The 115,041-nt window shown below is 72.2% G+C and carries 101 protein-coding genes (1 of these 101 cut by a window edge); 53 read left to right on the top strand and 48 right to left on the bottom strand.

Features of this window, described 5'->3' with window-relative positions:
• Positions 1–1,819, bottom strand: the 5' portion of a protein-coding gene (locus tag C8K30_RS11140; RefSeq protein ID WP_233257110.1) for a helix-turn-helix transcriptional regulator. Its footprint begins 1,202 nt before the window's first position; 1,819 of the gene's 3,021 nt are visible here — the first part of the coding sequence; it begins with the start codon at positions 1,817–1,819; the stop codon falls past the left edge of the window.
• A 77-nt stretch (positions 1,820–1,896) separates the two neighbouring features.
• On the bottom strand, positions 1,897–2,127 hold the full coding sequence (locus C8K30_RS11145) for a hypothetical protein (protein WP_108492955.1): 231 nt from the start codon (positions 2,125–2,127) through the stop codon (positions 1,897–1,899).
• A 327-nt stretch (positions 2,128–2,454) separates the two neighbouring features.
• On the opposite strand from C8K30_RS11145, the gene C8K30_RS11150 reads away from it, so the two are divergent.
• The 4 genes from C8K30_RS11150 to C8K30_RS11165 all read left to right on the top strand — a co-directional run bounded on the left by C8K30_RS11150 (position 2,455) and on the right by C8K30_RS11165 (position 7,362).
• Positions 2,455–3,162, top strand: coding sequence for a hypothetical protein (locus C8K30_RS11150; RefSeq protein ID WP_233257111.1), 708 nt, complete (start codon positions 2,455–2,457; stop codon positions 3,160–3,162).
• 149 nt (positions 3,163–3,311) lie between these two features.
• Complete coding sequence (locus C8K30_RS11155) at positions 3,312–3,695, top strand: YciI family protein (RefSeq protein WP_108492957.1); 384 nt, start codon at positions 3,312–3,314, stop codon at positions 3,693–3,695.
• A 10-nt stretch (positions 3,696–3,705) separates the two neighbouring features.
• Positions 3,706–5,037, top strand: a complete 1,332-nt coding sequence (locus C8K30_RS11160; protein WP_108492958.1) for an RNA polymerase sigma factor — start codon at positions 3,706–3,708, stop codon at positions 5,035–5,037.
• Between the two features lie 411 nt (positions 5,038–5,448).
• Positions 5,449–7,362 carry a penicillin-binding transpeptidase domain-containing protein gene (locus C8K30_RS11165; protein ID WP_233257112.1) on the top strand — a complete coding sequence of 638 codons (1,914 nt, stop codon included), beginning with the start codon at positions 5,449–5,451 and terminating at the stop codon, positions 7,360–7,362.
• A 120-nt stretch (positions 7,363–7,482) separates the two neighbouring features.
• On the opposite strand, the gene C8K30_RS11170 is transcribed toward C8K30_RS11165, so the two are convergent.
• The 7 genes from C8K30_RS11170 to C8K30_RS11200 form a co-directional block, all read right to left on the bottom strand.
• Positions 7,483–7,950, bottom strand: coding sequence for a hypothetical protein (locus C8K30_RS11170; protein WP_108492959.1), 468 nt, complete (start codon positions 7,948–7,950; stop codon positions 7,483–7,485).
• Positions 7,951–8,160: 210 nt separating this feature from the next.
• Positions 8,161–8,553 (bottom strand): SHOCT domain-containing protein, encoded by a 393-nt coding sequence (locus C8K30_RS11175; RefSeq protein ID WP_199230441.1) that lies wholly within the window; start codon positions 8,551–8,553, stop codon positions 8,161–8,163.
• A gap of 115 nt (positions 8,554–8,668) precedes the next feature.
• Entirely contained in the window at positions 8,669–9,334 is a 666-nt protein-coding gene (locus C8K30_RS11180) for a response regulator transcription factor (protein WP_108492960.1), read from the bottom strand.
• Complete coding sequence (locus C8K30_RS11185) at positions 9,331–10,740, bottom strand: sensor histidine kinase (protein ID WP_108492961.1); 1,410 nt, start codon at positions 10,738–10,740, stop codon at positions 9,331–9,333. Before C8K30_RS11185 ends, C8K30_RS11180 begins: the two co-directional genes overlap by 4 nt.
• Positions 10,741–11,023: 283 nt before the next feature.
• Positions 11,024–12,259 (bottom strand): amidohydrolase, encoded by a 1,236-nt coding sequence (locus C8K30_RS11190; protein WP_108492962.1) that lies wholly within the window; start codon positions 12,257–12,259, stop codon positions 11,024–11,026.
• A 58-nt stretch (positions 12,260–12,317) separates the two neighbouring features.
• Positions 12,318–12,749 carry an HIT family protein gene (locus C8K30_RS11195; protein ID WP_108492963.1) on the bottom strand — a complete coding sequence of 144 codons (432 nt, stop codon included), beginning with the start codon at positions 12,747–12,749 and terminating at the stop codon, positions 12,318–12,320.
• 123 nt (positions 12,750–12,872) lie between these two features.
• Entirely contained in the window at positions 12,873–13,169 is a 297-nt protein-coding gene (locus tag C8K30_RS11200) for a DUF4287 domain-containing protein (RefSeq protein ID WP_108492964.1), read from the bottom strand.
• A gap of 179 nt (positions 13,170–13,348) precedes the next feature.
• Here C8K30_RS11200 and C8K30_RS11205 point away from each other — a divergent pair, with 179 nt between their 5' ends.
• The gene (locus C8K30_RS11205; RefSeq protein ID WP_108492965.1) at positions 13,349–13,666 is read left to right on the top strand and encodes a helix-turn-helix domain-containing protein; all 318 of its coding nucleotides are present in this window, start codon (positions 13,349–13,351) and stop codon (positions 13,664–13,666) included.
• Positions 13,667–13,678: 12 nt separating this feature from the next.
• On the opposite strand, the gene C8K30_RS11210 is transcribed toward C8K30_RS11205, so the two are convergent.
• Positions 13,679–14,134: a group II truncated hemoglobin gene (locus tag C8K30_RS11210; protein ID WP_108492966.1), complete on the bottom strand. Its 456-nt coding sequence runs from the start codon at positions 14,132–14,134 to the stop codon at positions 13,679–13,681.
• 249 nt (positions 14,135–14,383) lie between these two features.
• Between C8K30_RS11210 and C8K30_RS31240 the strand changes: the two genes are divergently transcribed.
• The 3 genes from C8K30_RS31240 (at position 14,384) to C8K30_RS11220 (ending at position 18,361) form a co-directional block, all read left to right on the top strand.
• Positions 14,384–15,625 (top strand): hypothetical protein, encoded by a 1,242-nt coding sequence (locus tag C8K30_RS31240; RefSeq protein WP_233257113.1) that lies wholly within the window; start codon positions 14,384–14,386, stop codon positions 15,623–15,625.
• Positions 15,514–17,532: an NAD(+) synthase gene (locus C8K30_RS11215; protein WP_233257135.1), complete on the top strand. Its 2,019-nt coding sequence runs from the start codon at positions 15,514–15,516 to the stop codon at positions 17,530–17,532. Before C8K30_RS31240 ends, C8K30_RS11215 begins: the two co-directional genes overlap by 112 nt.
• Positions 17,533–17,623: 91 nt before the next feature.
• A complete protein-coding gene (locus tag C8K30_RS11220; RefSeq protein ID WP_108492968.1) occupies positions 17,624–18,361 on the top strand; it encodes a copper resistance CopC family protein in 738 nt (245 codons plus the stop codon).
• A 147-nt stretch (positions 18,362–18,508) separates the two neighbouring features.
• Here C8K30_RS11220 and C8K30_RS11225 read toward each other — a convergent pair whose 3' ends face one another.
• Positions 18,509–18,790 carry an HU family DNA-binding protein gene (locus C8K30_RS11225; RefSeq protein ID WP_020015632.1) on the bottom strand — a complete coding sequence of 94 codons (282 nt, stop codon included), beginning with the start codon at positions 18,788–18,790 and terminating at the stop codon, positions 18,509–18,511.
• Between the two features lie 320 nt (positions 18,791–19,110).
• On the opposite strand from C8K30_RS11225, the gene C8K30_RS11230 reads away from it, so the two are divergent.
• Entirely contained in the window at positions 19,111–20,499 is a 1,389-nt protein-coding gene (locus C8K30_RS11230) for an MFS transporter (protein ID WP_108493074.1), read from the top strand.
• An 8-nt stretch (positions 20,500–20,507) separates the two neighbouring features.
• Here C8K30_RS11230 and C8K30_RS11235 read toward each other — a convergent pair whose 3' ends face one another.
• From C8K30_RS11235 to C8K30_RS11250, 4 genes are all read right to left on the bottom strand, one after another.
• Positions 20,508–23,048: a lysylphosphatidylglycerol synthase transmembrane domain-containing protein gene (locus C8K30_RS11235; RefSeq protein WP_233257114.1), complete on the bottom strand. Its 2,541-nt coding sequence runs from the start codon at positions 23,046–23,048 to the stop codon at positions 20,508–20,510.
• Between the two features lie 107 nt (positions 23,049–23,155).
• Positions 23,156–23,935 (bottom strand): CPBP family intramembrane glutamic endopeptidase, encoded by a 780-nt coding sequence (locus C8K30_RS11240; RefSeq protein ID WP_108492969.1) that lies wholly within the window; start codon positions 23,933–23,935, stop codon positions 23,156–23,158.
• A 71-nt stretch (positions 23,936–24,006) separates the two neighbouring features.
• Entirely contained in the window at positions 24,007–25,536 is a 1,530-nt protein-coding gene (locus C8K30_RS11245) for a S10 family peptidase (RefSeq protein ID WP_108492970.1), read from the bottom strand.
• A 9-nt stretch (positions 25,537–25,545) separates the two neighbouring features.
• Positions 25,546–26,265, bottom strand: a complete 720-nt coding sequence (locus C8K30_RS11250) for an MBL fold metallo-hydrolase (protein WP_108492971.1) — start codon at positions 26,263–26,265, stop codon at positions 25,546–25,548.
• A gap of 121 nt (positions 26,266–26,386) precedes the next feature.
• On the opposite strand from C8K30_RS11250, the gene C8K30_RS30280 reads away from it, so the two are divergent.
• The 6 genes from C8K30_RS30280 (at position 26,387) to C8K30_RS11280 (ending at position 30,222) form a co-directional block, all read left to right on the top strand.
• On the top strand, positions 26,387–26,740 hold the full coding sequence (locus C8K30_RS30280; protein ID WP_146197427.1) for a hypothetical protein: 354 nt from the start codon (positions 26,387–26,389) through the stop codon (positions 26,738–26,740).
• A 1-nt stretch (position 26,741) separates the two neighbouring features.
• Positions 26,742–27,251, top strand: coding sequence for a hypothetical protein (locus tag C8K30_RS11260; protein WP_108492973.1), 510 nt, complete (start codon positions 26,742–26,744; stop codon positions 27,249–27,251).
• Positions 27,252–27,499: 248 nt separating this feature from the next.
• Positions 27,500–28,207, top strand: coding sequence for a hypothetical protein (locus tag C8K30_RS11265; RefSeq protein WP_199230442.1), 708 nt, complete (start codon positions 27,500–27,502; stop codon positions 28,205–28,207).
• Positions 28,200–28,502 carry a transcriptional regulator gene (locus C8K30_RS11270; protein WP_108493075.1) on the top strand — a complete coding sequence of 101 codons (303 nt, stop codon included), beginning with the start codon at positions 28,200–28,202 and terminating at the stop codon, positions 28,500–28,502. Before C8K30_RS11265 ends, C8K30_RS11270 begins: the two co-directional genes overlap by 8 nt.
• Positions 28,499–29,416, top strand: a complete 918-nt coding sequence (locus C8K30_RS11275) for an ABC transporter ATP-binding protein (RefSeq protein ID WP_108492974.1) — start codon at positions 28,499–28,501, stop codon at positions 29,414–29,416. Before C8K30_RS11270 ends, C8K30_RS11275 begins: the two co-directional genes overlap by 4 nt.
• Positions 29,413–30,222: an ABC transporter permease gene (locus C8K30_RS11280; protein ID WP_233257115.1), complete on the top strand. Its 810-nt coding sequence runs from the start codon at positions 29,413–29,415 to the stop codon at positions 30,220–30,222. The genes C8K30_RS11275 and C8K30_RS11280 overlap by 4 nt, the downstream gene beginning before the upstream one ends.
• A gap of 96 nt (positions 30,223–30,318) precedes the next feature.
• Here C8K30_RS11280 and C8K30_RS11285 read toward each other — a convergent pair whose 3' ends face one another.
• From C8K30_RS11285 to C8K30_RS11355, 15 genes are all read right to left on the bottom strand, one after another.
• The gene (locus C8K30_RS11285) at positions 30,319–32,688 is read right to left on the bottom strand and encodes a cation-translocating P-type ATPase (protein ID WP_255415717.1); all 2,370 of its coding nucleotides are present in this window, start codon (positions 32,686–32,688) and stop codon (positions 30,319–30,321) included.
• A gap of 31 nt (positions 32,689–32,719) precedes the next feature.
• Positions 32,720–33,028: a heavy-metal-associated domain-containing protein gene (locus tag C8K30_RS11290; protein WP_108492975.1), complete on the bottom strand. Its 309-nt coding sequence runs from the start codon at positions 33,026–33,028 to the stop codon at positions 32,720–32,722.
• Between the two features lie 32 nt (positions 33,029–33,060).
• A complete protein-coding gene (locus C8K30_RS11295) occupies positions 33,061–33,417 on the bottom strand; it encodes a metal-sensitive transcriptional regulator (protein WP_108492976.1) in 357 nt (118 codons plus the stop codon).
• A gap of 55 nt (positions 33,418–33,472) precedes the next feature.
• Positions 33,473–34,105 carry a hypothetical protein gene (locus C8K30_RS11300; protein ID WP_108492977.1) on the bottom strand — a complete coding sequence of 211 codons (633 nt, stop codon included), beginning with the start codon at positions 34,103–34,105 and terminating at the stop codon, positions 33,473–33,475.
• On the bottom strand, positions 34,095–38,201 hold the full coding sequence (gene eccCa, locus C8K30_RS11305; protein WP_108492978.1) for a type VII secretion protein EccCa: 4,107 nt from the start codon (positions 38,199–38,201) through the stop codon (positions 34,095–34,097). Before eccCa ends, C8K30_RS11300 begins: the two co-directional genes overlap by 11 nt.
• Entirely contained in the window at positions 38,198–38,995 is a 798-nt protein-coding gene (locus tag C8K30_RS11310; RefSeq protein WP_108492979.1) for a hypothetical protein, read from the bottom strand. Before C8K30_RS11310 ends, eccCa begins: the two co-directional genes overlap by 4 nt.
• Entirely contained in the window at positions 38,995–40,353 is a 1,359-nt protein-coding gene (locus C8K30_RS11315; protein ID WP_158280984.1) for an EsaB/YukD family protein, read from the bottom strand. Before C8K30_RS11315 ends, C8K30_RS11310 begins: the two co-directional genes overlap by 1 nt.
• Positions 40,350–40,565 carry a hypothetical protein gene (locus C8K30_RS11320; protein WP_108492981.1) on the bottom strand — a complete coding sequence of 72 codons (216 nt, stop codon included), beginning with the start codon at positions 40,563–40,565 and terminating at the stop codon, positions 40,350–40,352. Before C8K30_RS11320 ends, C8K30_RS11315 begins: the two co-directional genes overlap by 4 nt.
• Complete coding sequence (locus C8K30_RS11325; protein ID WP_108492982.1) at positions 40,555–41,721, bottom strand: DUF6177 family protein; 1,167 nt, start codon at positions 41,719–41,721, stop codon at positions 40,555–40,557. The genes C8K30_RS11320 and C8K30_RS11325 overlap by 11 nt, the downstream gene beginning before the upstream one ends.
• Positions 41,718–42,578, bottom strand: coding sequence for an FHA domain-containing protein (locus tag C8K30_RS11330; RefSeq protein ID WP_146197428.1), 861 nt, complete (start codon positions 42,576–42,578; stop codon positions 41,718–41,720). The genes C8K30_RS11325 and C8K30_RS11330 overlap by 4 nt, the downstream gene beginning before the upstream one ends.
• A 128-nt stretch (positions 42,579–42,706) precedes the next feature.
• Complete coding sequence (locus tag C8K30_RS11335) at positions 42,707–43,096, bottom strand: hypothetical protein (RefSeq protein WP_132232815.1); 390 nt, start codon at positions 43,094–43,096, stop codon at positions 42,707–42,709.
• An 18-nt stretch (positions 43,097–43,114) separates the two neighbouring features.
• Positions 43,115–43,411 (bottom strand): hypothetical protein, encoded by a 297-nt coding sequence (locus tag C8K30_RS11340; RefSeq protein WP_108492985.1) that lies wholly within the window; start codon positions 43,409–43,411, stop codon positions 43,115–43,117.
• A gap of 17 nt (positions 43,412–43,428) precedes the next feature.
• Positions 43,429–43,662 carry a hypothetical protein gene (locus C8K30_RS11345; protein WP_146197429.1) on the bottom strand — a complete coding sequence of 78 codons (234 nt, stop codon included), beginning with the start codon at positions 43,660–43,662 and terminating at the stop codon, positions 43,429–43,431.
• Between the two features lie 5 nt (positions 43,663–43,667).
• Complete coding sequence (locus C8K30_RS30950) at positions 43,668–46,595, bottom strand: hypothetical protein (protein WP_199230443.1); 2,928 nt, start codon at positions 46,593–46,595, stop codon at positions 43,668–43,670.
• Positions 46,596–46,612: 17 nt separating this feature from the next.
• On the bottom strand, positions 46,613–47,725 hold the full coding sequence (locus tag C8K30_RS11355) for a DUF6177 family protein (RefSeq protein ID WP_108492987.1): 1,113 nt from the start codon (positions 47,723–47,725) through the stop codon (positions 46,613–46,615).
• Between the two features lie 226 nt (positions 47,726–47,951).
• Here C8K30_RS11355 and C8K30_RS11360 point away from each other — a divergent pair, with 226 nt between their 5' ends.
• From C8K30_RS11360 to C8K30_RS30285, 7 genes are all read left to right on the top strand, one after another.
• Positions 47,952–48,287 (top strand): hypothetical protein, encoded by a 336-nt coding sequence (locus tag C8K30_RS11360; RefSeq protein ID WP_108492988.1) that lies wholly within the window; start codon positions 47,952–47,954, stop codon positions 48,285–48,287.
• Between the two features lie 51 nt (positions 48,288–48,338).
• Positions 48,339–48,650 (top strand): pore-forming ESAT-6 family protein, encoded by a 312-nt coding sequence (locus C8K30_RS11365; RefSeq protein WP_108492989.1) that lies wholly within the window; start codon positions 48,339–48,341, stop codon positions 48,648–48,650.
• A gap of 4 nt (positions 48,651–48,654) precedes the next feature.
• Complete coding sequence (locus tag C8K30_RS11370; protein ID WP_146197430.1) at positions 48,655–49,002, top strand: DUF6507 family protein; 348 nt, start codon at positions 48,655–48,657, stop codon at positions 49,000–49,002.
• A gap of 3 nt (positions 49,003–49,005) precedes the next feature.
• Positions 49,006–51,129 carry a lipase family protein gene (locus C8K30_RS11375; RefSeq protein WP_146197431.1) on the top strand — a complete coding sequence of 708 codons (2,124 nt, stop codon included), beginning with the start codon at positions 49,006–49,008 and terminating at the stop codon, positions 51,127–51,129.
• Between the two features lies 1 nt (position 51,130).
• The gene (locus C8K30_RS11380; protein WP_132232831.1) at positions 51,131–51,547 is read left to right on the top strand and encodes a hypothetical protein; all 417 of its coding nucleotides are present in this window, start codon (positions 51,131–51,133) and stop codon (positions 51,545–51,547) included.
• Between the two features lie 50 nt (positions 51,548–51,597).
• Entirely contained in the window at positions 51,598–52,206 is a 609-nt protein-coding gene (locus C8K30_RS11385) for a hypothetical protein (RefSeq protein WP_108492993.1), read from the top strand.
• A 467-nt stretch (positions 52,207–52,673) separates the two neighbouring features.
• A complete protein-coding gene (locus C8K30_RS30285) occupies positions 52,674–53,105 on the top strand; it encodes an ATP/GTP-binding protein (protein ID WP_146197432.1) in 432 nt (143 codons plus the stop codon).
• 87 nt (positions 53,106–53,192) lie between these two features.
• On the opposite strand, the gene C8K30_RS11395 is transcribed toward C8K30_RS30285, so the two are convergent.
• Positions 53,193–54,728, bottom strand: coding sequence for a hypothetical protein (locus C8K30_RS11395; protein ID WP_132232833.1), 1,536 nt, complete (start codon positions 54,726–54,728; stop codon positions 53,193–53,195).
• A 444-nt stretch (positions 54,729–55,172) separates the two neighbouring features.
• Here C8K30_RS11395 and C8K30_RS11400 point away from each other — a divergent pair, with 444 nt between their 5' ends.
• From C8K30_RS11400 to C8K30_RS11460, 13 genes are all read left to right on the top strand, one after another.
• A complete protein-coding gene (locus C8K30_RS11400) occupies positions 55,173–55,910 on the top strand; it encodes a hypothetical protein (protein WP_108492996.1) in 738 nt (245 codons plus the stop codon).
• A gap of 83 nt (positions 55,911–55,993) precedes the next feature.
• Complete coding sequence (locus C8K30_RS11405; RefSeq protein ID WP_108492997.1) at positions 55,994–56,689, top strand: SAF domain-containing protein; 696 nt, start codon at positions 55,994–55,996, stop codon at positions 56,687–56,689.
• A 1-nt stretch (position 56,690) separates the two neighbouring features.
• Positions 56,691–57,485, top strand: coding sequence for a hypothetical protein (locus C8K30_RS11410; protein ID WP_108492998.1), 795 nt, complete (start codon positions 56,691–56,693; stop codon positions 57,483–57,485).
• Entirely contained in the window at positions 57,482–59,248 is a 1,767-nt protein-coding gene (locus C8K30_RS11415) for a CpaF family protein (RefSeq protein ID WP_233257116.1), read from the top strand. Before C8K30_RS11410 ends, C8K30_RS11415 begins: the two co-directional genes overlap by 4 nt.
• Positions 59,245–60,120, top strand: coding sequence for a type II secretion system F family protein (locus C8K30_RS11420; protein WP_108492999.1), 876 nt, complete (start codon positions 59,245–59,247; stop codon positions 60,118–60,120). The genes C8K30_RS11415 and C8K30_RS11420 overlap by 4 nt, the downstream gene beginning before the upstream one ends.
• A complete protein-coding gene (locus tag C8K30_RS11425; RefSeq protein WP_233257117.1) occupies positions 60,117–61,028 on the top strand; it encodes a type II secretion system F family protein in 912 nt (303 codons plus the stop codon). Before C8K30_RS11420 ends, C8K30_RS11425 begins: the two co-directional genes overlap by 4 nt.
• Before the next feature lie 68 nt (positions 61,029–61,096).
• On the top strand, positions 61,097–61,297 hold the full coding sequence (locus tag C8K30_RS11430; RefSeq protein ID WP_108493001.1) for a hypothetical protein: 201 nt from the start codon (positions 61,097–61,099) through the stop codon (positions 61,295–61,297).
• A gap of 29 nt (positions 61,298–61,326) precedes the next feature.
• Positions 61,327–61,707: a TadE/TadG family type IV pilus assembly protein gene (locus C8K30_RS11435; protein WP_108493002.1), complete on the top strand. Its 381-nt coding sequence runs from the start codon at positions 61,327–61,329 to the stop codon at positions 61,705–61,707.
• Complete coding sequence (locus C8K30_RS11440) at positions 61,704–62,162, top strand: TadE/TadG family type IV pilus assembly protein (protein WP_146197433.1); 459 nt, start codon at positions 61,704–61,706, stop codon at positions 62,160–62,162. Before C8K30_RS11435 ends, C8K30_RS11440 begins: the two co-directional genes overlap by 4 nt.
• Position 62,163: 1 nt before the next feature.
• Positions 62,164–62,613, top strand: a complete 450-nt coding sequence (locus C8K30_RS11445; protein WP_108493003.1) for a hypothetical protein — start codon at positions 62,164–62,166, stop codon at positions 62,611–62,613.
• Positions 62,613–65,975, top strand: a complete 3,363-nt coding sequence (locus C8K30_RS11450; protein WP_108493004.1) for a LysM peptidoglycan-binding domain-containing protein — start codon at positions 62,613–62,615, stop codon at positions 65,973–65,975. Before C8K30_RS11445 ends, C8K30_RS11450 begins: the two co-directional genes overlap by 1 nt.
• 71 nt (positions 65,976–66,046) lie before the next feature.
• The gene (locus C8K30_RS11455; RefSeq protein WP_233257119.1) at positions 66,047–66,934 is read left to right on the top strand and encodes a rhamnogalacturonan acetylesterase; all 888 of its coding nucleotides are present in this window, start codon (positions 66,047–66,049) and stop codon (positions 66,932–66,934) included.
• 138 nt (positions 66,935–67,072) lie between these two features.
• Positions 67,073–67,816 carry a response regulator transcription factor gene (locus C8K30_RS11460; protein ID WP_108493006.1) on the top strand — a complete coding sequence of 248 codons (744 nt, stop codon included), beginning with the start codon at positions 67,073–67,075 and terminating at the stop codon, positions 67,814–67,816.
• Here the strand turns inward: C8K30_RS11460 and C8K30_RS11465 are convergent.
• The 5 genes from C8K30_RS11465 to hemC form a co-directional block, all read right to left on the bottom strand.
• Complete coding sequence (locus tag C8K30_RS11465) at positions 67,782–68,156, bottom strand: hypothetical protein (protein WP_146197434.1); 375 nt, start codon at positions 68,154–68,156, stop codon at positions 67,782–67,784. The genes C8K30_RS11460 and C8K30_RS11465 overlap by 35 nt on opposite strands.
• 283 nt (positions 68,157–68,439) lie before the next feature.
• Entirely contained in the window at positions 68,440–69,810 is a 1,371-nt protein-coding gene (gene hemL / locus C8K30_RS11470) for a glutamate-1-semialdehyde 2,1-aminomutase (protein WP_108493008.1), read from the bottom strand.
• Positions 69,811–69,839: 29 nt separating this feature from the next.
• On the bottom strand, positions 69,840–70,787 hold the full coding sequence (gene hemB, locus C8K30_RS11475) for a porphobilinogen synthase (RefSeq protein WP_233257137.1): 948 nt from the start codon (positions 70,785–70,787) through the stop codon (positions 69,840–69,842).
• 112 nt (positions 70,788–70,899) lie between these two features.
• Positions 70,900–71,862, bottom strand: coding sequence for a uroporphyrinogen-III synthase (locus tag C8K30_RS11480; RefSeq protein WP_108493010.1), 963 nt, complete (start codon positions 71,860–71,862; stop codon positions 70,900–70,902).
• Complete coding sequence (gene hemC, locus C8K30_RS11485; RefSeq protein WP_108493011.1) at positions 71,859–72,926, bottom strand: hydroxymethylbilane synthase; 1,068 nt, start codon at positions 72,924–72,926, stop codon at positions 71,859–71,861. The genes C8K30_RS11480 and hemC overlap by 4 nt, the downstream gene beginning before the upstream one ends.
• A 115-nt stretch (positions 72,927–73,041) precedes the next feature.
• Here hemC and C8K30_RS30680 point away from each other — a divergent pair, with 115 nt between their 5' ends.
• A complete protein-coding gene (locus C8K30_RS30680; protein WP_233257120.1) occupies positions 73,042–73,185 on the top strand; it encodes a hypothetical protein in 144 nt (47 codons plus the stop codon).
• A gap of 12 nt (positions 73,186–73,197) precedes the next feature.
• Here C8K30_RS30680 and C8K30_RS11495 read toward each other — a convergent pair whose 3' ends face one another.
• Positions 73,198–74,577 (bottom strand): NAD(P)/FAD-dependent oxidoreductase, encoded by a 1,380-nt coding sequence (locus tag C8K30_RS11495; RefSeq protein ID WP_233257121.1) that lies wholly within the window; start codon positions 74,575–74,577, stop codon positions 73,198–73,200.
• 130 nt (positions 74,578–74,707) lie between these two features.
• The gene (hemE, locus tag C8K30_RS11500) at positions 74,708–75,793 is read right to left on the bottom strand and encodes a uroporphyrinogen decarboxylase (protein WP_233257122.1); all 1,086 of its coding nucleotides are present in this window, start codon (positions 75,791–75,793) and stop codon (positions 74,708–74,710) included.
• A 49-nt stretch (positions 75,794–75,842) separates the two neighbouring features.
• On the opposite strand from hemE, the gene C8K30_RS11505 reads away from it, so the two are divergent.
• The 3 genes from C8K30_RS11505 (at position 75,843) to C8K30_RS11515 (ending at position 80,102) form a co-directional block, all read left to right on the top strand.
• Positions 75,843–77,321 carry a glutamyl-tRNA reductase gene (locus C8K30_RS11505; protein WP_108493014.1) on the top strand — a complete coding sequence of 493 codons (1,479 nt, stop codon included), beginning with the start codon at positions 75,843–75,845 and terminating at the stop codon, positions 77,319–77,321.
• A gap of 144 nt (positions 77,322–77,465) precedes the next feature.
• Positions 77,466–79,061 carry a hypothetical protein gene (locus C8K30_RS11510; RefSeq protein ID WP_108493015.1) on the top strand — a complete coding sequence of 532 codons (1,596 nt, stop codon included), beginning with the start codon at positions 77,466–77,468 and terminating at the stop codon, positions 79,059–79,061.
• A 249-nt stretch (positions 79,062–79,310) separates the two neighbouring features.
• A complete protein-coding gene (locus tag C8K30_RS11515; RefSeq protein ID WP_108493016.1) occupies positions 79,311–80,102 on the top strand; it encodes a hypothetical protein in 792 nt (263 codons plus the stop codon).
• 4 nt (positions 80,103–80,106) lie between these two features.
• Here the strand turns inward: C8K30_RS11515 and C8K30_RS11520 are convergent, their stop codons facing one another.
• Positions 80,107–81,435 carry a CoA transferase gene (locus C8K30_RS11520; RefSeq protein WP_108493017.1) on the bottom strand — a complete coding sequence of 443 codons (1,329 nt, stop codon included), beginning with the start codon at positions 81,433–81,435 and terminating at the stop codon, positions 80,107–80,109.
• 173 nt (positions 81,436–81,608) lie between these two features.
• On the opposite strand from C8K30_RS11520, the gene C8K30_RS11525 reads away from it, so the two are divergent.
• The 7 genes from C8K30_RS11525 to C8K30_RS11555 all read left to right on the top strand — a co-directional run bounded on the left by C8K30_RS11525 (position 81,609) and on the right by C8K30_RS11555 (position 92,144).
• Entirely contained in the window at positions 81,609–82,433 is an 825-nt protein-coding gene (locus tag C8K30_RS11525) for a DUF5926 family protein (protein ID WP_108493018.1), read from the top strand.
• 195 nt (positions 82,434–82,628) lie between these two features.
• A complete protein-coding gene (locus C8K30_RS11530; protein ID WP_369939805.1) occupies positions 82,629–83,426 on the top strand; it encodes a glycosyltransferase family 2 protein in 798 nt (265 codons plus the stop codon).
• A 39-nt stretch (positions 83,427–83,465) separates the two neighbouring features.
• On the top strand, positions 83,466–84,584 hold the full coding sequence (locus C8K30_RS11535) for a diacylglycerol kinase family protein (protein WP_108493019.1): 1,119 nt from the start codon (positions 83,466–83,468) through the stop codon (positions 84,582–84,584).
• Positions 84,585–84,610: 26 nt separating this feature from the next.
• On the top strand, positions 84,611–88,957 hold the full coding sequence (locus tag C8K30_RS11540; RefSeq protein WP_108493020.1) for a hypothetical protein: 4,347 nt from the start codon (positions 84,611–84,613) through the stop codon (positions 88,955–88,957).
• A gap of 10 nt (positions 88,958–88,967) precedes the next feature.
• The gene (gene serS / locus C8K30_RS11545; protein ID WP_108493021.1) at positions 88,968–90,239 is read left to right on the top strand and encodes a serine--tRNA ligase; all 1,272 of its coding nucleotides are present in this window, start codon (positions 88,968–88,970) and stop codon (positions 90,237–90,239) included.
• Between the two features lie 158 nt (positions 90,240–90,397).
• Positions 90,398–91,201, top strand: a complete 804-nt coding sequence (locus C8K30_RS11550) for an HAD family hydrolase (RefSeq protein WP_108493022.1) — start codon at positions 90,398–90,400, stop codon at positions 91,199–91,201.
• Between the two features lie 91 nt (positions 91,202–91,292).
• A complete protein-coding gene (locus C8K30_RS11555; protein WP_108493023.1) occupies positions 91,293–92,144 on the top strand; it encodes an HAD family hydrolase in 852 nt (283 codons plus the stop codon).
• Positions 92,145–92,184: 40 nt separating this feature from the next.
• Here the strand turns inward: C8K30_RS11555 and map are convergent, their stop codons facing one another.
• A complete protein-coding gene (gene map, locus C8K30_RS11560; protein ID WP_108493024.1) occupies positions 92,185–92,964 on the bottom strand; it encodes a type I methionyl aminopeptidase in 780 nt (259 codons plus the stop codon).
• A 276-nt stretch (positions 92,965–93,240) separates the two neighbouring features.
• Between map and C8K30_RS11565 the strand changes: the two genes are divergently transcribed.
• From C8K30_RS11565 to C8K30_RS11575, 3 genes are all read left to right on the top strand, one after another.
• The gene (locus tag C8K30_RS11565) at positions 93,241–94,632 is read left to right on the top strand and encodes an ABC transporter substrate-binding protein (RefSeq protein WP_233257123.1); all 1,392 of its coding nucleotides are present in this window, start codon (positions 93,241–93,243) and stop codon (positions 94,630–94,632) included.
• Between the two features lie 122 nt (positions 94,633–94,754).
• A complete protein-coding gene (locus tag C8K30_RS11570; protein WP_199230444.1) occupies positions 94,755–95,741 on the top strand; it encodes a carbohydrate ABC transporter permease in 987 nt (328 codons plus the stop codon).
• A complete protein-coding gene (locus tag C8K30_RS11575; protein WP_108493025.1) occupies positions 95,738–96,667 on the top strand; it encodes a carbohydrate ABC transporter permease in 930 nt (309 codons plus the stop codon). The genes C8K30_RS11570 and C8K30_RS11575 overlap by 4 nt, the downstream gene beginning before the upstream one ends.
• 118 nt (positions 96,668–96,785) lie before the next feature.
• Here the strand turns inward: C8K30_RS11575 and C8K30_RS11580 are convergent, their stop codons facing one another.
• Both C8K30_RS11580 and C8K30_RS31245 read right to left on the bottom strand, forming a co-directional pair.
• Complete coding sequence (locus tag C8K30_RS11580) at positions 96,786–97,343, bottom strand: methylated-DNA--[protein]-cysteine S-methyltransferase (protein ID WP_108493026.1); 558 nt, start codon at positions 97,341–97,343, stop codon at positions 96,786–96,788.
• 68 nt (positions 97,344–97,411) lie between these two features.
• On the bottom strand, positions 97,412–99,274 hold the full coding sequence (locus tag C8K30_RS31245) for a DNA-3-methyladenine glycosylase 2 family protein (protein WP_233257124.1): 1,863 nt from the start codon (positions 99,272–99,274) through the stop codon (positions 97,412–97,414).
• 514 nt (positions 99,275–99,788) lie between these two features.
• On the opposite strand from C8K30_RS31245, the gene C8K30_RS11595 reads away from it, so the two are divergent.
• Positions 99,789–105,014: an SCO7613 C-terminal domain-containing membrane protein gene (locus tag C8K30_RS11595; protein WP_108493027.1), complete on the top strand. Its 5,226-nt coding sequence runs from the start codon at positions 99,789–99,791 to the stop codon at positions 105,012–105,014.
• A 58-nt stretch (positions 105,015–105,072) separates the two neighbouring features.
• On the opposite strand, the gene C8K30_RS11600 is transcribed toward C8K30_RS11595, so the two are convergent.
• The 6 genes from C8K30_RS11600 to C8K30_RS11625 all read right to left on the bottom strand — a co-directional run bounded on the left by C8K30_RS11600 (position 105,073) and on the right by C8K30_RS11625 (position 110,808).
• Positions 105,073–106,050, bottom strand: a complete 978-nt coding sequence (locus C8K30_RS11600) for an alpha/beta hydrolase (protein ID WP_233257125.1) — start codon at positions 106,048–106,050, stop codon at positions 105,073–105,075.
• Positions 106,047–106,808 (bottom strand): hypothetical protein, encoded by a 762-nt coding sequence (locus C8K30_RS11605; RefSeq protein WP_108493029.1) that lies wholly within the window; start codon positions 106,806–106,808, stop codon positions 106,047–106,049. Before C8K30_RS11605 ends, C8K30_RS11600 begins: the two co-directional genes overlap by 4 nt.
• The gene (locus C8K30_RS11610; protein ID WP_108493030.1) at positions 106,805–108,217 is read right to left on the bottom strand and encodes an MFS transporter; all 1,413 of its coding nucleotides are present in this window, start codon (positions 108,215–108,217) and stop codon (positions 106,805–106,807) included. Before C8K30_RS11610 ends, C8K30_RS11605 begins: the two co-directional genes overlap by 4 nt.
• Positions 108,214–108,870: a helix-turn-helix transcriptional regulator gene (locus C8K30_RS11615; RefSeq protein ID WP_108493031.1), complete on the bottom strand. Its 657-nt coding sequence runs from the start codon at positions 108,868–108,870 to the stop codon at positions 108,214–108,216. The genes C8K30_RS11610 and C8K30_RS11615 overlap by 4 nt, the downstream gene beginning before the upstream one ends.
• Before the next feature lie 466 nt (positions 108,871–109,336).
• A complete protein-coding gene (locus C8K30_RS11620; protein WP_108493032.1) occupies positions 109,337–110,098 on the bottom strand; it encodes a sulfite exporter TauE/SafE family protein in 762 nt (253 codons plus the stop codon).
• Entirely contained in the window at positions 110,095–110,808 is a 714-nt protein-coding gene (locus C8K30_RS11625) for a FadR/GntR family transcriptional regulator (protein WP_199230445.1), read from the bottom strand. Before C8K30_RS11625 ends, C8K30_RS11620 begins: the two co-directional genes overlap by 4 nt.
• A 106-nt stretch (positions 110,809–110,914) precedes the next feature.
• Between C8K30_RS11625 and C8K30_RS11630 the strand changes: the two genes are divergently transcribed.
• From C8K30_RS11630 to C8K30_RS11640, 3 genes are read left to right on the top strand one after another with little or no spacing between them, the layout of a single operon-like run.
• Positions 110,915–112,237 carry an SLC13 family permease gene (locus C8K30_RS11630; RefSeq protein ID WP_108493033.1) on the top strand — a complete coding sequence of 441 codons (1,323 nt, stop codon included), beginning with the start codon at positions 110,915–110,917 and terminating at the stop codon, positions 112,235–112,237.
• Positions 112,238–112,242: 5 nt separating this feature from the next.
• On the top strand, positions 112,243–113,496 hold the full coding sequence (locus C8K30_RS11635) for a CaiB/BaiF CoA-transferase family protein (protein WP_108493034.1): 1,254 nt from the start codon (positions 112,243–112,245) through the stop codon (positions 113,494–113,496).
• Positions 113,493–114,917: a carboxyl transferase domain-containing protein gene (locus tag C8K30_RS11640; RefSeq protein ID WP_108493035.1), complete on the top strand. Its 1,425-nt coding sequence runs from the start codon at positions 113,493–113,495 to the stop codon at positions 114,915–114,917. The genes C8K30_RS11635 and C8K30_RS11640 overlap by 4 nt, the downstream gene beginning before the upstream one ends.
• The last annotated feature ends 124 nt before the right edge of the window (positions 114,918–115,041 follow it).

Below are 115,041 nucleotides of genomic sequence, written 5' to 3' on the forward strand. Positions count from 1 at the left end.
CGTTGTAAAGGGTGCGCATCTCGGTGAGGACGTCGCCGGCTTCGACGGCGGCGGTACGGGCCTCGTCGAGGAGCGTCGCGGCCCGGTCGGGGTCGGCGACGTCGAGCACGGCGAGGGTGGACAGGGCGTCGGCGAGGGCGTCGGACTGCCCGATCTCCCGCGCCTCGTCGATGGCGCACGCGGCGTGCACCCGAGCGTCGTCGTCCCGGTCGAGGATCATCGTGACCCGGGCCAGCAGCGCGTTCGTCCAGATCCGCTCCGGGCTGCGCTCCGGCAGGATCTCGAGGGCGGCCCGGAGGTCCGCCACCGCGGCTTCGGCCTGGCCGGGCTCGTCGTCCCAGGTCGGCAGGTCGAGGTACCGGCGCACGAGCACGTGCTCCAGCCCGGCCCGGCGCACGGGGTCGTCGACGCCGTCGGCCGCGCGCTGCGTCAGCTTGACCGCGCGCATCGGGTCGCCCGCCCGGGCAGCCGCCTCGCCCGCCGAGAGTGCTACGTCCACCCGGTCGCTGCCGATCCGCTCCTCGGCGTCCGGGACGGACTCCCACAGGGCCAGCACCTGCTCCCAGTGCCTCAGCTCCTCCTCGGGGGCGAGCAGTCGGCGGGCCCGCAGGGCGGCGTCGCGCGACGCGCTGAGCGCCGCGGGCAGGTCGTGGCCCTCGAAGGCGTGGTGGGCCCGCTCTGCCGCGCTGCCGATCGGCATGCCGTCGGGCCCGTCTTGCTCGATCACCGCGAGGTAGGCGCGGTGCACCGCGGACCGTTCGCCCGGCAGCAGGTCGGCGTACAGGGCCTCGGCCAGCAGCGCGTGGCGGAACTCCAGGTGTCCGCCGGACACCACGAGGACCTGCTGGGTCACGGCCTCGCGCAGGGCGGCGTCGATGTCGAGCGCGCCCCACCGGGCGGCAGCGGCTCGCAGCAGCTCCTCGCGCACCCGGCGTCCGGCGACCGACGCGATGCGCAGCACCTGCTGCACCTCGGGGTCCAGCCGTTCCAGCCGCGTGCGGAGCACCTCGGTGAGCGTCCAGGGGAGGCTGGCCGAGTCCGGGCCGGCGTCCAGGAGCTCCTCCGCGAAGAATGCGTTGCCCTCGGACCGGTCCAGCACCTCGGCGAACCCCGCGGGCGCCAGGGGACTACCAGCCAGGGCGGTCGTGAACTCGCGCAGCTCGTCCTCGTTGAACGGCTCCAGGTCGATCCGCTCGACGTGCTCCAGCCGGGACAGCTCGGCGAGCAGCGGGCGCAGCGGGTGGCGCCGGTCGACGTCGTCCGCCCGGTAGGTCACCACGAGCAGGACGTTCTCCGACCGGGCGCGGGCCGCGAGGAACCGCAGCACGTCGCGCGTCGAGGCGTCGGCCCAGTGCGCGTCCTCTACCACCAGCACCAGCGGCCGCTCGGGCACGCCGGCGACCGCGAGGCTGCGCGCGATGCCCTCGAAGAGCTGGAGCCGCTCGTCATGGTCGGCCTCGCCGCTCCCGCCGGGTTCCAGGAGACGCCACAGCGCCGGCCGCTCCGCCACGAGCTCGGCGACCCGCGCGGCGGCATCGGGCCCCGCGGCCCCGGCCTGCAGCTGGGTCAGGGCCTCGGTGAACGGCAGGTATGGAATGCCCACCTGCCCCAGGTCCACGCAGTGCACGACGACGGCGCTGGCCCCCGCCTGCTCCGCCGCGTGAGCCACGTGACTGATCAGGCGGGTCTTGCCCACGCCGGCGTCACCGCCGACGAGCGCCATGCCGGGCCGGCCGGCCGAGGCGCGCCCCACTGCCAGCAGGAGAGAGGCGACCTGCTCCTGCCGGGAGACCAGGGGGATTGTCGTGGACCGTCGCACCTGCACATCGTCCCACCGCTCACTGACACTCCCCCCGGCCTCTCGCGCCTCGGTACCCAGCTCGGTACCCATCCCGGTCAAGCGAACAGGCCGCGATGCGAGGCGGACGCGGGGCGCATGCCCGCGATGCCCTTCTTGATCTGCTCGGCGCGGCTCGCGTTCGCCCGGCGCTCCGCACGCTTCTCCGCCCGGTGCTCCGTACGGTCGTGGCGGTCCGAACCGCTCTTCCGCTGGCTTCCCCAGGCCTTCTTGGCCGCGGCCTGCCGGTACTCGATCTCCGCTTCTACCGCGGGTCCCCACAGCGACATGATTCCTCCGGATGTCCCCGGCGGGCCGTGTGCCCGTCCGGCTGATGAGGAAGACACTCGTCCTGAGGCGTGGGGGTCCGGATCGGGCGTTCGGGCAGTCCTGGGCGGCGGGGTACCTCAGACCGGCGTCTGAGGTACCTCAGACGCCGGTCCGCTGGGCCTGAGGTGGCCTGAGGTCCGTGCGAAATGCCTCCGACGAGACGTCTGAGGCACCTCGGAGCGACGTCGGAGGGGCGAGATTCAGGCGGTTCACAGCCCCACTATTGCGATCTACGTCACACCAGACGCACACTGGGACAAGCAGCGGACCCAATTCGGGGGTGGATCGTGACCGGAACCGAAGCTGGAACGTACGACATCTTGCCCATGCTCGGCCGTGGGAAGCACCGCAACCCCAAGAAGGGCGCGTGCTTCATGGAGCTCGCATCCTTCCTCGCAGGCGAGAAGTGGAGTGACCACCCCGCCTGCACGCACCCGCTCATCGCCATGCTCGCCCGCGCGGTGAACGACCTCACGGCGGACCATGCCCGCCCGCAGCTCGCACCACTCATCCCGTCGGTCATCGGCCTGACCAGCACCGACCCGCGCTGGGACGTGCGCATCGCGCTGCGCGCCGCGCAGACGGCGCTGCCGGTCTCGCCCGCGGACCGGCAGCAGACGCTTGCCGTCGCCATCCTCGGCTCCGAGCGCATGCTCGACGTCCTGGAGGACCGCCCGGCGGGCACGCTCGCACCCGAGAGCAAGGACGCGCTCGCGGCCGTGCCGAAGACGGCGGCCTGGGCCGAGCGGTTCTGCGCAGGCACCAGCGTGCGACCCAAGCGGTTCGTGCGCGACGCCGCACCGAGCGTGGTCTCCACCGCGGTCCAGGGCATCTCGGAGGCCTTCGTGCCCGACGTCGACGCACGCCTCCGTGACCTCCTCGCCGCCACGATCGCCGATGCGCGCCGATGGGCCGGAAACGCGGACGACGACGCCCGCACGCTCGACCCGCTGGCGTGGGGCCCGGCAGTGAAGGCGGCGCCGACAACCGCCTGACACACCCGGCTGAAGGGGGAACCGGGCCGGGGCGCACCAGGGGGCGCCCCGGCCCGAGTCGTGCCCGACGGATCCTCCGGACCTGTCGATCGGGCGTCCGCGAGATCGTCACCCCGGTGTCAGACAGACACCGACCGGAGGACAGAACCATGCGATACACGATCCTGCTGCACTACCCGGAGATGACGCCGGACGACCTCGATCCCGGCGGCTGGGAAGAGGGGCAGCGCGAGTTCGACGCCTACGCCACGGCCCTCGACCAGGCCGGGGTGCTCGTCTCGGCGGAGGTGCTGCAGCCGTCGTCGTCGACCACTACCGTCGCCGTGCGGGACGGCGAGCTGCGGATCCAGGACGGCCCCTTCGCCGACACGAAGGAGCAGCTCGGCGGCACGTTCGTCGTCGACGTGCCGGACCTCGACGCCGCGCTCGCGTGGGCGCAGAAGGCGCCGTCGGTCCAGTGGGGCACCGTGGAGGTGCGCCCGTCCGCCACCCACTTCGAGAACGGCGCGTGGACGACCATGGCCGGGATGTGAACCCGGCGTCGTGACCGACGGGACTGAGGTGCGGGCCGCCGCGGAGGCGGCGGCCCGCACCTCGTACGGCCGCCTGCTGGCTCTCCTCGCCGCGCGCGACGGCGACATCCAGCGCGCGGAGGACGCCCTCGCCGAGGCGTTCGAGCGGGCCCTTCGGCACTGGCCCGACGACGGCGTGCCCGACAACCCCGACGGCTGGCTCCTCACCGTGGCGCGCAACCGGCTGCGCGACCTGTACCGCTCCGCCGCCCACCGCACCGCCGCCCCGCTCGACGGCGGGCCCGAACCCGCCGTCCTGCCCGACGAACCCGACCCGGATGCGATCGGGGACCGCCGCCTGGAGCTCATGTTCGTCTGCGCCCACCCGGCCATCGAGGCCGGCATCCGCACGCCGCTCATGCTGCAGACCGTGCTCGGCGTCGAGGCCCGGGACATCGCCGCGGCGTTCACCGTCCCCGCACCCACGATGGCGCAGCGCCTGGTCCGGGCCAAGCGCCGCATCCGCGACGCCCGCATCCCGTTCCGCATCCCCGACCGCCGGGAGGCGCCCGACCGCCTGCCGCCCGTGCTGGAGGCGGTGTACGGCGCGTACGCGATCGACTGGCGTGGCGCCGCGCCGGAGGTCCGCGGATCGCTCACGGGCGACGCGCTCACCCTCGCCCTGCTGCTCGCGGACCTGCTGCCCGAGCCCGAGGTGCTCGGCCTGGCCGCGCTGCTCTGCTTCTCGCTCGCCCGTGTGGACGCCCGCGAGGCCGACGGCGCCTTCGTGCCGCTCGACGAGCAGGACGTCGCCCGCTGGGACACCGCGCTGATCGAGCGCGGCGAGGCCCTGCTCCGGCGCGCGCTCGCGGGTTCGGACGCCGGTTCAGGCGCCGGGTCCCGCGCGGGGGCCGGTTCAGGTGCCAGGTCCAGCAAAGGCGCCGGTTCCGGCACTTCGTCCGACGCCGGGCCCGGCGGCCCGCCCGGCCGGTTCCGGCTCGAGGCCGCCATCCAGTCCGTCCACTGCGCGCGGGCGCGCACCGGGCGCACCGACTGGCCCGCTCTCCTCACCCTCCACCGGGCGCTGCTCCACGTCGCACCGACGCTCGGCGGGCGGGTGGCGCTCGCGGCCGTCGTCGCCCGGGTCGACGGCGCGGCGGCGGGGCTGGCCGCGCTGGACGAGATTGCGGCGTCGGAGCCGGCGGCGGGCAGATTCCAGCCGCTGTGGGCGACCCGGGCGCACCTGCTGGCCGAGGCGGGTGCGGCCGACGCCGCCCGCGCGGCGTACGAGAAGGCGCGCTCGCTCACGACCGACCCGGCCCTGCGGGCGTTCCTGGCGGACCGGAGCGCCGCGACCGGGTGAAGTCGGTGCCGCGGTCACAAACCTCGACCCCGTGGCTCCCTACCTCGTAGCTGAAGCTCGCCACGCGCCCTCGGTGCCACCGACGGCACCCGGACGCGTGACGTCGAAGGGCGGGGCCGCAGATCCAGGGGGTTCGGCGGCCCCGCCTCATTTCACCCGGGCCCGCTTCATTTCGCCTAGGAAATTACACGCCGTGATCATGGTCCCGCCCTTAGGCTCCTGGGCATGAGCGGACACCCTTCACCTCATCTGCCTGCGGATGGTCATGCACCGGTTCCGCCTCCGCCAGGTGGGTACGCCCCGGCGCCTCCGACGGGTGGGTACGCCGCGATACCTCCGGCAGGCGGCCCGCCGCCCGTCGTCCCGGCACCCCGGCGAAAGGGTCGCCTGGCGCTGATCATCGTCGCCGTCGTGGTTGTCCTCGCGGCGGCCGGCGCCGGGGCCTGGTACCTGCTCCGCCCGCCGCCGATCCCCGCCCCGGAGCCCGCCGCCGAGGAGCTCGCGGTAGCGCTCCAGGCGGGCACGCCCGCGGACTTCCCGCTCACCATGGAGACGTCGGCGTCGCCGGACGAGCAGTACGCCCTGGTGTTCGAGCAGCTCCTGGCCGCCGTCGGCGAGGATGCCGGGACCGTCAAGGTCAAGAGCGTCACCCCGCTCGAGGAGGGCGACGGCGGCACCGCGACAGCGACCGCGACGCTCGCCTGGTCCTGGCCCGTGGCGACCGAGACCGCCTGGGAGTACGAGACGGTCGCGCAGCTCACCTACCCCGGCCCGACGGACGGCGAGGCCGGGACCTGGGAGGCCGCGTGGGAGACCGGCGTGCTGGTGCCGGGCCTGGAGGCGGGCGAGCGGCTCGCCGTCGAGCGCACCGAACCGGCGCGCGGCGAGATCGTCACGACGAGCGGCGAGACGATTGTGGGCATGACCCCCGTGCACCGCGTGGGCATCGACAAGACCCGCCCGGGCTGGGACACCGCCGCGGCGAAGCTCGGGAACGTGCTGGACTTCGACCAGGCGACGACCGACGACATCGCCGCACAGGTCCAGTCCGCGGGCGACAAGGCGTTCATCGAGGTCATCACGATCCGCGAGAACGACCCGGAGTACGACTTCGACGCCGCCATGGCGATCGACGGCGTCGTCGGGATCCCGGACGAGCTGCCGCTCGCACCGAGCCGCGACTTCGCGCGGGCCGTGCTCGGCTCGGTCGGCGAGGCGACCGAGGAGATCGTCGAGGAGTCCAAGGGCACGATCAAGCCGGGTGACAGGGTGGGCGTCTCGGGCCTGCAGGCCGCCTACGACGAGCAGCTGCGCGGCGTGCCCGGCCTGGCCGTGACCATCGAGCCCGCCGAGGGCGGAGAGGGTGAGAGCCGCGAGGCGTTCACCATCGAGAAGACGGACGGCGAGCCTCTGACGATCACGCTCGACCCGGCCGTGCAGCTGCGCGCCGAAGCGGCGCTGGCCGACTTCGGCGACCTGGCGAGCGCGATCGTCGCGATCAAGCCGTCGACCGGCGAGGTGCTCGCGGTGGCGTCGGGCCCGGGCTCCGAGGGGTACAACACGGCGACCCTTGGGCAGTACCCGCCGGGGTCCACCTTCAAGATCGCGACGTCGCTCGCGATGCTCCGCGCAGGGACCACGCCGGACACGACGCTGCCCTGCACCGAGACGATCAACGTCGAGGGCCGCACGTTCAAGAACGTGCCCGGATACCCGCAGTCCGCGATGGGCGACGCCGTGCCGTTCCGGACCGTGTTCGCGAACTCGTGCAACACCGCCTTCATCTCGCAGCACCAGGCGATCTCGCAGCAGCAGCTGCACGACGCCGCCGCGGCGCTCGGCCTGGGCGTCGAGGCGACGGCCCTCGGCGCTGCCGGCGTGTTCGGCGACGTGCCCGCCGAGGCGGCGGGCACGGAGCACGCGGCGTCGATGATCGGACAGGGTCAGGTGCTGGCCACGCCGCTCGCGATGGCGACCGTCGCGGCGAGCGTCTCAGCGGGCCACACGGTGTCTCCGTGGCTGGTGAAGCCGTCGGACGAGGAGGCGGACGAGGCCGCGGCGGGCGACCTGACCGCGGACGAGGCGGCGACGCTCCGCGACCTCATGGGCGGCGTGGTGCAGGAGGGCTCGGGCACGGTGCTGCAGGACGTGCCGGGGATCGTCGGCGCCAAGACCGGCACCGCCCAGTTCGGCGACGGCACCAAGGCCCACGTCTGGATGGTCGCGATCGCGAACGACCTCGCGGCGGCCGTGTTCATCGAGGAGGGCGAGCTCGCCTCGACGGTGGCTGCCCCGGTGATGCACGACTTCCTCACGGGGAGCTAGCCCTCGCCGCCGAGGTGGAACCAGGGCAGAACTCTGGCGAGACAGAGCTGGGGCGAGGCAGAAGCGCGGCATCCGCTGCGGTTCTGCCTCGCCCCGGTGTCAGGTCGGCAGGGTGGGCGATCAGCCCTTGAAGCCTGCCTCGGTGCACGTTGCTCGGTAGTTCTTGATCGCGTCAGTGACCGCGGTGGGGCGGGCGATGGAGCCGTCGAGCGCCTGGTCGAACGGCGCACGGACCGCCTCGAGGTAGGCGATGCTGACCTCGTCGGCCTTGCCGATGATCAGGCCAAGCCCCCTGCTGATGGTGGTGGCGGCGCCGGTCCGCTCCTCGTCGAGCGGCGCCTGGACGGCGGGCGTGGCGTTGTTGATGTTCGCCAGGAGCGGGCCGTTGAAGAACGCATTGCACGACTGGACGAGGTCGTACTCGCCCGTGCTGACGGGGGCCTCGGCCACGGGTGACGGGGCGGCCTGCGTGACCTCTTCGCCGGAGGGCGCGAAGTCGCTGGCCATGTCCTCGAGGGCCGCGCATCCGGACAGCAGGAGTGCACAGGAGACCAGTGCGGCGGTCGCCCAGTTCTTGCTGGTGCTCACGATCTACTTCCCTCACGTCAACGGGTCAGAAAAGTGCGGTTCGGTCGCACTCGCCCGCGAGTCTAGCGCCACGGCCGCAACGGAGAGCCAATCGTTACCGGGTCAGCGCGCGGCCCCCGGGCGCGAGTGCGCGGTCGGGACCCGTCGCACATGCCAGATGCCCAGGTCACCTTCAGTGGCCTGGGCATCTGACACGCACCGGTGAGAGGGTCAGCGGTCGCCGTCGGCCGGCGGCTGGTCCTGCGGTGCGGGGGCCGCGGGAGGTGCGTCGGTCGCCGTCGGGCCGGCGCTCGGCTGAGCGCTCGGGGTGAGGCCTGCCGAGCGGAGCACGGCGAGACGCGAGCGGTACTCGGCCTCGTCGATCTCCCCGCGGGCGAAGCGGTTGCCCAGCAGCGTCACCGGGTCGGCGCCCGCCGACGCGTGCGCGGCCCAGGGGCCGCCCCATCCGCCGCGCGCACCGCGCCGGGCCCGCCGCGCGATCAGGAAGATCACTGTCGCGAACAGCAGGAACCACAGCAGCGGGAAGATGAAGAAGAACGGTCCGGGTCCGCCCCAGCCGTAGTGCGGCCCGTTGGCGAGGACCTCTGTCGTCGCGGTGAGCATGTCGACCTCCAGCATTCGGTTCGGCCGGTCGTTCCGGCCACAGCACCAGGCTGCCGCTGCCCGACGCCGGGGTCGTCACCCCCGCGTACCTGCTCACCTACACCGGTGGTGCCGGTCAGCCGGCCCAGCCGGGCCGCACCAGCCCGGCCTCATACGCGAGCACCACGAGCTGCGCGCGGTCGCGGGAACGGGTCTTCATGAGCACCCGGGAGACGTGCGTCTTCACCGTCGACTCCGACAGGTACAGCCTGTCGGCGATCTCGTCGTTCGCGAGCCCGCCCGCGACCTCGACGAGCACCTCGCGCTCGCGCGGCGTGAGGTCGGCAAGCGCGGGTACCGGCCGGACGGTGCGGGTCGCCTCGGCGACCTTGGCCAGCAGCCGGCGCGTCACCGTGGGCGAGAGCAGCGCGTTGCCCGACGCCGCCACCCGCACCGCCCGCACCAGCTCCGCCGGCTCGGTGTCCTTGACCAGGAACCCCGACGCCCCGGCGCGGATCGCCTCCGTGACGTACTCGTCGAGCTCGAAGGTCGTCACGACCACGACGTGCACGCCCGCCGCCCGGGGTTCGGCGATGATCCGCCGCGTCGCCTCGAGCCCGTCCAGGCCGGGCATGCGGATGTCCATGAGCACCACCTGGGGCAGGTGCTCGAGGGTGAGCGCCACCGCGTCGTCACCGGTCGCGGCTTGGGCCACGACGCGCATGTCGTCCTCGGAGTCGATCAGGGCGCGGAACCCGCCCCGCACCAGGGCCTGGTCGTCGGCGAGCAGGACGTCGATCATGCGGTTTCTCCGGTCTCCGAGGGGTCTGCGGGTGTGGTCTCGACAGGCTCGACAGGCGGTGCGGTCTCGGGCGACGAAGCCACCGGAAGCGTGGCCCGGACCTCCCAGCCGGTCCCGTCCGCGCGAGGACCCGCGGTGAGCGTGCCGCCCGCGCCCTCGACGCGCTCGCGCATCCCGAGCAGCCCGTAACCGGGCTCGGTCGGCCCGCCGGAAACCACGCCGTCGTCGGACACCTCGACCACTACGCCGTCGTGCCGCGTCACGCGGAGCGTGACCCGGCGGGCCGTCGGCGCGTGCCGGCGCACGTTGGTCAGCGACTCCTGGACCACGCGGTGCACGACGCCGGCGACGTGGTCGGGCAGCTCGCCGACGTCCGGCGAGAGCTCGACGGTGACGTCGAGACCGTCCGCGCGGGCCTGGTCGGCCAGGCGGTACAGGCCGGTGAGGTCCCAGGTCGGGGTGAGGGGCGCGGCGTCGTCGGGCAGCGTGCCCGGCCCGGGCGGGGACGTGCCCTCGCGGACTATCCCGAGCACAGTGCGGACCTCCGCGAGCGCGTCCTTGCTGGTGTCACGGATGTTGGACAGGGCCTCGCGCGCCTGGCCGGGGTTCCGGTCGATCAGGTGCAGGCCCACGCCGGCCTGGACGTTGATGGCGGACAGGGAGTGGGCGAGTACGTCGTGCAGCTCGCGCGCGATCCGCAGGCGCTCCGAGGCGACGGCGGTGCGCTCGCGCTCGGCGGCCGTCTCCCGGGCCGCGGCCCGCGCGGCCACCCGGCGCGAGATCCGGTCCCGCGCCCCGCTCGCGATCAGCAGCACGACGGCGAGCCATGCCGCCCCCGCGACGAGCGCTCCCGTGGTCAGGAACCACGCGCCGTCCCCGCTGCTCCAGCCGGGACCGTAGGAGCCGGTGCCGGGTCCCCAGTTCCCGTGCGGCTCGACCGGATGGTCGATCAGGTACCGCTCCAGGCGCGGGGCGAGCACCGCGGCGACGGCCGCCGCTCCGCCGGCGAGCAGGGCGGCGCCCGACCACGCGATCAGGCGGGCCCGGCGCGCCTCGCCGCTGAGCATGACGCCGGCCAGCACTGCCACCGGCCCCAGGAAGACCGGACCCCACGCGTGCCCGGCCAGCAGGAACGTCAGGGTGGCGGCGACGGACAGGACCGTCGCGAGCGCGGGCCGGCGCGGTAGGAGGAACAGCAGGGCCGCGGGCGAGACCAGCAGCAGGAGCAGCCCGACGAGGTCGGGCTCCGTCGCCCACGACTGGCTGCGCGCGGCGACCAGCGAGCCCATGTTGGAGACGATCGCAACCGCGACGGCGACGAACGCGCGCGGTCGGGTGCGGTCGAACGGCCCGGTGGCGGGCGGGTCCGCGGAGGCGGCGCTGTTCGGACGGGTGGTGCCCAGCATGCTCGCACGCTACGCCGGGGCGGGGCCTACCGCGTCGGACCGCGGTGCCGGTGCGTGTCGTACCCGGGTGCCACCCAGAACCCTGGCCCGCCGCCGGCCGCCGGCTGCCGGCTGCTGGCCGCCCGCCGGATCGCCGAGTGCAGACTTGGTTGCGGTTACGGGCTCTGTATCCGCAACGGAGTCTGCAGTCGGCATCCGCGCGGCAACCAAGTCTGCACTCGGCGCCCCGGTGTCAGACCCACAGGTCACCGGAATGACCTGTGGGTCTGCCACGGGCGGTGGCTCAGGCGAAGCGGGCCGAGCGCTCCAGCACACGGCCGGCGCCGCGTCCGCCGTCGGCCGCCGGGTCCCAGGTGTAGACCTCGGTGCCGGTGATGAAGACGCGCTCGGCGCGCGCGGTGGTGTCGAGCGGGTCGCCCGACCAGAGCACGACGTCGCCGTCGAGCCCCTCCTTGATGGCGCCCACCCGGTCGTCCAGGCGGAGGAACGCCGCCGGGTTGGACGTGATCGCGGCAAGGGCGGTGGCCCAGGGCAGCCCGTCGCGGAGGGCGAACGTCGCCTGGTGCACCAGGAAGTTGATCGGGATGACGGGGTGGTCGGTGGTTATGGCGACCCGCACGCCGGCCTCGGCCATGCGCACCAGGTTGAGGATCGAGCGGTCGCGCAGCTCGACCTTCGAGCGTGACGTGAACATCGGGCCGTAGATGACCGGGATGTCCTTCTCGGCGAGGATGTCGGCGACCTTGTGGCCCTCGGTGCCGTGGTTGATTACCAGCCGGTACCCGAACTCCTCCGACAGGCGGATCGCCGTCGCGATGTCGTCCGCGCGGTGCGTGTGCTGGTCCCAGGCGAGCTCGCCGGCCAGGACCCGGGCCAGGGTCTCCTTGCCGAGGTCGCGCTCGAACGGCTTGCCATCGGCCGCCGCGGCGTCGCGCTTGGCGACGTAGTTCTGGGCGTCGACGAAGGCCTTGCGGATCACGTTGGCCACGCCGAGGCGGGTCGAGGGAAGCTGCTTCTTGTCCCCGTAGACACGCTTCGGGTTCTCGCCGAGGGCGCTCTTGACCGACACGGAGTCGCTGACTATCTGCTCGTCGACAGTGCGGCCGCCCCAGGTCTTGATCGCGACGGTCTGGCCGCCGATCGGGTTGCCCGAGCCCGGCTTGATGACCGCCGTCGTCACGCCGCCGGCGAGGGCGTCGCGGAAGCCCTCCTCGTCCACCTGGATGGCGTCGAGCGCGCGGAACGCCGACCCGTCGGGGCCGGTCATCTCGTTGGTGTCGTTGCCGGCCCAGCCCTCGCCCTCCTCGTGGACGCCCAGGTGGCCGTGCGCCTCGACGAACCCGGGAAGGAGCCACTTGCCCTGGGCGTCGATGGTCTCGGTGCCCTCGGGAACGGCAACGTCGGGCCCGACGGCGGTGATCACGCCGTCGGTGATGAGAACCGTCCCGTTCTCGATGGGCTCTGCGGCGACGGGGACCACGTAGGCGTTGGTGATGGCGATGCTGGAGCGGGTTGTCATGGGTACATCATTACCCGAGGTAACTAGCTGGTCGAGCAACCGCTGGTGGCGGGGCTGCTCAGGCGGTTGCGCGCAGGAGGTCCGCCGTCGCCGCGATCCGCGCGGGGTCGCCCGGCGTCGGCGTCCACGGGAGGCGGAGCGAGTCGCGCTCGGGGCTGTCGACGTACCGAGGCACCACATGGATGTGGAAGTGGAATACGGTCTGCCAGGCGGCTTCGCCGGCGCAGTTCAGGAGGTTCACGCCGTCGGCCCCGAGGTGCTTCACGGCGCGTCCGGCGACCCGCTGCGCAGCCACGGAGCACGCAGCCAGGTCCTCGGGCGTGACGTCGTGCAGGTCGCGGGCGTGCGCCTTCGGGATCACCAGCGCGTGCCCGTCGGATGCCGGGTTGATGTCCATGAATGCGAGCGTGCGCTCGTCCTCGTCGACCTGGATCGAGGGCAGTTCGCCGCGCACGATGCGGCAGAAGAGGCAGTCGAGATCTTGGGTCATGGGAGGACGGTAGCGACCGATCACAGACGTCCGCTTCCACCAAGCACTTGCGCATGGATATCGCTGCTGGAGCATGCACAAGTGCTTGGTCGAAGCGGACTCCCATTGGGTCCGTGAGGACGGTCAGCCGGACGACGCCGGATTGGTCGCCTTGCCGTCGAGCCACAAGACGTCGGACTCGTCGCCGTGCGATCCCGACGAACCCACGTGCTTGGTGCTGATCTGCGGCCCCTTGGTGATGACGTGGACCATCGCCATCCCGTGCCCGCGGCCCAGGCCGTAGTCCTCCTTGAGCCACTCGAGGATCGGGCCCGCCTTGGTGGACGCGTCGAACCCGCGCTCCCCGGCGAGCTCGATGAGCCGGCGCGGGGTGTGCCCGGTCTTGTCCTCGACGGCGTCGAGATAGGCCTGGAATGACATCGTTGACTCCTTCACGCGTGGTGCGGCTCCGGTCGGCACCGCGTTCCACCAGGACAGACGCGCTCGGACGGCCGAACTCATCGGCCTGCCCGTGCGGGTGTGACAAGCACTCGCTCACCCCGCGGAACCGTCGAGCAATTGTTAGATTCGCCGTTGACGGATGAACAACGGGGGTTGCTGTGACCGGCTATGTGCGGTGGGCCGACATACGAGGCGATCTCGTTGCGCGGGCGGGTGGTGAGGAAGCCGTCGAGCGCGGCAAACAGGAGCTGCTGGCCAAGGTGACCGGCTACCGACTGGCCGAGCTGCGCAATAAGCGGGGTATGACTCAGCAGGAGGTCGCCGACCGGATGGGCGTCACCAAGGGGCGGGTGTCGCAGATCGAGAAGGGCAAGATCTCCGGCCAGGAGGTACTCGCCCGCTACGCCAACGCCCTGGGCGGCCAGCTCCAGCAGGCGATCCTCTTCGACGACGGCGAGATCGCCGGCATCGCCTGAGGCGAACGTACCTCAGGTCTGCAAGCCGTCCCGGCCCCAGCGCGGCGTCGGACCGGGGTCGCCGACGTCGGTGCCGACCGGGTCCTGAGAGACCTCCTGCGCGATGGCCGTGCCCCACTCGAAGTAGGACATGAGCGGGGCGTGCAGGTCCGGTGAGTCCGGGAGGGTCTCCTCGACCGCCGCCGACATCAGCTCCAGCCACCGCGCGCGGTGCTCGTCACGGATCCCGAGGCCGAGGTGGCTGTGCAGCAGGGACTGGTGGCCGCCGAGCGCCGTCGTGAACTCCGCCGGGCCGCCGAAGACCTCCGCCAGCCAGACGGCGACGTGCTCGACGTGGCGCGGGCTGAAGTTCGCGAACACGGGTGCGAGCAGCTCGTCAGCCAGCACCCGTTCGTAGAACGCGTCGCTGAGCCGGCGGAGGGCGGGCATGCCGCCCAGCGACTCGTAGAGCGTGGGCTGGGACTCCATGGCGGTCAGCCTACGCACCGAGGCGACGCGCAGATCCACCGTCCAGCCCGGAGTTCACCCGGAAGTGCATTGATTGCTCCAGCTACTCGCTGCAAGGGTGTCTGCGTGGGCCGACCGGGAAAGCAGCCGCCTCTGCCGCCTGGCGGGTACGTGCTTCCGAGCACTGTGGCCAGGGCTGCCGTGCTGGTCGGAATCGTCCTGGTCGGATTCTTTGCCCCGGCTGCGGGCTCGTACCAATGGCGGTACGACGTGGCACACGATCTCTACCAGGTGGGGGAGATCGTCGAGGCCCACGACGCCGAGGTGTATTACTCCTGCGGCGGCAGAGGGGGATGCAGAGAGGAGATGCGGGCTGTCGTGGACTTCGCCGGCGGTTCACGGAATGTCGAGCTGCCGGAGGTGTCGTTCGACCGTCGTGGACTGCCGGAACGGCAGTGGGTTCCAGCCCCGGAGCCGTACGACGGCACCTTTAACGTCTACTACGACCCAGAGCTCCCGCAGGACACTCGCAGGATCCGTTCTGAGGAAGATGTGGCGGATGCTTTCTCCCAGGACCCGCGCACGCTCTGGATTGTCGTCGGCATCCTCGTCATCTGGTCGCTCGCCTGGATGCGTCCGGCGTTGCGAAATGCAGGCGGCTCCATAAGGGTCCTCAGCCTGGCGCCGACCCCACCAGGCGCGGAGTCACAGCGACCCGACAGCTGGCGGCTGGACGTGATTGCTGCCGTCGGCCTGGCAACCGCGGGCCTTGGCATCTTGCTGTTCTCCGGCAGCGCCTGGAGTGCTGTTGTTGCCATGCATCTCGACGAGTCGGGAGCCGTCACCGATGGCTCTGACGCGACTGTCCGAGTGGTTGCCGCCGACGCAGACGGTGGTGGGCCGGTTTCGGACAAGATCTTCGCTGAGATCGTCGTCAAGCACGTGACGGTGGCGAACGAGATCGTTCCCGTGGAGCTCGTGGTCCCGGACCGAAGGGTGGATTCGGAGCTCTCCCCTGGCTGGTACGAGAACGTTGTGCCGTACTTCGACGGCTTCGACGTGAAGTACGACCCGGCGAACCCTGATCTTGCGATCGCCGTGGCCGACATCGAGCAGGCTGCAACGCCAAGTGCCCTGGTTGTCCCCCTCGCCGTGATCGGCCTCGGCGTAGCCCTGGCGGGATGGGCGTGGGTCTGGCCAACCGTCCGCAGGCAGCGGGCGCAGCCGCCAGCCCCACCCGGCATGATCTCCGGCGGTCCGCCCCGAGTGAGTGCAGCTCGAACCAGACCAGCCAGCACGCTGCCGCCTGACCCGACCGAACCGCCACGCATCCATAGACTCGACACGTGGACTTCTACTCCGCCTACGCCCACGGGTTCGCCCGGGTCGCGGCCTGCACCATCCCCGTCGCCGTCGCCGACCCCGCGGCCAATGCCGCAGCGGTCCTGGACCAGGCGCACCAGCTGCACGACGACGGCGTGGCCGTCGCGGTGTTCCCCGAGCTCTGCCTGAGCGGTTACGCCATCGACGACCTGCTCATGCAGGACACGTTGCTGGAGGCAGTCCTGGACGCCCTCGCCGACATCAAGGCGGCGAGCGTGGAGATCATGACGATGCTCGTCGTCGGGGCGCCGCTCCTGGTCGGCAGTCGCCTCCTGAACGCCGCCGTCGTCGTGCACCGCGGGCGGATCCTCGGCGTCGCGCCCAAGTCCTACCTGCCGAACTACCGCGAGTTCTACGAGAAGCGGCAGTTCGCGCCCGGGGACGAGCACCGCGGCACCCTCACCCTGCTCGGCGAGGAGGTGCCGCTCGGCTCCGACCTCATCTTCCGGGCCGACGACGTGCCCGGGCTCGCCGTCCACGCCGAGGTCTGCGAGGACATGTGGGTCCCCGTGCCGCCCAGCGCGCTCGCGGCGCTCGCGGGCGCGAACGTGCTGCTCAACCTGTCCGCCAGCCCGATCACCGTGGCTCGGGCAGAGGACCGCCGCCTGATCGTCCGCAGCGCGAGCTACCGCTGCAACGCCGCCTACGTCTACACGGCGGCCGGCCAGGGCGAGTCCAGCACGGACCTGTCCTGGGACGGCCAGACCATGGTCTACGAGGCCGGCGACCTCCTCGGCGAGACCGAGCGGTTCCCCGACGGCGCGCGCGCCACCGTGGTCGACGTCGACCTGGACCGCCTCCGCCAGGAGCGTCTGCGACAGGGCACGTTCGACGACAACCGGCGCGGGCTTGGGATGGTCACGCCGGGCTCGACCAGCGACGACGGCGGATTCCGGGAGGTCGCCTTCAGCGTGCACCCGCCGCAGGGCGACATCGGCCTGCGCCGCAAGGTGGACCGCTTCCCCTTCGTGCCGGACGACGCCGAGCGCCTCGCCCAGGACTGCTACGAGGCGTACAACATCCAGGTCACCGGGCTCGAGCAGCGGCTGCGCGCCATCGGGCAGCCGAAGGTCGTGATCGGCATCAGCGGCGGCCTCGACTCGACGCACGCGCTGATCGTCGCGGCCAAGGCGATGGACCGGCTGGGCCGGCCGCGCACAGATGTGCACGCGTTCACGATGCCGGGCTTCGCCACGGGCAAGGAGACCAAGGACCGCGCGATCCGGCTCGCCGAGTCCCTGGGCGTCACGTTCCAGGAGATCGACATCCGGCCCGCCGCCGAGCAGATGCTGCGGGACTTGGACCACCCGTTCTCCGACGGCGTCAAGCACTACGACGTCACCTTCGAGAACGTCCAGGCCGGGCTGCGCTACGACTACCTCTTCCGGCTCGCGAACCACCGCGGCGGGATAGTGCTCGGCACGGGCGACCTCTCGGAGCTGGCGCTCGGCTGGTGCACGTACGGCGTGGGCGACCAGATGTCGCACTACGGGATCAACGCCGGCGTGCCGAAGACCCTGATCCAGCACCTGATCCGCTGGACCGTCGACAGCGGGCAGTTCGCCGCGGACCCGGGCAGCCCGGTGAACGCCGTCCTGACCGAGATCGTCGAGCAGGAGATCACGCCCGAGCTGATTCCCACCGAGGAGGGCGAGACGCCGCAGTCCACCGAGGCGACCGTGGGCCCGTACGCCCTGCAGGACTTCACGCTGTTCCACGTGCTGCGGCGCGGCTACCGGCCGTCGAAGATCGGGTTCCTGGCCTGGCACGCCTGGCACGCGGTGGACGACGGCGAGTGGCCGCCCGGGTTCCCGCCGTCGGGCCGCAAGGAGTACGACCTGGCGACGATCCGGCGCTGGCTCGACGTGTTCGTGCGGCGATTCTTCGCCTCGCAGTTCAAGCGGTCGGCGCTGCCGAACGGCCCGAAGGTGTCGGCGGGGGGCACGATGTCGCCGCGCGGCGACTGGCGTATGCCCTCGGACGCGACATCCGCGGCATGGCTGGCGGAGCTGGAGAAGAACGTCCCGCAAGCCTGATCCTCGTTCGCCGTGGGCGCGATCGTTGCGCCTGAAGAGGACATGTAGTCGCAACGATCACGCCCACGACAGGGGCGGGTAGGGTGCCGTCATGCCTGCTGTCTCCGTTGCCCTGGCTCGGCCCGGGAACCGTCGTCTCGTCCGCGTGCTCACCGTGTTCGCGGCGGTGCTGACGTTTGCCGCGCTGCTGCTGGTGGCGGGTCCGGCGAGCGCGCACGACCAGCTCCTGTCGTCCGACCCGAAGGACGGCGCCACGCTCGACGAGCAGCCGACGAGCATCACGCTCACCTTCAGCGCGCCGCCGCTCGACACGGGCATCGAGGTCGCCCTGGTCGGCCCCGACGGCACCACCGCCAAGGGCTACGACATCCAGGTCGACGACAAGGTGGTGACCGCCCAGGTCGCCGAGGACCTGCCCCCGGGCAAGTACGACGTCGCCTGGCACGTGGTCTCCTCCGACGGCCACCCCATCGACGGCGAGCTCACCTACGTGGTGGAGGGCGAGGCCGAGCCGACGGCGGAGCCGAGCGACGAGCCGGAGCTGTCCACGCAGGAGGCCGAGCCGACCGACACGGCCGAGACCGCCGAGAGCGCGGACGAGCCGAGCACGCCGACCGAGCTGGCCGGTGCCGGGAACGGCGCAGGCCCCAGCGGGCTGGCCGTGACCGGCGGGATCGTCGCGGCGGTGCTGGTCGTGCTGGGCGTCGTGGTGATGATGCGCCGCAAGATCCTCGAGAACGACAAGCTGCGCCAGGCCAACGAGCCCGACCCCGAGGACCCGGACGCCGAGGAGCCCAACGAGAACCCGGACGACAAGCCGAAGGCCTGACGGCGTACGCGTCAGGCCTCGGGTCAGGTGTTCGACACACATCAATCGGAGATCGGCAGCGGCACACCGACGCCGCGGACACTCGAAGGCCCGGCCCCTTGTGAGGAGCCGGGCCTTCGCGTCGCTGTAAGAATCAGCGGCGAAGCGTCACTTCGCGACGGCCTTCTTCAGCAGCGAGCCGGCGCTGATCTTGACACCGAAGTTCGCCGGGATCGAGATCTCCTCGCCGGTGCGCGGGTTGCGGCCCGTGCGGGCGGCGCGCTCGACGCGCTCGGCCGAGAGGAAGCCCGTCACCTTGACGGCCTCACCCTTGGCGAGCGACTCGATCAGCACCTCCTGGAAGGCGTTGAGCGCAGCCTCGGCCTCGGTCTTGTTGATCTCAGCCTTGCTGGCGATGGCCGAGACGAGCTCGGACTTGTTGAGCGACATGCGGTTCCCTTCTTCGGTCACGTCGTGCGGCGGTACCCGCCCGACGACGAGGCCCCATACTGCCAGCAGATCGGCAGGAATTCGCGGAGAACGGGCTCTTGAGCGGCGAGTCGTGGGTAACTTTCTGCTCACAGGGCACGCGAACCTGTGTACGAACCTGTGGACGACGACGGTGCGGGGCCTCCCGAGGCAGTGTCACCCCGCATTATCCGATGACTTCCGCAACCCATAGCGGTCTACCGCTGAAGGTAGTACTTCGCCAATGAGAGGAAATCGTGGAGAATCCGCCGTCCGAGGTCCCAGCCACCGATGAGGGCGCCTTGAGCACCGCGGACGAGGCTGCGGAATCCGTCGCGCCCGCCCCCGAAAAGGTCCCGCACGCCCGCCGCAACCTCGTCGTGCTCGTGTTCAGCAACCTGCTGGCCGGCGTCGGCGTCGCGTCCGGCGCCGCCGTCGGCGCGCTGCTCGCCGAGAGCCTGGGCGGCACGTCCATGGCGGGCCTCGCGCAGGCGGTCGGCGTGCTCGCGGCGGCCGTCGCCTCGATCCCGCTGGCGACGCTCGCCCAGACCCGCGGGCGCCGGTGGGCGCTCTCGCTCGGCTACGCCCTGTCCACGGTCGGCGCCCTGCTCATCGTGACGGCGGCCGTGCTGGGGCAGCTCGTCGTGCTGCTGGTCGGCCTCATGCTCTACGGCGTCGCGAACGCGACCAACCTGCAGTCCCGGTACGCCGCGGCCGACAACGCCGGCTCGGGCACCCGCGCCCGGACCATGTCGATAGTCCTGTGGGCCACTACCGTCGGCTCGGTCGTCGGACCGAACCTCGCGGCGCCCGGCGCCGTCGTCGGCAGCGGGTTCGGCGTGCCCGACCTGGGCGGCCCCTACCTGTTCTCCATCGTCGCCTACCTGCTGGCCGGGCTCCTGCTCGCGGCCCTCTACCGGGACCCGGCCCGCGCGGCCGCGGCCCGCGCAGCCGGCCGGGTGGCGGACGGCGTCGTCGGGCAGGAGAGCGGGCCGGACGACGGCGTGCAGCGCGCCGAGCCCAGGAAGCGCGCCGAGCCCAGGCGTACCGGGGCCCTCACCGCGCTGCGGTGGGCCTGGGCGCACCCGCGGGCGCGGTTCGCCGTGGTGACCACTGCCGTGGCGCACAGCGTGATGATCATGGTGATGGTGATGACACCCGTGCACATGCAGCACGGCGGGATGTCGCTGCAGCTCGTCGGCATCGTGATCAGCCTGCACGTGCTCGGGATGTTTGCGCTCAGCCCCGTGTTCGGGTGGCTGGCCGACCGCTACGGCGCGCTGCGCGTCGCCGCCGGCGGGATGGTGCTGCAGGGCGCGGCGGTGGCCCTCGGCTTCACGGCCGCGGCCATGGTGCCCGACGCCGGAGCGCACGCCGGGCACGGTGCCGCCACCCCGGCCCTCGACACGGAGGTGCTCACGGCGGTCGCGCTCGTGCTGCTCGGGCTGGGCTGGTCGGCGTGCGTGATCGCGTCGTCGGCGGTGCTGGCGTCCGTGGCGGAGCCGCAGGTCAAGCTGCCGCTGCAGGGCGCGACGGACGCGCTGATGAACTACTTCGGCGCGGGCTCCGCAGCGCTCGCCGGGCCGCTCCTCGCCTGGGGCGGGTTCCAGGCGGTGAACACCGCGGGTGCCATCCTGCTGGTGCCCGCCGTGGTGACGGTGATCCTGGCCGCGCGGGCGCCGAAGCCCTGACTGCCCTGTCAGAGGTCGCCCTTGCGCTCCAGGAACCGCATCGCCACCCAGCCCAGCGGGACCCGGCCCCAGTAGGTGCACAGGCGGTACAGGATCGTCGCGGAGAACGCGATGGTGGCCGGCACCCCCGCCGCCGAAAGGCCGGCGGTCAGGGCACCCTCGACGCCGCCCAGGCCGCCCGGTGTCGGGATGAGCGCGCCGAGCGCGTTGCCGACCAGGTTGACGAGGGCGATGTCCACCAGCGAGAGCGACTGCCCGAAGGCCGCGAGGCAGCACCACAGGGCGACGATGTAGCCGAGCGTCATGATGATGTTCCCGGCCATGCCCAGCGCCAGCCGGCCCGGGTGGCTCAGCATCTGCGCCAGGCGCGGCCACACCTGGCGCAGCCTCGGCGCGATGAAGCCCATGCCCCACCGGCGCACCGGCGGCACCAGCAGCGTCGCGACGACGCCGAGCGCGACGGCCGCCAGCGTGATCAGCACCGCGGGCGACGGCAGCTCGACGAGCGCGCCGGATCCCGTGAAGATCGCCAGCCCCACGAGCAGCAGCACCGTGACGACGAACTGCGACACCTGCACCAGCGCCACGGTGGCGACGGCCATCGGCATCGATACCCCGCGCTGGGTCAGCAGCCGCAGGTTCAGCGCCGCCGGCCCGATTCCCGCAGGGGCGGCCAGGGCCACGAACGAGCCCGCGGCGGCAGTGAGCGTGGCACGCGCGAGCGGCACGCGCGTCGGGGAGAACGCGACCAGGGTGAGGCCGGCGCCGAACCACGTGATGATGGCGAGCGCGAACGCCACCGCCACCCACCACGGGTTCGCCTCGCGCACGGCCTGGGCGATCTCGTCGAAGTTGATGGTCGTGAAGACGACGATGATTGCGACGATCATCAGCGTCGCCGTGAGGACCGTGCGCGCGCTGAACCGGGAGATGCGCTGCGGCTGCACGCTGGCCTCGGGCAGGCGCTCCACCAGGGCGTTCCGCAGCTCGCCCACCAGGCCCTTCGCCCGGCGCACCTCCTCGCGGGTCGTCCGGGGGAGGGCGATCGTCTGGATCAGGGGCCCGATGGCGGCGATGTCGGCGTCGGGCAGGGCGCGGACCGCGGAGGCGACGGCGCGGCGCGGGCCGACCCGCAGCCCGATGAGCGTGAGCATCTGCACCAGGTCGAGGCGCCGCGACAGCGGCGACGACGCGATGTCGCCCTGCTCCCAGCCCGTTATCCACACGTGCGGGCTGCCGTCGGGGTCACGGTGCGTGAGCAGGACGTCCTGGGTGAGCGCGCGGTGCGTGAGGCCCACTGCGTGCGCTCGGCCGAGCTGGTCCCAGGCCTCGGCGAGGACATCGTCGGGCACATCGGAGTCAGGCAGGTCCCGTAGGGAGACGGCGTGGGCGGCGTGCTCCAGGACGAGCGCTATCGAGTCGCCGAACTCGCCGATCCCCAGGAGCCGGGGCGTGCGGACGCCGGCGGCGGTGGCGGCGTAGGACAGCAGGGCGGTGCGCTCGGCGACGGCCTTGAGCGAGATCGCGGCCCGACCCTCGATGCCGCGCAGGCGCAGGGCCCGCCACAGGCGCGTGATGAGGCCGACGACCTGGCGGTCGCCGTCGAGCACCACTACGTCGCGGCGGACGTCGTCGTCGCAGTAGAGGGCGTACACGCGGTTGTCGCCCGCGCGGCCCAGGGCGAGCGCGGCCGGGTCGTCGGGCGCGCCCTCCTCGACGGCCTGGGCAGACACGGCGGTGTGGTCGGTGCCGTGGTCGGACAGGGCGTGCACGCGGGACAGGGACGTCGGTACGAACCCCGCGCGCCGCACGGCCGCGACCAGCTCGGGTCCGTAGGCGCGCTCGCTGCGGGTGCCCGACACGTACTGCACGGTCGAGCCCGCGAGGCGGCCCAGCAGCAGCGCGACGATGACGCCGGGCAGCGACACCTGCCCCGTGATCAGCACGATCAGGAGGGCGGCGAACATCAGGTTCCACGAGATGCGGACGGTCCGGCGCCGGGTCGCCGGCCCGGCGACCGTGAGCATCGCCGTCAGGGCGACGGCGTACTCCGGGATGGTCAGCACGTATCCCGTGCCGCGCTCCCACACCGACATGCCGCGCACCAGCTCGTCCGAGCCCAGGTGGCTCACCAGGATCGTGGTGAGCACGCCGATCAGGAGCCCGAGGACGCCCGCGACGATGGACTCGACGATCTGCCGGCCCAGGCGCCGGACCCCCAGCTCGATCATCACGGCGACCGGAGCGAACAGGCTGACCAGGCCCTGCAGCACCGCGACCGGCACGAACAGGATCGCGGCCAGCAGGTCGTTGAAGCTCCGGACGTCCTCGGTGACGCCCTCCGTGGTGCCGTGCGCCACCACCGACAGGATCATTACGCCCGCGATGCCGACCGCGCACCCGATCATCCAGATCAGCGCGCGCGGGTGCCGTACGCGCTCCTCGGGGGTGTCGACGACGCGGACGGGGTCGGTCTCGACGGGCGCCGTCCGCGGGACGTCGGAGAGTTCGGCACCGGTGTCAGCCCGGCCGGTGCGCGAGTTGGACATGCTCGCGATTCTAGGGCTGTTGGCGCTCACTTGACCGGATGGCCAAGAGCGGGAGCCATAATGTCCCGGTCAGGTCGGGGATATCCATGGTGATCGCCTGCATGTCCTCACCGGATCCCGAGGGCCTCGCGCCACTCGGCGGGCACGAGGGCGTAACCCACGAACGCCACCACGTCGAGCAGCGTGTGCGCGACGACGAGGGGGACGATCCGGCGTCGGCCGTCGGGCTGGAACCTGGGCGAGGTGTAGAACCACGAGAAGACGACGCCCATCACCACGTTCCCGAGGAACGGCCCGATGCCCTGGTACAGGTGGTAGGACCCGCGCAGGAGCGAGCTGGCGACGATGAACTTCACCCGGTTCCAGCCGAGCTCCCGCGTACGTTCGTACAGGTAGCCGACGGCGATGACCTCCTCCAGGAGGCCGTTCTGGAACGCGCTGAGCAGCAGCACCGGGATGGTCCACCAGTACGCGTCCAGTGCGCTGGCCTGCACCTCGACGGTGATGCCGAGCGCGCGGCCGAGGGCGTAGAACGCGAGACCGGGGATGCCGATAGCGGCGGCGAGGGCGACGCCCCACCCGAAGTCCCGGCCCGGGCGGGTCCGGTCCAGGCCGAGGCTGCGCACTGCGCTGCGGCCGTTGGCGCTGAGCAGGTACAGGGCCAGGGCCACCGGGACGAGCGCGAAGCCGATGCTCAGCAGCTGGTAGACGAGATCGAGGTACGGACGCTCGGACCGGCTCGCATTGAGCGTGGCGGTCTGCTCGGCGAGCGGGGTGCCCGCCGTGAGCCGGGCCGCGATGTTGACGAGTGCGTACACCGCGGACTGGCCCAGGCTGAGCCCGAGCACTATCCACACCTCGGCGGTGATGCGACGGTTCGAAGGCACGGCCTGTTTATAGCAGCCGCCGCTGAGCGTGGGCGGTGTCCGCGCTCAGCGGCGGTCGCGTCCGGCCGTGGTCAGTCGCGGTTGGACGCGCGCCGGACGAAGTCCGCCAGGTCCGCCGACTGCGCCAGCCGCGACTCGGGGTGGATGTACATCATGTGGCCGGCCGGGTAGACCCGGGTCTCGATGCGCTCCCGGTAGGACGCCGGGATCGCCATCTGGTCGAGGCTGTACTCGATGGCCTCGACGGGCACGCCGCCGTCGTACCGCCCCATGGCGATGTGTACCTGGAGGTGCGGGTTGAGGATCATCGCCGTCGCGAGCTTGTCGGCGACGTCGACCGCCTGGCCCTCGAACTCCTTGTACGACCACGGGTGCACCTGGCGGGACAGCACCTCGTAGATCGCGTCGTGCTCGTACTTGAGCTCGCCGCGCAGGTAGTGGTGCAGCGCCGCCGTGTAGGGCCCGGGCGTGGCCGTCATGAACGGGTCGTACGGCATCTGCTCGTGGATGTAGTTGTCCGCCGGACCGGTGAACCGGGTGTCGAGGCGGCCGGTGACGAGGCGCCGCGCGCGCAGCAGCTCCGCGTAGACGCGGGTGTGCTCCAGGCGCAGGTTGGCGCGGTCGACGTAGTCCTCGCTGAGCCCGGTCAGCGAGGCGATCTTCGCGACGGCGGCGGCGCGCTCGTCGTCGGGCACGCGTGCGCCGCGGGCCAGGACCGAGCTGTACGTCTCGGTCCAGTCGCGGGCCTCGGCCACGACGTCGTTCAGCTCCCGCTCGCCGAGCAGCCCGTGGTAGTGCGCCGTCGCGGCGTAGAGGGGCAGGAACAGCGGGTGCGGCAGGTTGGAGTGCTCGCCGTCGAACAGCGCCTCCAGGTTGAGGGCCGGGGCCACCAGCATGACGCCGTTGAGGAACATGCCGAAGCGCTGCTGGAGGTACTCGGCGAGGGCCGCGCCGCGGGTCCCGCCGTACGACTCGCCGATGAGGAACTTGGGGCTCATCCACCGGTCGTTCCGGCTGGTCCACAGGCGGATGATCTCGCCGACGGACTCGACGTCGCCCGTGAAGCCGTGGAACGGCTTGGCCTGCTCGCCCTCGGTGGCGCGGGAGAAGCCCGTGGAGACCGGGTCGATGAACACCAGGTCGGAGACGCGCAGCAGGGTCTCCGGGTTGTCGATCAGCCCGTACGGCGGGGCGGTCAGGTTGCCGACGTCGCCCGAGTCGACCCGGCGCGGGCCGAGCACGCCCAGGTGCAGCCACACCGACGACGAGCCGGGGCCGCCGTTGAACGCGAAGGTCACCGGGCGGCGCGTCACGTCGGCGTCGTCCAGCGTGTAGTACGTGATCGAGACCTCGGCCTTGGGCTTGCGGCCGTCGTACTTCTCCTCCTTGAGGACCTCCTCGCGCAGCACGATCCGGCCGGTCGTGGCGGAGTAGGAGAGGTCGCCCTGCGGGGTGTGAAGGGTGTGGTGCGTGGTGACGAGATCGTCGGCGGGCTCGGGCTTCTTCGCGGGTGCGGTGCCCTTGCCCGGTGTTCCGGAGCCCGGAGCTCCCGAGGCGGTCGTCGTGGCTTCGGTCTGCGTCGTCTTCTCGTCGTCCGTCACGCGGGGAACCTATCGCGCCGGGCCTGGCGCCTCCAGGCTTAATCCGGGGGCGGCGAGCACGACGGGGCAGCTCGCGTGCCATGCCGCCTCGGCCAGCAGCTCCCCGTGGTCCTGCCACGGGCGCAGGTGGGTGAGGACCAGCAGGCGCGCGCCGGAGCGGGCGGCGAGCTGCCCGGCGTCCGCCGCGGTGAGATGCCCGCCGCGCAGCGTGCCGCGCACGCCTGACGCCTCCGCGAGCAGCACCTCGCAGCCCGCGGCGAGCTCGTCGAGGGCTGCGCACGGGGCGGTGTCGCCGGTGTAGCAGAGGGCGTCGTCGACCCGGACGGCGTGACTGTGCTCGATATGCTCGACGGCGGCGAACCGCAGGTCGAACGGCCCCACCCGGCGGGTGCCGGGCGAGATGTCGGTGACGGCGTACACGGTCGGGTTGTCCCGCACCACCGTCCTGAGGTTCGCCGGGCCGTGCACGGGCAGCGGCGGCAGCGGTCCGACGTCGGGCAGCGTGCGCAGGTAGCCGAGGTCCACGAGGTCGGCCCAGTGGTCGCCGTGGGCATGCGTGACGACGACGGCGCCGACGTCGGCGGGGGCGACGTACCGCTGCAGCGGGCCCGCCGCGCCGGTGCCCAGATCGAGCAGGAGCCGGAACCCGTCCTGCTCCACGAGGTAGCACGAACACGCCGAGTCCGGGCCAGGGACGGACCCCGAGGACCCCACCACCGTGAGCCGCATCCCGGAAGCATAGGAGGAGCCCGGGACGCGAGGTCGTCGGCCGGTCGGGATCTGCCGCCACTTGCTGTTGCGTATGCGCAACAAATCGCTCTTGCGGATGCCATCCAGCGATAGTCCGGTGATGATGTTCGACGACGGATCCGGCGCGCTGGCGTTCGTTGATCATCATGCAATGCATACCTCTAGGAGACGTTCGCATGTCCGGCAGGTGTTGGAGATTTCCAACAGGCAAGTTAGGCTCATAGGGATGGTGAGCGCAGGCCGTCATCCCAAGAACGCGATCAACGCGGTGATCGGAGACTTGCCAGACAACATCGAGGTGGTGCCGATCCACAAAGGGCACCGCTGGGGCGTGCTGGGATGCGCGACCTGCGATGCGACCGAGGCGATCTGGTCAACGCCTCGGAGCGCTGACAACCACGCGCGAGGCCTGCTCAGGTTCGTGGCGAGGCATCTGCACGACGAGGAGGGCTGACATGCCGGTGTACGAGTTCACGATGATCCTCGACCGTGACCTGTCGGACGATGACTACGACAGGCTGTTCGAGGCGGGTCTGGACGACAGTTCCCCGGGTTCCGAGAATGGCCATGGATACATCGCCGTGACCAGGGAGGCGCCCCGACTGCTGGATGCGATCGTGTCGGCGGTTCATGACACGGTCCGAGCTGGCTTGCGTCCTGTGGCGATCGAGGAGGAGGACCTGCTCACGCTCGGCCAGATCGCCGAACGCTCAGGACGGACTCACGAGTCCGTCAGGCTCCTTGCTGCTGGGCGCCGTGGGCCCGGTGGTTTCCCGGGCGCCGTCGGCGCCGGCAAGGCTTCTCTCTACTCGTGGGCCGCGGTGTCGGACTGGTTCGCCGAGAAGCTCGGCGTCGTCGTCCAGCCGCACGATGCGAACGCGCGCCTGCTTGCCGCGGCCTCGCACATCCTGCGCGCGCGAGCGTTAGCGCCCACGGAGGATCTTGTGCTTCTCGCCTCTGCCTGACGGTGCCGGCGGGCGGGAGAATTGCTCGGTCGACAGCGAGCCGCAAGGCCCGGCCGAGCGCCGATGCCCGGGATTACTATCATCGACGATTCTATCGTTCGTGATAGTAAACCGGGCGGTACGGCTCTGCGCATGGCCAGGTAGCGCGAGCGCGGCGGCGGCCTCTCACGGAAACCCCTTGTGGTTGGTGCCGCCTTCCGGCAAACTGGTTTGCAGGGCAAACCAGTTTGAGAGGCGAGGAGTTCACCATGGCGAACGATCCGACGTCGGGCAAACCGACGGAACCGGAGCACCCCGGCGACCCCGCGGGCCTCGACCCCGCCGAGATGTTGCGGATGATCCGGCAGCAGCAGGAGGCGGCGCGGGACGCCACCGAACCGGACGGTCGCGTGCTGTTCGGCGCGTGGGGCCTCGCGTGGCTGATCGGGTACCTGGCCATGTGGTCCACGGCCCGCGACACGGGATCCCCCGAGGGCTGGGCCGGCTGGGTGCTCGCCGGGTGCATCGTCGGCGCGGTGGTGTTCACTATCGTGCACAGCATCACCCGGACCTCCGGCCTGCGCGGTACGAGCGCCCGGGTCGGGGCGCTGTACGGCTGGGCCTGGTTCCTCGGGTTCACGGCCTTCGGCGTCATGCTGGGCGCCATGGGCGACGCCGGCGCGTCGCGAGAGGTCATGGCGATCGCCGCGAACGGCTTCGCGTGCCTGATCGTCGGCCTCATGTACATCGCGGGCGGCCTGCTCTTCGAGGAGCTCCGCATGTCCGCCGTCGGCGGATGGATGCTGGTCACGGCGGTGCTCGCCGCGTTCGCGGGGATGCCGAACACCTACCTGGTGATGGCCGTTGCGGGCGGCGGCGGGTTCCTGGCCATGGTCGCGGTGGAGCAGGTGTACCGCACCCGGCGTCGATCACCGGGGTCCGCCGAGAGGGCGGAGGGCGGTGGCCGGGGTGCCTGATGACCTCGACCCCGTGATCCACGCCCCCGCGCGCCTGCGCGTCGTGGCCTCGCTCGCCGCCCTGGGCCGCGGGGACGAGGTGGCCTTCCCCAAGCTGCGGAAGCTGCTCGACATGACCGCCGGAAACCTGTCGACCCACCTGCGCAAGCTGGAGGACGCCGGATACGTGCGGGTCACCAAGACGCACGAGGGCAGGATGCCTGCGACCTATCTGGCCCTCACCGACACCGGCCGCACCGCGTTCGCGGACTACCAGGCGGCACTGATGGATCTGTTGAAGGGAGCACAGGGATGAGTGCGGTAGAGGTCAGCGCCGTGCAGGTCAGTGGCGTGACCCGGCGCTTCGGCGACGTCGTCGCCCTCGACGACGTCTCGCTGGAGGTGGGGCACGGCGAGCTGGTGGGCATGCTCGGCCCCAACGGGGCCGGCAAGTCCACGCTGCTGTCGCTGGTCAGCGGCCAGCGGCGGCCCGACGCCGGGGTGGTGCGCCTGCACGGCAACGACCCGCGGGACGCCCGAGCGCGCACCGTGCTGGGCCTGACCCCCCAGGAGACGGGCCTGCCCTCGACGCTGCGCGTGCGCGAGGTGGTCGACTTCGTGGGCGGCCACTACCCCGACCCGGTCCCGACCGGCGAGCTGCTGGAGCAGTTCGGGCTCGCCGACCTGGGCAAGCGCCAGACGGGTTCGCTGTCCGGCGGGCAGAAGCGGCGGCTCGCCGTCGCGATGTCGCTGGTCGGCAGGCCGCGCGTCGTGCTGCTCGACGAGCCCACCACCGGGCTCGACGTGTCCGGTCGCACCGCCCTGTGGGACGCCATCCGGGAGTACCACGCAGGCGGCGGCACGGTGCTGCTCACCTCGCACTACCTGGAGGAGGTGCAGGCGCTCGCCGAGCGGGTGGTCGTGATCGACCACGGGACCGTGCTCGCGGACGACTCCCTCGAGACCATCCTCAGCCGGGTAGGCGTGCGCCGGGTGCAGCTGACCGACGCCGCGGGCGTGCGCCAGGAGCACCTCGTCCCCGACTCGGACGCGTTCGTGCGCGACCTGGTCACCTCCGGCACGGAGTTCCGCGACCTGGAGATCCGGGGCGCGTCCCTGGAGGAGGCGTTCGGGCAGCTCGTCGACGGGGTGGACGGCGTCGGACGACCGGCCGGGCACGAGGCCCCGGCCGAGGCACTACCCGAGACGACCGAAGGAGCGGTGCGATGAGCGCGGTGGCGAGCCGGACGACGTCCGGCAACGAGCTGGACGACGGGCACACCCAGCCCTTCCTGACGCTGTCCTGGCTGCACCTCAAGTACCAGTTCCTGGAGACCGTCCGGATCCCCATCGCGGTGCTCGGGAACGTGCTGTTCCCGTCGCTGTCCATGTTCTTCTTCGTGGTGCCGCAGACGACGGTCGCGGGCAACCCCGAGCTCGCGACGACCGCCGTCGCCGCCCTCGGGCTGTTCGCCGTGTGCTCGGCCAGCCTCTTCACCTACGGCCTCGGCGTGGCCGAGGACCGGCAGCTGCCGTTCTACCCGTTCCTGCGGTCGCTGCCCGCCGGGCCCGGCCCGCAGATGGTGGCGCGCGTGCTGAACGGCGGGATCTTCTCGCTGTTCGGCCTGCTGCCGCTGATCCTCATCGGCTGGCTGTTCACGGCGGCCACCGTGACCCCGGGGCAGCTGCTCGCCGGGATCGGGACCATCCTCGGGGTGTCCGTGCCGTTCGTGCTGCTCGGCATGGCGATCGGGTACGCGCTGTCGGCCAAGGCGGCGCTGCCCGTGGTGCAGATCATCCTGTTCCCGCTGGCCTTCGCGGGCGGGCTGTTCCTGCCGCCCCAGATGTTCCCGGCCTGGCTGGACGCGATCTCGCAGGCCACCCCCACCCGCGCCGGCCGCGACCTCTTGGTCCAGGCGACCACGGGGGTGGAGGCCTACGCCCTGGCGCTCCCGGTCCTGGCCGGCTGGACCCTGCTGTTCGTGGTCCTGGCAGTGGTGGCCTACCGCAACGACGAGGGCCGCCGCTTCCGCTGACCGGCTGCCCCCGCCGCGAGCGACCCCTACACAGTGCACGCGACACGCCGAAGATGCCGCGCAGTGTGTAGGGGTCGTCGGTCGGTTCGGCTCCGGTCAGGTCGTGCGGCGGAGGCGGAGCGAGTTACCGACCACCAGGAGGCTGCTCGCCGCCATCGCGCCGCCCGCGATCATCGGATTCAGCAGGCCGGCCGCCGCCAACGGGATCGCCGCGACGTTGTACGCGAACGCCCAGAACAGGTTCTGCCGGATGATCCGCAGCGTCTTCCGGGACAGGCGCACGGCGCTCGCGGCGGCCCGCAGGTCGCCGCGGACCAGCGTGATGTCGCTCGCCTCGATCGCCACGTCGGTGCCCGTGCCCATCGCGAGGCCCAGGTCGGCGGTGGCGAGCGCGGCGGCGTCGTTCACGCCGTCGCCCACCATCGCCACCGTGCGACCCTCGGCCTGGAGCCGGGCCACGACGGACGCCTTGTCGGCGGGCAGCACGCGGGAGATCACGTCCGCGTCGGGGATGCCGACCGCGCGGGCGGCCACGCGGGCCGCACCCGCGGAGTCCCCGGTCAGCAGGTAGGGGCGCAGGCCCAGTTCCCGGAGCTCAGCCACGGCCTCGGCCGACGTCGGCTTGGCCGGGTCCCGCAGGGAGATCACGCCGCCAGCGGTGCCGTTCCAGGCCACGGCCACGGCGGTGGCCCCGGCCTCCTCCTGCTGCCCGACGGCGGAGCGCACCTCGCCGGGGACCGTCGCCCCCTGCTCGGCGAGCCAGTCCGGGCGACCCACGAGGACGCGGCGGGTGTTCAGCGCACCGCCCGGGGCGAGCCCGGCGTGCGCCTGCCTGACCAGGCCCTCGACGCCGCCGCCCGCGTGCGCGACGAAGCCCGTTACCTCGAGGGGCGACTCGGCGTCCGGCTCTGCCGCGGCCCGTCCCGCCGCCGTGATCGCCCGCGCGATCGGGTGCTCGCTCAGCGACTCGACGGCGGCCGCGTACCGCAGCACCTCGGGGGCGTCGGTGAGGTGGTTGGCGTCGTCGGCCCGGTCGCGGGGACTCGGATCGGTGCCCGCGACGTCGACCACGCGCATGCGTCCCTCGGTGACCGTGCCCGTCTTGTCGAGCAGCACCGTGTCCACGCGGCGGGTGCGCTCCAGGATCTCCGGCCCGCGGATCAGCACCCCCAGCTGGGCGCCGCGGCCGGTGCCGACCAGGATCGCCGTCGGCGTGGCCAGTCCCAGGGCGCAGGGGCACGCGATGATCAGCACGGCGACGGCCGCCGTGAACGCCGCCTCGACGTCGCGGGTCGTGGCCAGCCAGCCCGCCAGCGTGAGCACGGCCAGTGCCAGCACCACCGGCACGAACACCGCGGAGATGCGGTCCGCGAGCCGCGCCACGGGCGCCTTGCCCGTCTGCGCCTGGGCGACGAGGCGCCCGATGCGGGACAGCATCGTGTCCTCGCCCACGTGGGTGGCGCGTACCAGGAGGTGCCCCGAGGTGCTCACCGTGCCGCCGACGACGTCGTCGCCCGACACCACGTCCACCGGCACCGGCTCGCCGGTGACCAGCGAGGTGTCGAGGGCGGAGGCGCCGTCCACCACCGTGCCGTCCGTGGCGACCGTTCCGCCCGGACGCACCGCGAACACGTCCCCGACCTGCAGGGCGGCGACGGGCACGGCGGTGGTGCGCCAGCCGCCGTCGGGCAGGCGGAGGGGCGCGCCGTCCGGGCCCAGCGCGATGCGCTCCGCGTCCTTGGCGCCCAGGTTGAGCAGGGCGCGCAGGGCATCGCCCGCGCGGCGCCGCGACCGGTGCTCGGCGTACCGGCCGGCCAGGAGGAACGTGGTGACCACGGCGCCGACCTCGAAGTACAGGCCCGGTCCGGTGCCCGCCTCCGCGGGCCGGAGCGTGTCGGCGCCCAGCACCCACAGCGACCACAGGGTCGCCGCGACCACGCCGATCGAGACCAGCGTGTCCATCGTTGAGCTCGCGTGCCGGGCGGCCCGTGCGGCGGCGGTGTGGAACGGCCAGGCGCCCCACACGACGACGGGCAGCGCCAGCGCGGCAACGAGCCAGTCGCTGCCCGGGAAGGACAGCCCGGGGACCATCGACAGCAGGAGCACCGGGACGGTCAGCACCGCCGAGACCGGCAGCCGACGGCGCAGGTCATCGCCGCGGTACTCGGCGCCCGGAACCGCGCCCGAGGTCTCGCCGGCTCCGGGTTCCGCGGCCCCGTTCGCCGTCCGGCGCCGTGTCACGCGCGCCCCGTACCCGGCGGACTCGACGGCGTCGACCAGGTCCTGGTCGGTGACCTCGGACGAGAGCACCACGTGTGCCGACTCCAGCGGAAGGTTCACGGTCGCCGCGACGCCGTCGAGCCGGTTGAGCTTGCGTTCGACCCTGGCCACGCACGAGGCGCAGGTCATCCCGGACACAGCTAGCTCGACCTCACCGACGAGGTGCGGTGCCTCAACGGCGGTCACGGTTCTCCTCTGTGGGCGGGCGGCGCCCCGATCAGGACTGGACGACCGGCAGCATGCGGGTCGCCTGGCGGCCCGGGGCCTGCGCGGCGGACTCGGCGGCGACGGCGTTCTCGAGCACCTCGACGCCGGCAACGTCGTAACCGGCCTCGTCCACGGCGTCCCGCAGCGGTGCCTCGGCGAGCGGAAGCTTGGAGATCACGCGCACCAGCGAGGTCTCGCCGGCGTGCAGCTCGACGCTCACGTCCTGGACGTCCGGGACGCTCCGCAGCTCGTTCGTCACGGCGGACACGCAGTGCCCGCAGGTCATACCGGTCACGGCGAGCTTGGTCACGGTGGTCATGTCATCTCCTCGGTTCGTGGGCTGGTTGGCGTTCACATGCGGACGAGGCGAGCGATCGCATCGGCAGCTTCCCGGACCTTAGCGGCACCTTCGTCGTCGGACCCCTTGGCGGCGTCCACCACGCAGTGCCCCAGGTGATCCTCGACGAGGGCCAGGCTCACCGCCTGCAGGGCCTTGGTCACGGCGCTGACCTGGGTGAGCACGTCGATGCAGTACTCGTCCTCGTCGATCATCCGCGCTATGCCACGCACCTGCCCCTCGATGCGGCGCATGCGCTTGAGGTACCCGGTCTTGTCGGACGCGTAGCCGTGCGGCCCGTCGTGCGCGCCGGCCGCGTCGTGGTGGTCGGCGACCTCGGCCGCCTCGGTGGTCTCCGTCGCCTCGGTCATGCGACCATCACATACCCCTGTGGGGTAGCGGGTCAAGTTGCCCGGGCCACGGCCGCTATCCGATCGGGCGGAGGCCGAGCGGCCCGCCTGCCGCCCCGCTCCCTGCCGTGTGCGCCCGCACGAGGGCTTCCACGGCGATCGCGAGCACGGCGTCGCGCGCCCGGGCGTTCAGGACGTCGTCGCGCACCGCTCCAGGTGCGGTGAGCGCGACGTCGTACGGCAGGCCCAGGCGGTCCGGGACACGACGGGACGGGCGCTGCACCCAGGCCGCGTCGACCGCGACCAGGAGCGCGCCGGGCAGCCCGGCGGCCGCCCGGTCCGCGAGTCGCAGCCCGTCCGGGTGCCACGGCGCCACGACCAGGGGTACGACGCCGGCGGCGCGCGTGGGCGTCTCGCCCGGCAGCAGGGCGGTGGCCCCGGCGCACTCGACCGAGACCTGTGCCTGGCCGGGCGCCGCCCAGCCCTGGCCGCCCGGCGCGGCGCCCGCGCGCTCGGCCAGCGTTCCGCCGGTGTGGTCGACGAGGGTGACGCGGCCGGGCCGGGCCTGCGCGACGGCCCGGGCGACGAGGGCGGCGAGCGTGGTGGCCCCCACCCCGCCGGCGACGCCCGCCACGACGACGCGCGTTGTGCGGGTTCCCAGGTCGGCCGCGAGCCAGTCCTGCGCTCCGGGACCGGTCTCACGAGCCACGGTTGCTCCCGTCGGTGGTTGATGCGGTCGACTCCAGGCGCCCCACCTGGACCAGCACGGGGCGTTCGCCCCGGCGGGCCAGCACGCCCCGGCCCGGCGGGAGGTGCTCGGCCCGGACACCGGGGAACAGCTGCCCCTCGGCCCGCTCGCCGGACATGACGAATCCGCTGGCCCCTGTGTCGCGCAGGGCCTGCAGCACCGGGTCGTACAGCGCGCGGGACGCTCCGGCGACGGGGCGGGCGAGGAGAACGTGCAGGCGCAGGTCGCGCGCTGCGGGCAGGTAAGGGAGCAGCGGCCGCAGGGGATCGGTGCCGCCCGAGGAGAGAATGTCCTCGTCGTCCACCACCACCACTATGCGGGGGCCGTCGACGCCCGTGCCTCGCGGCGCGTCGCTGAGCGCCTGCGTCCGCTTCTCCAGCTCGACGGCCACGGCCGCCGACAGCTCGAGAGCCTTGACGGGGTTCGTCGCGAGCCCGCCGATGTACTCGTCGTCCGGGCAGGCGTCCACCACGGAGCCGCGCACGTCGTACAGCGCGAGCGAGAGCTCGGCAGTGGTGTGCCGGTCGGTGAGAGCTGTGACCAGGGTGCGCAGGAGGGTCGAGCGGCCGCTGCCGGAGTCGCCCAGCACGAGCAGGTGCTGGTCCCGGCCATCGAGGTCGAGCAGCGCCGGCGACATCGTGTCCTGGCGCAGGCCGAAGGGGAGCCGGTCGGGCTCGTCCAGCGGGTCCGGCAGGTCGTCGAACGACAGGTCGCCGGGCAGCATCCGGATGGGCGGCGCGGCCGGACCCGCCCAGGCCTGCGCCGAGAGCCGCGCCAGCGCCTCCACCCCGTCGCCCACCTGGGTGTCCGCCTGCGTGTCCCCCGACCCCGCCGGCTCGCCGGGGGTCTCGAGCAGCGGGAGCGCGACCTGCGCGAACAGGCTCTCGTCGGTCAGGACGCGGCCGGCCTGCGCGGGCCGGATCGTGGCGTTGAGCTTGCGCGCGATCGTCGAGTCCGCGGGGTCGTTGAGCCGCAGCTCGACCTTGGTACCGATCAGGTTCTGCTGCGCGGCCCGCAGGTCGTTCCATCGTCCCGTGGCCGCGACCACGTGCATGCCGAACCCGCCGCCGCGCTGCAGCAGCTCGCCGAACCCCTCCTCCAGCTCCTCGAAGTCCTGGCGCAGCAGCCCCACGCCGTCCACCAGGAGCACGACGTCGGCCGCGGGCAGCTCCGGGATCCCGCCCGCCGCGTGCCGGGCCCGCAGCATGGCGAGCGAGTCGATCCCGTACCGGGCGAACGCCCGCTCGCGGTCCGCCAGCATGCCGAGCAGCTCCTCGAGCAGGCGCCGCAGCTGGTCCCGCCTGGACCGGGTGGCGACCCCGCCCACCTGCGGGAATCCTTCGATACGCGCCAGCCCGCCCCCGCCCAGGTCCATCCCGTAGACGGCGACCTCCTGCGGTGTGTGCGTGAGCGCGAGGCCCGCGGCCACCGACCACAGGAACGTGGTGCGGCCGGACTGCGGCGCGCCGAGCGCCACGACGTGCCCGCCCGCGCGCGTCAGATCCAGCTGCCAGGTCTCCTGGCGCTGGCGAGCCGGATCGTCCAGCAGGCCGACGGGCACGGCCAGCGGTCGGCCGCGCATCGCGCCGCTCGCCAGCTCGTCCGACGTCGGCACGTGCGTCCGGCCCAGCACCTCGCCCAGGGTGACCCGGGCGGGCAGCGGGTCGAGCCACACCGGCCGCGCCGGGGTGCCCGAGGCCGCGAGCTGGCCCACGATCACGTCGACCATCGGCTTCTCGACCGACGGCCGGGCGAGCTCCACCTCGCCGACCCCTGAGCCCGAGGCCGCGATCCCGTTGGCCCGCCGGATGTCGTTGTACTGCCCCAGCAGCAGCGGACGGCGCAGCTCGTCGTCCGGCTCCGGCGCGGCCTCGGCCGACTCCACCGGACCCGACACGTACCCCGCGCGGAACCGCCGGTACACGCTCGTGTCGACCTTGAGGAACCCGAACCCGGGGGCCGCGGGCAGATGGAACGCGTCGGGGGTGTCCAGCACCATCGACGACTCCGCCTCCGAGAACGTCCGCAACCCGATCCGGTACGACAGGTACGTCTCCAGGCCGCGGAGCCGCCCGGCCTCGATCCGCTGGCTCGACAGCAGCAGGTGCACCCCGATCGACCGCCCGATCCGGCCGATCATGAGCAGCAGGTCCACGAACTCCGGCTCCGCCGTGAGCAGCTCCCCGAACTCGTCGATGACCAGCAGCAGGTGCGGCAGCGGCTCCAGGTCGGGGCGCTCGCGGCGCATCTCGCGGTAGTGGGTGATCGACGGCGAGCCGGCGTCGCGCAGGACCTGCTGGCGCCGCAGCACCTCGCCGGAGAAGCTCGCGCGGGCCCGCTCGGTCAGCCCGGCGTCGTCGGCCAGGTTGTCCAGGATCCCGGCTACGTGCGGCAGGCCCTCGAACGGCGCGAACGCGGCGCCACCCTTGTAGTCCACGAGGATCATCGCCAGGTCCTCCGGCGGGTGCGACGCCGCGAGGGAGGCGACGAGCGTGCGCAGCAGCTCGCTCTTGCCGGAGCCGGTGGCGCCGACGCACAGGCCGTGCGGCCCCATGCCGAGCTGGGCGGACTCCTTGAGGTCGAGCAGCACCGGCGCGCCGTCGTCGTCCACGCCGATCGGGACGCGCAGGAAGTCCCGGGGGGACCGCGGCGCCCACAGGGCCGGGACGTCCAAGTGCGTCACGTCGTCCACGCCGAGCAGCTCGTCCGTGCGGGCGGCGCGTTCGGCGGACGGGGCGCCGTCGGCGGACGAGACGCTGAGCCGTACCGGGGCGAGCGCATGCGCGATCCCCCGCACGACGGCGGCGCTCGGGGCGTCCGACGCCGCGCGCACCGGGGGCGGCGCCTGGCCGGCCAGGCCGTAGCGCAGGTCGTCGACGGTGAGCTCGACGGCGCTGCCCCTGTTGCCGCCGGAACCGTTGCCACCCGCACCGGAGCCGGCGCGGGCGGTGATGCGGAGCGCGGTCTCCGAGGGCTCCTGCAGGCGGTTGGAGACCAGGTGGACCACGGTGACGCCGAGGGCGGCGAGGCCAAGGGCGGCGTCGGGGGAGCCGACGGGCTGGGCGGTGTCGCCCCACCCGTCTACGACGATCAGGAGGCGCGGGCCGCGGTCGGCGGACCCGGGCCCGGACCGCCGGTGCGCCTCGGCGGCGCGCGTGGCGCGGCCCTGGAGGTCGGCGGCCAGGAGACGGCGCAGCCCGGCCAGGTCGGGCGCGACGCGCCGCACGGCGGCCGGCCCGTCGAAGGCCGTGTCGTCCACGACGTGCGGCAGCAGGTCGACGCCGCGCCAGTCGGCCAGCCGGTCCGGCGGGGCGACCAGGGCGATCCGCACGTCGTCGGGGGCGTGCAGGGCGGCGACCTGGGCGAGCATCGCGTGCACGACACCGAGGGCCTCAGCGCGCCCGCCCACCACCGCTACGTCGCCGACGCCGTCGAGCGGGACCGCCACGGGGACGTGCCGCAGGCGAGAGTGCCGGTCCACGACACTGCGCGCCTCGGCGAGCAGCATCGGGTCCGGGGGTTCGGCCGGGCTGTCGGTGAGCGGCATCGTGAGGCCAGGGCGCGGCACGTCGCCGATGCCGACGCGAACCTCGAGGAAGTCCGGGTCCCAGCGCCGCCGCTCCCACAGCCGGGCGGGGTCGCGGACGACGTCGAGCAGCGCCTCCGGGGCCGTGTGCACCGTGTGCGCCTCGGCGCGGGCGGCGTGCTCCGCGGCGCGCAGGTCGGCGCGCAGGGTCTCCAGGTGGTCCAGGTAGCGCTCGCGCTGGTCCTGCCGGGCACGGGTGGCGTTGCCGCGCTGGCTGAGCGCCGTGCCCAGGCCGCCGACCAGGGCGACGACCAGCACGACGAGCGCGACCAGCACCATCAGCGGGTTGTTGCGCAGCACCAGCATCATGGTCATCGACGACACGGCGCCGACCAGTGGCAGCAGCGCCTGCATTGGCAGCCCGGCGACGCTGCCGCTGCCGACGGCGGGCGGCGTGGCCAGCGTGCGATCCGGCGGCGCCGTGAGCGGGCGCACGGTGCGGGCGGGGCGGTGCACTATCCGTTGCGTCATGCTGACCTCGCCTCGGTGAGCAGGTGCGCGGCCGTCTGCGCCACGGCGGCGCGGGTCGGCGCGGCGAGCTGCGGCAGCGGCGTACCGAGCGACCGGGCCGCGGTGCGGTCGTGCGGCACGGCCAGCGCCCCGGGCCGCGCGCTGTGCACGAAGGGCGGCTCGCCGGGTGCCACCGCGACCAGGACGGGTACCACCCGGGCTTCGGGCAGCACGCCCCGGAGAGCTTCGGCCAGTGCCCGGCCCGCGGCGAACGATCCGGCGTCGGTCCGCGCGACGACGGCGGTCACGTGGGACTCGGCGGCGAGCCTGGCGGCGTCGTCCGGGGTGCGGCGCCCGGCGTCGGTCACGACCACCTCGAAGAACCGGCCCACGGCGGCCGCGGCGTCGGCCCAGAGCGAGAGGTGGGGCGCCCAGGCCGACGCACCGGCGAGGTGCAGGCCGGGTCGGGCGTCCCGGGTGACCTCGCGGGCGTCGGCGAGGGAGCGGACGGGGGCGCCGTAGGCGACGTCGTCGAGCGGCGGGACATCCTCGATCCCCAGCCGGGCGCGCAGCGCGGACGGTCCGCCCGCCGCGTCGAGCGCCAGGACCGGCCCGGTGCGGCGGTGTGCGAAGGCCAGCGCGACGGCGGAGGCGAGGGTGGTGGTCCCGGTGCCGCCGTCGGCCGCAAGGAACGTGATGCGGCGGCTGGTACCAACCGGCGCGCGGACGGCGCTGTCCCAGGCCGCGGCGTCCTGGGCGCCCCGCCCGGCGCCGCGCAGGACGGCGCGGAGCGTATCGGCGGTGCGGGCCTCCATCAGGAGGCTCCGAGCAGCAGCTCGTAGACGCCGAACACGCCGAGCACGGCGGGCACCACGATCAGCATCGCGAACGTCTCCAGCACGTCCCCGGCGCGGCGCCAGCGGGCGCGCTGCTGGGCGTTCGGCGTTCGGGAGACCATGAACGTCACGACCAGGGCCAGGGCGCCGAGCACGATGGCGGTGAGCGTGGGCCGGTCCCCCAGCGCGGCCAGGGCGCCGACGACCGTGGCGATCGCGACGGCGCCCCACAGGGGTGCGACCTGGGCGGTGAGCGGCAGGGGTCGCACCCGCAGGGCCGCGACGAGGAGCACGGCGACGCCGAGCAGCTGGGCCCAGACCGTCGGCGTGGAGAGCAGGACTGCCGCGGCGAAGGCGAGTGCGGTCCCGGCGGCGACGGTCGCCCAGGTCAGGGCGCGGTAGGCCTCCTCGAGGGAGGGGACGACCACCTGCCGGTCGGGCGCGTCGCCCTCCAGCGCGGCGTCGTCCAGCCGGTGCACACCGGACGTGCTGAGCGCGACGGCGGGCAGCACCCCCAGCGTGATCGCGGCGGCCGCGGCGACGACAGCCGCGGCCCGGTCGGCCCCCAGGTCGAAGCCGATCGGGATCGCGGCGAGGAGGACGAGGCCGATGCCCGTGCCCGCTCCGGCGAGCATCCCCCGGCTGCGCCGGGAGACGCCCGCGGCCCAGAGCGCGCAGCAGGCGACGGCGAACGCGACGATCCCGGCGAGCTCGAGCGCCGCCTTGTCCGGCACTGCGCCGACCAGGTCCGCCACGGGCGGCAGGGCGGCGACGGCGACACCGAGCGCCGGGCCGAGGCCCGCGGCGGCGGAGCATGCGGCGAGCCGGAGCCAGGCGCCGCGCTCCCGGCGGCTGATCGCGCGCGGGGCGGAGGCGGCCAGGATCAGGAGCGCCAGCACGATGATCCCGAGCAGCCCGGCGGCGCCGCTGTCGGGCCCGGCGCTGTACGCGGGGACGATCCCGGCGGTCCCGGCGATCAGGCCGACGCCTGCGGCCCCGGTGGCGCGGCGGGCGCGCTCGTCCCACTGGCCGGGCAGATCGGCGAGGACGTCGGTCGCAGCCTCGGTGACGTCGGCGATCTCGGCGGGCGGGGGCGCGTCCTGGGCACGGACCACGCGGAGGATCTCGCCGTCGGGCAGGCCGAGGGTGTCGAGGTCGTGGGAGACGTCGAGCTGGTCCCCGGTGTGCCGCACCAGGGCGACCGCGCCCTGCCCCGGCGGCTCGGCGACCAGGTCGAGGATCTGCGGGAGGAGCACGGCGAGCTCCTCGTCGGACGGCAGCACGATGTCGCCGCGGCGGGCGGAGCCCACCACCGTGACGCGGGTGAAGCGGCTCACTGGCCCAGTCCTCCGAGGTTGGCCTGCACGAACGAGTACCCGGCGCAGCCCGCGCACGCCACGGCGGCGAGCACGATGCTGCCGACCAGCCGCTTGAGGTTGTCGGAGGCGTTCCGCCGTCCGGCGAGGTCCCCGTGCAGGAACGCGGAGGTGAGCCGCGCGCGGCGGGTCTCGACGGACTCGAGCAGCTGCTTGTCGGGGTCACGCGCCATCGGTGGCAGCCTCTCTCCGTGCGGTCTGCGGTGGGTTGCTCTGGCTCGGTGGGTTGCTCTGGCTTGGTGGGTTGCTCGCTGCGGCCAGCACTTCTTCGGCGTCGAGCCAGCGGGCGATCTCCGACGTCGTGCCCCAGTCGGCACGGTCGAACGTGCCGAGCGGGAAGCGGAGGCCGGGCAGCCGCCGCTTGCCGACGAGGACCGCGCCGAAGCGGCGGGCGGCCTCGTCGAGGTCGACCCCGAGCCGGCGCACCCCGGGCGGTCCGAGCAGCATGGCGAGCGGTACGGGCGGGTCCTGGGCCTCGGGCGGGATGAGCAGGTCGGCCCGCCCGGTGCGGGTGGTGGCCAGGAAGAACAGCGGGACCGTCTCCTCGGCCAGGGCGTCGAACAGGCCGGGTACCCGGTCGACGACGGCGCGAGCGGCGTCGGACCCGGACGGGCCCGCGGCGAGCTCGAGCGTGGTGGTCTCCTCGAGTCCGTCGCGGGTGCGACGCACCAGTACGGTCCCGATCGCGTCGTCGCCCGCGACGACGAACCGCGCCGGCTGCGGGGCGCGCGCCCGTGCGTCGGCGGTCAGCGCCGTGCGATCCCAGGCGGCGAGGGCGGGCTCGTGCCGTCCCCAGGACCTTGGCGGCGCTCCGGTCAGGGCCTCGATGGCGAGCTCGGCCGGGCGGCCGAGCAGCGTGGTGCGGCGCGCCGAGTGCCGCACGGACAGCGAGAGGGTGACGAGCCGTGCCGTCGGGGCCGCGCGGCGGCGTTCGATGTACCGCAGCGCGGAAGGGCTGGCGTGGTCGGGCGTCTCGCCGAGGAACACGGGCGAGGTGGTCTCCGGGGTGGGTGGTCCGGACGGCCTCGTGGCGTCCAGGACCGTGTCGAGCCGCCGCCCGGTGACGGCGTCCCTTCCCGTCTGCTGGTCGTCCTCGCGGACCACCCACACTCCGCCCGTGCCGAGCAGGGTGTCTCGCATGGGCAGGGTCAGCGACGACCGCTCGTCGGTCAGCAGCACCAGGCGCTTGGAGCGCTCGGTGGCGTGGCGGAGCAGGCCCGCCTGGGGCTTTGAGAGCGCGACGACGGGTGCGCTGGACTCGCTGAAGATCGCGTCGTCGTGCACGAAGCTGATCAAGGGGTGGGGCGCGGCGGGGGCCTGGGCGGTCATGGCACCTCCACGCGGAAGGAGCGGTTGCCGAGCTGCACCGTGCAGCCTGATGGGGCGGCGAGCGGTGTGCCCGGCTGTGCGCGCTCGCGCGCGCCGTCGGCCTGCACGACCCACGAGCCGTTGGTGGACCCGCGGTCCACGAGCCACAGTGTCGTGCCGTCCCAGCTCAGCAGGGCATGCGTGGAGGACACGGACCGAGTCGGATCGTCGAGCTGCACGACGGCGCCGACCTCCTCGCCCGGTTGGGGCCTGGGGCGGCGGCCGAGGAGCACGGTGTTCGCCACCTCGATGCGATCCGTGCCGTCGGTCAGGACTCCGACCGGGCTCCGTGGCGGCTGCGGTTGCTGAAGTGGTGCCGGGGCGGGCGCCGGGGCCGGTGTTGCGGTGGGCGCGGACGGTGCAAGGGGCGTCGGGCGGCGCTCCGCGAGGCGGACCGTCGCGACCTGCGGTCCGGGCCAGCGGCCCGGTCCGGGCGGCGTGCCGACCAGCACGTCCACGTAGCGGGTCCGGGTCAGCAGCGCGCCGGGCGTGCCGCCCGTACGGCGGAACTCCCGCAGTAGGAGCACGGCGACGCCGACGACGAGAACGAGCCCGAAGGGGATCCCGACCGAGGGCGGGCAGATGCCGGCGAAGCCGAGCACGACAGGCATCGCAGCCAGCACAACCAGACCGACGTCGACGGCGGCAGCAAGGGCGCGGTCGTTGCCCGATGCCGGGACGAGGTTCGTGAGGAGCGACGGCGTGGCCGGGCGGGAGCCGACGGCCGTTGCCTCGCATCGGTCACACCGGGCCACACCTGGCGCGAGCGCAGCACCGCAGGCGCCGCACGAGCCGATCGCGGCGGATCCTGCTTTCACAGTGGTGCCCCCTGGTTCATCGCGCCGGTTACGTCACATACGTCACAGGCCGGATGATTCTGGCACGCCGGGCGAATTTTGTGGACGAATCTCTCAGCGAGGTGGCTTGGGCCCAAACCGGGTGGTGCTCATCGGCGGCCGTCCTGCGGCACGCAGGTACCGCCGACCAGGTCTGTCAGCGCTTGGCACACCCGCACGCCGGTCGCCCCGGGTTCGTCCCAGGGCGCGTACGCCTGGATCCACACGGGCTGGGCGTCCGGGGAGACACGATGCTCAGGGTCGGCGACCGACCTGGCCACGGGATGTCCGGGGAGCAGGCGCCAGATCTCGTGCGGTGACCCGAGGGCGGACTGCTGCTCCATGGACAGAGCAACCTGCTGGTCGCCGTCGACAACCTGGATGATCGCGCCGTCGACGGTCCAGCGGACGCGCAGCGCGGGGTCGACGGCCTGCAGGCTGTCCATCAGGTCATCCTCGGTGACCATGCGTGGCATCAGCATGGTGATCTCACGAGGCACCTGTGCTCCCTTGTTCGTTCATGTGGTCGTTGAGCCGTGGTCGCCATCGACGACCATCGGGGCGTGCAGCTCAGTGCCAGCGCCGAAAACTTCCTCCAGAACCTTCAGGGCTACGGATTCGGAGATTTCCAGAAGGCGGATGTCGTTGTAGCCCATGAGAGAACTTGACAGTTCTGACGTGAAGTGCCATCTGCCGTCACGTCTAAACACGGAGTCGCCGGTGAGATCGTCATCGCGCTCCCGCCTGTAAAGGCCGCCCTCGAGCTGCCTGCCGTCGGGCAGCACGTCAACTTCCCGAAAGAATCTTGCCATCATTCCTGCTTTCGTACGGGTCAGGAGGCAAAGAGAACCTTTGTGGGCCAAGAGCCGGTGCTCGTGGATTCCCTGTACGCCTTACCGATGATCTTGGCAGATATTAGATCGAGGTCGGAGCTCGGGACCGTAAGGTGACGCTCCGGATCGGACTTGGCCACGGCGACTGTCCCTGACTCGGCGCCGTCTGGCCAATCGAAGGCATATGCGACCAGGCCGTCATCCTCGTAGACCTTGTGCGCATAGATCAACATGCCCACTACCTCAGTCCTCTCTTCTTCAGTTCCAGCGCCCAGTTGGCTACCTCGTTGGCGACGGCGTGCGCCTCATGGTACGTGGAACCGGGGTTGTCTCTCATGTACTGCATCTCAGTTTTCTCATGCAGCAGCCAGAGTCGGTCGAGATCGGTCCCTGTCCCGTCCTGAAGTCGGAACCAAGCCTCAGCCTGATCAGCGTCGGGATCAAAGCGTTGGACGACGGTTTCTCCATCTGGGTAAGTCAGCTCGTGCTCGGTGAGAAAGACATGTTCTTTGATCGCACCGATGTCATTTTCTGTGATGGTTGAGCCATCAGGTAATTCGAGATTCGCCTCGTCCGCTGCGATCAGATGGACGTCGTCTGTCGACTGAATGATCTCGTCATATGCATCCGACGCCCACCCATCTCGCAGATATTCGATCTTCGGGCCGAAATGGCCGCCGGTGGCTTGTGTCGCGGCACTACCGTCGTCCGGGCGATCGTCGTCCGGGCGACCGTCGCTCGCCCCATGAGGATCATTCGATGCTGCAACGGCGTCGTGCGGATCATTGGCTTGGCCGATGAGGTCGTGCGAGTCGGAAACGTCGTAGTCGCCGGGCCAGCGGATCTCGGCCGCGTGTTCGGGGCGGGGTACGTTGTCGAAGATCTCGTTCTGCACACGCCTGAGCTCGGCCGCGCGGTCGGGTGTAGTGCCGGGCGCCCGGATCTCCTCGTACTGAGAGTGCGAGGACATCTTGGCGTCAAAGCTGTCCGGGGTGTGGAACTGGACTTCGATGATGCGCCCGGACTGGTCTACCCAGTTGCTGTTGATGCCCTGATAGCCGGGCTGGTCCCAAATGTTCTTCAGCGTCCCGAAGGGTTCATATCCACGCTCGCTGAGGTCGTCGATGATGGCCTGCGTCGAACGGACGTAGTCGCCCGGCTCGACCACGAACGTGAATCGGACCGAGTCCTTCATCTTCGCGAGGAGGTCATCGACGCTCGTCGGAGTGTTGAGGATCGCGGTCGCAAGCTTGCGGTAGAACGAGTCCTCGCTCTTGAGCCGGTAGTCGAGGCCCTCGAGCCGGGCGCCAGGATGCTCCGCGGCGAGGTCCTGCATGTCTTGCGTGATCCGCGGCTCGATCTGCCTGCTCGTGGCCAGGTACTCGTCCGCGGCCGCCTTCTGACTCTCGGTGAGGGACACGCCCTCGTCCGGGTTCTCCCATGCGATCGGGTCGTCACCGAGCCCGGAACGGTCCCCTCCGTCGCTGCCGGACCCGGACTCGTCATGATCAGGGCTCTCCGTCGCCGGCTCGTCACCGTGGCCGGCGGGGTCCGGGTCGTCTGCATCCCGGTCGCCACCGTCCCAGTCGGTTCCCTCGTCCGGACGGTCACCGCCTGGTGTATCGCCGTCCGGCATACCGCCGTCCGGCATACCGCCGTCCGGCATACCGCCGTCCGGCATACCGCCGTCCGGCATACCGCCGTCCGGCATACCGCCGTCCGCCATACCGCCGTCCGGCATACCGCCGTCCGGCACGTGGCCGCCGGACACATCCCCGTCCGGCAACCCTCCGTACGGCTGGCCGTTCCCACCGTCGAGCACCGTGTCCCCGCCGGTGCCGAAATGGCCCCCTGGTCCGTGCGCACCCTGCGCCGCGCCGACCGTGACCGGTTCGCGGACCGGTTCGACGACCGAGGCCACGTGACCGTTGTCGGTCGTGTACTTCTCGACCGACGGCGTCTCCATCCGGGCCGGGATGTCGTTGCCCTTCATTCCCGCGGGTTCGGGCACGTTCGAGAACTGCGGGAGGGTCGGCACCTCGATCTGCGACAGAGAGCGCAACCCCGCGCTCAGACCTGCCGTCACGCCAGCCGCACGGGTCGTGGACACGAGCGACGTGCCGCCGCGCAGGACCGCTATCGGGTCCATCGCGTTACCCAGGATCCGCGCGCCCTGCATCGTGACCGACAAAGCCTGCCCGGCCCGGCCCGCGGTAGCCACACCCTTGATCGCGGCCCCGGTGCCCAGGGTTGCCACCGTCAGCAGGATGTTCCCCGCCGCCGTGCCGAACGCACGCGCAGGGTCCTCCTCCCACATGTCCCACGCCACGAGCGACTTGCCCGTCTCCAGCCACGCGTCGCCGGCCGTTCCCCAAGACCACTGGCCGGAGGCCGGGTCGCGGCCGATCAGCGCGCCCATCCCGCCCCACGTGGTGGTGAACGTCTCGGCGCTGAACCCGTGCTCGTCCAGGCCGATGAGGCCACCCAGGCCCAAGAAACCCTCGCCGACGACGTCCTTGGCGAACCCGTCCCACACAGCCGACCTCACCGAGGTGACCGCTGAAGCGGGACAGTGCTCCTTCTGCTCCACCGGTGCGCCCCACGGCATCGCCGTCTCGGCCGGGATCTCGGTCAGTCCGAACGCATTCGGGTCGGCAGGGCCGTCGCTGACGCCCGCGTTCCACGGGGCCAGGCAGTCGATCGCGCGGATCGCGTTGGCGCACTCCCGTTCGGCGTCCCACAGCTGCACCTGAACGCTGTTGACCCGCCCGAGCAGCGTCGTGTTCTGCGCCACCAGCTCCGGGTCGAACTCCCACTCCGGGTTGGTAGCGATCCGCGCGTGGAACGCCCACGCATCAGCACGCACGACGTCGAACGCCGACTTGATCGCTCGCAGGTCCTGGGCGAACCGGCCCAGCGCCGTGGCGACCTGGTCAAGGTCATCGCCGAGCGAGGAAGTCTCGGACCGTACCGGGTCCATCGCGGACAGGAGCCGATCAGCCTCGGGCGCCTGATAGTCGGCCCGCAACCCGTGCCACGCGCCGGCCACGTCGACACCTGCGTCCCGGACCGCCAGCGCATCCGCCCGAAGGCTGCGCGCGGCATCGTCCACCGCGTTCGGATCCAGGTTCGCACCAGGGATCAGCTCGGGATCAATCGCCGGCATTCACGCCCGCCCTCTCGTCATGGTGCAGGGTCACTGGGTGCCGGGCCGTGCAGATCGGCAAGGAGCTCTTCGGCTCCGAGCCAGCGCACGATCTGGGTGGCCGCGTTCCAGTCGGCGTGGTCGAACGTGCCGAGGGTGAAGCGGAGAACCGGGAGCCGCCGGGTGCCGAGTCGGACGGCGCCGTGCTCCCGGACTGCCGCGTCGACATCGACCGTGAGCTGGCGTACCCCCGGGGCCCCGAGCAGCATCTGAAGCGGTACGGGCGGAGCCTCGAGCTCGGGCGGGACCCGCAGGTCAGCGCGGCCGATGCGAGTGGTGGCCAGGCAGAACAGCGGGAGCAGCTCGTTGCCGAGCGTGTCGAACAGGCCTGGCACCCTCTCGGTGACGTGGCGCGCAGTGTCGCTGCCGGGCCTGCCGGTGACGACGTCGAGGGTGGTGATCTCCTCCAGACCGTCCCGTGTGCGGCGCACCAGCATCGTTCCGATCACGCCGTCGCCCACCACGACCAGGCGCACCGGCTGCGGTGCCCGCCTACGAACGTAACGGGTGAGCACCGTGCGGTCCCAGGCGGCGAGCGCGGGTTCGTGCGTGCCCCACGACGACGGCGGGGCGCCGGTCAGGTGTTCGATCGCGAGCTCCGCTGCCCGGCCGAGGGTTGTGGTCGGCCGCGCCCGGTGCCGCACAGACAGCGACAGCTGGACCGTCCCCGCGATCGTCCCGCTGCGCCGCGCCGTGAGATCGGCGGCGACCTGCTCGTCGATGCCGTCGGGCGTCCCGCCGAGGAAGACGGGTGAAATGCTCTCGGGTGTTGGTGGGCCGGACGGTGCGTCCACGGCCTCCTGGAGGCGGGAGAACTGTCTGCCGGTGACGCCGTCACGAAACGTGCCGTCACCCTGGTCGACCATCCATACGCCGCCGGTGCCGACCAGCGCGTCGCGCATGGGGCGGGTCAGGTAGGAGCGTTCGTCGGTGCCGAGTACCAGACGCGATCCGCCGATCGACCGGAGCAGGTCCGAGCGGGCTTCGGTGAGCCCGATCATGACGGCACGGCTTTGGGTCAGGAACAGGTCGGCCTCGGCGTCCCAACCGTCGATCAGGGGGTGCAGTGCAGACTCTGGCTCGGTGGGCACGCGGGGGTATCTCTCCTGGATTCACGACGTACTGGCCCGTACTGGAGGCACGATTCTGGCACAAAAGTCGCATGTGTGGATGAAATTACCCCGGCGGGTTCAAGCCGGACGAACGGCGTTTCATGGACAGAGTTGCACGACTCTCTGTACTTTTGGGGCAGGTACTTTCACCCCTTGCCCGTTGGTTGGGGGCAGTTTTCATTGCTCTGGTGGAGAGGGAACAGGCATGAAGTTCGCGATGGGTTCGGAAGTCCTGTCAAGCCTGACCAAGAAGACCGGTGCGTCCTCGGAGGACCTGGGGTCGCTGGTGCGAGAGCTGGCCGCGGCCGCGGAGCCGCTGGAGGGCAAGTTCAACGGCGCGGGTCGCGCGGCGTTCGACGCCTTCAAGGGCCGGACCGAGGAGATCTCCGTCGAGCTGAGCCAGGCGCTCGGCGCGGTGCTGGCCGGCATCTCCGGCATGGACAAGTCGTTCGCCGAGGGCGACACGACGATGGCCGACGAGACGCGGGCGAAGCAGGGTTCGGTGTCGTTCGATGCCGCGCGCTTCGGCTCGGGCAAGTAACCAGCAGCTCAGGGACAGGTCGTTCAGGGACACGGGAGAGGGGCGGGGCTCATGGCCAACGCAATGGATCGTCGGGACTACGAGTTGGGTGCGTCCACCGAGACGCAGGAGAACTTCGAGCGGGTCGCATCCCGCCTGGAGGCGCTGATCGAGCAGCGGGATGCCGACGTCAAGGCCGCGATGGCCGACTACGAGGCGTCGGGCGTGTCCGAGGACTACCGGGCCAAGGAGGTGCGGTGGAACACGGTCGCGGGCGAGGTCCGGGGCATCATCCGCACGCTGCGCGGATCGCTGGAGCAGAACGACGCCACCGCCCAGGACGCGATGACTCGCGCCCGGGCGGCGGTCGACTCGATCGGCTGACCAGGTGACCGGCTATCGGGTCTCGCCAGAGGGCGTGGAGGCGACGCTGCGCAGGGTGGCCGACCGTGCGGAGTCGTTGTCCGTGGCTCTGAGCGGGCTCGAGGAGCATGCGACGTCGGCCGTGGCCGGCGCCGGCGGGAGCCCGATCATCGCCGAGGCTCTTGGGACGTTCTTCAGTGGGCGGACCGAGGCGCTCAAGTCGATCGGGACGCGGATCGAGGCCGGTATGACGGGCGCCGTGCAGGCCGTGGGCGCCTATGTGCAGGGCGACGAGGAGATGGCCCAGACGCAGCAGAGCTTCGCGTCGCGGGCGACGACGTCGGGTGGGCTTGCTGGCTTGACGAAGGGCTGAGGCGTGCGGCTGGTTGATGTGGGGGACGTTCCCGGCGCGGGTCTGGATCCGGAGGTGGTGGATTCTGCAGCCCGGGGACTACGGGCTGATGCCGGTGCGGTGCGTGACGGCGGGGCCGACGTCAGTGGGGCATGGGCGGGCCTCGGTGCCTCGTATGAGGCACCAGAGGCCGGCCAGTTGTTGCGGGTGATGGATCCGGTGCGTGCTGATACCGATCGGCTGGCTGATGAGCTGGAGCGGGTCGCTGCGGCGCTGGCGACGTTCGCTGGGGAGCTGCGGGAGATCGTGGCGAAGTGTGACCGGCTGCGGAGTGAGGTTCGCGAGTTCCGGGCCAGGGTCGCTGCTGCACCGATCGGCGGCGGCTCGGGCTCTGGTTTCGGCTCGGGAGTCGGGTTTGTTGTGGATTCGGGTCTGGGTCTGGATCCGGTGCTCGCCACGGAGAACGCGCTGCTGTCGAGCAGGATCGCTGCGGTCGCCGAGGAGCTTGCTGAGGCTGAGCGGGCGTGTGCGGAGGCAATCCGCGCAGTCGACGGCCCACCGCGTCCGGGTGGGTTTGCGAGGCTCCTGACGAGTGCTGCCGAGACAGTGGCGGCCAACTCGTGGGGAGAGGCGCCGGAGCCGGAGACGTGTGCTGGTAGCGCGATCAATCAGGTCGGGACCGCGATGTGGACCGGAGTCAACTGGGCCGGGTTCGCGAGCGTGTATCCGCTCTTGTCGGCGCTTCCCGGGGTTGGCCCGGCGGCGTGGGAGTGGAACACGGCCTGGACTGAGGCCGGGCGTTCCCTGATCGGATGGCACGTACTAGGAGCAGACTCCGCGCTGTTGGCGGCTGCGGACTGGACCATGGATGCGGCGGAAGACGTCTGGGACTGGTCCTCGGACCAGGTCGATGCGTTGTGGCAGGCGGGCAGGGACGGTGTCGACTGGGTCAGTGACACGGGCGAGACCGTGTGGCAGGACAGCCAGGACTGGGTCGGCGACGTCTGGAACAACGACAACGTCCAGGCGATCGTTGACGATTGGGCAAACGTCGGCGACGCAACCGCGCAGTTCTACGCCCCGTTCTTCGACGATGACCTGCCGACGATCACCGAGCTCGGCGCGTCCTTGATTCAGTACCACGGTGCGGTGATCGGGGCGATCGGCACGACCATGGCCGGCGGCGCGTACCAGCTGAACTTTTTCGACGACGGTGAGCCCATACCCGGGGTGACCGTCGACGGCAAACCGATCCCGGGCATGAGCCACGATGCCGACGGTACGGACGGGCACCCGGAACTGACGCCGCCAAGGGGCCTCTCCGACGCGATGCAGAGTGTGACCGACACATACACCGCGGGCAAGGTGTCGGGAAATAGGGAGGGGTACATCCGGGTCACCACGATCGAGGCGGCCAGGCCCGGCGATTCGCCGAAGGTGATCGTGAGCATCCCGGGCACCCAGCTGTGGAGTCCTCTGGCAGGCGGCGTCGCAGCCGACCTGACGGGGAACCTTGTCACCGCCGGCGGCGGTCGCTCGACCATGGCCGAGGCGGTGAAGAACGCGATCGCGGACACCAACAACGTCCCGCCGGACGCAGAGATCCTGCTGGTCGGGCACTCCCAAGGCGGGATGGCCGCAGCTGACTTGGCTGCCGACCCCGAATTCCTCAAAGACCACAAGGTGACCGACGTCGTGACGTTCGGTTCACCGGTCGACAGTAACCGCATCGACCCCGCGATCAATACCCTTGAGCTGCAGCACACCACCGACATCGTGCCGCGCCTGGACTTGGAAGACGCGGACATTTTCGACCTGGGCGTCGGTCTGCTCGGCGACAAGTTGACGGATGCGTATAGCTGGGTCACTGGTACGGACCCTGAGCCCAATCGCACTACTGTGACAATGCCCAACCCCGGCAACCTGTTCGACGAGCTCCGCAATCACGACCATGAGGAATATCGTGATTCAGTCAAGGAGCTCATCGATCCGGAAGCAGAAGAAGGCAGCGATGCCAAGCGGTTGGCGGATTTTGAGCAATCGCTCAGGACAAGAGGCTTTCTTGTCGGTGATGAGTCGGGTAGGACCGACGAGTCAAATAGGCCACGGGTGAGCGCGCGCGATATCCAGGTCGGAAGGAAAGACTGACATGCGAAAATTAATCCGATACGGAGCGGTCACGATTGTGGCGGCAGCGACGGGTGTCGTCTTATTCGCGGGTTGCACTGGAGGTTCTGAAGCAGAGTGCGAAGAAGCGTTCGAAGGTGCAGCACAATCTGTCGATCGTGTGGCGTCCGCCAAATTCGATTGCTCGGTGCAGTTGGAAGGCTCGACGCAGATCGGGGAGATCATGCTGGATGTCGACACCCAGAAGGCGGCGACGCCAGTCATCGCGGATGTTTACCGCGCATTCGCTGCGGAGAGCGGCCTCGGCGACGCTCGAACCCCATTCATCACATTCTCCTCCCTTAACAATGGGAAGGTTTTTGACGACGAATTCCAGGGCAGTCCGTCAATATCTGATCTCCGCGAAAAATATGATATTTACCCGTCCGAGGCCGACTGAGTCGTGCTCTCGCCCGCACGCCCCAGACCTGTAACTGAGGAGACGCCCGCATGTTTCGTAAGCCCTGTCCCGCCGCGTTGGGCACCGCCGTAGCCCTGATGCTGACGCTGGGCCTGTCGGCCTGCCAGGCGGACGAGTCAGCGCCTGCCGTTTCCGATTCGACGGCAGCTTCTTCGTCGGCATCGCCCTCGCCGAGCGAACTCTCTCCTGAGGACGAGGCGATTAAGCAGGCCAAGCCTCTCGTTCAGTCCTTCTTCCAGATGAAGGATGAGTCAATGCAGGCCCCGGCAAATTTCAAATATCAGTGGTTCGGGAAGGTCGCGATCGGCTCGGCAGAGAACTACCTGAAGAAGTGGCACGGCGAGTCGGGGGAGCAGGGCTTGCACCAGGTTGGCGCGACAGAACTCGTTTCGGTCGAAGTCAATGAGGTAGACCTGACTTTCAAGCCGAAGGTGACGCCGCCAGAAATTCCGTTCGTCGAATTCACGGTCTGCTACGACGTAGCTGATCTCGATGTGGTGGACAAGGACGGCAAGTCCGTCGTCTCGGCAGACCGTAAGGATCGAGGCGTTGCTCAGCTCGGTGTGGCCAACTACGAGTACCCGGATGGCCCGTGGCTGGTGGACATCATTGAGTTCCCCGAGGGGGAGACGTGTTGAGACGCGTCCTGCTCGTTCTCGCGCTCTGCGGGCCTCTGCTGGTTGCCGCATCGCCCGCGGTCGCCGACGAGATCTGTGATGAGGTCACTGGAATCTGCGAGGGCGAGGCCGAGGACACCGTCGGCGGCGGTACCCCTGACAATGGTGACGAGGCTCCGGTCGACAACCCCGGCGGCGGAGACGCGACGTGCACAGACCGCGGCGACAGGATCCCGTGCCGGACGGTTGCGGGCGTCTGGGATGGGGGTTGCTACGTGAAGGCAGTGGTACCGCCGCCGCGGATGATCGACCCCGTGTGGGAGGGCCACACGGACGGGTTGATCGTGACGTGCACGCCGCCCATGTGCTTGGAGCAGCCGGATCAAGCCTGGGTGCCGGGCGAATGCGCGGTCAACCGTTGGATTGCGTCCTTGCCTAACCCCGGTGGCCCGGACCCGGCGCAGCTGGCGCTGCGTGCCGTATCAAGGATGGACCTAAACCCGATCGATATCGGCATCGTGCCTGAGGAGGGTCCCGACCGGGTCGGGATTGTGGGTATGCCGCAGTGGATGTGGGTGAACGAGCCCGCGGAGAACACGTTCGGTCCGATCACGCGGAAGGCGACCGCGGGGTCAGTGACGGTGACGGCGACGGCGAAGGTCGACAAAGTCGTGTGGGACATGGGTGACGGCACGTCGGTCACCTGCGTGGGTACGGGGACTCCGTACGAGGACCGCTACGACACCATGGATTCTCCGGACTGCGGGCACCGGTACTCCAAGCAGGGCAAGTACGAGGTGACTGCGACGTCGTACTGGACCGTGGAGTGGGAGGGCATGGGGCAGTCGGGGACGATCCCGCTGGACTTCACCAGGACGGCGAACATCGTCATGGGCGAGGCCCAGGTCATCACCCAGTGACCGTCGGGGTTTTAGTGCTGTGAGGTGGGAGGACGCCACAGCGGCCTTCCACCTCACAGCGCGTCATGGTGCGCCCATCCGTGAAAATTACTCTGACTGGGGCACGGTGTAGTGAGCCATGTGGTTGACGCCGCTCACGACGACGCTGGAGTCGTCGTCCGTGTCATTCATCTTGAGCGCACCGACCGAGACGTTCGCGGTCTTGGTCTCGGTGCCGGTCTTGTCGCACGGGTACCACTCGTCACCGCTGTCGTACGTGGTCGTCCCCCCGCCGCTGAGGGCCTTTGCAGGGTCAGGTGCACTGAAGCGCTCGCGTTGTCGCTTGCAGAGGAACGTCCCTTCACCCACTGGTGCGGACTTGCCGGTGGCAAGGTCTACTGCGAGCGTCTCCGTCTCAGTGAGGATCATCGACGGATCGTCACCAGTGGCGAGCTCCCCGATGTCGGCTGACTCGGTGTCCACCTTGCCCAAGGGGATCGACCAGAGTTCGTCGCCGGTCACCGGGTCGATGCCAAGCATGTCCGCCGCGGGAGCCTCGGTGTACTCGAAGCTCTTGGCCCCTACCTCTCGGGTCAGCTCTCCCGCGGTCCAGCGGCACGCGACGAGTACGCGGTCGACGATGTCCAGGCCCCTGTAGGGGCAGACTCCGCCCTGATCCAGGGACCAAACGGTGTCTCCAGTGGCACGGTCGAGCGCGACGATCTTGACGTCCTTGACGTGCCGTACCTGCTTTGTTTTCACGGTGCCGTCCGCCCAGGCGGCCTTGTACGGCCAGCCCAGACCGATCGCGTACTCCGTGTCCTCGTCGTCCGCCCATCCCCAGCCGGCGTCCGATGAGTAGTCGGGTCCGAAGACCTCGGTGTACGGACGCTGCCAGACGACCTTCCTGTCCTCGACGTAGCCGAGCTGTTCTCGACCCTTTCCCTGCTTCTCTGGGTCGGTCGTAGAGATGACATATTCGCCGAGGCGCCGACTCTTGTTCATCAGAACCGCATAATCGTGGTCTTTCGCAATGTCGGCGTCCCCGATCATCGTGACCTTCTTCGTCCCGAGCTCGAAACGAAGGTGCTCCGGAATGATTGATTCGCTCAACGAGTAGTAGCTGCTACCGGTGAAGCAGACCGCCGCACCGTCCAGGCAAGCGGAGGGCTGGCTGTCGGCGACAACCTCCGGTTTGGTGATCGGCACCCGTTTTCCGGTTGCCAAGTCCGCGACCACGAACGTGCTCCAGCGTGCGTCGGGTGTCGGTACGAGATACGTGACGTAGGACCTGTTGGCATGACTGAACACGGCCGCACCGCCTGGTCCTCCAGAGTCTGCGCTTGTCGCTGCCGTGTTACGCCACAGCTCCCTGCCGGTCTCCTCGTCCCAGACTGCGATTGCCAGGTCCTTCTTGTCGTCGAGCAGATACGACGCAACCATTCCGTCTTCGACGGCCGGTGACCCAATGACCTGCTCGTCGACCACCCAGTCCGGCTCAACCGTCGCCGTGAAATCGAAGTCGTCCAGGAGACCCGCAGGCTTCTCGTCCGACGCGTCTCCTGTGGCATCCGGCGATCCAGTACAACCTGCTGTCAACAAGACACCAACCAAAGCCACCACTGCCACCACGCTTCTTTTCATGGTGTGACGGTATCTACCGGGCACCACGTTCACCACGAAAGGTTCGCTGAGCGCCAGAGACTCTCAGCGATCCGAGGGGCAGCACCTCCGCCTCTCCGGATCACCGTAGGTCTTGCACCCGTCGACGGCGTGCGGGTGCACCACGAGTACCGGGTCCGGCTGCGGCTGACCTCCGCTCACTACGCAGTTGCTGCCAAGGCAGGCAGCGTCCTGGCAGCAAGTGCATGGTGAACTGAGGTCTGCTTGCGCGACCTCTGTGCGTCGCGTCTTGCGAGCCCTGACCCACTCTGCAAGCTCGGCGCTGCATGCGCGGAGGATAAGGACCTCGACCCCGAATTTCCACGAAAACACGCCAGTGTAGATTTTCGCCCTCAACACGTACCGTTACCTCTGGAATGTCGGGCGTGTCCCAGGGCGCGCGACTCCGGTTCAAGGGGGCAGGGCATGGCGGCGGGGCGGATTCTCCGGCTTGATGCGGAGCAGTGGGCCACGGTCCAGGAGCAGGCGCGCGAGGGCGGCGGCGGGACCGCCGTCGGGACGGCGCTGGCTGAGCACCAGAAGGCGCCGGTGCGCGCCACCCTGGTCGCGACCTCCGGGGACCGCGGGTCAACCGCTCGGCTGACCCTGGTGGACGGCCGGGTGCTGCTGGTGCTCCAGGCGATCGCCGAGCGCGACGGCGAGACCGTCATCGCCCCAGGAGCGGAGCTGCGGTTCGTCCAGCCCGAGAACCTGTGGGCGGCCCTGCAGGCCGCCCTGCCCCCGATCGCCGCGCTGCGCGCGCCCGCAAGCGCGGTCGGTGCCCCAGTGACAGACCCGGCTTCGGCCGCCGACGCCGACGGCGACGGCGACGACACCGCCGCCACCGACAGCCCGACGTCGGCCGACCCGACGAAGCCAAGACCGAGCGCAGACCAAGCCTGGCCCGCCACCGCCCTGGACCACGAGGAAGCGAACCTGCAGGTCATCGTCGAGGCCTGGCCCACCCCCGAGCGTCCGACGACGGTATGGGCGCGGCTCTGGTCCGTCGTCGACGGCAAGCTGCTCGACGTACGCCGCCGCGGCGGCGCGATCACCCCCACCCAGCGCCCGGCCGGATCGGTCGCGGCAGAGCTCCAGTGGGCCCTGGTCGGGGCGATTGACGCCGTACGCGAGGTTTCTACTGAACTTTCCTCCGAATCCTGAAAAGCCCCTATTACGATGCGGGGGCGGACGACGGCAAATTTCGCCCGTCCGAGGCCGCGCAGACCCAGGAGAGGCCTTCCAGCATGACAACGACCACACCCGCACCTGACGCCGCCCGCGTCGAGCGCTCAGGACGTGCCGGTGGTGGAGCGGCCGGTCCTGATCAGATCGCGCCGCCGCCGAAGATGCGCCGCCGTCCCGCCATGGTCGCCCTGTCGGTGGCCCTGATCTGCGTGGGTGGCCTGGCCAGCGCGTGGGCGTGGCAGTCGACGTCGACCGCGCAGGAGGTGCTGACGGTCCGGGAGACCGTGTACCGCGGCGAGGTGATCGCGGAGGATGACCTCATGATCGTGCGGATCGGCGTCGATCCGGCGATCCAGGCCGTCCGGGCTGCAGACATGTCGACGCTTGTGGGCAAGCGCGCGGTGCTGGACATCGCTGCGGGCGGCGTGGTCACCGCCGACCAGGTCGCGGACGACGACCTCGTGGTGCCGCCGGCCGGATTCTCGGTGGTCGGCCTGAGCCTGACACCGGCGACGCTGCCCACGGAACAGCTCGTCAGGGGCGACAAGGTGCGCGTCGTGACGACGGGGGGCGAGAGTGGCGCCGCGGCGACCGCCCCCGCGGCGTACAGCGCGACCGTCGTCAGGCTGTCCAAGGACGAGATCACCGGCAACGCGCTGGTGAACGTGCAGGTGGCAACCGACGTCGCTCCCGGCGTGGCCAGGCGCGCAGCCGCCGGCCAGGTCGCGCTCGTCCTGGACAGCCAGGAGCAGTGACATGGCGCTGATCGTCCTGACCTCAGCCAGCGGCTCACCCGGCGTGACGACGACGGCGCTCGGCCTGGCCCTGACCTGGCCGCGCCCCGTCATCCTGGTCGACGCCGACCCAACGGGCGCGCGCGCCATCCCCGCCGGATACTTCGGCGGCGCCCAGCTGCCGAACGACCACACGATCGTCGACCTCGCGGTCTCGCACCGGCAGGGCACCCTGGCCGAGGACCTGCCGCGGATGCTGATGCCGATCCCGGGCTCCCAGGTGCAGCTGCTCGGCGGGCCGCTGAACCACTACCAGGCGCGCGCCCTGGACAGCCTCTGGGAGCCGCTCGGGGGCGTCTTCAAGTCGCTGGAGCGCACAGGCCAGGACGTCATCGTCGACGCCGGGCGCCTGGGGCTGGAGGGCTACGCGATGAAGCTCGTGACGCAGGCCGACCTGGCGTTGCTGGTGACGCGGTCGAACCTCCCCGCCCTGGTCGCAGCCAGCTCGTGGGCGACGACGCTGCGGGAGTCGTTCACCCGCGCCGGCGCCCTCGACGGTCTCGGGGTACTCGTCGTCGGGCAGGGCAAGCCGTACGACAACCGTGAGGTCGCAAAGGTCCTGGACCGTCCGGTGATGGCGAGCGTGGCGTGGGACCCGGCATCGGCCGAGGTGTACTCGTTCGGCGCCAAGTCACCGCGCAAGTTCGAGTCGTCCGCCCTGACCAAGTCCTTGCGGGCCGCCGTGCAGAGCACCAGGGCGAGCGTGACCCGCTCGCGGGCCCAGCTGGGCGTCGCGGGCGAGCGGAGTCGGCTGTGACGGACCAGCCCACCGACCCGTCGGCGCTGCCGATCTTCGGTGGGCAGAGCCGGCGTCAGGACCCGCCGGAGCCCGTCCGGGAGTCGCCCGTCGGTCAGCTTCAGCAGCAGCGGCCCGGCGCGCACGCCCTGGCGGGGCGGGTCGCGGCGCCCGGGCCACCGCCCCCTGCGGACCCGGCACCGGGCCGGGCGCCGAGTCAGCACCCGGCACCCCCGGTGCTGGCGCAACCGCCGTCGGGCGCCATGAGCCCGTGGCCGGGCAAGGTCGCGACCACCTACGTCGAGGTGAACGAGAGCAGCCAGTTCCCCGTCGCCCCCGAGACGCTGGATCCCGACGTCACCCGGATCCGCCGGCCCGAGCCGCCGGCCCGGGTCGTTCCCAAGGCTCCGGCGGCACCCCCGGCACCGGCCGTCAAGATCGACTGGCACCAGGTGGCGCTGTTCCGCGCGCAGGCGTCCGAGCGGCTCGTCGAGCGCCTCGGCGACGACAAGGGCAAGGACCTGGAGGCCGAGCGGGAGCTGGGCAAGGAGATCATCCAGACCCTGCTCGAGGACACCGTGGCCGACCGCCTGCACGACGGCGAGCAGGTGTGGAGCACCGACGAGCAGGACGCCCTCGCCAAGGCCATCTTCGACGCGTTGTTCGGTCTCGGTCGGCTGCAGTCGCTGGTCGACGACGACTCGGTCGAGAACATCATCATCAGCGGCGCGGACAACGTGTGGGTCGAGAAGATCGACGGCGAGCTGGTCCGGCGGGACCCCATCGCGGACTCCGACAAGGAGCTGCTCGACGAGCTCGCGTTCATCGCGACGCGCTCGGAGACCAGCGCCCGCAGCTTCTCCACGTCCAGCCCGCGGCTGCACATGCGGCTCGACGGCGGGTCCCGGCTCGCGGCCGCGGCGTGGGTCACCGCCCGCCCGTCGGTGGTGATCCGGCGCCACCGGCTGCGCAAGGTCACGCTCGACGACCTGGTGGCCCGCAACATGCTGAGCGCTAGCCAGGCCTCGTTCCTGCGCGCGGCGATCCGCGCGCGGAAGTCGATAGTCGTGGCCGGCCCGCAGGGCGCGGGCAAGACCACGATGGTCCGGGCGCTGTGCGGTGAGATCCCGCGGTACGAGGCGATCGGCACGTTCGAGACGGAGTTCGAGCTGCACCTGCACGAGCTCACCGACGTGCACGACATCGTGCACGCGTGGGAGGCCCGTCCGGGATCGGGCGAGATCGGGCCGGACGGACGCCAGGCCGGCGAGTTCGGCCTGGACGAGGCCCTGTACGACTCGTTCCGGTTCAACCTGTCCCGCCAGATCGTGGGTGAGGTCCGCGGCAAAGAGGTCTGGGCCATGATCAAGGCCATGGAGTCGGGCGCGGGCTCGATCTCCACCACGCACGCCGCCGACGGCGAGGCCGCGATCCGCAAGCTCGTCACGTGTGCCATGGAGGCGGGCTCGCACGTGACCCGCGAGCTGGCGACGTCGAAGCTGGCCGAGACGGTCGACCTGATCGTGCAGATCGACCTGGAGACCAGGCCGGAGGACGCCGAGCAGACCCGGTGGCGCCGGTCCCGGTGGGTCTCGGAGATCGTGCACGTGGCGCCCGGCGAGGCCGTCAAGGGTTATGCCACCACGCACGTGTACAAGCCGAGCCGCCAGGGCGGCCCGGCAGTGCCCGGCACCATGCCGGACGAGCTGCGCGAGCTCGAGCGCTTCGGGTTCGACCTGACCTCCTACCTGGCCGACAACGGCCGCGAGGAGGGCCTGCGATGACCGCGCTCTTCCCCGCCCTGGGCGGCGCCCTGGTCGTGGCCGGCCTGATCGGCCTGGTCGTCGGGCTGCGCAAGTCTCCGGTCGACGACGCGGCCCCGCCCCGGCGTCGTCGGAGCCGTGCGATGGCCCGCCTGATGCGGATGGACCGCCGCACCCAGCTCCTGGCCCTGGCCGGCCTGGTCGGGGGCGTAGCCGGATACCTGATCACCGACTGGCTGATCGCCCTGGTGATCGGGCCGATCGCGGGCATCGGCCTGCCCGTCCTGCTGGCCTCCGGCGACTCGGGGACCACCATCAAGAAGCTCGAGGCCCTGGAGGAGTGGGTCCGCAGCCTCGCGGGCGTGCTCACCGTCGGCGTCGGGCTGGAGGAGGCGCTGCGCATGACGTTGCGCTCCGTGCCCGACGCGATCCGGCCCGAGGTGACCACCCTCGTGGCGCGCCTGCGCGCCCGCTGGGGCACCGAGGCCGCGTTGCGTGCGTTCGCTGACGACCTCGACGACGCGACCGGCGACGTCGTCTCCGCCAGCCTGATCCTCGGTGCCCGACGCCGCGGCGCAGGCCTCGCCTCGGTCCTGGAATCCACCGCACAGTCCGTGGCCGACGACGTCCGGGCCCGCCGCGAGATCGAGGCCGAGCGCGCCGGGCCCCGGTCGACGGCGCGCTGGGTCACGATCATCACCGCGTGCGTGCTGGGCGTGCTGGCCCTGACCGGCGACTACATCCAGCCCTACAGCACCCCGCTCGGGCAGATCCTGATCACGCTCTTCCTGGCCGCCTACGTCGGGCTGCTGGTGCTGATGCGGAACATGTCGAAGGGCGTGCCGCTGCCGCGCTTCATGGGCGCGGACGCACGGGAAGGGGCCAGGTCATGATGACCACCGGACTGCAGATCGCGCTGCTGGGCGGGGCCGTGTTCGGTCTCGGCGTCGCGCTGCTGGTCTGGCGCCTGATGCCCGCCGACCCGGACGTGGTCGACGTCGTGCGGCGCTACTCGCCCGAGGCGGCCAAGGAACGCTCGGCGGTGCGGACCGAGGTCGTCGCGCCGGGGACCGTCGAGAAGCTCGGGATCTGGGCCATCCGCCGGTTCCCGGCGTCTGTCTGGGGGAGGTCCCCCACCAAGGAGCTCGCGCTGCTGCGGGTGCCCGTCCACCGGCACTACGGCACCAAGGTGGCGTACGCGCTGGTCGGCCTGGTCCTCCCGCCGATCCTGTCGTACTACTTCACGCTGATCCAGCTGCCGGTCCCCGTGGTGGTGCCCGCGGGCGGCTCGCTGGTCCTGGCGGCCTTCCTGTTCCTGGCGCCGGACATGAACGTCCGGTCCGACGCCAAGAAGGCCCGCGGGGACTTCTCCCGGGCCCTCGGCGTCTACACCGACCTGGTCGCCCTCGAGCGGCTCAGCGGTGCGGGATCCCGGCAGGCCATGGAGAGCGCGGCCGAGGTCGGCGACAACTGGGTGTTCCGCCGCATCGGCGAGGAGCTGCAGCGTTCTCGTTGGAACGGCCTGGCGCCCTGGGACTCGCTGCAGAACCTGTCGGAGGAGCTCGGCCTGCCCGAGCTCAACGACCTGGCCGACGTCATGCGCATGAGCGGTGAGGGCTCCCAGGTCTACGACAACCTCCGGGCCCGTTCGGCCGCTCTGCGCTCGGCCATGCTGAACACCGAGCGTGCCACCGCGAACGCCGCGAGCGAGCGCATCAACATGCCCATGTCCCTGCTGGGCGTGGTGTTCATGGTCATCCTCATCACACCCGCCCTGCTGCGCGTGATGGCCGGCACCTGACGATGCCCGGCCAGCACGCACCAGCCCGTCCGTACCTCGATGCCAGAACCACCGGAAAGGGGAGCCCGATGCTCCACATCGTCGCAACACTGCACACCTTCGGCCTGAGGGTGACCGCCCGGGCTCGCGCCCGGCTGGCCGACGCCCCCGAGCGGGGCAACGTCACCATCGAGAACGTCCTGTGGGCCGTGGCGGTAATCGCCATCGTCGCGATAGTGGTCGCCGCGATCAGGGCCTTCGTGACGTCAGAAGCGGCCAAGATCGGGTGACCTGCCGTCCCCGGCACGCACGATCCCAGGTGCGCCGTTCCCGGAGAACCAGTGAGCGCGGCTCGGCCACGATCGAGCACGTGTTCCTCCTGCCCGCGCTCTTCACGCTGATGTTCGTGTTCGTGCAGGGCGCCATGCTCTACCAGGGCCGGGCGGTGGCGCTCGCCGCCGCACAGGAGGGTGCGCGCGCGGTCGCTGCGGAGTACGGGACCGTCGGCGCCGGCGTGAACGCGGCGCACGAGTACGTGAACGCGACCACCGTCGGGCTGAAGGGCACGACCGTGACCGGCCGGCGGACGGCCACGTACGCCACGGTCAGCGTCACCACGCACACGGTGTCGCTGGTCCCGGGCTGGCAGCCGACCGTCGAGCAGTCGGCCACGCTGCCCGTCGAGAGGGTCACCGGATGATGCGACGGGTTCTCGGGCGGACGGCGGACGGCCGCCGGCACGACGGCGAGCGCGGCTCGGCGTCGATCGAGGCCGTGATCGGCGTGTCCGCGTTCGTGCTGCTCGGGTCCCTGGTCATCGCCGGGGGCCGGGTGGCGATCGCGCACCAGGCCATCGAGTCGGTGGCGGCCGAGGCCGCGCGGTCGGCGTCGATCGCACGCACCCAGGCGGAGGCCAACGCCTCGGCGGTTGCCGGGGCGACGGCGAGCCTGGCCAACCAGGACGTCCGGTGCGGCACGAGCAGCGTCACCGTCGACACCAGCGGGTTCGCCTCGCCCCCGGGCACCCCGGCGTCGGTGGACGCCACCGTGTCCTGTGCGGTCGACCTGTCCGACGTCGCACTCCCCGGCGTGCCCGGGGCGATCACTATCACCAAGACGATGTCCAGCCCGATCGATACCTACCGGGAGCACTGACATGCGGCGCCTGAGACGCTCACCGACGACCGACAGCGCCGCCCGCGAGCGTGGCTCGGTGTCGTCCTGGCTGGTCACGTCGACGTTCGTGATGATCCTCGGCGTGGGCATTGCCGTCGACCTGACCGGGCAGGTGCACGCGCAGCAGCACGCCCGGGACGTCGCCTTCCAGGCCGCCCGCGCCGGCGGGCAGCAGCTCCAGGGAGGCTCGGCCATCCGCGGGGAGGGCGTGCGAGCCGACCCGCGCCAGGCGGCCGTCGCCGCGCAGACCTACCTCGCCGCGGCGGACATGACCGGATCGGTCAGCGTGCCCGGGGGAGACGTCGTCGTGGTGCGGACCAGTGACGTGTACGAGACCAAGTTTCTGTCGTTCATCGGCCTGACCTCCATGCGGGTGTCGGGCGAGGGTGAGGCACGCGTCGTGCGGGCCGTCGAGGGGGTCGAGCAGTGATGCGTCGTCTGAAGGGCCTGCTGGCGCTGCTGGTGATCGTGGGGGTGACCGTCGGCCTGCCGTTCGCGCTGGTCGCCGTCGGTGCCGACCCGTTCGCGGGTGGAGCGCCGTCGTTCGAGTCGTTGGTCGACCTCCTGACCTCGCGCGACGACGGCACGCTGTTCATGGTTGTGCTCCAGGTGGTCGGGTGGCTGGCCTGGGCCTTCCTGGCCCTGTCGATCCTGGTCGAGCTGGTCTCGCAGCTGCGCGGTGTTCGTGCGCCCCGGATGCCCGGGCTGCAGCTGCCGCAGAGCGCCGCGCGCGGCCTGGTCGGTGCCATGCTGCTGCTGTTCACCGCCGTGCCGATGGCCAACGCCGCGGTCCTGCCCGCCAGTGCTGCGCCGATAGTGGAGTCGCACACGGTGTCGGTGTCCGCGCCGGCCGTGGTGGAGGCGCCGTCGGCTTCCGCGACGCACCGGGCGGAGTCCACGCACCGGGCGGAGCAGGCAGCCGAGAAGAAGGTCGCGCCCGCGACCGTCCAGCACACCGTGGTGCGCGGCGACACCCTGTGGGGCCTGGCCGAGACCTACCTGGGTGACGGGCACAGGTTCCGGGACATCGTCGAGCTCAACCAGGAGCATCTGGCCGACAACCCGGCCTTCCTGACGACGGGCTGGGTCCTGACGATTCCGGCGTCACCCGACGCCGCTCCCGACGCCGCCGAGCAGGACACCCGGGACAGGAGCGTGGTGGTCGAGAAGGGCGACACGCTGTCGGGGATCGCCGCGGCGGAGCTCGGCGACGCCGCCCGGTACCCCGAGCTGTTCGAGGCCACGCGGGACGTCGACCAGCCGGGCGGGGCACACCTGACCGACCCGGACCTGATCCATCCGGGTTGGACCGTGCAGGTGCCAGGGGCCTCGGGGGCCGCGCCGGCCCAGGAGCATCGTGCGGCGCCGGAGGCCAGGGCAACCGAGCCGGAGGCAGCCGAGTTGGAGGCCTCCGAGCCGGACGCCTCGGAGCCGAAGCGGTCGGCACCTGCAGAGCAAGCGGACCCGGTGCAACCCGCCGCACAGGAGCTGGCCCCGGAGGCGTCGGCCCCGGAAGCGTCGGCCCCGGAGGCGGGCGCGCCGTCGTCGGCCGAGGCAACGCGCGTGGGGGACGAGACCGAGCGGCCGAAGGCCGCGCCCGCCCCCGGTCTCGCCAGGCAGGGCGAGGCCGCCGCCGAGCGGCAGGCCGATGCGGTCCAGAGCGATGCGGTCCAGAGCGATGCGGTCCAGAGCGATGCGGTCCAGAGCGATGCGGTCCAGAGCGATGCGGTCCAGAGCGACGCGGCCGACGACGGGATGTCCGACGACGCCCCCTGGCAGGTCGCGACCGTAGCCGGCGTCGGGACCGTCCTCGCGGCGGGGGTGCTCACGGTCCTGGCCCGCCGTCGCCGGGACCAGCAGCGGCTGCGCCGCCCGGGGCAGCGCGTGCCGCTGCCCGTCGGCGACACCGCCGCGTTCGAGCAGGCGATCCGCGCCGCGGCCGACCACCTGTCGGTCGAGACCGTCGACCTCGCGCTGCGCTCCCTGGCGAGCCTGTGCGTCGAGTCCGGCCGCCCCCTCCCGGTGGTGCGCGCCGCCCGGCTGACCGCCCAGGCGTTCGAGCTGTACCTGGAGGAGCCCACGCTCCTGCCCCAGCCTTGGCGCAACGCGGGCGACTCGACCGTCTGGCGGCTCGACGTCGCCGACGTCCAGCGGCTCGCCCCGGTGGACCCCGCCGTCGTGCCGGCCCCGTACCCATCGCTCGTCACCATCGGGTCCGACGACGACCAGGGCCACGTCTTCCTCAACCTCGAGCACCTCGGGGCGCTCGGCATCACCGGCGACGACCCCGCGACCCGCGAGATCCTCGCGGCACTCGCCGTCGAGCTCGCCACCTCCGTGTGGGCCGACGACCTGCAGGTCACCCTCGTGGGCGCCTTCCCGGACCTCGAGGACACGATGCGCACCGGCCGCATCCGCTACCTGCCGAGCATCGGCCGGATCATCGAGGACCTGACTCGGCGTGCGCACGACGATCGCGCGGCGCTCGCGGCGCAGCGAGTGCCCGACCTGTACGCGGCGCGGGTGGCCGGCGTTGCGCCCGACGCGTGGTCCCCGGAGATCGTGCTGCTCGCCGACCAGGTGTCCGACGAGCAGCGGGCCCAGCTCGCCCGGCTGACGGACGACCTGCCGCACGTGGCGCTGGCGACGATCACCGGTGGCACCAGCGTGGGCGAGTGGAGCGTCCAGCTCCTGCCAGGGCAGGAGCTGGCGGTGCTGGCGCCGATCGGCCTGGAGCTGCGCCCGCAGCGCCTGCCTTCCGATCAGTACGGGCACCTGTTGCGTCTCGTGTCCCTCGCTGACGCAGGTGCGTTCGAGGGTGTGGGCCAGTCCGAGCCGAGCGTCGCGGAGGTCGAGGCGATCGCCCCGGTGTCCGAGCCGAGGACCGACACCGCGGAGATCCCGATCGTGGCTCCCTTGCTGGCCGAGCCTGTCGAGACCGCAGACCCCTACGACGACGAGCCCGCCCCCGACACGCTCGAGGTCGCTATCGTCCCGGACCCACGGGCGGGCGCCGCGCCGTCGGGCACCGCCCCTCGGATCCTTGCGCTCGGCCCGGTGGACCTCCAGAACGCGGCCGGCACCGTCGAGGACGGCAAGCGTGCCCGCCTGCTGGAGCTCGCCACGTTCCTGGCCCTGCACCCGGGCACGACGCGCACCGCGATCGACGCCGCGATCTGGCCCGACCGGGCGGGCGCGGACAACCTGAGCACCCGGAACGCCGCGACGTCGCGGCTCCGCCGGTGGGTCGGGCAGGACGCCGACGGCCAGGACTACCTGCCCCGGCATCAGGCCGACGGCGGGCACGGGTTCCTCCCGTCGGTCACCACCGATGCCGGCGAGTGGGACCACCTGCTGGGCGGTGCGCCCCTGGATGCCTCCACGGAGAACCTCGAGGCGGCGCTCCCCCTGGTGCGCGGCGTCCCGTTCGAGGGCACGCACACCCGCCGGTACGCGTGGGCCGAGCCGATCCGGCAGCGCCTCATCGCCGAGATCGTGGACGCGTCGTACACGCTCGCCAGGCGGCGTCTGCTGGAGGGGCGCTGGCGCTCGGCCGAAGCGGCCGTCGTGGTGGGCCTGCGGGTCGAGCCGACGCAGGAGAGCCTGTGGCGCGTCCGGATCCTGGCCGCGCACGAGAGCCGCGACGCCGAGGCGGAGACCGAGGCGATCGAGCGGCTGCTCAGCATCACCGAGCGGCTCGAGTGCGACCTGCAGCCGGAGACGGAGCAGCTCCTCGCGGCCCTGAAGAACCCGGGCGCGGGCTTCGACCGGCTCATGGTCGACGCGCTCTAGGAGCGAGCGCCGGGTGGCCGGCGTCGCCCCGCATTTCCGGTACCTTTCGTCCTGAATACCCCAGATTCTGCATGAGAGGTACCGACGTCGGCATGCCCGCCTCGATGACTCGCCGTTTCCTGCTCGCCGCGCTGGCCGCCGCCGGGCCGCTTGCTCTCACGGCGAGCGCGCCGCCCGCCGCCACCTCCACGCCGGCGGACGCCGCTGCCCCGACCGCCGCACGGAAGGCCAAGTCCCAGGTGCAGCACCCGCCCCGGATCCACATCGCCGGTGACTCCACGGCCGCCCAGAAGTACGCCGACGTCTTCCCCGAGACCGGCTGGGGCATGGCCCTGCCCTGGTACGTCGCGCCGCGGATCGAGGTGGTCAACCACGCGATGAACGGGCGCAGCTCCCGCAGCTTCATCGCGGAGGGGCGCCTCGACGTGATCCTGGACGCCATCCGCCCCGGCGACGTGCTGCTCGTGCAGTTCGGGCACAACGACCAGAAGTCCGACCCGGACGTCGGCACCGAACCGTGGACCACCTACCCGTCCTACCTGCGCCGTTACCTCGACGGGGCGCGGGGGCGAGGGGCGCGGCCGGTGCTGCTGACCCCGGCCGAGCGACGGCGGTTCGACGCCGCGGGCGACGTCGTCGCGACCCACGGGTTCTACCCGGACGCGATGCGCGCGCTGGCCGCCGCCGAGGGCGTGCCCCTGATCGACATCACCGCGCAGACCATCGCGCTGTGGCAGGAGCTCGGGCTCGACGGCAGCAAGCTCAGCTTTCTGCACACCTACGAGGGACGCGAGGACAACACCCACTTCAACGCCCCGGGCGCGGGCGTCGTCGCGCGCATGGTGGCGCGTGGGCTGCTCGCCGCCGGCGTCCTCGCCGAGGACGGCGTGCGCCGCCTCTACGAGACCGTCCCGGTCGAGTGGTTCACCTGGCCGGAGGACCCGCCCGCGGCGACCTGAGCCGGTCTGCGGCACGGCTTCGCCGCCCTCGCGGCGCCCGCGTTCACGCCTGTTGCACACCCACGGCCGGCGGAAACCGGTGCGGACGGGATGATCCCTGGGACGGCGGCACGGCGGTGTCGTTGCTACGTTCGACAGATGGACCACTCTGGGGGGCGGGGCGTGGCCGTCGTCGTAGAGGACGACGACCTCATCCGCGAGGTCATCGGGGTCATCATGCAGCAGGCCGGGTTCACCGTGCATCCCGCCGCCACCGGCACGCAGGGTGTGGCACTGGTCAAGGCGCACGAGCCCATCGTGACGACCGTCGACGTCTCCCTGCCCGACATCGACGGGTTCGAGGTCGTGCGGCGGGTCCGGACCTTCTCCGACACGGTCGTTGTCATGCTCACGGCCCGGCTCGACGAGGCCGACACGCTCATGGGTCTCGAGTCCGGTGCCGACGAGTACGTCACCAAGCCGTTCCGGCCGCGCGAGCTGCGGGCGCGCATCGACGCCCTCCTGCGCCGTTCCGGCCATCCCGCTCCGGCGGCTTCGGAAGAGCCCGCCGAGCCTGCTCCCGGCACTGTCGACAGGAGGCTCGAGGTCGACACCGATCGCCGCACGGTCCGCCTGGGCGGCGAGCTCGTCCACCTCACCCGCACCGAGTTCGACCTCCTCGTGGCCCTCCACGGCGCTCACGGCCGGCCCGTGGCCAAGGGTGAGCTGGCAGGCCTGCTCTGGCCGGACGAGCACGGCTACGGAGGCCGGGCCGCGGAGGCGGCACGCCGCACGGTCGAGGTGCACGTGGCCAACGTCCGGCGCAAGCTCGGCGACAGCCCGACGAGCCCGCGCTTCATCCACACCGTCAGGGGGCTGGGGTACCGGTTCGAGGACGCCTGAGCAGAGCAGCCTCGGTGTCATGAGCCAGACGCATGAGCCGCTCCAACGTCTCGATCTGTGGCAGGGTGCGATACCGCACCGCATCCTGTGCCACGGCCCAGGCGGCCTGGGCCAGCGCGACCGCCCCCACCATGGCGCCTGTGACGGCCAGGTCCACCGCCTGGTCGTAGACCGCACGCACGCTGCCGTCGAAGGCAGCAACGGTGAGGAGCTGGAGTCGCTCCTTGAGCCCGGTGCCGTACTGCTTGGCGAGCCGGCGAGCGGCCAGCTGGCCGATATCCTGGCCGAGCTCATGGAGCACGCGTTCGTCGAGGATGTCCGTCGCGAGGATGCGCATCATCGGGCCGGGCTCTCGCTGGTTGCTGTCCGACCCCTCGGGGCGCCTGCTGTCCGCGCGACCCCGTCGGACGAGGAGCACTGTGTCTTCGTCATCGCGAGGCCTCCCGTGAGTGTCTGAATGGTTGCTCCCAGCATGCGACCCAGAACTCAACGTCCAGCCGAAGATCCTCAAGGGCTCCTCAAGATCAGGCTTGAGGTTCTTGAGGTTCTGAAGGTTTGCCGGTCCGTCGCGGGCCGGCGACAGCGCCCCCGACGTTCTTGTCGGGGGCGCTGCAGTGCCCTGGTCAGGCGGTCGCGGCGGCCGCCGCCCTCGCCGCGGCGGGCAGCGCGTCGAGGATCCGCGACACCGCGGCGTCGTCGTGCGCCGCGGACACGAACCAGGCCTCGAAGACCGACGGCGGCAGGTTGACCCCGGAGTCGAGCATCGCGTGGAACAGGGCCGTGTACCGGAAGGCCTCCTGCGCCTGGGCCTGCGCGTAGTCGCGCACCCCGGACGACGCGGCGAGCGGCCCGAAGAACACGGAGAACAGCGAGCCCGCCCGCTGTACCCGGTGCTCCACGCCCGCGGCGGTCAGCGCCTCGCCGACGGCGCCCGACAGCACCTCGGCCACCTCGTTCACCCGGGCGTACACGGCGTCGTCGGCCAGCCGCATGGTCGCGAGACCCGAGGCGACCGCCACGGGGTTACCGGACAGCGTGCCCGCCTGGTAGACGGGCCCCAAGGGGGCCAGGTGATCCATGATCGCCGCCGCGCCGCCGAGCGCCGCCACCGGCATCCCGCCGCCGATGACCTTGCCGAACGTGAACAGGTCGGGCGTGTAGCCGGCGCCGCCGGTGGCCCGGACGGCGTCGTTCTCCAGCCCCCACCAGCCGGCCGGGCCCACGCGGAAGCCGGTGAGCACCTCGTCCATGACGAACAGCGCGCCGTGCGCCGACGTGATCCGCCGCAGCCCCTCGTTGAACCCCTCGGCGGGCGGCACAACGCCCATGTTCGCGGGCGACGCCTCGGTGATGACCGCTGCGATCTCGGAGCCGCGCTGTGCGAACGCCGCCTCGACGGCCGCGAGGTCGTTGTAGGGGAGCACGAGCGTCTCGGCCGCCGCGGCCTCGGTCACGCCCGCCGAACCCGGCAGCGCGAGCGTCGCGACGCCCGACCCGGCCTCGGCCAGCAGCGCGTCCACGTGCCCGTGGTAGCACCCGGCGAACTTGATGATCAGCGGCCGGCCCGTGTACCCGCGGGCGAGGCGGACCGCCGTCATCGTCGCCTCCGTGCCCGTGGAGACCAGGCGGACGCGCTCGGCGGCGGGTACCCGCCGCCGGATCTCCTCCGCGAGGTCGACCTCGGCAACCGTCGGGGCGCCGAACGACAGCCCGCGTGCGGCGGCCTCCTGCACGGCGGCGACGACCTCGGGGTGCGCGTGCCCCAGCAGCGCGGGGCCCCACGAGCAGACCAGGTCCACGTACTCGCGCCCTGCGACGTCCGTGACGTACGGGCCGCGGGCCGAGGCGAGGAACCGCGGGTCGCCGCCCACGCTGCCGTACGCCCGGACCGGCGAGTTCACGCCGCCCGGGATCGCGCTCAGCGCGCGAACGAACGCGGCGTGGTTCGGCTCGGGGGTACGGCGCAGGCCCTGGGCCTCGATCGGTTCACTCATGCTCGTCCTTCTCGGTGACTGCGGGGTATTCAGCGGAGCCATTCGGCGAGCTCGAGCGCCCAGTACGTGAGGATCACGTCGGCGCCGGCGCGCTTGATGCTCGTCACCGACTCCATGATCGCCCGGTCGCGGTCGATCCAGCCGTTCGCGCCGGCCGCCTCGATCATCGCGTACTCGCCGGAGACCTGGTACGCGGCCACCGGCACGTCGCTCCGGTCCGCGACGGCGCGCAGCACGTCCAGGTACGAACCGGCCGGCTTCACCAGCACCATGTCGGCGCCCTCGGCGAGGTCCAGGTCGGCCTCGCGCAGGCCCTCGCGGCCGTTCGCGAAGTCCATCTGGTAGGTCTTGCGGTCGCCCTTGAGCTCCGAGTCCACCGCCTCGCGGAACGGGCCGAAGTACGCGCTCGCGTACTTGGCGCTGTAGGCCAGGATGCTCGTGTCGACGAAGTCCGCGTCGTCCAGCGCGTCCCGGATCATCGCGACCTGGCCGTCCATCATCCCCGAGGGCGAGATCACGTCCGCGCCCGCCTTCGCCTGCGCCACCGCCATGGAGGCGTAGCGGGCGAGCGTCGCGTCGTTGTCCACAGCCCCTGTGGACGTGAGGACGCCGCAGTGGCCATGGTCGGTGAACTCGTCGAGGCACGTGTCGGCCATCAGCACGGGGGTAGCGGCACCCGGGGCGAGACCCTCGTCGAGCACCGCCCGGGAGGCCCGCAGCGCCCGCTGCAGGATCCCGTCCGCGGCGTCGGCCTGTGAGCCGCTCGCGTCCTTGACGATGGGGATGCCGAACAGCATGACGCCGCCCAGCCCCGCGTCCCGCGCTGCCCGCACGGCCTCGACCAGGGACTCCTCGGTGTGCTGCACCTGCCCGGGCATGCTCGTCAGCGGCGCGGGCTCGGTCAGGCCCTCCTTGACGAAGAGCGGCAGCACCAGGTCGGCGGGGTGCAGTCGCGTCTCGGCGACCAGGCGCCGCATGCCCGGTGTGGTGCGCAGACGGCGCGGCCGGTACACGATCCCGGTGGTGCTCACTGTGTTTCCTCTCGACGTACGGACTCGGTCTTGTTGGTCGTGGGCGCGATCGTCGCGACTACGTGCCCGGTTCGGGCGCAACGTTCGCGCCCGCGGCGACGGCGGTGGTCACGGCATCGGCCAGGGCCTCGTCCGTGGGCCTTCCGGCCACGGCGAGCACCGTGTGCCCGACGACTCGTGCCGTGCCGGCTGACGGCTCCCCGATCGCCACCACCCGCTGCGGGCCCAGCTGGGCCGCGACCTGGCGGGCGGCCGAGCCCGAGGTGACCACCACGACGTCGTACCGCCGCCGGAGCTCCCGGGGGATCTCGCGGGCGACCGTCCGGTAGGCCGTCACGACGTCGACGGCCCAGCCCTTGGCCACGAGCCCGGCGCGCAGCGTGTCGGACGCGAGGTCTCCGAGCGGCAGCAGGACCCGGGGCCGGGCGTCCTGCCCTGCGGGCGCGGCGGGGAACGTCTCCGCGAGCCCCGCGCCGGTGGCGACAGCGGCGACCAGGTCGACGGCGACGCCGTACCCGGCCAGCGCCTGCCGCGTGGCGGGTCCGACGGCGGCCCACCGGGCCGACCCGACGACGGCGTGCTGCGTGTCGCCCGGCGTGTCGTCCGGGGGAAAGGTAGGTGCTGCGGGATGTGTTGCGCTCAGTAGACGTTGTCTACTGTCCGCAACCGACCTCGCTGGTGTGGTCTTTCCCCGGGGCGTGTCCGAGACGTCAGGTGCGGGCGCGAGCAGGGCGTCCACGGCGTTCACGCTGGTGATCGCCACCCAGTCGTACGCGCCGTCCCGGACGCGATCGCGGGCCGCGTCGAGCTCCGCCGGGTCCTCGACGGGCGCCCGCTCGATGACCGGTGCGGCGACCGGGTCGAGCCCACGCTCGCGGAGCAGCGCGAGCAGCCCGGCGGCCCGCTCCGGGTCGCGCGCGACCAGGACGGCGGGTTGTCCGGTCGATTCGGGCCGCCCGGTTGATTCGGTGAGCCCGGACGAGCCGGGAGGTTCCGCCGCGGGCTGGTCCGACTCGGTCACGCCTTCTCCGGGACGGTCGCGCTCAGCGGTGCGAGCCGCTCGGCGCCGTCGGCCAGCAGGTGCTCGGCGACGGAGATGCCCAGCGCGCGGGCGGCGTCGTCGAGGACCTCGGGGGCGACGTCCTGGGAGAGGAGTGTTTCCCCGCGGCGCGACATCTCCTCGGAGCCGTCCACGGCGGCTACCACGGACCGCAGCTCGAGGACGGTGCCGACCCCTTTGACAGCCCCAGGGCGCAACGTGGCGTGCGCACCGACCGGGGCGGCGCAGCCGGCCTCCAGCCGCGCCAGCACGGCCCGCTCGGCGAGGACCGCGAGGCGGGTCGGACGGTGGTCGAGCAGGTGGATCGCCTCGGCGAGGTCGGGTACCTGGGGCGCCGCGCCGGCGTCGGACACGATGTCGGCCGTGCGAACCTCCACGGCGAGCGCGCCCTGCCCGGGCGCGGGGGCGACGACGTCGACGTCGAGCACCTCGCTGATCACCTCGGTGCGGCCCAGGCGCGCCAGGCCCGCGTAGGCGAGGACAACGGCGTCGAGGTCGGCGTCGGGGCCGAGCGCTCGGTCGAGGCGGGTGCCGACGTTGCCGCGGATGTCGACGACGTCCAGGTCCGGCCGGGCGGCGCGGATCTGAGCGGCCCGGCGGGGCGAGCCCGTGCCGACCCTTGCGTTGTGCCCGAGCGTGGCGAGGGTGAGCCCGTCGCGCGCGCACAGGGCGTCGCGCGGGTCCTCGCGCTCGGGGGTCACGAACGTGAGGCCGGGTGCGGGGGCGGTCGGGAGGTCCTTGAGGGAGTGGACGGCGACGTCGCAGCGGCCGTCCAGCAACGCCTCGCGCAGCGCCGTCACGAAGACGCCGGTACCGCCGAGGCTCGCGAGGCTCCCGGTCTTGACGTCGCCCTCGGTCCTGATGTGCACCAGCTCGACCGGCCGGCCGGTCAGTTCCTCCAGGCGCCGGGCCACCAGACCGCTCTGGGTGGTGGCAAGGGCGCTCGCGCGGGTGCCGAGACGGATCGGCGTGGCGTCGCCCTGGGCGCTTCCGGAGGTGCTGACGGACAGGGGGGTCGGGGTCACCAACCCAGTCTCCACCCGAACCCCCGCCGGGAGGAAACCCGAACGTGCCCGCCGGGCCGATCTCACAGGGTTGCTGGCGGGCTGTCAGAACGCTGACCACCTTGGCATGAACGACATGGCGGCACAGCGCGCACTGGGTCAGCTCGCCGAAGCGGGCGTGCTCGAGGAGCGCACCGGGCTGAGGCGCAACCGCGTGTGGCAGCACGCGGGGATCCTGCGCCTCCTGGACGCTTACGCTCAGCGGCTCCGCCGGGGCTGATCGGCGGTCGATTCAGCCGAGCTCCCCGAGCCGTTCGGCTGTGCGCCCGGCGTGCCCGACGATCGCCGCGAGGCCCGTCCCTGCGATCCAGCCGCCCGTCACGTCGAGGCTCGGTTCGGCCAGGACGGCCTCCTCGAACTGCTTGATCGTGGCCCGGTAGGCCGGCGTCGGCGGGGGCAGCGCGCCGTCCCAGCGCTGGTGCAGGCTGTCCCGTACGAGGCCGGTCAGGTCGACGCCGAGCAGCGCCGACGCGTCGCGGGCTGCCTCCTCGGCCGTGGGCTCCGGCGTCGGCTCGCCGATACGGCCGTAGCTGAGGCGCACCACGTGCCACCCCGGCCCGACGGCGTCGTGCACCCGCCGGGCCAGCCACGGCCACTTCGCGGTCGCGTGGGTCAGCGCCTTGGCGCGCACCTCGCCCGGCGTCGTGCCCGGGGCGACGAGCATCCCCGAACCGCGCGGTGCGGCGTCCAGCTCGGGCGCCTCCAGGAGCAGCGTGACCAGGCGGATGTCCGCGCCGCGCTCAGGGGCGGGCGGCGGGGCAAGCTCATCCGACAACGCGGGCGCGAGCTCGGCATGGGTGGCCAGTACCAGACGCGGCGCACGCAACCCCAGGCCATCCTCGGTGCGCACCAGCCAGTGGTTCCCGGCCGTGCGGTCTACGCCGACCACGCGCGCTCCAAGTCGCACGTCCAGCCGCTCCACCAGCGTGTTCACCAGCGCATGGATGCCGCCGTCGATCCCGCGCACCGCCGACCCCGGGGGCGCCGCCGCCCGGAGCGACGCCACGGCCCGCGACAGCGACCCGGTCCGTGCATACGCATCCAGCAGCCCGGGTGCGACGGCGGCGACGTCGAGCCGGTCGAGCGGGGTCGAGTGCACCCCGGCCGCGACGGGGGTGACCAGCCGGTCCGCCACCCGGGACCCGAGCCGCGACCGCGCGAACGTCCCGAGGTCGGTGGTGTCGACGAACCGCGACGGCAGCACCCGGTCCAGCGAGCCGCGCAGCACGCCCGGCCAGCCGATCGCGCGCCGCACGTCCGCCGCCCACGGCCGCGACGGGATCCCCAGGACACCCGCGGCCGGCAGCGGGAACGCGCGCCCGGCTGCATAACCCCAGGCGGAGAGCCCGGCGGGCGCCTCGACGGTCAGCCCGAGCTCCTCGGCCAGCCGCTCGACGGCGTCGCCCCGCACCGCGAACGACTCCGCCCCGAGGTCCAGCGGCACACCCGGCAGCGACGAAAACGACCCGCCCCGGATCGGCCCGCCCGCCCGGCCGGCCGCCTCCAGCACGACCACGCCCAGCCCCCTGGCCGCGAGCCTGTGCGCCGCGACGAGCCCCCCGATCCCGGCCCCGACGACGACGGCGTCGACGGCCTCGGTCGGCCCGCTCACCGGGAACTCATCGCAGCTGACCATGCGGTTACTGCGAGAAACGGCCCAGATCCCGTAGCAAGTGCATGGTCAACGATCGGCGCCCGGCCGGCGATCGCGACACCGGCCGCGGCTGAGCCCGCCGAGCAGGTCACAACGAGTGCACCAGCTCGACCACGCGGGTCAGCACCGTCGGGTCTGTCTCCGGCGGCACGCCGTGGCCGAGGTTTACCACGTGCCCGGGCGCCTTGAGCCCGCGGGAGACCACGTCCCGGACGTGCACCTCCAGCACGTCCCAGGGCGCGGCGAGCAGCGCGGGGTCGATGTTCCCCTGCAGGGGCACGCCGGGCAGCAGCGCGGCGGCCTCGTCGAGCGGCGTCCGGTAGTCGACGCCAACCGCGTGGTCGGCGATCCCCGCGGCGACCAGGACCGAACGCATGGCGGGCAGCAGGTGGCCCGTGCCGGTACCGAAGTGGATGCCCGGCACGCCGGTGTCCGCGACGTGGGCCAGCGCCCGCGCGGAGGACCCGGCGACCCGCGAGGTGTAGTCCGCCAGCGAGAGCGACCCGGCCCAGGAGTCGAACAGCTGCACCGCGCTCGCCCCCGCCTCGACCTGCGCCCGGAGGAACGCCCCGGTGAGGTCGGCGGTCCAGGTCACGAGCGCGTCCCACGTCGCGGGGTCGGCGTGCATCAGGGTGCGCGCGGCCAGATGGTCGCGCGAGGGCCGGCCCTCCACCAGGTACGCCGCGAGCGTGAACGGCGCGCCGCCGAAGCCGATGAGCGGCGTCGACCCCAGCTCCGCGACGGTCAGCGCAACGGCCTCCCGGATCGGGTCCAGGGCAGCGGGGTCCAGGGTCCGGGACACGAGCCGGGCGACGTCGTCGGCGGTGCGGTACGGCTGGTCCATCACCGGGCCCACCCCGGGCGCGATGTCCACGCCGACGCCGGCCAGCTTGAGCGGCACCACGATGTCGGAGAAGAAGACCGCTGCGTCCACCCCGTGCCGGCGGACGGGCTGGAGCGTGATCTCGGCTGCGAGCTCCGGCCGCAGGCAGGACTCGAGCATCCCGACGCCCTCCCGCACCGCGCGGTACTCGGGCAGGGACCGGCCGGCCTGGCGCATGAACCAGACGGGCGTGCGGCCAGGACGTTCACCCCTCAGGGCCTGCACCAGGGGTGCGGCAGAGGTCCGCCCGTCGGCGAGCGGATGAGCGGGGGCGATCGTGGTGGACTTCACGCTTCCCGATTCTGCCCTGCCGGGCCGCGGTGCATAAAGTTGGGGCACTGTGGTTCTCCTCTCCCTCACCGCCAGCCACCGCGAGCTCGATCTCGACGCGCTGGAACGCCTGTCCACGGGTTCGTCGTCAGTGGGTCGCGTCGTCGTCGGTACGTGCGGCCCCGTCGCGGGCGCCGTGGTGATCTCGACGTGCAACCGCTTCGAGCTCTACCTCGACGTCGACGCGCCGCTGAGCGGCGACAGCGTGCGGCACGCGACGCGCCACGTGGCCGAGCTCGTGGCCCACGCGTCGGGCGTGACCGGCGACGTCGCCGCCCGCAGCTTCACCGTCCGCACCGGCCCGGAGGTCACGGAGCACCTGTTCGCCGTGGCGTCGGGCCTCGACGCGATGGTCGTGGGCGAACGGGAGATCGCTGGCCAGGTGAAGCGCTCGCTGGCGGAGGCCCGCGAGCAGGAGACCACCTCCAAGACGCTCGAGCTGCTCTTCCAGACGGCATCGCGCACCTCCAAGCGCGTCGGTACGGACACCGAGCTCGGCGCCGCGGGGCGGTCCGTCGTCGCGCTCGCGCTGGACCTCGCCGAGCGCGAGCTGCCGCCGTGGGACGGCACCCGCGCTGTGCTCATCGGCACCGGCTCGTACGCGGGCGCGTCCGTAGCGGCCCTGCGGGCGCGCGGCTGCGAGGACATCCGCGTCTACTCGCAGTCCGGCCGCGCCGAGACCTTCGCCGAGTCGCACGGCGTGCAGCCGGTGGCCTCGCTCGTCGAGGCGCTGGCCGACGCCGACCTCGTGGTCAGCTGCAGCGGCGCTCGCGGCCGCGCGCTCGCGGCGCAGGCCGGGCCGGAGGACGAGCGGCTGAGCGACATGGTGGCCGGGAACTTCGGCGGCCAGACGGCGCTGCCCGGCCTGGTGAGCGAGGCCGGCCCCGAGGCGAGCCTGGGCCACGTGCTCGACGCCGCCGCACTGGTGCGGGCGCGGGAACGTGCAGCGGACCGGGCGGGCGACGAGCCGGAGCCCCGCCCGCTCGTGATCCTGGACCTTGCCCTGCACCGCGACGTCGACCCGCGGGTCGCCGACGTGGAGGGCGTGCTGCTCTTCGACCTCGCCACGCTGAAGGCGCACGCGCCCGCGGTGGCGCGCGACGTCGTCGCGCAGGCGCAGGGCATCGTGGACGCCGCCGCCCAGCGCTTCGAGGAGACGCGCCTGGGCCGGGAGGCCGACGCCGCGGTGGTCGCCCTGCTGGACGAGGCGGAGGTCCGGGTGGTGGCCGAGATCGACGCCGCCGTCGCCCGGCTCACCGACGAGCTCGCCGCGCGCGGCGAGCCCGCCCCGGACGAGTCCGACGTCGACGTCATCGCCCACGACGTGCGCAGGCGGGTGCATGCCGAGCTGCACGACAAGATCGTCGCCGTCCGCGCGAGGGCCACCGCCGAGGCGCGGGCCACGGAGGCCGCGCTCGTCCAGGGCGCCGAGGCCCTCACGATGGAGATGTCCACCCAGCGAGACGCCGGCCCTTCGGCCCGCCGATAACGCTCCCGCGATAACTAACGGAACAAGCCGGACGGACCGCGTTTCAGGGTCCAATTCGGTCATCGTTACACAATCGTTACTAGGGTGATTTTATTCACCCGGGGGTGAAGACTAAGTTCGGGGGCTCAAGGACCGAACGCGCATATGCGCAACGAGATGCTGGAGCAACTTTTGAAGCACGCAGCACACAAGAAGAAGACCGCATCGGCGGGCGCGCGGACCATCGCGACCGTCGCCATCGCAACCGCGGCCTCGGCCATGGCCGCCCCGGCCATGGCCGCCGAGGCCTCGCCGCTGGACTCCCTCGGTGACCTCGGCACCACCGCCGAGGGCCTCACGCAGGGCCTGCCCGCCCTCTCGTCGACGTCGATCGACCTCGCCGAGCTCACCGACGCCGTCCCCGCGGTCGACGCGGTGACCAAGGAGCTCCCCGCCTCCATCGCGCCCACCACGGCGCTCGCGCCGAACTACGAGCCGGCGCAGTACGTGTCGGGTGCCGTCAAGGGCGCTGTGCCCCAGGTCGTCTCCGGTGTTGTCGGCGGCGTGACCAACGGTTCCGTCGTCTCCGGCGTGACGGGCACCGCCCAGTCGGCGCTCGGCAACGTGCTCGGCGGCGGCGTCGTCGGCACCGCGACCGGCCTGGTCGGCGGCGTTGCGGGCACTGCTACCGGCCTGGTCGGTGGCGTTGCCTCCGGCGCCGTGGGCACTGCCACCGGTGTTGTCGGCTCCGCGACCGGTGTTGTCGGTGGCGTGGCCTCGGGTGCCGTGGGCACCGCCACCGGTGTTGTCGGTTCCGTTGTCAACGGCTCCGTGGTGAACGGTGCCGTCGGCGCCGCCACCGGTGTTGCCTCGGGTGCTGTCGGCACCGCCACCGGTGTCGTCGGCAGCGCCCTTGGCACCGCGACCGGCCTCGTCGGTGGCGTGGCCTCGGGCGACGTCGTGAACGGCGCCACGGGTGCCGCGATCGGCACCGTCGAGAGCGTGCCGACCACTGTGGCCGGCGTCCTCCGCAACGTGCCGAACATCGTGGGCGGCGTGACCGCTCCGGTCGCCGGCCTCGTCGCCAACCTGCCGGGCGTGCTCGGTGGCGTGGGCGGCGTCGTCAACAGCGTCGTGACGAGCGCACCCGGCGTGGTCGCGGGCATTCCGGGCGTCGTGGCCCAGGTCACCACCCCGGCCGCCGGTGCTGTCGAGACCGTCGTGGGCGACGTCGCAGTGGACGGCGTCGTCAAGCCCGTCGCCACGGACGTCGTCCCGGGTGCGGTCAGCTCCGTGACCGGCTCGGTCGTCCCGGGTGTCACCTCGACCGTGGGCAACGTGACGGGCTCGGTCGTCCCGGGTGCCGTCGGCACCGTGACCGGTGACGTCGTTCCGAGCGTCGTGAACGGTGTTGCCAAGCCGGTCGTGGAGGACGTCGTCCTCGACGGCGTCGTCAACGGCGTCGTCAAGGAGAACGTGGTCGGCAACGTCGTGAAGCCGGTCGTGCAGGACGTCGTCGTGGACAGCGTCGTGAAGCCGGTCGTCCAGGACGTCGTCGTGGACGGCGTGGCCAAGCCGGTCGTGAAGGACGTCGTCGTGGACGGCGTCGCCAAGCCCGTCGTGGACACCGTGACCAACACCGTGAAGGGTGTCGCCGGCGGTGCCGTGACGGACACCGTCAGCGGCGTCACGGGTGCCGTGGACGGCCTGACCGGCGGTGCCGTGAGCGGCCTCACCGGTGGTCTGCTCGGTCTCTCCTGAGCTGAGCTCCCCGAGAGGACCCCAGCCTCTTCGGTCTTGACGTAGCGGGGTGGAGTGCCATTGGCACTCCACCCCGTTTTCGTTCTCTTCCGCTTTGAGAAGGTTCCATTCTTTCGTGCGTTGTTATCAAATCGTTACCATGGCAATATGTTTCTCCGATCTACCCCTTTTTCCGGCTATTACCGATCGGGTAACGTCAGGGCGTCCCGGGTTCCGGGCCGTCGTAGCCGACCAGCTGGAGCAGCTCCTATGAAGCACGCCGCCGTCAAGCCTTCGTCCGCCGCCAGGTCCACGGCCTCCCGTGTCGTGGCGACGATCGCGCTCGCCACCGCGGCGACAGCCGTCGCCAGCCCGGCGATGGCGCACGAGGGCGGTGGCCACGGCGGGTACGACGGGCACTCCACCGACTACGACGGTGGGTACGACGGCGGCCGCCACTCCTCCGAGGCCCCGCGCTCGTACGAGCCCGCCAGCTACACGGAGCCGAACTACGACGTGCCGCAGTACGAGTCCCAGGGTGACTGCGACCGCAACGAGTCCCAGGCCCACGGCGGGGGCTGGGACGAGAAGGACCGCGAGAAGGTGCGCGAGGCCGTCCAGGAGTACCTGGACGAGGCCAGCACACCCGCCCCCGAGCCGGAGCCCGAGGTCGTCGAGACGGTCGCGCAGCCGGCCGCGCCCGCGGAGAAGCCGGCACCTGAGCCCGCGGCTTCCACGGTGGCGGAGACGCCGGCGCCTGTCGAATCCGCCGCGTCCGAGCCGCAGGTCGCTGTCCAGGCGCCCGGGCAGCAGTGGCAGGGGGCGCCGACGTCGGCCGACACCGCAGGGGCCGAGCTCACCGCCTACGTCCCGAACGAGGGGTCCAGCGTCGACGCCATCGAGCAGGAGGCCTCCGCGCTCACCGACGCCACGCTCGACGCCCCGGTACGGCTCGCCACTACCGGTGCCGAGGCGGCTGCCCTGACGGGTGCGGCCGGCGCCCTCGTCATCGGCGGAGCCGGCGCGCTCCTGGTCGCCCGCCGCAGCCGCGTTCGCGCCTGACCAGCTACCCCGCCGGGGGGCGCCAGGCCGGCTCGTCCGTGCCCCACGGGTGTGCGGGGTGCGGGTAGTCGTCGTATCCCGCGAGCACCGGCCGCGCGGCGGTCACCCGCCCGTGCGTCACGGTCTCGCCGCCCGACGGCGTCGCGGCGGCCGGGTGCAGCTGGTCCCGTCCCGGCAGGTCCAGCAGCCAGGTGGCGGTACGTGCGAGCGACACGGAGACATCGCGGCCGAGCCCGTCGCCCGGGCCGCCGGCCGCGTCGTCCCGGAGGGTGAGAGCGTCCACGATCCCCGCCGCGAGCAGGTACCCCGAGGCGTGGTCGAGCGCCTGGGCGGGTAGTGCCCCGGGCGCCCCGTCCCGGCCCTCCAGCAGCGCGATGCCGCTGGCTGCCTGCACTATCGAGTCGAACCCCCGTCGCCCGGCCCACGGCCCGGCGTCGCCCCATGCGGACACCCGGCCGGCCACCACGCCGGGCGGGACCTCGAGCCCCAGCGACTCGATCGCGCCGGGCCGGTAGCCGGTGACGAGCACGTCGGCGGCGTCCAGCAGTTCCTGAGCGGTGCGGCGGTCGCGGGGATTCCTGAGGTCCAGGACGGCGCTGCGCTTCCCCTGCCCCGTGTCGAGGTGCTGCCACTCGATCTCGGCGGGGTCCGGCGGGTCGACCCGCAACACGTCCGCGCCGAGGAGCGCGAGCGTGCGCGTGGCGACGGGGCCGGCGATGACACGCGTCAGGTCGAGCACCCGGACGCCGGCCAGGGGTTTCGCGCCGGGCGCCGGGTCGGCCCCAGGGCGGGGCCCGACGGCGGGGGAGCCTGCTGCACTGCCGCGCCGTCCTGAGCCCGTCGAAGGGCCGGGCCGCAGCCGCGTCTGCACCACGGGGCCCGACGCCGCGGCACGTCCCGGCCTCGACATCCGCCACTCGTGCTCGGTCCGGACCCGCACCACTATCGCGCCGACGTCGGCTGCCCGGTCCTCGAGCTCCTGCGCCGGGAAGCGGGCGATGCGCTGGGCGAAGGCGGGCCGGCCGGCGTCGTCGGACAGGCCGAGGAGCGCCGTCAGGCGGGACCGGTGGTGCGGGTAGTTCGCGTGCGTGCGGACCCAGCCGTCGGCGGCGGGGAAGAATCCCGAGAGCGGGGCGAACCCGTCCACGGGGTGCCCGTCGAGCGCGAAGACGCGGTCGGAGGCGAAGGCGGCAGCGACGCGGGCCGGGTCGAGCGGGGCGGGGTCTGCGGCCCCAGCAGGGCGTCCGGCCCGCGCGGCCGCGCGCTGGACCGTCCGGACGGCGTCGAGCGCGAGGTCGAGCACGGGCAGGTGTGCGGCGAGCCAGGGTTCCACTCTTCAATCATGTCCCGCCCGCCCTCCACATGTCCCGCGCGCCCGCCACATCCCGCCCGCGCTCCACCTGTCCCCGTCCCGCATCGTCCCGTCCCGCCGGGCCGCCGTCGGGCTGCTCCGAAACATCACCGTCCGGACAGATCTGCGACCATGCGCGCGGATACACTCGCCGCATGGCCAAGAATTCCTCCCCCGACTTCGTGCTCCGGCCCTTCGAAGGTCTCCCCGGGGAGACCGACTGGGTGGCGATGCGCGAGATCGTCCCGTCAGCGACCGCTACCGCTCGCACCACCGCCGAGCACGGCTCCCGTGAGGTCACCGTCGTGACGCTCCTGCCCGGTGCCTGGACCGCGTTGCACCGTGCCGACGGCACGCTCCTGCTCGCCGTGCAGGGCATCGTCGGGTCGGGTGACGTGAGCCGCGACCTCGCCGCCGCGCTCCTGGAAGCGATGGAGCTCGAGCCGGGCACGGCCGTCGAGTCGGGTGAGCTTCCGGGCGAGGGCCCGCGCCTCCAGGACGTGCTCGACCTGAGCGTCCCGTTCGAGGTCACGGTGCACGACACGTTCGACTACTGGCTCGACCCGAGCGCCGACATCACGCCGGAGCTCAAGCAGAACCTGGAGGACGCCGCCGACGGCGCGATCCCCACGGTCAAGGTCTCCTCCGTCGAGTCGGCCTACTGGTGCAGCATGACTCGCGAGTTCCTCCGCTGGGCACGTCCCGAGCCGGAGGACGACGTCATCGACGCGATCTCTCGGCTGCACGCAAAGCGCGAGTCAGGGCTCGCGGGTGGGAAGTTCGTGGGAGCGTTTCGCGCGTCAGGCCTGGTCGTTCCCGTCTGGGAGCTGCCGAAGGGAACCGAGGCGGCCGATCTGGAGGGCCCCGCCGTGGAGCTCGGCGACAAGCTCGCGAAAGCACTTTCCATCAAGGAGCCACTTGATGCGAACGAGCGACGCGCAAGAGCAGGTATCGTCTCCCGGCAGGTCACCCTGCGCTAGAACGGAGTACCCCGACCGGGCTTCGCGAGCGGCCCGGAACGCGTCGGCAGTCACCGCGGATCGCCACGAGCGACCCAGGTTTCGGCAACTAGCGGACCAAGGGAGTAGGATTCCAGGGGTAAACCTTTGCACTCACCAAGCAAAGGACTATCCGATCACCCACCAAGGCAAATCGACGCTTCAGGCAGGACAGGTGTGAACGCTCTCCCGGTCGCGAAGACCACGCGTCCCGGCAATGCACAGGCAGGCAAGAACGTCCAACGGGTGGCGGCCATCATTCCCGCCAAGGACGAGGCCGAACGCATCGCCGCCACCGTGCGCTCCGCGCGTGCGATCCCACACGTCGACCTCGTGCTCGTGGTCGACGACGGCTCCGAGGACGACACGCAGCATGTTGCGCGCGCCGCCGGGGCGGTCGTCGTGCGCCACTCGCACAATCGCGGCAAAGCCGCAGCGATGGAGACGGGCGCCGCGGTGGTGGCGATGCGCGACGCGGACGGGCGCCCCCCGCGCCTGCTCATGTTCATCGACGGCGACCTCGGCGACACCGCCGTGAACACCGCACCCCTCGTGCGTCCCGTCCGCGAGGGCGTGGCCGATCTCGCGATCGCGCTGCTGCCCAAGCAGGCCGGCGCGGGCGGCCGGGGCATCGTGGTGGGCGCGTCCCGCCGGGCGATCGAGGCCATGACCGGCTGGAGCCCGTCGCAGCCGCTGTCCGGCATGCGCTGCCTCACCCGCGAGGCGTTCGAGGCGGCCACGCCGCTCGCGCGCGGCTGGGGTGTCGAGACCGGCATGACCATCGACCTGCTGCGCAGGGGGTACGTCGCCGTCGAGGTGCCGTGCGACCTCAGGCACCGAGCCTCCGCGAACGACCTCAAGGGCCAGATCCACCGCGCGGCCCAGTACCGCGACGTCCTCCTGGCCGTGAACGCGCGCAAGATGCGCGGCGCGGTGGACGCGGTGCGGCACGCGGGCTCGAACGTCCGCAGCTGATGAATCCGCTTCCGCAGGTCCGCCCCGTACGCTGACCTCGTGGAGTGGCAGGTCTGGATGGGGATTGCCGCGATCGTCATCGCGGTGCTGGCACTCGTCGTCGCCATCGGCGCCTGGTCGCAGCAAGCGTTGCGGCGGCGCCGCGATCCTCGGCGCGCGACGCCGCAGAGCGTGCAGGCGGTCCCGCAGCTGGCGGTGATCGTGAACCCGTCCAAGCCGGACGCCGGCCGTCTGCTCGTCGAGGTGCGCGCGCACTGCAGCACCCATGGCCTCCCCGAGCCCCTCTGGTACGAGACCACCGTTGACGACCCGGGAAAGGGCCAGGCCGAGCAGGCCCTGGCCGACGGCGCCGACATAGTGATCGCGGCGGGCGGCGACGGGACGGTGCGGGCCGTCGCCGAGACCATGGTCGAATCGGACAAGCCGATGGGGGTGCTGCCCGTCGGCACGGGTAACCTGCTTGCGAGGAACCTCGAGCTGCCGCTGACGGGCACGGACGAGGCGCTCGACGTGATCGTGCACGGCCGCACGCGCGCGATCGACGTCGGCTGGCTGCGGGTGGTGGAGTTCGCGGACGTGCCCCGCAACGGCGATCACCCCAACCAGCCCGACCACGAGCCGGACACCGAGCGCGAGCACATCTTCCTCGTCATCGCCGGCCTGGGTTTCGACGCCGCGATGGTCGCCACCGCCGACTCCAACCTGAAGAAGAGGGTGGGCTGGCTCGCCTACTTCGTGGCGGGGCTGTCGCACATGCAGGCCCGGCGCATGCGCGCCACCCTGCAGCTCGACGAGCATCCGCCGGTGGACGCCCGCGCGCGCTCGATCATGGTCGGCAACTGCGGCATGCTCCCGGGCGGCGTCACCCTGCTGCCCGACGCCGTGCTCGACGACGGGGTGCTCGACGTGGCCGCCGTCGACGTCCGCGGCGGGGTGCTCGGCTGGGCACAGCTGACGCTCGAGATCGCCATGCAGGGCGTCGGCGTGCGGAACGAGCTGCCGGAGAAGCTGGGCCGCATCGACCACACCAAGGCCCGCCGGGCGCGCATCCGGGTGCCCGCGGGCGAGGAGGCCCAGGTCGACGGCGACCCGCTCGGGCGGGCCGTCGAGATCGACGTGCACGTCCAGCCGGGCGCTCTCCTGGTCCGAGCACCGTGACTGCTCGGGCCATCTACCCTGGGCGGGTGAATCTCCGTTCCACCCGAGCCCTGACCGTGCCCGCAGTCCTGGTCACGCTCATAGCGGTCCTGCTGGGCCTGCTCGGCCCGACGACGGCGTCGGCGTCCCCGGGGTCCGAGCCCGCCGTGGGGTCCGAGCCCGCCGCGGAGCCAGCGTCGTCGGCCACGGAGCCCTCGGCCCGCCTCGTCGTGGTCGGCGTCGCCGGCCTGCGCTGGACCGACGTGTCCCGGAGCACCACCCCGAACCTGTGGCACATGATCGGCGGCGGCTCCGTCGCGTCGATCAACGTCCGCACCGCCGCGCCCGCGACGTGCCCGCTGGACGCGTGGCTCACGCTCTCCGCGGGCAGCCGGATGGTCTCGGCGGGCAGCGCCGAACGCGCGGACGAGCCGGACGCCGGGCGGGACGGCCAGGAGCGCGAGGCGCGCGGGGCGACGTCGTGCACCCCGGTCCCCCGGGCGGACGGCGCGGGCGGCGCCGAGCCGGCCCGCGCGACGGTGGACGGCTGGGCCCAGCTCCCCGAGGAGGAGGACGACGGGGCGGACGAGGAGCCCGCCGACCGCACCGCGGAGCCGGCCCCCGGCCTCCTGGGCGAGATGCTGGACGATGCGGGCACCTGCTCGACGGCGATCGGGCCGGGCGCTGCCGTGATGCTCGCCCGCGAGGACGGGAGCGTGGGCCGGTACGTTCCCTCGCTGGACTCGCTGACCACCGACGGCACGGCAGGGTCGGCGGGCACCTCCGGTTCGCGTGGTCAGGCCTGGGACGATGCCCTGACGGCCTGCCCGGTCACCGTCATCGACGCCGGGAGCCTGCCCGAGGGCCCGGAGCGGTCCGCGGCGCTCGAGGCGCTGGACGGCACCCTCAGCAGCCTGGCGAGGAGCCTGCCGGCCGGCACGCGCGTGCTCGTCGCGGGCATCGCCGACACGCCGCTCACGCAGCAGGGGCTGCAGGTCGTCGTGGACTGGGTGGTGGACGTGCCGCGGGTGCGCTGGCTGACGTCGGACGCGTCACGAAGCACCGGGTTCGTGCAGCTCACGGACCTGACGGCGACCGCCGCCGAGGCGGGTGGCGCCCTCCCGGACCCCGAGGCCGAGGAGCCGGAGCAGGCCCCGGCCGTCGAGGCGCCGGTGATCGACGGCATGCCGATCGAGGCGGGCGAGCCGCGCCGGACCACCGTCGCGCGCACCGTCGAGAACCGGCAGTACATCAACGTCCTGGCGGACACGATCCCCGCGCAGGTGCCGGCGTTCGCGGGCGCGATCGCCCTGTTCCTGCTGATCGCCGTGCTGGTCCTGGTGCTGCCCCGACGGGCAGCGCGGCCGCGCCGGGAGCCCGGCCCGTACCGGCAGCGGCTGGCGCTGGCGGCCGCGCTGCTCGCGGTGTCGGCGCCGGCGGCGGCGAGCCTGGCGACGCTGGCCCGCTGGTGGGTGTGGCCCGCGCCAGAGTTCGGCCTGGCCCTGTCGCTGACCGTGGCCGCCGTCGCCGTGGCACTCACCGTGCGCGGCGTGTCCCGCCTGCTCTCGCCGGCGCCGTGGCGCAACGCGGTCGCGGCGGCCGGCGTCACCTGGCTGGTCTTCACCGTCGACGGGCTCACCGGGTTCACGCTGCTGCAGGGCTCGCTGCTGGGCCCGTCGCTCGCCACCGCCGACCGGTTCTACGGGTTCTCGGACGTCGCCTTCGTGCTCTACGCCGCGGCCGGTCTGGTGCTCGCGGGCGGGCTGGCGGCCTACGTGGCGCGCCGCCGCACGGGCACGAGCGCCGGGTCGGTGCTGGGCGACGGCGTCCGCAGGCCCGACGCCCAGCGGCCCACCCGGCCGGTGTGGCTCGCGGCGGGCGCCGTGGCCGTCATCGCGCTCGTGACCACCGGGGTGGACGCCGCGCCGGTCCTCGGGGACCGCACGCGCGGGCTCGTGCTGCTCTTGCCGTTCGCCGTGGTGGCGCTCCTCGCGGCCCGTCCCGACCTGGTGACGCGGTTCCTCGGCGCCCGCGGCTGGCTTCCGTCGGGCAGGCCCACCCCGCCCGTGCGCCGCGTGCCGTCCGCCGTGCTGGGCCTGTCCGGCGCGCTGCTGCTCAGCCTGCTGTTCGCGGCGGCCGTGCTCCCGGTGCCCGGCGCCGACGCGGCGGGCGAGGAGTCGGGCTCCCTCAGCGCCGCCGAGCCGGTGGTGCCGCCGGGTGGCAGTCTGATCGTGATCGGCACGCAGGGCCTGCGCTGGACCGACGTCCAGCCGTCCCTCGACACCGGTAAGGCCCCTGCGCCCACCCTGTACGGCCTGCTGACCGACGGCGCGGACGCCGCGGGCCTCACCCTGCCCAACGGGCGTGCGGCGCGCTGCCCGGACAGCGGCTGGCTCAGCCTGTCGGCGGGCCGCCTCGCCGAGGTGGCCGACGAGCGCGACGCCGACGACCACTGGATCTGCGACGAGATCTCGGTGACGCCGGTCGCGGACGACGCGTCGGGCACCGGTGACGATGCCGACGAAGGCGCCCAGGAAAGCGCCCAGGAAGGTGCGGGAGCGGTGCGGGGCGACCGCCCCGCCGTCGTCGACCAGTGGGACCGCCTGACCGCGCTGCAGCGCGGCTCCGGCTACGCCGCGAACCCGGGCACGCTAGGCGACGCGCTCGCCGACGAGTGCACGACGGCGGTCGGCCCGGGCGCTGCGGTCGCGCTCGCCGACGGCGACGGCGGCGTCGGGCGGTACTTCGACCTCGACACGGCGGTGTCCGAGGGGTCCGGTGCCTGGGACTGCCCCGTCACCTTCGTGGACGCCGGTTCCGCGCTGCTGGACGTCGCGGAGCGCGCCGACCTGGAGGAGCAGCCCGACGGCGCCGAGCAGGTAGCGGCCATCCGCGCCGACCTCGTCTCCGCGGTGGACCTCGCGGTGTGGCGCGTCCTGGATGCCGCCCCCGCGAACACGACGGTGCTGGTGATCGACGTCGCCACGGTGCCGGAGCACGCGCTCGAGCTGGGGCTGGCGATGGTCCGCCCCTCGGCGGCCAACGACGGCCTGCCGCGCTACCTGGCCAGCACGGCGACCCGCACGGAGGGCGTGGCGCGCCTGATGGACGTCCCGGCGGCGGTGCTCGACGCCGTCGGCGTGGACCTGCCCGCCGACATCGACCCGACGCCGCTGCTGCGCGGCGGTGAGCGCCCCGCCTCGGCGTGGCTCACCGCCGACGAGCTCGCGGACATGACCGCCCGCGACCATGTGCGGCGCGACGCGTACATCTGGCTCGTGGACGTGCCGTTCTGGCTGGGCCTCGCACTGGCGGCGGCGTGCTGGTGGGTGCCGCGCCGACGTCGTGCGCGTGGGCTGGGCGAGGTGCCGGGCGGATGGCGGCGTGCCGCCGAGGTGGGCGCCACCGCGCTGACCGCGCTCCCGGCCGGCGGGTTCCTCGCCTCCCTGACCGGCTGGTGGCGGTTCGACCTGCCCGGGCTCGCGATAGTGGGCGCCACCCTGCTCGTGACGGCGGCGGTGACCGGGCTGAGCCTGCTCGCCCCGCGGCGACCGCTGTGGGCGGCCCCTGCGGCGGTCGCCGGCATCACGTTCGTCGCGCTCACGGTGGACGCGCTCTTCGGCACCCCGCTGAACCGGGCTGCGCCGCTCGGTTCGGCCCCGACGTTCGGCGCGCGGTTCTACGGCTTCGGCAACCCGACGTTCTCGGTCTACGCGGTGGCGGCGATAGTGCTCGCGGCCGCGCTGGCGCAGCTGCTCGTCACCCGCGGCCGGCGGGTCCTGGCCACCCTGGCCGTGAGCGTCGTGGGCGTGATCGCGATGGCGGTCGACGTCTGGCCCACCCTCGGGGCCGACCTCGGCGGCGGGCTGGTGCTGGTCCCGGCCTTCGTGGTGGTCGCCACCGCCGCGTCCGGGCTACGGCTCACGTTCTGGCGGTTCGCCGGGGTGGCGGCGGCCGGCGTCGGCGTCGTCGCCCTCGTCGGAGTCCTGGACTGGTTGCGCCCGCCCGAGTCGCGCTCGCACCTGGGCCGGTTCGTGGCCCAGGTGGTCGACGGCGAGGCGGTGTCGACAGTGCTGCGCAAGGCCCTGTACGCGCTGAACTCGATAACGGGCGGACCGGCGGTCTGGGTCACGGTGGTGCTGCTCGTGCTGGTGGGGCTGGCGCTGTTCGGGCCGGCGGCCTGGCGGGGACGCCTGACGCCCGCCTGGTTCGTGCGCGCGCAGGAGCGCTGGGAGTTCCTGCGGCCCGCGCTGGTGGCGATGTGGGTGATGGCCGTGCTGGGCTCCCTGGTCAACGACTTCGGCCTCCGGATCGCGATGATCGCGCTCATCCCGGCCGTGCCGCTGCTCACGATGGTCGCGCTGCGGACGAAATCGGCGGGACAGCCCCGATAGGCTCAGCTCCGTGATCGATCTCCGACTTCTGCGCGACAACCCAGACGTCGTCCGCGCGAGCCAGGTGGCCCGCGGCGACGACCCCGACCTCGTGGACGCGGCGCTCGACGCCGACTCGCGGCGCCGCTCCTCCCTGGCGGAGTTCGAGAACCTGCGCGCGGAGCAGAAGTCCCTTGGCAAGAAGGTGGCGCAGGCCCAGGGCGACGAGAAGCAGGCCCTGCTGGCCCACACCAAGCAGCTCGCCCACGACGTCAAGCGCCACCAGGCCACGGCCACGGAGGCCGAGCAGGAGCTCGACCGGTTGCTGTACTCCATCTCCAACGTGATCGCGGGCGCGCCCGCGGGCGGCGAGGAAGACTTCATCGAGCTCAAGCAGGTGGGCGCCCGCCGCGACTTCGCGGCCGAGGGCTTCGAGCCCAAGGACCACCTGGAGCTGGGCGAGGGCCTGCGCGCGATCGACACCAAGCGCGGGGCCAAGGTGTCGGGGGCGCGGTTCTACTTCCTCACCGGCATCGGCGCGCGCCTGGAGCTGGCGCTGCTCAACATGGCGATGGACCAGGCCGTGGAGCAGGGCTTCACGCCCATGATCACGCCCACCCTCGTCAAGCCCGAGACCATGCAGGGCACGGGCTTCCTCGGCGCGCACGCCGACGAGATCTACCGCCTGGAGAAGGACGACCTGTACCTGGTCGGCACCTCCGAGGTGGCCCTCGCGGGGTACCACAGCGACGAGATCATCGACCTGTCCGACGGGCCCATGCGCTACGCCGGCTGGAGCGCCTGCTACCGCCGCGAGGCCGGCTCGGCGGGCCGCGACACGCGGGGGATCATCCGCGTGCACCAGTTCCACAAGGTCGAGATGTTCAGCTACTGCGCCCCCGAGGACGCGGAGGCCGAGCACCAGCGGCTGCTGGGCTGGGAAGAGGCAATGATGGCCAAGGTCGAGCTGCCGTACCGCGTCATCGACACGGCGGCGGGCGACCTGGGCTCGTCGGCCGCACGCAAGTTCGACTGCGAGGCGTGGCTGCCCACCCAGGAGCGCTGGCTGGAGCTCACCTCGACGTCGAACTGCACGACGTTCCAGGCCCGCCGTCTCGGCATCCGCGAGCGGACCGAGGACGGCTCCACCCGGAATGTCGCGACCCTGAACGGCACGCTCGGCACCACGCGCTGGATCGTCGCCATCCTGGAGAACCACCAGCAGGCCGACGGCTCGGTGTACGTGCCGGAGGGCCTGCGCCCCTACCTGGGCGGCCTGGAGCTGCTGGAGCCGGTCAAGTAGGCCAACCCGGCCCACTTGGTCGTGGGTGTGGTCGTTGCGCCCATAACGGACGCGTAGGCGCAACGACCACGCCCGCAACCAGGCCGATCACCTGACATTCCGCCGATCTCGTACGTATGGTCGACCGATGTTCACGTGGGGGTCGGTAGGCTGCGATCGTGCCCCGCGACATCGATCGAAAGCTCATCGCCCTCGACATCGACGGCACGCTCGTCACGTACGACGAGGTGCTGTCCGACGATGCCCGGGACGCCGTCGCCGCCGTCCGCGCGGCCGGGCACCACGTGGTGCTGGCCTCGGGGCGGTCGCTCATCGCAATGACGCCCGTGGCGGCGGAGCTCAAGATCGAGGACTCCTGGATCGTCGCGTCGAACGGCGCTGTGACGGCGCGCATCGACGCGACCGCCGACATGGGCTACACCCTGGAGCGCGTCGAGACGTTCGACCCGGAGCCCGTGCTCCGCATGCTCAAGGAGGAGCTCCCGCACGCACGCTACGCGGTGGAGGATGTCGGCGTAGGCTTCCGGATGACCGAGCTCTTTCCCGAGGGAGAGCTCAACGGGGAGCACCGCGTGGTCGACTTCGAGGACCTGTGGGCCGGCGACGTCACACGCGTCGTGGTACGCAGTCCCGGCGAGACCAGTGCGGAGTTCCACGAGATCGCCGCGCGGCTGGGGTTCGACGACGTGACCTACGCCGTCGGCTGGTCAGCGTGGATGGACATCGCACCGCAGGGCGTGACCAAGGCGTCGGCCCTGGAGGTGGTGCGCAAAGAACTCGGCGTGGCGGCCGAGAACACCGTCGCCGTCGGCGACGGCAGCAACGACATAGACATGCTGCGGTGGGCCGGGCGGGGCGTGGCCATGGGCCACGCATCCGAGACCGTGCAGGCCGCGGCCGACGAGGTGACCGGCTCGATCGACGGCGACGGTGTCGTAGAAGTTCTCCGATCGCTGCTTTGAGGGTAGAAATAGCCAGCGGCTGAAAGTTATCCGTGCAAAGGTATGGATCGCTGGTTCAATGCCTGTACATTTGGGCGCGATCCGTCGAAGGGTGACGGCGCTCACGGGGCCATGGGGGTACGTGATGATCCTGGACGACCAACCGGTGTCCATGCGAGTGCGCAACGATGCGCCTCACCTGGTCGCTCTCGACATCGACGGGACCCTGTTGGTCACCGGGCAGCCAGTGCCCGAACCGACGGTTCTGGCCGTGCAGCTCGTGCGCAGCCGGAAGCATCACGTGGTCCTGGCGTCGGGTAGGTCGTTGACGGGGATCCTGCCTGTGGCCAGGGAGCTCGGGATCACCGACGGCTGGGTGGTCGCCTCCAACGGTGCGGTCACGGCGCGACTGTGCCAGACCTGCACCAACGGCTACACGCTCGAGGACGTGCTGACGTTCGACGTCGGTCCCGTGGTCCAGATGGCGCTGAGCCGGTTCCCCGACGTGCAGATCGGCGTCGAGGAGATCGGCGTCGGCTACCGCGTGAACCGGGCGTTCGAGCCGCACGAGGTCAACGGCGCCCAGCGTGTGGTCAGCATCGACGGGCTGAGCGAGCTGCCCGCGTCGCGCGCGATCCTCCGCGGGCCGGACGTGCTGGACCTGCTCGAGCCGCTACGCCGGCACGGCGTCACCGCCACGCAGGCCGGGCTCGACTGGATCGACGTGACGCCGCAGCACCAGAGCAAGGCGACGTCGCTCGAGAACATCCGCACCGCGCTCGGCATCCCGCAGCACAACACGCTCGCCGTCGGCGACGGCCTGAACGACATCGAGATGCTGGGCTGGGCCGCCCGCGCCGTCGCGATGGGGCACGCCCCCGACGAGGTGAAGGCGATCGCCAACGAGACCGTCGGCGACATCAGCCAGCACGGCGTGATCCAGGTCCTGAAGACCCTCGTCTGAGACGCCGAGATAGAACCAGGGTTCTACTTCGGCAAGGTGGTCAGTCGCGTGCCGTGAGGATGAGCGGGCCGTCCTCGGTGATGGCGATCGTGTGCTCCGAGTGCGCCCCGCGGGACCCGTCCACGGACCGCAGCGTCCAGCCGTCGGGGTCGGTGACGATCTCGTCGGTCGTCTCGAGGAACCACGGCTCGACCGCGATCACGAGGCCCGGCTTGAGCGGGAAGCCACGGCCGGCGCGCCCGTTGTTCGGCACGTGCGGGTCGCCGTGCATGGTGCGGCCCACGCCGTGCCCGCCGAAGTCGGTGTTGATCGAGTAGCCGGCGGCGTGCGCGACCTCGGCGATCGCGGCGGAGATGTCACCGATCCGCTGGCCCGGCTGCGCGGCGGCGATGCCCGCCTCCAGCGCGACCTCGGTGGTGCGGATCAGCTTCGCGTCCGGCTCGGCGCGGTCCGCGGCGGGCTCGCCCAGCACGAACGACAGCGCGGAGTCGGAGACCCAGCCGTTCACCGACGCGGCGAAGTCGATGGACAGCAGGTCGCCGTCCTTCAGCGCGTAGTCGTAGGGCAGGCCGTGCAGCACCGCGTCGTTCACCGAGGTGCAGATGACCTTGCCGAAGGGCATGGCGCCGAACGAGGGGTGGTAGTCGATGTAGCACGACTCCGCGCCCTGGTCGCGGATCATCTTGTGCGCGATGTCATCGAGCTCGAGCAGGTTCACCCCCACGCCTGCGGCCTCACGGACGGCGAGCAGCACGTCCGCGACGAAGCGTCCCGCCGGGCGCATCTCCTCGATCTCGCGCGGCGTCCTCAGCTCGATCATGTCCGTCCTTCCGTAGGGGCACCAGTGATCTGGCGGCACAAGCCTACGTCCCGCCGCAGGCAGCCGAGGCGGTCGGCCGCACGGGTACACCCGGGGGCGGCATCCGGTATTCGCGATGTGCACGATTGCAACGGTTTCGTAATGCAAGCGGTGCTGTATGGACTTGCATAACGTCGTGAACCACGGTTGCGTTGAGGAAGGGCAACCTGGCACTCTGCCGGACCGTACCCGCACGTCAGAGGGTTCTGAGCCCACGAAGCAGTGGAGGAGCACGAGATGACTATCCGGATGGCTTCCAAGCGCCGAGCAATCGCCGTAGCGGCGACCGGCGCGAGCCTGGCCTTGGTCCTCGCGGCCTGTGCCGACACCGATGACGGCGGCGGGGGCGAAGACGAGGCAACCGGCGCTTCCGCGATCGACTGCTCGGTCTTCGAGGAGTTCGGTGACCTCGAGGGCACCGAGGTCAGTGTCTACACCACGATCGTCGAGCCCGAGGCCGAGACCCAGACGGCGTCGTACGTGCCGTTCGAGGACTGCACCGGCGTCACGATCAACTACGAGGGGTCGCGCGAGATGGAAGCGCAGCTCCCCGTGCGCGTCCAGGCCGGCAGCCCGCCGGACATCGCGATCCTGCCGCAGCCAGGCCTGCTCCAGACCCTGGTCAGGGACTACGACGCTGTCCTCCCGGCCCCGGAGCAGGTCGAGGCCAACGTGGACGAGTTCTGGGCCCCGGAGTGGAAGGAGTACGGCACGGTCGACGGCACGTTCTACGCCGCGCCGCTGGGCTCCAACGTGAAGTCCTACGTCTGGTACTCGCCGTCGATGTTCGAAGAGGCCGGCTACGAGGTCCCCCAGACCTGGGACGAGATGATGGAGCTCACGGCCACCATCGCCGAGGGCAACGAGGGCGCGGCGCGCCCCTGGTGCGCGGGCGTGGAGTCCGGTGACGCCACCGGCTGGCCGGGCACGGACTGGATCGAGGACGTGGTGCTCCGCTCCGCGGGCCCCGATGTCTACGACCAGTGGTACACCCACGAGATCCCGTTCAACGACCCGCAGATCGTCGAGGCCTTTGACACCGCGGGCGACATCCTCAAGAACCCGGACTACGTGAACGGCGGCCTGGGCGGCGTCGACTCGATCGCAACGGCGACCTGGACTGACGCCGGGTACCCGATCCTGGACCAGAACTGCTGGATGCACCGCGCTGCGAACTTCTACCAGACGCAGTGGCCCGAGGGCACCGAGGTTTCGCCGGACGGCGACGTCTACGCCTTCTACCTGCCGGCGATCGAGGGTGACGAGAAGCCGACGCTGGTCGCCGGCGAGTTCATCGGCGCCTTCACCGACCGGCCCGAGGTGCAGGCCTTCCAGACCTACCTGTCGAGCGACGCCTGGGCGAACGCCAAGGCGGAAGAAACACCGGCCGGCGGCTGGGTGAGTGCCAACAACGGGCTGGACCCAGAGCTGCTGGCGACGGACTTCGACCGGCTGTCCGCCGAGATCCTCGCCGACCCGGCCACGGTGGCCAGGTTCGACGCGTCGGACCTCATGCCGGCCGCCGTCGGTACCGACTCGTTCTGGAACGGCATGACCGAATGGTTCGCCAGCGACGAGACCAGCCAGCAGGTCACCGACAAAATCGAGGACTCCTGGCCGTCCAAGTGACGTCTGGCCCTCGACCATGACGCGCGGAGGCGTGGGACCTACGGTCCCGCGCCTCCGCCGTCCTAGGCTGAGGGCCGGACCAGTCAACGACGACCGGACCAGGACAGCGACAGGAGATAGCCATGGAGTGGCTACTGCACGCCGGGGACGACCCGGGGCACAAGATCATGTTGATGTTCATCGCGATAGTGCTGTTCGTCGCGCTGATGGGCCTCATCCTTTTCGTGGTCGACCGGCCACGTAACCCATCCCGCTGGTTCGTCGGCTTCGGGTTCGTGGGCGCGGCGCTGGTGCTGCTCACCCTCGGACTCCTGTACCCGGCGGTGCGCACCATCGGGAACTCCTTCATGAACCGCAACAGCACCGAGTACGTCGGGCTGGACAACTACGTCCGGGCCTTCACCGAGCCGCAGTTCCTCATAGTGCTCGGCAACACGGCGCTGTGGGTGCTCGTCGCCCCCCTCGTGGCCACGTTCTTCGGCCTCGCGTACGCCTACCTGGTCGACAAGAGCCGGTTCGAGTCCGTGGCCAAGGGGCTCGTGTTCCTCCCGATGGCCATCTCCATGGTGGGCGCGTCGATCATCTGGAAGTTCGTCTACGAGTTCAAGCCCGTTGGCGTGGAGCAGACGGGCCTGCTCAACCAGTTCATCGTCTGGCTGGGCGGCGAGCCGCAGCAGTTCCTGATCAGCGCGCCGCTGAACACGTTCCTCATCATGGTGGTGTTCATCTGGATCCAGGCGGGCTTCGCGATGACGCTGCTCTCGGCGTCGATCAAGGCGATCCCCGACGACATCACCGAGGCGGCGCGGCTCGACGGCGTCTCCGGCCTCGGCATGTTCTGGCGCATCACGATCCCGAGCATCCGGCCCGCGCTGGTCGTCGTGCTCACCACCATCGCGATGACCACGCTCAAGACCTTCGACATCGTGCGGACGATGACGGCCGGCCAGTTCGACACCTCGATCGTGGCCCTGGAGTTCTACGACCAGCAGTTCCGGCAGGGCGAGTCGGGCCTGAGCGCCGCCCTGGCCGTGCTCCTGTTCGTCATCGTCATCCCGGTGATCGTCTACAACGTGCGCCAGATGCGTATCTCGGAGGAGGTCCGATGAGCACCGTCGAAGCAGATACCGCCGCACCCGAGGTCCCGCGACCGCCGTCGGGCATGAGCGACCGAGCGCGGAAGGCGCGCAAGGCGCTCTCCAACCCGTGGGCGAGCACGCTCGCCGTGATCATCGCCATCCTCTGGACCATTCCGACGGTGGGCCTGCTGGTCACGTCGTTCCGGCCGGAGCTGGACGTGCGGCAGAGCGGCTGGTGGACCGTGTTCGGCGACGCGCTCGCCGGCGAGGGCGTCTTCTCGCTGCAGAACTACGAGACGGCGCTGTTCGACGGGTCGACCGACCTCGCGACCTACTTCGTCAACTCGTTCGTGGTGACGCTGCCCGCGGTGTTCATCCCGATCGTCATCGCGCTGCTGGCCGCCTACGGGTTCGCGTGGATCGACTTCAGGGGCCGCGACTTCCTGTTCGTCGCGATCTTCGCCCTGCAGATCGTGCCGATCCAGATCACGCTCGTGCCGCTGCTGTCGGCGTACGTGGATATGGGGATCAACGGCACGTTCTGGACCATCTGGCTGTCGCACTCGATCTTCGCGCTGCCGCTCGCGATCTTCCTGTTGCACAACTTCATGAAGGACATCCCGAGGTCCCTGGTCGAAGCGGCGCGCATGGACGGCGCCGGCCACGTACAGGTCTTCTTCCGGGTGGTGCTGCCGCTGCTCACGCCTGCGCTCGCGGCGTTCGGCATCTTCCAGTTCCTGTGGGTGTGGAACGACCTGCTGGTCGCGCTGATCATGGGTAACCCGGACACGTTCCCGCTGACCGTGCGCGTTGCCGAGCTGGCGGGCTCGCGCGGCGGCGACTGGCACGTGCTGTCGGCCGGCGCGTTCATCGCGATGATCGTGCCGCTGATCGTGTTCCTGTCGCTGCAGCGCTACTTCGTGCGCGGGCTGCTGGCGGGCGCGGTCAAGGGCTGACCCCGTCCTGTCGGCGGGCCGGGCGGGTCCGCTTCGAGAACGACCTCGGGTACCGAATCCAGCTTGGATCGGTACCCGAGGTCGTTCTCGAAGCAGACGCGTCTGATGTCCGAGCCGACTATCGCGGCAGGGCCTCGCGGGTCAGCAGGCTCTCCTTGATCGGGAGCCCGTAGCGGAAGCCGCCGAGGGTGCCGTCGGTGCGCACGATGCGGTGGCACGGCACGAACAGCGCCGCCGCGTTCATCGCGCATGCCCCTGCGGCCGCGCGCACCGCGGCGGGCCGGCCGGACCGCCGCGCGTACTCGCTGTACGTCAGGCGTTCGCCGGCCTTCACCTCGCGCAGCACGTCCCACGCGTGCGTCCGGAACGGGCCGCTCGCCTGCCGTACGGGCACACGCCCCGGCGCTCCGTGATCGCCGTCGTAGTACGCGCGGACGGCGTCGGCAGCCTCGGCGAGCACGCCGCCCGACGCCGCCGGCCGCGCGAGCGGGTCGGCCTCCGCGGCCGGGCGGAGGGTGGGGTGAACGAGCCCGAGGAGCGCGTCGAGGTCATCGGTCCAGCCGGCTGCGAGCACCGCCTCCTGGGCAGGGCCCCCTGGGGTCTCGCGATCGGCCGGGACGGCGTCGACGATGATGCTGAAGGGACCGTCGGGGGTGGTGAGGGTGGTGGCGTTCATGATCTTCCTTCCATGCGGTCGAGTTGTCGGACGTACGGGTCACCCGGGCGACCCGGGTGTCCGGCACGTCAGGCGGAGCGCCAGAGGTGCATCGCGGCGTACGAGCGCCAGGGCGCCCACGCCGCGCCGCGCCGGGCGAGCTCCTTGAACTGGTGGGGCCGGGGCTCCTCGGTGGAGACCAGGCCGAGCCTGCGCGCGCCGGCGAGCAGCGCGACGTCGCCGTCCATGAGGACGTCGGGGTCGCCGAGCACCCGCAGCGTCACGTAGCCGGCCGTCCACGGGCCGATCCCGGGCCGGGCCACCAGGCGTCGGCGCAGGTCGTCGGGGTCGTCTCCGACGCTCAGGGTGAGGGTTCCGTCCGCGAGGTCCCGCCCCGCGCCGATCACGGTCGCCAGGGTCCGGGCGGGCAGCCGGAGGTGCGCCGGGGCGCCGTCGGCCACCTGGCCGGGCGTAGGGAACAGGCGGGTGAGGCCCTCGAACGCAGAGACGTACGGGGCGCCGACGCCCTGCGCGAGGCGCGACAGGTGCGTGCGCGCGGCGGCGACGCTGATCTGCTGGCCGACGATCGCGCGGACCAGGAGCTCCGCCGGGTCGAGCGTGCCGGGCACCCGGATGCCCGGCACCGCGGCGACCGACGGCGCGAGCACGGGGTCGCCGGCGAGGGCGGAGTCGACGGCGACCGGATCGGCGTCGAGGTCCAGCAGACGGCGCACGCGGGCGACGGCGACGGGCGCGTCGGCCAGGTCGGCGAGCTCGAGGTCCAGCTCGACGCGGCCGCTGCCCGGGCGGGGCACACGCACCTCGAACGCGCCGGGGCCGTGCGGCAGGGCGACGGTGCGGGCATACCGGAGGACGCTCGTGCGGCCGGAGGCTTCCGCGCGGGTCGAAGTGTCCGCGCTGGTCGAAGCGTCCGCGCCGATCGAAGTGTCCGCGCCGGTCGAAGCGTTTGTGCGGGTCGAAGTGTCCGCGGCGGTCGAACCGTCCGCGCCGGTCGAAGGGCTGGCGCCCAGGTCCGCCGACTCCACGCCCTCGATCGCGCGGACGGCCAGGAACTCCAGCACACCCCGCGCGTCAAACGGCTCCCGAACAGGCAGCGCGAGCGAGATCCGCACAGGCTGGTCGGCACTGGCCTCTGGCGAGGACCCGGCGAGGTCGGCACTTGGCATCGAGATCGGTCCAGGCCTGGACCGATCTCGATGCCAACTGCCGACCTCAGCGCCGGACGTCAGCGAGGTGCCGACCTCAGCGCCGGACGTCAGCGAGGTGCCGACCTCAGCGCCGGACGTCAGCGAGGTGCCGACCTCAGCGGAGCGGCCTGGGGTGACACGGCTCGCGGCCTTGCGCACGGGTTTTCGTGCTCGGGCGCGCAGCTCCGACGGCGTCGCGCCGAAGACCTCGGCCACCGTGTCGTTGAACTGCCGGATCGAGCCGAACCCCGCGGCGAAGGCGACGTCGGCCAGGCGCAGCGAGGTGCCGACCAGGAGGGCCCGCGCCGTCTGGGCGCGCTGGGCCCGGGCCAGCGCCAGCGGCCCCGCGCCCAGCTCGCTGACCAGCAGCCGATGCAGCTGGCGCTCGGAGTAGCCCAGCCGGGTCGCCAGCCCGGACACGCCCTCGCGGTCGACGACGCCGTCGGCCACCAGGCGCATGGCGCGGCCCGTGAGGTCGCGGCGCAGGTCCCACGCGGGGGTGCCAGGGGCGGCCTCGGGGAGGCACCGCTTGCACGCGCGGAAGCCGGCCTCGTGCGCGGCGGCGGACGTCAGGTAGAACGAGACGTTCTCGGCCTTCGGCGTGCGCGCCGGGCAGGACGGCCGGCAGTAGATACCGGTGGTGCGCACCGCGGTGTAGAACTGCCCGTCGAAGCGGGAGTCGCGCGCGGCGATGGCGCGGTAACGCTCGGTGAACGCGGGATCGCGGAGCTCGACGTCGGTCATAGCCACCATCCTGCGCCCCGCCGGGACGCGGCGGCTAGCGGGATTCGGACACGGCAGCGTGTGGTGGGCCGTCCAGTGGATCATCGCGGATCACCTTGTGCGCACTTTGCTTCCGGGTGACTTCTGCCTCTGCCAGGATGTCGGAATGTCTGCAACCTGGGCCAGCGACATCGTCGCTCGTCTCACTGACGCCGCGCGCTGCCCTTCTTGCGGGGAACGTCTTGCGTCCACCCTCTGCGGTGCCTGCGGGCTCGAGATCTCGGGAGGGCGCGCTCACGAGGTGTGGCGCCTGTCCGGCGTCGCGGCGGACGCCCTGCGGGAGCGGGACGCAGTGCTCGACGCGATGCGGCGTGCTCAGGACCCGACGCCCGCCGACGGAGGTCGCCCGGGTGCCCGCGTGCCGGACGGCAGGGCTCGCCCCGTCCGGACGGTGGGTTCGCCGGTGGTGACGGCGCCCGCATGGAGGGGCCCCGCTCCGCTGAGACCGACACGACCAGCGGCGGCACGACCGCCGGTGAAGAAGACTCCGCTGCCGGCCGGTCGGGACAGCCCGGGCGCCGCCATGCCGAAAGCCCCGTCCGGTCCGGGCATCTCCTTGCAGCCGATCCTCGCCGGTGCGGGCGCCACGCTGCTCGCGGTATCGGCAGTGGTGTTCGTGTTCTTCACCTTCGGTGACAACCTGATGCTGCGGGCGGTCGTCACCGGGATCGTCACCGCCGCCGCGGTGACCGTCGGGGCGCTGCTGCGCCGGGCCGGGCTGCGCACGACGAGCGAGGCCGTGGCCGCGCTCGCGGTGGTGCTGGCGTGGGTGGACGTCGAGCTGGGCCTGCAGGCGGGCCTGCTCGGAGGGCTGGCCCCGGCGATGGCCCGAGCCGTGGTGCTCGCGGTGCTGGCCCCCGGGTTCGTCGCGCTCGGGTCCTGGCTGCGGGTGCGCTCGTGGGTGTCGGCGGGGCTGGTGTCGGCACTTGTGGTGCCGGTGCTGGTGGTGGCGGGCCTGCCGGGGTCGGTGTGGTCGGCGTGGTGGTGGGTGCTCGCGCTGGCGCTGGTCGGGATCGTGGCGTGGGCGGACATGCGGGCGATGCCCGTGGTCGGGGCCCGAGTCGGTACCCGGCTCGCTGCTGAGACGGCGGTATTGCGGGTGGTGCGCGCGGCCGGGTTCCCGTCAGCGCTGGCTGTGTCGTTCATGACGGTGGCTGTGCCGCCGCTGACCGGGCCGGGTGCGACGGCGGTCCTGTGGTCCGGGGTAGTGGTGGTCGCGTTGGTGCTGGGGTACGTGCTGCGGGTGCGTTCCTGGGTGTCGGCGGGGCTGGTGTCGGCACCGGTGGTGCCGGTACTCGTGATGGCGGGGCTGCCGGGGTCGGTGTGGTCGGCGTGGTGGTGGGTGCTCGCGCTGGTGCTGGTCGCGATCGTGGCGTGGGCGGCGACATGGCTGCTCCCGTCGGTTGCGGGCCGCCTCGGCGGCGGCGCCTCGATGTTCGAGCTCGAGTTCGACGTCTTGCGGGTCGTGCGTGCCGCTGGGCCCCCGCTGGCCCTGGCTGCGTCGTTCGTGGCAGCGGCCGTTCCGGCGGAGACCGTGCCGGGTCTGACGGCGTGGGGCGCGACGGCGATCCTGTGGTCCGGGGTGGTGGTGATCGCGGCGGTGCTCGGGTACCGGCTGCGGGTCGGGGCGTGGGTCTCGGTCGCCCTGCTCGCGGCGCCGGTGGTGCCGGTGCTGGTAGCGGCGGGGCTGCCGGGGTCGGTGTGGTCGGCGTGGTGGTGGGTGCTCGCGCTGGTGCTGGTCGGGATCGTGGCGTGGGCCGCGAGGCAAGTGGCGCCGTCGCTCTCGGAGCGGGTCGGCGCACCGTTCGCCACCGAGCTGAAGACGTTGCGGGTGGTGCGCGCGGCAGGGTTCCCGTCGGCGCTGGCTGCGTCGTTCGTGGCGGCGGCCGTTCCGGCGGAGACCGGGTCGGGTCTGACGGCGTGGGGCGAGACAGCGGTCCTGTGGTCCGGGGTAGTGGTGGTCGCGGGGGCGCTCGGGTATGTGCTGCGGGTGCGTTCGTGGGTGTCGGCGGGGCTGGTGTCGGCGCCGGTGGTGCCGGTGCTGGTGGCGGTTGGGCTGCCGGGGTCGGTGTGGTCGGCGTGGTGGTGGGTACTCGCCCTGGTCGCGGTCGCGCTGACCACCTGGGCGGCGATGCGGCTGCTCCTGCCGTTCGCGGACCGCCTCGGTGATCAGCTCGGCAACCGGCCCGGCCAGGCGTTCGCCGTCGAGACAAGGGTGCTGCGGGTGGTGCGCGCGGCCGGGCTGCCGGCGGCCTTGGCGGCCTCGGCCCTGGCGGCACTGACGGTGCCCGTCGAGCCCCTCACGAGGTTGGGGACCACCGCTGCCCTGTGGTCCGCCGTCGTCCTCGCTGGGCTGGTGCTCGGTCACGTGCTGCGAGTCCGGGCGTGGACATCGGCCGGAGTGCTCGCTGCGCCGGGGATCCCGCTGCTGCTGCTCGGTGCGGTGGAGCTGCCCGACGGCTCGTGGCTGCCGGCCGCAGCAGTCCTGGCCGCCTCCCTCGCGACGCTCCTGGCGCGCGCCGCAGTCGTCGTCTCCGGGCCGCGCATCGGGTCCCGGCTGCGGACCGAGAACGGCGTGCTCGATGTCGTGGCCCTCGTGGCGGTGCCGCTGGCCGTGCTCCTGTCGTTCGGCGTCCGGCAGCCGAACTTGCTCCCGGGTCTGGGTGGCACCGCGACGCTGGTCGCGCTCGCTGCCGTGACCGTGGCGGTGCTGCGCCGCGTCACCCATCACCGGCACTGGACAGTGCTCGGCGGTGTGCTCGCCGTCGGCGCGGGCGGTCTGCTCGGTGCCGTCGGCGAATGGTCCGGGGCAGGCTGGGTCCCGTTCGGTGCCGCGTGTGTGTGGACGGTGCTCGTGCTCCTGACGGCTCCGCGCCTGCTCAGGACAGCGGGCCTCGGCTCCGTCCGCGGGGCGCTCGCCCCGGCGACCCGCGACGACCTGCTGCTGAGCGGCTGGATCGTCGCGGCCGTCTCTGCTGTGCCTGCCGTGCTGCTGGTCGTGGTGCGTGCGATGGACACGTGGATCGCTGCCTGGTCCACTGCACACGCCGGCTGGGACCTGCCTGCCGGGGCACTGGTCGTCCCCGCGTCGTTCGGCCGCCTTGCCGAGGACGCCGACGGCCTGTCGAGCCTGCACCTCCCCTGGGCACACCTGGGGACCGTCGCCGTCGCGATCGTCACGCTGCTGGCGGCGCGCCTCGTCCGACCAGGGCAGCGCCCACGGGCTGAGAACTTCGTGGCGCCCTGGGCGGTTCTGCTGGCCGTGATCGGCGTTGCGCTCGACCCGCGCCTCCTCGCCGTGGTCTCGCTCGCTGCCCTGGCCGTGCTCGCGTCCGTGCTCGTCGCGGCGACGGCGGACCGGTCGACGGCGTGGCGCGGACTCCGCACCGTCGTCGCCGCCGCGCACGGGACGACCAGGGCGCTGGTCCGGGCGTCGGGGCACCTGCGCGTGATCGGCGGTACCGGGGTCACCGGCGCCGACCTGCGTCTCGCCCGGATCGTGGCGCTCACCGGGGCGTTCGTCGTGACCGGCATGCTGCTCGCGTACTCGTGGGTCTCGCGCCCGACGGCCGCTGCGGGCGCGCTCGTCGTCTGCGCGCTGCTGCTGTCGCTGCGCGGCACGCTGCGGGCCCCGGCTCATCCGTGGCTGGTCGGGGCCGGGTACGTGTACCCGTTGATCGTCCTGGGCGTCGTCCTCGCGTGGCTCGACCTGTCAGCCGTCGCCGCGATCTGCACGGTCTCGGCCGTCGCATCACTCGTGACGATCGCTGTCACGCTCGGCAGCCGCACCTCGCGGAACGAGTGGTACGTCGTGCTCGGCGTGACCGCCGGACCGTTCGCGGCGGGCGTGGTGACCGTGGTGTTCGAACGCACCTGGTGGTCGGCGGGTGCCGCCGCGGCCATGCTGGCCCTCGAGCTGGTGCTGCTGCTCACCGCCCGGGTGGGCCTGCCGGGCGTGGTCCGGTCCGGGGCCGCTTTCCTGCTGCTGCCGACGGCGGCCGTCATGGTCACCAGCGCGGGGGCCATGATCCTGGCGGTCTCGGGATCCCCCTACGTCCTGCCGGCTACCGCACTGTTCGTGTCCGCGGTCGCGGGCGGCGCGGCCCGGGTGGCGGAACGGATAGCGACACGGGTGCCCGGCGGCGGCCCCGGGCTCGCGGCTGGCGTGCGCCAGAGCCTGGAGCGGTCCGCGCTGCTCACGGGTGCCATCACGATCTTCCTCGCGTACGCCCGGCCGGCCGCGGGGCCGGACATCGCCGTCGCCGTGCTGCTGCTGCTCGGCGCCGGTGCCGCGCTCGTCGCGCGGGAGCCCGGACGGCAGCGCGTCTGGCCGCTCGCCGGCGCTCTGCTGCTCGCCGCGCTGTGGACCGCGCTGGCCGCCGGCGACGTGCGGCTGGTCGAGGCGTACACCTTCCCGCCCGCGGCGGGCGCGACGTTGTTGGGCGTGCTCCTGGCGTGGCGCCTGGGAGACGCGCGGGCCGCGACGCACGCATGGCGTCTCGCCGCAGCTGGGGCCGGGCTCGCCGTGGTGCCGAGCCTCGTCGTCCACCTGACCCGCACCGAGACCGCGGACTGGCGGGCGTTCGCCCTGGTGGGCGGGGCTGCTATCGCGCTGGGGTCCGCGTACGTCCTGGGGTTGCCGCGTATGCGCGAGCGGCTGGCCTTCCTGGGCGAGTCGTGGACGCACCCGACGCGGCGCGGGCTCGTCGCGCTGGCTGCGCTCGGCGCCCTGGGCGGGGTGATCGAGTCGCTGCACGTCGCACGTGAGCCGCTGTCCTGGTTCGGGTCCGACAGCGAGACGCTGCGCTCGTTCGAACCCCTGCCCCGCCTGACGTGGTACGACGGCGCCCCGCTCGGGGTGCCGATCGCGCCCGACTGCGTGTTCGCCGTCGGGCTCGGGTGGGCCGTCCTGGCCGGTGCGCTCCTGCTCGGCGCCGCCGCGGTGGCCCGGCCGGCGGCCGGCGGCCGGCTGGCGGTCTGGCTCGACCGCTGGGGCCTGGCGCCAGGCCTGGTGCTCGCGACGCTCGGTGCGGTGGCGAACGCTCGGCCCGTATGGGGCTCGATCGTGCTGCTGCTGGCGCTGGAGCTTGTGCTGCTCGCGGTGCTCGTGCTGGTCACGCGACGGATGGGGCGGGCCGGGCTGGGCGTGCCGCCGTGGCTGGTCTGGCTGTGCGCCGTCGCTGCCGCGATCGGTGCCTGGTCGCCGCGCGAGCTGCGCGTCGAGGTGTTCTCCGTGGCACTGGGCGTGGGCCTGATCTGGTCCGGCGCGATAGCGATGCGCAGGTGGACCACGGCGGGGGAGTCGAAGGACGCCACGGGCACCCTGATGAGCTGGCCCGTCGGCTACGCGGGCTCCTGGCGCACCCTCGGATGGGGCGTCGCGGCTCTCGTCGGCCCGTCGGTGCTGTCCACCGCCACCGACCCGCTGACGGTCCGGGCATCCGCGGTCGTGCTCGCCGCGCTGGCGGCTGTTCTCGTCGGGTCGCGCCTGCGCTTGTCGGCGCCGTTCTGGATCGGCGTGTGGGCGCTGGCTGCCGAGGTCGTGGTCGTGTTCGCCAAGCTGGGGGTGGGTGTCTCGCCGCTGCCGTGGATCCTCACCCTCGTCCCGGCCGCCGTCGTCCTGCTCATCATCGCGACGCTCGACGAGCGGCGCACATCCGCCTCCGGCGGCACGGCGGCATACCTGCGTGATCTGCGCTGATCGGTCGCGGGGCCCGAGCGCCGCGAACGGGAGGTGGCTGGGCGCGGCGAGGCCGCCGTCAGACCTTCGCGTCCAGCCAGTCCAGCACCGTGGTCAGGTACTTCTCCCGGGCGGGCTTCGGGGACAGCACGAGGTCGTGGGCGCCGCCCTCGATGACCGAGACGTCCACGGCCGGCCCCAGCTTCGGGGCGCGAGCGTGCATGTGCGCGACGTCGAGGACCGCGTCCGTGCTGAGCATCACCGCCGCCTCGCCGCTGCCGGGCCCCGTCCGGTCGCTGACGCACATGAGCACCGGGCACTGCACGGGCAGCCCGCGCCCGACCGTCCGATGGCCGCGCCGGATCGCGGCCAGCCAGCCCGCCTGGACGGGGAACCCGCCGTGCGGCTTCCAGGCCAGGTCGTAGTCCCACTCGCCGCCCGTGGCCTGGTGCAGGGCCCGGCCGTAGTCCTCGCCGGGCTTGTTCACCACGGTCCGGGGCGCGATCCGCCCGAGCGCGTACACCGCCTGGGTGACCAGGGTCCGGTCCGACCAGCTGCCCTTCAGGTCGAACCACGGGCTGTTCAGCACGAGGGCCGTCACCCGGTCGGGTCGCGCGTTCGCGTACATCGAGGTGATGAGCCCGCCCGTCGAGTGCCCCAGGAGCACCAGCCCGGTGTGGCCCTCCGCGGCGATGACGTCCGCGGCAGCGTCGAGGTCCTGCTGGTAGAGCAACAGGTCGTTGACCATGTTGGCGTCGCCGCCCGCCGTCGTCCACGCGTTGATGGAGCGCCCGTGGGCCCGCAGGTCGATGGCGTAGAACGGGTAACCGCGCCCCGCGACGGCCTCGGCGAGGTGCCGCTGGAAGAAGTAGTCGGTGTACCCGTGCACGTACAGCACGGGCGGGCGCCCGACGCCGGGCCCGTCCTCGGGCATGTAGCGGACCAGGGTGGCCTCGGCGCCGCCCGGCAGCCGCAGCGTGCGGGCGTCGAAGCCCGCCCCCAGCACGTCCTCGGTCCAGTCGTTCCCGGTCTCGTCCATGTCGCTCCCGTGCGTCATGCCTGCGCGTGGTCAGCCTGCCGTGTGCGCTGCCGTCGGCTGACCATATAGGTAACGAGCCCGCCGACGACGAGCACGAGGAACGTGGCGAGGGTGATCGGCGTGCCCCAGTCGCTGATGACGCCGTCCGCGGCGTGCGGCACCGCGGTGGGCGTCGCCTCCGCCGTCGGCTCGGCAGTGGGTCCGGGGCCGACGGCGGCCGCCGTGGCCGGGCCGCGCGCCGACAGGCTCGTGGCCTGCGCCGCGTCCGGGCGCCACGTGACGGTGCTGCCGTCGATCGCGCCGTCGGCCTCCGTGACGGGGCCGGGGAAGGTGACCGCGACGGTGGCCTCGACGGAGCCGAGCAGACCCTCCGGCGCGTCCTCGATGCCCTCGACGCGCTTCGACAGGTCGAGCACGCCCGAGACCACGTACTCGTCCCCCTCGCGGGCGACCTCGAGGTCGCCGTCGCTGATCTTGGCGAGCGTCGCCACGGGCTCGTCGTCGAAGACGTAGCGGGAGCCGGTGTAGCCGTCCTCGGCGTACGGCTCCTCCGTCACGGTGTCCGGGACGTCGCCGACCACCTGGTCCTTGTACTCGGCCCAGACGTCGGCGGGGTCGCCGCCCAGCAGCCCGGCGGCGTCGTCGGCCATGGCGATGACGAGCGTGCCGTCGGCCGTGTCGTGGTCGGTGAGCGTGGTCTGCAGGTCGAGGCGCACGCATCCCGAGAGCGCCAGGGTCACGAGCACCGCGCCGGCGAGGGCTCGGGTGAAGTTCACCCCGCCAGTGTGCCCGACATACGCCGCGCGCGACCAGACAGCATCCGTTCCCGGCGCAGCGCGGGGAGGAAGCACGCGGCGCCAAGTGTGCTGAACACCCCGCCGAGCACCATGGCCGCCGGCGTGGACAGCAGGCCCGCCGTCCAGCCGAGGGCGGGGGCGGCAAGGGAGTAGGCCGCGAACGAGAGCATCGACGCCATGGACAGCACGGTCGACCGATTCCGGGACTCGGCCTCGCGGTGCAGCAGCGCCTGGTAGGCGGGCCCGCACGCGCCGTGCAGCCCGTAGGTCACGAAGTAGGCAGCGATCAGCCCGACCGGGCCGAGCGCGAGCCCCATCCACACGGCCCCGAGCCCGTTGAGGACGCGGGCCAGGATCGCCGTTCGGGCCACGCCGAGGCGGGGCGTGGCGAGGCCGGTCAGCGCGGCGCCACCCGCGAACACCGCCCATCCGACGGCCGCGACCGGGCCGGAGACCGCTGCCGCGGCCTCGGTCCCGCCCAGGAGCTCGGCCAGGCGGATCGGCTGGAACGTCTCGTACACCACCATCCCTACGCTCCAGAACACCTCGACGAGCAGCAGCCACCGCAGCACCCGGTTGTCCCGCGCCAGGCGCAGGCCGTCGCGGACCACCCCGGGCGCCTGGCGCGCGGACTCGAGCATCCGGCCCGCGACACCCCTGCTGCCCGACGGCGGCAGGGCCGGCGTCGCGCCGGGTCCGGCAGCTCCGGCGTCCTCGGCAGCGACGTTCCGGGCCACGGCGTTCTTTGGCACCGCGCCCTGGGCTCCGGCGTCCTCGGTCGCGGGCGCAGTGGTGCGGGGCGCCTCGCGGACCAGGATCGTCACGGCGACCAGGTGAACCGCCGAGAGCACCGCGTACACCGCGTAGGGGAGCGCCATCGCGGACCACGCGTCGAACGGGTGCCACCAGACGAGCCCGCCCGAGACGAGGGCACCGGCGGCCATCGAGACACCCAGCACGGTGCTGTGCGCGGCCAGCGGCCGGTCGACGTCGGCCCCCGGCTCGGTGGCGTGCACCGTGTCGACGAACCAGGCCTCCAGCGGGCCGGAGTCGAGTGCCCGGAAGATGCCCGTGACCGCCGCTGCCAGGGCGAACGACCAGAACGTCTGCGCGGTGAGGAACAGGACGGCCGCCGCCACCTGCAGCGCCGCGGCCGCGACGAGCATCGGGCGACGGCCCACGGAGTCGGCCAGGCCGCTGGTGGGCAGCTCCAGGAGGAACACCGTGAACCCGGTGAGGGAGAGCGCCGTGAGCGCCTCGGGCACCGACAGCCCGCGCTGGATCGGCAGCAGCGTGGTCACCGTGACGATCAGCCCCACGGGGAACCACCGGGTCAGGGTCAGCAGCAGGAAGACCTGCCGGGCCCGGGCCGGCGTCAGCGGCGTCATGGCTGGTCCTCGGCGTCCGTTCCGGTGTCCGGGCCGTCTTTGCTGTCCGGATCGTCGTCCGTGCCGGCGTCGTTGTCCGCACCTGGGATGTCGTCCATCTCCAGCGGGAAGGCGGCCTGCCAGACGGCGACGCGTACGGCGCCGGGGCCGCCGCCGGCCGTTTCGTAGCGCTCGAACAGCTGGTCCAGGTCCGCGCGGAGCGCTACGAGCTGCACGGCGTTCAGGCTGAGCCAGGTGTCGCCCAGTCCAGCGGCATCCTGCCACTCGCTGGGCCATGCCTCGGCGACGTCGAGCCAGTGGCCGAACTCGGTGCTGAACAGGCGGAGGTAGTCGCGCTGCAGCCAGCTCAGCGCGGTGGCCGCGTCCTCGTCGGCGGACAGCTCCGAGGGTGCCCAGCTGTGGGAGCTCGTGGCGGCGCGCCACAGCCGCTGCTTGCCAGTGCCCTCGCCCGTGTCCGTGACCAGGCCGACGGACTCCAGCTTGCGCAGGTGATAGCTGGTGGCGCCCGAGTTGGTGCTCAGCGTCGTCGCGAGCGAGGTCGCCGTCGCCGGGCCGCCGCGCCGCAGGGTGCCGAGCAGGCGCGAGCGCAGCGGGTGGGCGAGCACCTTGACGGCCTCGGGGGTGAGGCGGAAGTCGTCAGGGGAAGTGGTCATGCGTGCACAATAACCATGCACAAGTTTTGTGCACAAGAGTTATGCATAGGATCTTTGCGACGGACGAGCCAGGGTGGGCCAGCCGCGCGGCCTGCCCACAGGTCGCATGCGCGGCAGCAGCCGACGCTGTCACGCCCGCACACGGCGCCGGATGCTGAACCGCAAGTTGCGTGCCGACCATCCCATCGGCCAGCGGCCGAACCGCAAGTTGCGTGCCGCCCACCCCATCGGCCAGCGGCCGAACCGCAGGTCGGCCGTCGATCACGCCGCCGAGCCGCAAGTTGGTCGTCGTGCGAAGGGTCGAGCCGCAAGGCGCGTGTCGATGCGGGGTCCGGACGACGTGTCTGCTGCGGTTCGGCTCTGGATCCGCGACCAACTTGCGGTTCGGCGTTGTCCGATGGGGTGAGGGACTCACGACTTGCGGTTCGGCCCTGGGCTGCCCCGCCCCGGCCGTGCCCGGTCCCGATCAGATGAGCATGAACGCCGCGGTCCCAACACCCGCGATCACCACGAGCACCCGGAACACGACCGGCGGCATCTTGCGCCCCACTCGTGCCCCGATGTATCCGCCCACGACGGACCCGGCGGCGAGCAGCCCGATCGCCACCCAGTCCAGCTCGGCGACGGCCACGAAGACGACGGTGGCCACGACGTTCGCGGCCAGCACGGCGATGGTCTTGAGCGCGTTCACGATCCGCACCGGCAGGTCGGTCCCGAGCCCGAGCACCGCGGCCATCATGACGCCGGACCCGGCGCCGAAGTAACCGCCATACGCGCCCGTGAGGACCGCGAACACCACGGTCGCCGGCGACATGTCGTGGCGCAGGCGGGCGGGCTCGTTCCGGGTGCGGCCCAGCCACCTGCTGATCCACGGCTGCGCGCCGACGAGCAGGCAGGAGAGCAGGATCAGCCAGGGCACCACCGCCTCGAACACGCCCGGTGGGAGTGCGAGCAGCAGGATCGCCCCGGCCACCGACCCGATCGCGCAGGTCACGAGCACGATCACGGTCGCGCGGGGGTGTTCGCGCAGCTCCTGGCGGTAGCCGAACGAGCCGCTCAGCGCGCCGGGCACGAGGCCCACCGTGTTCGACGCGTTCGCGACGACGGGCGGCAACCCGACGGCGAGCAGCACCGGGAAGCTGAGGAGCGACGCCACGCCCACCGTCGAGGTGAGGATGCCGGCCCCGAGCCCCGCGCCGAGAACACCGAGGTGTTCCCAGCCGGTCACCGCTCGTCCTCCCGCAGGAGTGCCACATCGCTGACCATCTCGACGTGCGCGTGCATGGCCGCGGCCGCGGCCGCCGGGTCGCTCACCCGGATCGCGTCCGCGATCGCGCGGTGCCCGGTCAGGGAGTTGCGCGGCCGGCCCGGCTGCGAGAGCGACTCGATCCGGCTCTCCCGGATAAGGCTGGCGATCTCCCGCATGGTCTGGGCCAGGAGGTCGGAGTGTGCGGCCGCGGTCACCGCCGCGTGGAACTGCTCGTCGGCCTCCACGCCGCGGTCCCCGCGCTCGATGGCGGTCTCCATCGCATCCAGGGAGGCGTCGATGGCGGTGAGATCGTCCTCGGTGCGGCGCTGTGCGGCCAGTGCGGCGATCTTGGTCTCGAGCGCGTCGCGGATGTCGATGATCTCGGGCATCCGGTCGGCGTGCGCGCGGATGGCCTCGACGATGCGGCTCTCGCTGTGCTTGCCGGTCAGCACCGTGCCGTCCCCGTGCCGCACCACGACGACGCCGACCACCTCGAGCGCGACGAGGGCCTGGCTGAGGGTCGCGCGGCTGACGCCGAGGCGTGCGGCGAGCTCGCGCTCGGGCGGCAGCCGGTCCCCGGCCTGGAGCCCGTTCTGCCGGATCCAGGCGGTGATCTGCTCCGCTACCTGCTCGTAGAGGCGGGTGCGGGCCAGCGGTGCCGGCAGTTCGGCTGGAGCCTTTGGGGTCACTACCCGAGAGTACTTGACAGATGAGCCAATGGCTTATTGGCTAGGCCACTGATCCATCGTGTCTCGTCGGTCAAAGGTGTCCGCCGCGATGGGAAGAGGAGTTGTCATGGGTCCTGAGTGGATCGCGATCATCGCGCTGGTCGCGTTGTTCGTCGCCGGGACAGTCCTGCCGATCAACATGGGCGCGCTCGCCTATGTCGCGGCGTGGTTTGTCGGCGTCTTCGCCTTGCACATGGATGAGAAGGAGGTACTGGGCGGCATCAGCGCCGACCTCGTGCTGACCCTCGTCGGCGTCACGTACCTGTTCTCCATAGCCAAGAACAACGGCACCGTCGACCTCATCGTCTCCAAAGCCGTCCAGGCGGTCGGTGGACGGGTGGCCCTGATCCCCTGGGTCATGTTCGCCGTGACCGCGCTGCTGACCGCCATCGGCGCGGCGAGCCCGGCGGCCTGCGCCATCATCGGCCCGGTCGCGCTAGGGTTCGCCCGCCGCTACAAGATCAACCCGCTCATGATGGGCATGTTCGTGGTGCACGGCGCCCAGGGCGGCGGGTTCTCCCCGATCAGCATCTACGGCACCATCACCAACTCGGTGATGGCCGACGTCGGCTACGAGGGCACCGAGATGGGCGTGTTCATCGCGTCGCTCGCGATCAACACCGCGATGGCCGTGATCCTGTTCCTCGCGCTCGGCGGCCGCCAGCTGATGCGCGAGCGGGTCGACCCCGCCGACGCGTCCGACCACCTCGTCGACGACCTGCACCGCGGCGGCACGTCCGTGCTCGCCAGCGGCCAGGGCGCCGCCGTCTCGACCACGACGCGTGGCCTCGGCGTGCGCCGCGACCACGTGCTGACCCTCGTCGCCTTCGCGGCGGTCGCCGTGACGGCGCTCGCGTTCGACCAGAACATCGGCTTCGTCTCGATCACCGCCGCCGTCGTGCTGGCGATGCTGTCCCCGCAGCAGCACAAGGACGCCGTCAAGCAGATCGCCTGGCCCACCGTCCTGCTGGTAGCGGGCGTGAGCACCTACGCAACGATCCTCAATGCGGCGGGCTCGCCCGAGTACATCGGCAACTGGGCGGCGGGCCTCGGCATCGTCACGATCGGGGCGCTGGTGCTCTGCTACGTCGGCGGCATCGTCTCCGCGTTCGCGTCGTCGACGGCGCTGCTGCCGGTCATCATCCCGATCGCCGTACCGCTCATCGCCGGCGGCGGCGTCAGCCCCTGGGCCATGGCCGCTGCCCTGGCGGTCTCCTCGACCATCGTCGATGTCAGCCCCTTCTCCACGAACGGAGCCCTGATGCTCGCCAACCGCCCGGACACGATCTCGGAGCAGGCCTACTACAGGCAGATCCTCAACTACGCCATCATCGTCACCCTCGCGGGGCCGCTGCTGGTGTGGGGCATCCTCGTCCTGCCGGGCTGGTGAGCACCATGACCGGACCCCTGGACGACGTCGTCGTCGTCGACCTCTCCCGGGCCCTCGCGGGACCGCACGCCACGATGATGCTGGGCGATCTGGGCGCTCGCGTCGTCAAGGTGGAGGTGCCCGACCGGGGCGACGACACGCGTGGCTGGGGTCCGCCGTTCGTCGGGGAGGAGGGCGCGCGCGAGTCGACGTACTTCCTGTCCGCGAACCGCAACAAGGAGTCGATAGCGCTCGACCTCAAGGCCGACGTCGGCCGGGCGACCCTCCTGGAGCTCGTCGACCGTGCCGACGTGCTCGTGGAGAACTTCCGGCCCGGGGTGCTGGACCGGCTCGGGCTCGGCGTCGAGACGCTGCTGGAGCACAACCCGCGCCTGGTGGTGCTCTCGATCACCGGGTTCGGGCACGACGGCCCCGAGGGCGGCCGCGCCGGGTACGACCAGATCGCCCAGGGCGAGGCCGGTCTGATGTCCCTGACGGGATCCGGCCCGGACGACCCGCAGCGTGTCGGCGTCCCGATCGGCGACCTGCTCGCCGGGATCTACGGCGCTTATGGCGTGCTCGCGGCGCTGCACGAGAGGCACCGGACCGGCGTCGGGCAGGTCGTGCGGACGTCGCTGCTCGCCGCCGTCACCGGCGTGCACGCGTTCCAGGGCACGCGGTGGACGGTCGCCGGGGAGGTGGGGCACGCGCAGGGCAACCACCACCCTTCCATCGCGCCGTACGGCCTGTTCCGCTGCCGTGACGGCGCCGTCCAGATAGCCGTCGGGTCCGAGGCGCTGTGGCAGAGGCTCTGCCTGGCCTTCTCGCTCGACGCGGACGCTGAGGGCATGCGGGACAACGCGGAGCGAGTGGCCCATCGCGACCAGGTCGTCGAGCTGGTCGAGGGCGCCTTTGCCGGGTATGACGCCGACGCGCTGCTGACCCGGCTCGCCGACGCCGGGATCCCGGCGGGCCGGGTGCGTACGCTCGACGAGGTGTACGCATGGGAGCAGACGGCCAGCCAGGGCCTGCTCGTGGACGTGAAGCACACGAGCCTCGGCACGGTGACGCTGCCGGGTCCGCCGCTGCGGTTCTTCGACCCGTCCGGCGCCGAGGTCACCCGGCGGGACCACCAGGCGCCGCCGGTGCTGGACGAGCACGCGGCCCGGATCAGGGCCTGGCTCGACGCGGCCCGACCGACGGCGGGGCCGTCGGGCCTGCCCGGGACGTCGGGCACGCCCACGGCGACGCCCGCCCCGGAACCGGAGGCCGGTCCGTGACCCGCCGCTGGACGGCGCGCGAGCTGCTCGACCTGGTCCTCGACGCGGGCAGCTTCGAGTCCTGGGACGAGCCGGTCGACACGTCCGGGCACCCGGAGGAGTACCGGACGGTGCTCGCGGCCGCGGCGGAGAAGGCGGGCACCGACGAGTCGGTGCTCACCGGACGGGGGCGCGTCCGGGGGCGGCCCGTGGTGGTCGTCGTGAACGAGTTCCGGTTCCTCGGCGGCTCCATCGGCCGGTCCGCGGCCCAGCGGATCACCGCCGCCGTCCGCCGCGCTACGGCGGAACGCCTGCCCGTCCTCGCGACGACGGCGTCGGGCGGCACCCGGATGCAGGAGGGCACCCCCGCGTTCCTGAAGATGGTCGAGATCTCCCGCGCCGTCATGGACCACCGCGACGCCGGCCTGCCCTACCTCGTGTACCTGCGGCACCCCACGACCGGCGGCGTGTACGCGTCGTGGGGCTCGCTCGCACACCTCACGGTCGCCGAGCCCGGGGCGCTCATCGGGTTCCTCGGGCCGCGCGTCGTCGAGGCCCTGACCGGCAAGGCATTGCCCGACGGCGTCCAGTCCGCCGAGAACCTCGCCGCCAAGGGGGTGCTCGACGGCGTCGTCGCCCCCGAGAACCTGCCCGCGCTGGTGGAGCGGGCGCTCGCGGTGCTCGTCGACCCGCCGTCGCCGTCGTCCCTGCCCCGCAGGGAAGGTGAGCCGTCCGGGACGACGTCGGCGTGGGACTCCGTGCTGCGGACCCGGGCCGCCGACCGGGTGGGGGTGCGGGACCTGCTGCGCTACGGGGCCTCGGGGACCGTCCGCTTGTCCGGTACGGACGAGGGCGAGCGTGACGAGTCGATGCTGGTCGCGCTCACGCGGCTGGGCGGGCAGCCGTGCCTGGTCGTGGGCCAGGACCGGACCCGGCAGACCGACCGCACCCCGATGGGACCCGCCGCGCTGCGCGTGGCGCGGCGCGCGATGGGGCTGGCCGAGGAGCTGCGGCTGCCCCTGGTCGCGGTGATAGACACACCGGGGGCCGAGCTGTCGCAGGACGCCGAGGAGGGTGCACTGGCCGGCGAGATCGCACGCTGCATGGCCGTGCTCACGCAGCTGACCGTACCGACGCTGTCGGTGATCCTGGGGCAGGGCTGCGGCGGAGGGGCGCTCGCGTTGCTGCCGGCGCAGGTGGTGATCGCGGCCGAGCACGCCTGGCTGTCGCCGCTGCCGCCCGAGGGCGCGAGCGTCATCGTGCACGGGGACACCACGCACGCGGCCGCGATGGCCGAGGCACAGCACATCCGGGCGGTCGACCTGCTCGCCGAGGGCGCGGTGCAGCGCGTGGTCCCCGAGCACGACGGCGACACGGCGCGGGACGTCGCCGTCGCGGTCGCGGCGGAGTGCGCGGCGGTGCTGAGCGCTCTCCGGGGGTGACCATACGAATCTGAGGTGCGTTGCTCTGGGACGCTTCTATGTTCGTCAAGTGGTGGGTGCGAGGGTGTTGGTCCGGGTCAGGAGTCGGTAGATCTTGCGGGTGAGGTAGCGCTTGAGCTGGCGG

This window comes from Promicromonospora sp. AC04 (assembly GCF_003058225.1).
Lineage (GTDB): Bacteria > Actinomycetota > Actinomycetes > Actinomycetales > Cellulomonadaceae > Promicromonospora.

Bases quoted from the DNA above. Each gene is read 5' to 3' on its own strand.
- C8K30_RS11145 (WP_108492955.1), bottom strand. From the start codon at position 2,127: ATGTCGCTGTGGGGACCCGCGGTAGAAGCGGAGATCGAGTACCGGCAG.
- C8K30_RS11155 (WP_108492957.1), top strand. From the start codon at position 3,312: ATGCGATACACGATCCTGCTGCACTACCCGGAGATGACGCCGGACGAC.
- C8K30_RS11175 (WP_199230441.1), bottom strand. From the start codon at position 8,553: ATGCTCACCGCGACGACAGAGGTCCTCGCCAACGGGCCGCACTACGGC.
- C8K30_RS11180 (WP_108492960.1), bottom strand. From the start codon at position 9,334: ATGATCGACGTCCTGCTCGCCGACGACCAGGCCCTGGTGCGGGGCGGG.
- C8K30_RS11185 (WP_108492961.1), bottom strand. From the start codon at position 10,740: ATGCTGGGCACCACCCGTCCGAACAGCGCCGCCTCCGCGGACCCGCCC.
- C8K30_RS11190 (WP_108492962.1), bottom strand. From the start codon at position 12,259: ATGACAACCCGCTCCAGCATCGCCATCACCAACGCCTACGTGGTCCCC.
- C8K30_RS11195 (WP_108492963.1), bottom strand. From the start codon at position 12,749: ATGACCCAAGATCTCGACTGCCTCTTCTGCCGCATCGTGCGCGGCGAA.
- C8K30_RS11200 (WP_108492964.1), bottom strand. From the start codon at position 13,169: ATGTCATTCCAGGCCTATCTCGACGCCGTCGAGGACAAGACCGGGCAC.
- C8K30_RS11210 (WP_108492966.1), bottom strand. From the start codon at position 14,134: ATGGAGTCCCAGCCCACGCTCTACGAGTCGCTGGGCGGCATGCCCGCC.
- C8K30_RS11220 (WP_108492968.1), top strand. From the start codon at position 17,624: ATGCCTGCTGTCTCCGTTGCCCTGGCTCGGCCCGGGAACCGTCGTCTC.
- C8K30_RS11225 (WP_020015632.1), bottom strand. From the start codon at position 18,790: ATGTCGCTCAACAAGTCCGAGCTCGTCTCGGCCATCGCCAGCAAGGCT.
- C8K30_RS11235 (WP_233257114.1), bottom strand. From the start codon at position 23,048: ATGTCCAACTCGCGCACCGGCCGGGCTGACACCGGTGCCGAACTCTCC.
- C8K30_RS11250 (WP_108492971.1), bottom strand. From the start codon at position 26,265: ATGCGGCTCACGGTGGTGGGGTCCTCGGGGTCCGTCCCTGGCCCGGAC.
- C8K30_RS30280 (WP_146197427.1), top strand. From the start codon at position 26,387: ATGATGTTCGACGACGGATCCGGCGCGCTGGCGTTCGTTGATCATCAT.
- C8K30_RS11260 (WP_108492973.1), top strand. From the start codon at position 26,742: ATGCCGGTGTACGAGTTCACGATGATCCTCGACCGTGACCTGTCGGAC.
- C8K30_RS11265 (WP_199230442.1), top strand. From the start codon at position 27,500: ATGGCGAACGATCCGACGTCGGGCAAACCGACGGAACCGGAGCACCCC.
- C8K30_RS11275 (WP_108492974.1), top strand. From the start codon at position 28,499: ATGAGTGCGGTAGAGGTCAGCGCCGTGCAGGTCAGTGGCGTGACCCGG.
- C8K30_RS11280 (WP_233257115.1), top strand. From the start codon at position 29,413: ATGAGCGCGGTGGCGAGCCGGACGACGTCCGGCAACGAGCTGGACGAC.
- C8K30_RS11290 (WP_108492975.1), bottom strand. From the start codon at position 33,028: ATGACCACCGTGACCAAGCTCGCCGTGACCGGTATGACCTGCGGGCAC.
- C8K30_RS11295 (WP_108492976.1), bottom strand. From the start codon at position 33,417: ATGACCGAGGCGACGGAGACCACCGAGGCGGCCGAGGTCGCCGACCAC.
- eccCa (WP_108492978.1), bottom strand. From the start codon at position 38,201: ATGACGCAACGGATAGTGCACCGCCCCGCCCGCACCGTGCGCCCGCTC.
- C8K30_RS11310 (WP_108492979.1), bottom strand. From the start codon at position 38,995: ATGGAGGCCCGCACCGCCGATACGCTCCGCGCCGTCCTGCGCGGCGCC.
- C8K30_RS11320 (WP_108492981.1), bottom strand. From the start codon at position 40,565: ATGGCGCGTGACCCCGACAAGCAGCTGCTCGAGTCCGTCGAGACCCGC.
- C8K30_RS11325 (WP_108492982.1), bottom strand. From the start codon at position 41,721: ATGACCGCCCAGGCCCCCGCCGCGCCCCACCCCTTGATCAGCTTCGTG.
- C8K30_RS11340 (WP_108492985.1), bottom strand. From the start codon at position 43,411: ATGATGGCAAGATTCTTTCGGGAAGTTGACGTGCTGCCCGACGGCAGG.
- C8K30_RS11345 (WP_146197429.1), bottom strand. From the start codon at position 43,662: ATGTTGATCTATGCGCACAAGGTCTACGAGGATGACGGCCTGGTCGCA.
- C8K30_RS30950 (WP_199230443.1), bottom strand. From the start codon at position 46,595: ATGCCGGCGATTGATCCCGAGCTGATCCCTGGTGCGAACCTGGATCCG.
- C8K30_RS11360 (WP_108492988.1), top strand. From the start codon at position 47,952: ATGAAGTTCGCGATGGGTTCGGAAGTCCTGTCAAGCCTGACCAAGAAG.
- C8K30_RS11365 (WP_108492989.1), top strand. From the start codon at position 48,339: ATGGCCAACGCAATGGATCGTCGGGACTACGAGTTGGGTGCGTCCACC.
- C8K30_RS11380 (WP_132232831.1), top strand. From the start codon at position 51,131: ATGCGAAAATTAATCCGATACGGAGCGGTCACGATTGTGGCGGCAGCG.
- C8K30_RS11385 (WP_108492993.1), top strand. From the start codon at position 51,598: ATGTTTCGTAAGCCCTGTCCCGCCGCGTTGGGCACCGCCGTAGCCCTG.
- C8K30_RS30285 (WP_146197432.1), top strand. From the start codon at position 52,674: ATGGACCTAAACCCGATCGATATCGGCATCGTGCCTGAGGAGGGTCCC.
- C8K30_RS11395 (WP_132232833.1), bottom strand. From the start codon at position 54,728: ATGAAAAGAAGCGTGGTGGCAGTGGTGGCTTTGGTTGGTGTCTTGTTG.
- C8K30_RS11400 (WP_108492996.1), top strand. From the start codon at position 55,173: ATGGCGGCGGGGCGGATTCTCCGGCTTGATGCGGAGCAGTGGGCCACG.
- C8K30_RS11405 (WP_108492997.1), top strand. From the start codon at position 55,994: ATGACAACGACCACACCCGCACCTGACGCCGCCCGCGTCGAGCGCTCA.
- C8K30_RS11410 (WP_108492998.1), top strand. From the start codon at position 56,691: ATGGCGCTGATCGTCCTGACCTCAGCCAGCGGCTCACCCGGCGTGACG.
- C8K30_RS11420 (WP_108492999.1), top strand. From the start codon at position 59,245: ATGACCGCGCTCTTCCCCGCCCTGGGCGGCGCCCTGGTCGTGGCCGGC.
- C8K30_RS11425 (WP_233257117.1), top strand. From the start codon at position 60,117: ATGATGACCACCGGACTGCAGATCGCGCTGCTGGGCGGGGCCGTGTTC.
- C8K30_RS11430 (WP_108493001.1), top strand. From the start codon at position 61,097: ATGCTCCACATCGTCGCAACACTGCACACCTTCGGCCTGAGGGTGACC.
- C8K30_RS11440 (WP_146197433.1), top strand. From the start codon at position 61,704: ATGATGCGACGGGTTCTCGGGCGGACGGCGGACGGCCGCCGGCACGAC.
- C8K30_RS11445 (WP_108493003.1), top strand. From the start codon at position 62,164: ATGCGGCGCCTGAGACGCTCACCGACGACCGACAGCGCCGCCCGCGAG.
- C8K30_RS11450 (WP_108493004.1), top strand. From the start codon at position 62,613: ATGCGTCGTCTGAAGGGCCTGCTGGCGCTGCTGGTGATCGTGGGGGTG.
- C8K30_RS11455 (WP_233257119.1), top strand. From the start codon at position 66,047: ATGAGAGGTACCGACGTCGGCATGCCCGCCTCGATGACTCGCCGTTTC.
- C8K30_RS11460 (WP_108493006.1), top strand. From the start codon at position 67,073: ATGGACCACTCTGGGGGGCGGGGCGTGGCCGTCGTCGTAGAGGACGAC.
- C8K30_RS11465 (WP_146197434.1), bottom strand. From the start codon at position 68,156: ATGATGCGCATCCTCGCGACGGACATCCTCGACGAACGCGTGCTCCAT.
- hemL (WP_108493008.1), bottom strand. From the start codon at position 69,810: ATGAGTGAACCGATCGAGGCCCAGGGCCTGCGCCGTACCCCCGAGCCG.
- hemB (WP_233257137.1), bottom strand. From the start codon at position 70,787: ATGCGGCGCCTGGTCGCCGAGACGCGACTGCACCCCGCCGACCTGGTG.
- C8K30_RS30680 (WP_233257120.1), top strand. From the start codon at position 73,042: ATGGCGGCACAGCGCGCACTGGGTCAGCTCGCCGAAGCGGGCGTGCTC.
- C8K30_RS11510 (WP_108493015.1), top strand. From the start codon at position 77,466: ATGCGCAACGAGATGCTGGAGCAACTTTTGAAGCACGCAGCACACAAG.
- C8K30_RS11515 (WP_108493016.1), top strand. From the start codon at position 79,311: ATGAAGCACGCCGCCGTCAAGCCTTCGTCCGCCGCCAGGTCCACGGCC.
- C8K30_RS11525 (WP_108493018.1), top strand. From the start codon at position 81,609: ATGGCCAAGAATTCCTCCCCCGACTTCGTGCTCCGGCCCTTCGAAGGT.
- map (WP_108493024.1), bottom strand. From the start codon at position 92,964: ATGATCGAGCTGAGGACGCCGCGCGAGATCGAGGAGATGCGCCCGGCG.
- C8K30_RS11565 (WP_233257123.1), top strand. From the start codon at position 93,241: ATGACTATCCGGATGGCTTCCAAGCGCCGAGCAATCGCCGTAGCGGCG.
- C8K30_RS11570 (WP_199230444.1), top strand. From the start codon at position 94,755: ATGGAGTGGCTACTGCACGCCGGGGACGACCCGGGGCACAAGATCATG.
- C8K30_RS11575 (WP_108493025.1), top strand. From the start codon at position 95,738: ATGAGCACCGTCGAAGCAGATACCGCCGCACCCGAGGTCCCGCGACCG.
- C8K30_RS11580 (WP_108493026.1), bottom strand. From the start codon at position 97,343: ATGAACGCCACCACCCTCACCACCCCCGACGGTCCCTTCAGCATCATC.
- C8K30_RS31245 (WP_233257124.1), bottom strand. From the start codon at position 99,274: ATGACCGACGTCGAGCTCCGCGATCCCGCGTTCACCGAGCGTTACCGC.
- C8K30_RS11600 (WP_233257125.1), bottom strand. From the start codon at position 106,050: ATGACGCACGGGAGCGACATGGACGAGACCGGGAACGACTGGACCGAG.
- C8K30_RS11610 (WP_108493030.1), bottom strand. From the start codon at position 108,217: ATGACGCCGCTGACGCCGGCCCGGGCCCGGCAGGTCTTCCTGCTGCTG.
- C8K30_RS11615 (WP_108493031.1), bottom strand. From the start codon at position 108,870: ATGACCACTTCCCCTGACGACTTCCGCCTCACCCCCGAGGCCGTCAAG.
- C8K30_RS11630 (WP_108493033.1), top strand. From the start codon at position 110,915: ATGGGTCCTGAGTGGATCGCGATCATCGCGCTGGTCGCGTTGTTCGTC.
- C8K30_RS11635 (WP_108493034.1), top strand. From the start codon at position 112,243: ATGACCGGACCCCTGGACGACGTCGTCGTCGTCGACCTCTCCCGGGCC.